Origin of the sequence: Metabacillus sp. cB07, assembly GCF_016839225.1 — a bacterium.
GTDB classification, from domain to species: Bacteria; Bacillota; Bacilli; order Bacillales; family Bacillaceae; genus Bacillus_P; species Bacillus_P indicus.
Map to the genome: position 1 here is coordinate 2741850 of NZ_CP069296.1, position 111847 is coordinate 2853696.

General features: G+C 44.1%; 126 protein-coding genes, 1 tRNA gene, 2 pseudogenes and 2 riboswitches (2 of these 131 only partly in view). Of the genes and pseudogenes, 23 read left to right on the forward strand and 106 right to left on the reverse strand.

Annotated elements, in window-relative coordinates; translation table 11 throughout:
- The 21 genes from recN to JOJ89_RS14170 all read right to left on the reverse strand — a co-directional run.
- Positions 1–1391 carry the 5' portion of a DNA repair protein RecN gene (gene recN, locus JOJ89_RS14070; RefSeq protein WP_029279802.1) on the reverse strand. 334 nt of this gene lie to the left of the window's left edge, so only the first 1391 of its 1725 coding nucleotides appear in the window; it begins with the start codon at positions 1389–1391; its stop codon lies off the left edge, out of view.
- Between the two features lie 29 nt (positions 1392–1420).
- Complete coding sequence (gene ahrC / locus JOJ89_RS14075) at positions 1421–1870, reverse strand: transcriptional regulator AhrC/ArgR (RefSeq protein WP_029279800.1); 450 nt, start codon at positions 1868–1870, stop codon at positions 1421–1423.
- A gap of 181 nt (positions 1871–2051) precedes the next feature.
- Entirely contained in the window at positions 2052–2891 is an 840-nt protein-coding gene (locus tag JOJ89_RS14080; RefSeq protein WP_203288030.1) for a TlyA family RNA methyltransferase, read from the reverse strand.
- Between the two features lie 3 nt (positions 2892–2894).
- A complete protein-coding gene (gene dxs, locus JOJ89_RS14085; RefSeq protein WP_035207074.1) occupies positions 2895–4787 on the reverse strand; it encodes a 1-deoxy-D-xylulose-5-phosphate synthase in 1893 nt (630 codons plus the stop codon).
- A 358-nt stretch (positions 4788–5145) separates the two neighbouring features.
- Entirely contained in the window at positions 5146–6027 is an 882-nt protein-coding gene (locus tag JOJ89_RS14090) for a polyprenyl synthetase family protein (protein ID WP_029279794.1), read from the reverse strand.
- A complete protein-coding gene (locus tag JOJ89_RS14095; protein WP_029279792.1) occupies positions 6024–6257 on the reverse strand; it encodes an exodeoxyribonuclease VII small subunit in 234 nt (77 codons plus the stop codon). The genes JOJ89_RS14090 and JOJ89_RS14095 overlap by 4 nt, the downstream gene beginning before the upstream one ends.
- Entirely contained in the window at positions 6250–7602 is a 1353-nt protein-coding gene (gene xseA, locus JOJ89_RS14100) for an exodeoxyribonuclease VII large subunit (RefSeq protein WP_029279790.1), read from the reverse strand. The genes JOJ89_RS14095 and xseA overlap by 8 nt, the downstream gene beginning before the upstream one ends.
- Positions 7603–7621: 19 nt before the next feature.
- A complete protein-coding gene (folD, locus tag JOJ89_RS14105; RefSeq protein WP_203288032.1) occupies positions 7622–8488 on the reverse strand; it encodes a bifunctional methylenetetrahydrofolate dehydrogenase/methenyltetrahydrofolate cyclohydrolase FolD in 867 nt (288 codons plus the stop codon).
- A gap of 34 nt (positions 8489–8522) precedes the next feature.
- Entirely contained in the window at positions 8523–8915 is a 393-nt protein-coding gene (nusB, locus tag JOJ89_RS14110) for a transcription antitermination factor NusB (protein ID WP_029279787.1), read from the reverse strand.
- Between the two features lie 620 nt (positions 8916–9535).
- On the reverse strand, positions 9536–9943 hold the full coding sequence (locus JOJ89_RS14115) for an Asp23/Gls24 family envelope stress response protein (RefSeq protein ID WP_029279783.1): 408 nt from the start codon (positions 9941–9943) through the stop codon (positions 9536–9538).
- A gap of 22 nt (positions 9944–9965) precedes the next feature.
- A complete protein-coding gene (gene accC / locus JOJ89_RS14120; RefSeq protein WP_029279782.1) occupies positions 9966–11318 on the reverse strand; it encodes an acetyl-CoA carboxylase biotin carboxylase subunit in 1353 nt (450 codons plus the stop codon).
- An 11-nt stretch (positions 11319–11329) separates the two neighbouring features.
- A complete protein-coding gene (gene accB / locus JOJ89_RS14125) occupies positions 11330–11830 on the reverse strand; it encodes an acetyl-CoA carboxylase biotin carboxyl carrier protein (RefSeq protein ID WP_029279780.1) in 501 nt (166 codons plus the stop codon).
- Positions 11831–12320: 490 nt separating this feature from the next.
- A complete protein-coding gene (locus tag JOJ89_RS14130) occupies positions 12321–12896 on the reverse strand; it encodes a SpoIIIAH-like family protein (protein WP_029279778.1) in 576 nt (191 codons plus the stop codon).
- A 17-nt stretch (positions 12897–12913) separates the two neighbouring features.
- The gene (gene spoIIIAG / locus JOJ89_RS14135; protein ID WP_203288033.1) at positions 12914–13567 is read right to left on the reverse strand and encodes a stage III sporulation protein AG; all 654 of its coding nucleotides are present in this window, start codon (positions 13565–13567) and stop codon (positions 12914–12916) included.
- Positions 13560–14189 (reverse strand): stage III sporulation protein AF, encoded by a 630-nt coding sequence (gene spoIIIAF, locus JOJ89_RS14140; RefSeq protein WP_203288035.1) that lies wholly within the window; start codon positions 14187–14189, stop codon positions 13560–13562. The genes spoIIIAG and spoIIIAF overlap by 8 nt, the downstream gene beginning before the upstream one ends.
- Positions 14190–14201: 12 nt before the next feature.
- Positions 14202–15380: a stage III sporulation protein AE gene (spoIIIAE, locus tag JOJ89_RS14145; RefSeq protein ID WP_035207086.1), complete on the reverse strand. Its 1179-nt coding sequence runs from the start codon at positions 15378–15380 to the stop codon at positions 14202–14204.
- A 10-nt stretch (positions 15381–15390) separates the two neighbouring features.
- Positions 15391–15780: a stage III sporulation protein AD gene (gene spoIIIAD / locus JOJ89_RS14150; RefSeq protein ID WP_174434979.1), complete on the reverse strand. Its 390-nt coding sequence runs from the start codon at positions 15778–15780 to the stop codon at positions 15391–15393.
- A 12-nt stretch (positions 15781–15792) separates the two neighbouring features.
- Entirely contained in the window at positions 15793–15999 is a 207-nt protein-coding gene (gene spoIIIAC / locus JOJ89_RS14155) for a stage III sporulation protein AC (RefSeq protein ID WP_029279768.1), read from the reverse strand.
- A 21-nt stretch (positions 16000–16020) separates the two neighbouring features.
- On the reverse strand, positions 16021–16536 hold the full coding sequence (gene spoIIIAB / locus JOJ89_RS14160) for a stage III sporulation protein SpoIIIAB (RefSeq protein ID WP_029279766.1): 516 nt from the start codon (positions 16534–16536) through the stop codon (positions 16021–16023).
- The gene (gene spoIIIAA / locus JOJ89_RS14165; RefSeq protein WP_203288037.1) at positions 16530–17450 is read right to left on the reverse strand and encodes a stage III sporulation protein AA; all 921 of its coding nucleotides are present in this window, start codon (positions 17448–17450) and stop codon (positions 16530–16532) included. Before spoIIIAA ends, spoIIIAB begins: the two co-directional genes overlap by 7 nt.
- A 72-nt stretch (positions 17451–17522) precedes the next feature.
- Complete coding sequence (locus JOJ89_RS14170) at positions 17523–17804, reverse strand: YqhV family protein (RefSeq protein WP_035207096.1); 282 nt, start codon at positions 17802–17804, stop codon at positions 17523–17525.
- A 188-nt stretch (positions 17805–17992) separates the two neighbouring features.
- Between JOJ89_RS14170 and JOJ89_RS14175 the strand changes: the two genes are divergently transcribed.
- Complete coding sequence (locus tag JOJ89_RS14175; protein WP_161781207.1) at positions 17993–18169, forward strand: hypothetical protein; 177 nt, start codon at positions 17993–17995, stop codon at positions 18167–18169.
- Between the two features lie 25 nt (positions 18170–18194).
- On the opposite strand, the gene efp is transcribed toward JOJ89_RS14175, so the two are convergent.
- The 4 genes from efp to JOJ89_RS14195 all read right to left on the reverse strand — a co-directional run bounded on the left by efp (position 18195) and on the right by JOJ89_RS14195 (position 20997).
- A complete protein-coding gene (efp, locus tag JOJ89_RS14180) occupies positions 18195–18752 on the reverse strand; it encodes an elongation factor P (protein ID WP_029279759.1) in 558 nt (185 codons plus the stop codon).
- Positions 18753–18800: 48 nt separating this feature from the next.
- Entirely contained in the window at positions 18801–19865 is a 1065-nt protein-coding gene (locus JOJ89_RS14185) for a M24 family metallopeptidase (protein WP_203288039.1), read from the reverse strand.
- Positions 19852–20307: a type II 3-dehydroquinate dehydratase gene (gene aroQ / locus JOJ89_RS14190; protein WP_029279756.1), complete on the reverse strand. Its 456-nt coding sequence runs from the start codon at positions 20305–20307 to the stop codon at positions 19852–19854. Before aroQ ends, JOJ89_RS14185 begins: the two co-directional genes overlap by 14 nt.
- A gap of 159 nt (positions 20308–20466) precedes the next feature.
- Entirely contained in the window at positions 20467–20997 is a 531-nt protein-coding gene (locus JOJ89_RS14195) for a YqhR family membrane protein (protein WP_242524618.1), read from the reverse strand.
- 250 nt (positions 20998–21247) lie between these two features.
- On the opposite strand from JOJ89_RS14195, the gene JOJ89_RS14200 reads away from it, so the two are divergent.
- Both JOJ89_RS14200 and JOJ89_RS14205 read left to right on the forward strand, forming a co-directional pair.
- The gene (locus JOJ89_RS14200; protein WP_029279753.1) at positions 21248–22195 is read left to right on the forward strand and encodes a DUF1385 domain-containing protein; all 948 of its coding nucleotides are present in this window, start codon (positions 21248–21250) and stop codon (positions 22193–22195) included.
- 43 nt (positions 22196–22238) lie between these two features.
- The gene (locus JOJ89_RS14205) at positions 22239–22613 is read left to right on the forward strand and encodes an SA1362 family protein (protein WP_203288043.1); all 375 of its coding nucleotides are present in this window, start codon (positions 22239–22241) and stop codon (positions 22611–22613) included.
- Between the two features lie 18 nt (positions 22614–22631).
- On the opposite strand, the gene JOJ89_RS14210 is transcribed toward JOJ89_RS14205, so the two are convergent.
- The 5 genes and pseudogenes from JOJ89_RS14210 to JOJ89_RS14230 all read right to left on the reverse strand — a co-directional run bounded on the left by JOJ89_RS14210 (position 22632) and on the right by JOJ89_RS14230 (position 28148).
- Positions 22632–23504: a patatin-like phospholipase family protein gene (locus tag JOJ89_RS14210; RefSeq protein WP_203288045.1), complete on the reverse strand. Its 873-nt coding sequence runs from the start codon at positions 23502–23504 to the stop codon at positions 22632–22634.
- A 113-nt stretch (positions 23505–23617) separates the two neighbouring features.
- The gene (gene mntR, locus JOJ89_RS14215; protein WP_029279748.1) at positions 23618–24049 is read right to left on the reverse strand and encodes a transcriptional regulator MntR; all 432 of its coding nucleotides are present in this window, start codon (positions 24047–24049) and stop codon (positions 23618–23620) included.
- A gap of 130 nt (positions 24050–24179) precedes the next feature.
- Positions 24180–25295 (reverse strand): annotated as a pseudogene (locus tag JOJ89_RS14220) (hypothetical protein); the annotation flags it as partial.
- A gap of 259 nt (positions 25296–25554) precedes the next feature.
- A pseudogene (locus JOJ89_RS14225) lies at positions 25555–26994 on the reverse strand (vitamin B12-dependent ribonucleotide reductase); the annotation flags it as partial.
- Positions 26995–27311: 317 nt separating this feature from the next.
- Positions 27312–28148 carry a lipoate--protein ligase family protein gene (locus tag JOJ89_RS14230; protein WP_203288051.1) on the reverse strand — a complete coding sequence of 279 codons (837 nt, stop codon included), beginning with the start codon at positions 28146–28148 and terminating at the stop codon, positions 27312–27314.
- A gap of 219 nt (positions 28149–28367) precedes the next feature.
- On the opposite strand from JOJ89_RS14230, the gene JOJ89_RS14235 reads away from it, so the two are divergent.
- A complete protein-coding gene (locus JOJ89_RS14235; RefSeq protein ID WP_035319304.1) occupies positions 28368–28739 on the forward strand; it encodes a rhodanese-like domain-containing protein in 372 nt (123 codons plus the stop codon).
- Between the two features lie 38 nt (positions 28740–28777).
- Here JOJ89_RS14235 and gcvPB read toward each other — a convergent pair whose 3' ends face one another.
- From gcvPB to gcvT, 3 genes are read right to left on the reverse strand one after another with little or no spacing between them, the layout of a single operon-like run.
- Positions 28778–30238, reverse strand: coding sequence for an aminomethyl-transferring glycine dehydrogenase subunit GcvPB (gene gcvPB / locus JOJ89_RS14240; protein ID WP_203288053.1), 1461 nt, complete (start codon positions 30236–30238; stop codon positions 28778–28780).
- The gene (gcvPA, locus tag JOJ89_RS14245; RefSeq protein ID WP_035207106.1) at positions 30231–31577 is read right to left on the reverse strand and encodes an aminomethyl-transferring glycine dehydrogenase subunit GcvPA; all 1347 of its coding nucleotides are present in this window, start codon (positions 31575–31577) and stop codon (positions 30231–30233) included. The genes gcvPB and gcvPA overlap by 8 nt, the downstream gene beginning before the upstream one ends.
- Before the next feature lie 25 nt (positions 31578–31602).
- Positions 31603–32706 (reverse strand): glycine cleavage system aminomethyltransferase GcvT, encoded by a 1104-nt coding sequence (gene gcvT / locus JOJ89_RS14250; RefSeq protein ID WP_203288055.1) that lies wholly within the window; start codon positions 32704–32706, stop codon positions 31603–31605.
- Between the two features lie 166 nt (positions 32707–32872).
- Positions 32873–32965, reverse strand: a riboswitch (glycine riboswitch).
- 305 nt (positions 32966–33270) lie between these two features.
- Between gcvT and JOJ89_RS14255 the strand changes: the two genes are divergently transcribed.
- The 4 genes from JOJ89_RS14255 (at position 33271) to JOJ89_RS14270 (ending at position 36724) form a co-directional block, all read left to right on the forward strand.
- Entirely contained in the window at positions 33271–34947 is a 1677-nt protein-coding gene (locus tag JOJ89_RS14255; protein ID WP_035207109.1) for a DEAD/DEAH box helicase, read from the forward strand.
- A gap of 3 nt (positions 34948–34950) precedes the next feature.
- Positions 34951–35745, forward strand: coding sequence for a YqhG family protein (locus JOJ89_RS14260; RefSeq protein WP_029279731.1), 795 nt, complete (start codon positions 34951–34953; stop codon positions 35743–35745).
- Positions 35746–36041: 296 nt separating this feature from the next.
- A riboswitch (cyclic di-GMP riboswitch) is annotated at positions 36042–36128 on the forward strand.
- A gap of 31 nt (positions 36129–36159) precedes the next feature.
- Positions 36160–36285, forward strand: a complete 126-nt coding sequence (locus tag JOJ89_RS14265) for an anti-repressor SinI family protein (protein WP_081414163.1) — start codon at positions 36160–36162, stop codon at positions 36283–36285.
- A gap of 103 nt (positions 36286–36388) precedes the next feature.
- Positions 36389–36724, forward strand: coding sequence for a helix-turn-helix domain-containing protein (locus JOJ89_RS14270; RefSeq protein ID WP_203288057.1), 336 nt, complete (start codon positions 36389–36391; stop codon positions 36722–36724).
- A 56-nt stretch (positions 36725–36780) separates the two neighbouring features.
- Here the strand turns inward: JOJ89_RS14270 and JOJ89_RS14275 are convergent, their stop codons facing one another.
- The 3 genes from JOJ89_RS14275 to JOJ89_RS14285 form a co-directional block, all read right to left on the reverse strand.
- Positions 36781–36978, reverse strand: coding sequence for a hypothetical protein (locus JOJ89_RS14275; protein ID WP_029279727.1), 198 nt, complete (start codon positions 36976–36978; stop codon positions 36781–36783).
- A gap of 14 nt (positions 36979–36992) precedes the next feature.
- Positions 36993–37274 carry a DUF5658 family protein gene (locus tag JOJ89_RS14280; protein ID WP_235728219.1) on the reverse strand — a complete coding sequence of 94 codons (282 nt, stop codon included), beginning with the start codon at positions 37272–37274 and terminating at the stop codon, positions 36993–36995.
- Positions 37275–37545: 271 nt separating this feature from the next.
- A complete protein-coding gene (locus JOJ89_RS14285) occupies positions 37546–37758 on the reverse strand; it encodes a hypothetical protein (protein WP_029279723.1) in 213 nt (70 codons plus the stop codon).
- A gap of 66 nt (positions 37759–37824) precedes the next feature.
- On the opposite strand from JOJ89_RS14285, the gene JOJ89_RS14290 reads away from it, so the two are divergent.
- Positions 37825–38148: a DUF3889 domain-containing protein gene (locus JOJ89_RS14290; protein WP_029279721.1), complete on the forward strand. Its 324-nt coding sequence runs from the start codon at positions 37825–37827 to the stop codon at positions 38146–38148.
- Positions 38149–38205: 57 nt separating this feature from the next.
- On the opposite strand, the gene JOJ89_RS14295 is transcribed toward JOJ89_RS14290, so the two are convergent.
- From JOJ89_RS14295 to comGA, 9 genes are all read right to left on the reverse strand, one after another.
- Complete coding sequence (locus tag JOJ89_RS14295; protein WP_029279719.1) at positions 38206–38385, reverse strand: YqzE family protein; 180 nt, start codon at positions 38383–38385, stop codon at positions 38206–38208.
- A gap of 25 nt (positions 38386–38410) precedes the next feature.
- Positions 38411–38929, reverse strand: a complete 519-nt coding sequence (locus JOJ89_RS14300; protein WP_203288059.1) for a shikimate kinase — start codon at positions 38927–38929, stop codon at positions 38411–38413.
- A 73-nt stretch (positions 38930–39002) separates the two neighbouring features.
- Positions 39003–39377, reverse strand: coding sequence for a competence type IV pilus minor pilin ComGG (gene comGG, locus JOJ89_RS14305; RefSeq protein WP_029279716.1), 375 nt, complete (start codon positions 39375–39377; stop codon positions 39003–39005).
- Positions 39374–39913 (reverse strand): competence type IV pilus minor pilin ComGF, encoded by a 540-nt coding sequence (gene comGF / locus JOJ89_RS14310; RefSeq protein ID WP_267881654.1) that lies wholly within the window; start codon positions 39911–39913, stop codon positions 39374–39376. Before comGF ends, comGG begins: the two co-directional genes overlap by 4 nt.
- Positions 39798–40106: a hypothetical protein gene (locus JOJ89_RS14315; protein ID WP_203288061.1), complete on the reverse strand. Its 309-nt coding sequence runs from the start codon at positions 40104–40106 to the stop codon at positions 39798–39800. The genes comGF and JOJ89_RS14315 overlap by 116 nt, the downstream gene beginning before the upstream one ends.
- On the reverse strand, positions 40093–40542 hold the full coding sequence (gene comGD / locus JOJ89_RS14320) for a competence type IV pilus minor pilin ComGD (RefSeq protein ID WP_029279711.1): 450 nt from the start codon (positions 40540–40542) through the stop codon (positions 40093–40095). The genes JOJ89_RS14315 and comGD overlap by 14 nt, the downstream gene beginning before the upstream one ends.
- Positions 40520–40831 carry a competence type IV pilus major pilin ComGC gene (gene comGC, locus JOJ89_RS14325; protein ID WP_203288063.1) on the reverse strand — a complete coding sequence of 104 codons (312 nt, stop codon included), beginning with the start codon at positions 40829–40831 and terminating at the stop codon, positions 40520–40522. The genes comGD and comGC overlap by 23 nt, the downstream gene beginning before the upstream one ends.
- Before the next feature lie 18 nt (positions 40832–40849).
- Entirely contained in the window at positions 40850–41884 is a 1035-nt protein-coding gene (comGB, locus tag JOJ89_RS14330; protein ID WP_203288065.1) for a competence type IV pilus assembly protein ComGB, read from the reverse strand.
- On the reverse strand, positions 41874–42941 hold the full coding sequence (comGA, locus tag JOJ89_RS14335; protein ID WP_029279705.1) for a competence type IV pilus ATPase ComGA: 1068 nt from the start codon (positions 42939–42941) through the stop codon (positions 41874–41876). The genes comGB and comGA overlap by 11 nt, the downstream gene beginning before the upstream one ends.
- A 196-nt stretch (positions 42942–43137) precedes the next feature.
- Here comGA and JOJ89_RS14340 point away from each other — a divergent pair.
- Positions 43138–43209, forward strand: a tRNA-Gln gene (locus JOJ89_RS14340).
- 368 nt (positions 43210–43577) lie between these two features.
- Here the strand turns inward: JOJ89_RS14340 and JOJ89_RS14345 are convergent.
- On the reverse strand, positions 43578–43832 hold the full coding sequence (locus tag JOJ89_RS14345; RefSeq protein WP_203288067.1) for a hypothetical protein: 255 nt from the start codon (positions 43830–43832) through the stop codon (positions 43578–43580).
- Positions 43833–44008: 176 nt separating this feature from the next.
- Positions 44009–44389 carry a Spx/MgsR family RNA polymerase-binding regulatory protein gene (locus tag JOJ89_RS14350; protein ID WP_035207135.1) on the reverse strand — a complete coding sequence of 127 codons (381 nt, stop codon included), beginning with the start codon at positions 44387–44389 and terminating at the stop codon, positions 44009–44011.
- Positions 44390–44659: 270 nt separating this feature from the next.
- Here JOJ89_RS14350 and JOJ89_RS14355 point away from each other — a divergent pair, with 270 nt between their 5' ends.
- Positions 44660–44905: a DUF2626 domain-containing protein gene (locus JOJ89_RS14355; RefSeq protein WP_203288069.1), complete on the forward strand. Its 246-nt coding sequence runs from the start codon at positions 44660–44662 to the stop codon at positions 44903–44905.
- A 54-nt stretch (positions 44906–44959) separates the two neighbouring features.
- Here JOJ89_RS14355 and JOJ89_RS14360 read toward each other — a convergent pair whose 3' ends face one another.
- The gene (locus JOJ89_RS14360; protein WP_203288082.1) at positions 44960–46048 is read right to left on the reverse strand and encodes a class I SAM-dependent methyltransferase; all 1089 of its coding nucleotides are present in this window, start codon (positions 46046–46048) and stop codon (positions 44960–44962) included.
- Between the two features lie 8 nt (positions 46049–46056).
- Positions 46057–46689 carry an MBL fold metallo-hydrolase gene (locus JOJ89_RS14365; protein WP_203288084.1) on the reverse strand — a complete coding sequence of 211 codons (633 nt, stop codon included), beginning with the start codon at positions 46687–46689 and terminating at the stop codon, positions 46057–46059.
- An 80-nt stretch (positions 46690–46769) separates the two neighbouring features.
- Here JOJ89_RS14365 and JOJ89_RS14370 point away from each other — a divergent pair, with 80 nt between their 5' ends.
- Both JOJ89_RS14370 and JOJ89_RS14375 read left to right on the forward strand, forming a co-directional pair.
- Complete coding sequence (locus tag JOJ89_RS14370; RefSeq protein WP_203288086.1) at positions 46770–47216, forward strand: hypothetical protein; 447 nt, start codon at positions 46770–46772, stop codon at positions 47214–47216.
- An 83-nt stretch (positions 47217–47299) separates the two neighbouring features.
- Entirely contained in the window at positions 47300–47473 is a 174-nt protein-coding gene (locus tag JOJ89_RS14375) for a DUF2759 domain-containing protein (protein WP_029279690.1), read from the forward strand.
- Positions 47474–47536: 63 nt separating this feature from the next.
- Here the strand turns inward: JOJ89_RS14375 and JOJ89_RS14380 are convergent, their stop codons facing one another.
- The 13 genes from JOJ89_RS14380 to JOJ89_RS14440 all read right to left on the reverse strand — a co-directional run bounded on the left by JOJ89_RS14380 (position 47537) and on the right by JOJ89_RS14440 (position 59903).
- The gene (locus tag JOJ89_RS14380; protein ID WP_029279688.1) at positions 47537–47845 is read right to left on the reverse strand and encodes an MTH1187 family thiamine-binding protein; all 309 of its coding nucleotides are present in this window, start codon (positions 47843–47845) and stop codon (positions 47537–47539) included.
- A 22-nt stretch (positions 47846–47867) separates the two neighbouring features.
- The gene (locus JOJ89_RS14385; RefSeq protein WP_203288089.1) at positions 47868–48965 is read right to left on the reverse strand and encodes a YqgU-like beta propeller domain-containing protein; all 1098 of its coding nucleotides are present in this window, start codon (positions 48963–48965) and stop codon (positions 47868–47870) included.
- Between the two features lie 51 nt (positions 48966–49016).
- On the reverse strand, positions 49017–50159 hold the full coding sequence (locus JOJ89_RS14390; protein ID WP_203288091.1) for a M14 family metallopeptidase: 1143 nt from the start codon (positions 50157–50159) through the stop codon (positions 49017–49019).
- A 133-nt stretch (positions 50160–50292) separates the two neighbouring features.
- Complete coding sequence (locus JOJ89_RS14395; RefSeq protein WP_029279683.1) at positions 50293–52176, reverse strand: LTA synthase family protein; 1884 nt, start codon at positions 52174–52176, stop codon at positions 50293–50295.
- A gap of 349 nt (positions 52177–52525) precedes the next feature.
- Positions 52526–53494, reverse strand: a complete 969-nt coding sequence (locus JOJ89_RS14400; RefSeq protein ID WP_035207153.1) for an ROK family glucokinase — start codon at positions 53492–53494, stop codon at positions 52526–52528.
- A 67-nt stretch (positions 53495–53561) separates the two neighbouring features.
- Positions 53562–53762, reverse strand: a complete 201-nt coding sequence (locus JOJ89_RS14405; RefSeq protein WP_029279680.1) for a YqgQ family protein — start codon at positions 53760–53762, stop codon at positions 53562–53564.
- A 147-nt stretch (positions 53763–53909) separates the two neighbouring features.
- Positions 53910–55079, reverse strand: coding sequence for a rhomboid family intramembrane serine protease (locus JOJ89_RS14410; RefSeq protein ID WP_203288093.1), 1170 nt, complete (start codon positions 55077–55079; stop codon positions 53910–53912).
- Positions 55080–55265: 186 nt separating this feature from the next.
- Positions 55266–55442, reverse strand: a complete 177-nt coding sequence (locus JOJ89_RS14415) for a hypothetical protein (RefSeq protein WP_087946341.1) — start codon at positions 55440–55442, stop codon at positions 55266–55268.
- Positions 55443–55509: 67 nt separating this feature from the next.
- On the reverse strand, positions 55510–56280 hold the full coding sequence (locus tag JOJ89_RS14420; RefSeq protein ID WP_203288095.1) for a DUF92 domain-containing protein: 771 nt from the start codon (positions 56278–56280) through the stop codon (positions 55510–55512).
- Positions 56273–56839 (reverse strand): 5-formyltetrahydrofolate cyclo-ligase, encoded by a 567-nt coding sequence (locus JOJ89_RS14425; protein WP_203288097.1) that lies wholly within the window; start codon positions 56837–56839, stop codon positions 56273–56275. The genes JOJ89_RS14420 and JOJ89_RS14425 overlap by 8 nt, the downstream gene beginning before the upstream one ends.
- A gap of 63 nt (positions 56840–56902) precedes the next feature.
- A complete protein-coding gene (gene rpmG / locus JOJ89_RS14430; RefSeq protein ID WP_070875478.1) occupies positions 56903–57052 on the reverse strand; it encodes a 50S ribosomal protein L33 in 150 nt (49 codons plus the stop codon).
- 109 nt (positions 57053–57161) lie between these two features.
- Entirely contained in the window at positions 57162–58211 is a 1050-nt protein-coding gene (locus tag JOJ89_RS14435; RefSeq protein WP_051827297.1) for a nucleotidyltransferase family protein, read from the reverse strand.
- Between the two features lie 6 nt (positions 58212–58217).
- Positions 58218–59903: a glycosyltransferase family 4 protein gene (locus JOJ89_RS14440; RefSeq protein WP_203288099.1), complete on the reverse strand. Its 1686-nt coding sequence runs from the start codon at positions 59901–59903 to the stop codon at positions 58218–58220.
- A 196-nt stretch (positions 59904–60099) separates the two neighbouring features.
- Between JOJ89_RS14440 and JOJ89_RS14445 the strand changes: the two genes are divergently transcribed.
- Both JOJ89_RS14445 and JOJ89_RS14450 read left to right on the forward strand, forming a co-directional pair.
- Positions 60100–60447, forward strand: a complete 348-nt coding sequence (locus JOJ89_RS14445) for a hypothetical protein (protein WP_029279669.1) — start codon at positions 60100–60102, stop codon at positions 60445–60447.
- The gene (locus JOJ89_RS14450) at positions 60444–60920 is read left to right on the forward strand and encodes an MltG/YceG/YrrL family protein (RefSeq protein ID WP_029279667.1); all 477 of its coding nucleotides are present in this window, start codon (positions 60444–60446) and stop codon (positions 60918–60920) included. The genes JOJ89_RS14445 and JOJ89_RS14450 overlap by 4 nt, the downstream gene beginning before the upstream one ends.
- Before the next feature lie 100 nt (positions 60921–61020).
- Here the strand turns inward: JOJ89_RS14450 and phoU are convergent, their stop codons facing one another.
- The 10 genes from phoU to JOJ89_RS14500 all read right to left on the reverse strand — a co-directional run bounded on the left by phoU (position 61021) and on the right by JOJ89_RS14500 (position 73084).
- A complete protein-coding gene (phoU, locus tag JOJ89_RS14455; protein ID WP_029279665.1) occupies positions 61021–61680 on the reverse strand; it encodes a phosphate signaling complex protein PhoU in 660 nt (219 codons plus the stop codon).
- 99 nt (positions 61681–61779) lie between these two features.
- Positions 61780–62604, reverse strand: coding sequence for a phosphate ABC transporter ATP-binding protein PstB (gene pstB / locus JOJ89_RS14460; RefSeq protein WP_035207162.1), 825 nt, complete (start codon positions 62602–62604; stop codon positions 61780–61782).
- A 35-nt stretch (positions 62605–62639) separates the two neighbouring features.
- Positions 62640–63518: a phosphate ABC transporter permease PstA gene (pstA, locus tag JOJ89_RS14465; RefSeq protein ID WP_035207164.1), complete on the reverse strand. Its 879-nt coding sequence runs from the start codon at positions 63516–63518 to the stop codon at positions 62640–62642.
- Between the two features lies 1 nt (position 63519).
- On the reverse strand, positions 63520–64461 hold the full coding sequence (gene pstC, locus JOJ89_RS14470) for a phosphate ABC transporter permease subunit PstC (RefSeq protein WP_029279659.1): 942 nt from the start codon (positions 64459–64461) through the stop codon (positions 63520–63522).
- Between the two features lie 73 nt (positions 64462–64534).
- On the reverse strand, positions 64535–65509 hold the full coding sequence (locus JOJ89_RS14475; RefSeq protein ID WP_029279657.1) for a PstS family phosphate ABC transporter substrate-binding protein: 975 nt from the start codon (positions 65507–65509) through the stop codon (positions 64535–64537).
- A gap of 229 nt (positions 65510–65738) precedes the next feature.
- Positions 65739–67901 (reverse strand): peptidoglycan D,D-transpeptidase FtsI family protein, encoded by a 2163-nt coding sequence (locus JOJ89_RS14480; protein WP_029279655.1) that lies wholly within the window; start codon positions 67899–67901, stop codon positions 65739–65741.
- Positions 67902–68041: 140 nt separating this feature from the next.
- The gene (locus JOJ89_RS14485; protein ID WP_203288101.1) at positions 68042–69337 is read right to left on the reverse strand and encodes an MFS transporter; all 1296 of its coding nucleotides are present in this window, start codon (positions 69335–69337) and stop codon (positions 68042–68044) included.
- Between the two features lie 813 nt (positions 69338–70150).
- On the reverse strand, positions 70151–70759 hold the full coding sequence (gene sodA / locus JOJ89_RS14490; RefSeq protein WP_029279652.1) for a superoxide dismutase SodA: 609 nt from the start codon (positions 70757–70759) through the stop codon (positions 70151–70153).
- Between the two features lie 115 nt (positions 70760–70874).
- The gene (locus tag JOJ89_RS14495; RefSeq protein WP_029279650.1) at positions 70875–71357 is read right to left on the reverse strand and encodes a DUF456 domain-containing protein; all 483 of its coding nucleotides are present in this window, start codon (positions 71355–71357) and stop codon (positions 70875–70877) included.
- A 95-nt stretch (positions 71358–71452) separates the two neighbouring features.
- Complete coding sequence (locus JOJ89_RS14500) at positions 71453–73084, reverse strand: Na/Pi cotransporter family protein (protein ID WP_029279648.1); 1632 nt, start codon at positions 73082–73084, stop codon at positions 71453–71455.
- A 214-nt stretch (positions 73085–73298) separates the two neighbouring features.
- Between JOJ89_RS14500 and JOJ89_RS14505 the strand changes: the two genes are divergently transcribed.
- Entirely contained in the window at positions 73299–74072 is a 774-nt protein-coding gene (locus JOJ89_RS14505; protein ID WP_203288103.1) for a DUF1189 domain-containing protein, read from the forward strand.
- 61 nt (positions 74073–74133) lie between these two features.
- Here JOJ89_RS14505 and JOJ89_RS14510 read toward each other — a convergent pair whose 3' ends face one another.
- Entirely contained in the window at positions 74134–75873 is a 1740-nt protein-coding gene (locus JOJ89_RS14510) for a methyl-accepting chemotaxis protein (protein WP_203288105.1), read from the reverse strand.
- A 223-nt stretch (positions 75874–76096) separates the two neighbouring features.
- Here JOJ89_RS14510 and JOJ89_RS14515 point away from each other — a divergent pair, with 223 nt between their 5' ends.
- Both JOJ89_RS14515 and ispG read left to right on the forward strand, forming a co-directional pair.
- Entirely contained in the window at positions 76097–76429 is a 333-nt protein-coding gene (locus JOJ89_RS14515; RefSeq protein WP_029279641.1) for a hypothetical protein, read from the forward strand.
- A 140-nt stretch (positions 76430–76569) separates the two neighbouring features.
- A complete protein-coding gene (gene ispG / locus JOJ89_RS14520) occupies positions 76570–77673 on the forward strand; it encodes a flavodoxin-dependent (E)-4-hydroxy-3-methylbut-2-enyl-diphosphate synthase (protein ID WP_203290356.1) in 1104 nt (367 codons plus the stop codon).
- 46 nt (positions 77674–77719) lie between these two features.
- On the opposite strand, the gene JOJ89_RS14525 is transcribed toward ispG, so the two are convergent.
- On the reverse strand, positions 77720–78109 hold the full coding sequence (locus JOJ89_RS14525; protein ID WP_203288107.1) for a DUF308 domain-containing protein: 390 nt from the start codon (positions 78107–78109) through the stop codon (positions 77720–77722).
- A 188-nt stretch (positions 78110–78297) separates the two neighbouring features.
- Here JOJ89_RS14525 and JOJ89_RS14530 point away from each other — a divergent pair, with 188 nt between their 5' ends.
- Positions 78298–78879 carry a nucleotidase gene (locus JOJ89_RS14530; protein WP_029279636.1) on the forward strand — a complete coding sequence of 194 codons (582 nt, stop codon included), beginning with the start codon at positions 78298–78300 and terminating at the stop codon, positions 78877–78879.
- Between the two features lie 36 nt (positions 78880–78915).
- Here JOJ89_RS14530 and zur read toward each other — a convergent pair whose 3' ends face one another.
- From zur to JOJ89_RS14550, 4 genes are all read right to left on the reverse strand, one after another.
- A complete protein-coding gene (gene zur, locus JOJ89_RS14535; RefSeq protein ID WP_035207174.1) occupies positions 78916–79338 on the reverse strand; it encodes a zinc uptake transcriptional repressor Zur in 423 nt (140 codons plus the stop codon).
- A gap of 1 nt (position 79339) precedes the next feature.
- On the reverse strand, positions 79340–80176 hold the full coding sequence (locus JOJ89_RS14540; RefSeq protein WP_035207175.1) for a metal ABC transporter permease: 837 nt from the start codon (positions 80174–80176) through the stop codon (positions 79340–79342).
- A gap of 2 nt (positions 80177–80178) precedes the next feature.
- Positions 80179–80952, reverse strand: coding sequence for a metal ABC transporter ATP-binding protein (locus tag JOJ89_RS14545; protein ID WP_029279631.1), 774 nt, complete (start codon positions 80950–80952; stop codon positions 80179–80181).
- A 123-nt stretch (positions 80953–81075) separates the two neighbouring features.
- A complete protein-coding gene (locus JOJ89_RS14550) occupies positions 81076–81957 on the reverse strand; it encodes a YitT family protein (RefSeq protein WP_029279629.1) in 882 nt (293 codons plus the stop codon).
- A 120-nt stretch (positions 81958–82077) separates the two neighbouring features.
- Here JOJ89_RS14550 and JOJ89_RS14555 point away from each other — a divergent pair, with 120 nt between their 5' ends.
- The gene (locus tag JOJ89_RS14555; protein ID WP_406818057.1) at positions 82078–82338 is read left to right on the forward strand and encodes a DUF2624 domain-containing protein; all 261 of its coding nucleotides are present in this window, start codon (positions 82078–82080) and stop codon (positions 82336–82338) included.
- A 34-nt stretch (positions 82339–82372) separates the two neighbouring features.
- Here JOJ89_RS14555 and JOJ89_RS14560 read toward each other — a convergent pair whose 3' ends face one another.
- Together JOJ89_RS14560 and JOJ89_RS14565 are read right to left on the reverse strand one after the other, a co-directional pair.
- A complete protein-coding gene (locus JOJ89_RS14560) occupies positions 82373–83269 on the reverse strand; it encodes a deoxyribonuclease IV (protein WP_035207180.1) in 897 nt (298 codons plus the stop codon).
- Between the two features lie 11 nt (positions 83270–83280).
- Positions 83281–84597 carry a DEAD/DEAH box helicase gene (locus JOJ89_RS14565; protein ID WP_035207181.1) on the reverse strand — a complete coding sequence of 439 codons (1317 nt, stop codon included), beginning with the start codon at positions 84595–84597 and terminating at the stop codon, positions 83281–83283.
- A gap of 243 nt (positions 84598–84840) precedes the next feature.
- On the opposite strand from JOJ89_RS14565, the gene vrrA reads away from it, so the two are divergent.
- Together vrrA and JOJ89_RS14575 are read left to right on the forward strand one after the other, a co-directional pair.
- Positions 84841–85572 carry a VrrA/YqfQ family protein gene (vrrA, locus tag JOJ89_RS14570; protein ID WP_051827298.1) on the forward strand — a complete coding sequence of 244 codons (732 nt, stop codon included), beginning with the start codon at positions 84841–84843 and terminating at the stop codon, positions 85570–85572.
- Positions 85573–85697: 125 nt separating this feature from the next.
- Positions 85698–86639 (forward strand): 4-hydroxy-3-methylbut-2-enyl diphosphate reductase, encoded by a 942-nt coding sequence (locus JOJ89_RS14575; RefSeq protein ID WP_035207187.1) that lies wholly within the window; start codon positions 85698–85700, stop codon positions 86637–86639.
- Positions 86640–86682: 43 nt separating this feature from the next.
- Here JOJ89_RS14575 and JOJ89_RS14580 read toward each other — a convergent pair whose 3' ends face one another.
- The 26 genes from JOJ89_RS14580 to rpsU form a co-directional block, all read right to left on the reverse strand.
- Positions 86683–87804 carry a Nif3-like dinuclear metal center hexameric protein gene (locus JOJ89_RS14580; protein ID WP_203288117.1) on the reverse strand — a complete coding sequence of 374 codons (1122 nt, stop codon included), beginning with the start codon at positions 87802–87804 and terminating at the stop codon, positions 86683–86685.
- Positions 87801–88514 carry a tRNA (adenine(22)-N(1))-methyltransferase gene (locus JOJ89_RS14585; RefSeq protein WP_203288120.1) on the reverse strand — a complete coding sequence of 238 codons (714 nt, stop codon included), beginning with the start codon at positions 88512–88514 and terminating at the stop codon, positions 87801–87803. The genes JOJ89_RS14580 and JOJ89_RS14585 overlap by 4 nt, the downstream gene beginning before the upstream one ends.
- Before the next feature lie 135 nt (positions 88515–88649).
- A complete protein-coding gene (gene cccA / locus JOJ89_RS14590; protein ID WP_029279613.1) occupies positions 88650–89012 on the reverse strand; it encodes a cytochrome c550 in 363 nt (120 codons plus the stop codon).
- Positions 89013–89191: 179 nt separating this feature from the next.
- On the reverse strand, positions 89192–90331 hold the full coding sequence (locus tag JOJ89_RS14595; RefSeq protein ID WP_203288122.1) for an acyl-CoA dehydrogenase family protein: 1140 nt from the start codon (positions 90329–90331) through the stop codon (positions 89192–89194).
- Positions 90332–90698: 367 nt separating this feature from the next.
- Entirely contained in the window at positions 90699–91811 is a 1113-nt protein-coding gene (rpoD, locus tag JOJ89_RS14600; RefSeq protein ID WP_029279609.1) for an RNA polymerase sigma factor RpoD, read from the reverse strand.
- Between the two features lie 94 nt (positions 91812–91905).
- Complete coding sequence (dnaG, locus tag JOJ89_RS14605; RefSeq protein WP_203288124.1) at positions 91906–93717, reverse strand: DNA primase; 1812 nt, start codon at positions 93715–93717, stop codon at positions 91906–91908.
- 32 nt (positions 93718–93749) lie between these two features.
- Positions 93750–94202 (reverse strand): YaiI/YqxD family protein, encoded by a 453-nt coding sequence (locus JOJ89_RS14610; RefSeq protein ID WP_203290357.1) that lies wholly within the window; start codon positions 94200–94202, stop codon positions 93750–93752.
- A gap of 313 nt (positions 94203–94515) precedes the next feature.
- Positions 94516–95328: a pyruvate, water dikinase regulatory protein gene (locus JOJ89_RS14615; RefSeq protein ID WP_029279603.1), complete on the reverse strand. Its 813-nt coding sequence runs from the start codon at positions 95326–95328 to the stop codon at positions 94516–94518.
- 19 nt (positions 95329–95347) lie between these two features.
- Positions 95348–95986, reverse strand: coding sequence for a transcriptional regulator CcpN (gene ccpN, locus JOJ89_RS14620; RefSeq protein WP_029279601.1), 639 nt, complete (start codon positions 95984–95986; stop codon positions 95348–95350).
- 180 nt (positions 95987–96166) lie between these two features.
- Entirely contained in the window at positions 96167–98227 is a 2061-nt protein-coding gene (gene glyS / locus JOJ89_RS14625; RefSeq protein WP_029279599.1) for a glycine--tRNA ligase subunit beta, read from the reverse strand.
- Positions 98220–99110: a glycine--tRNA ligase subunit alpha gene (gene glyQ / locus JOJ89_RS14630; RefSeq protein ID WP_035207207.1), complete on the reverse strand. Its 891-nt coding sequence runs from the start codon at positions 99108–99110 to the stop codon at positions 98220–98222. Before glyQ ends, glyS begins: the two co-directional genes overlap by 8 nt.
- A gap of 312 nt (positions 99111–99422) precedes the next feature.
- A complete protein-coding gene (gene recO, locus JOJ89_RS14635; protein ID WP_029279595.1) occupies positions 99423–100181 on the reverse strand; it encodes a DNA repair protein RecO in 759 nt (252 codons plus the stop codon).
- Between the two features lie 32 nt (positions 100182–100213).
- Positions 100214–100357 (reverse strand): YqzL family protein, encoded by a 144-nt coding sequence (locus JOJ89_RS14640; RefSeq protein ID WP_081414167.1) that lies wholly within the window; start codon positions 100355–100357, stop codon positions 100214–100216.
- Positions 100358–100474: 117 nt separating this feature from the next.
- A complete protein-coding gene (era, locus tag JOJ89_RS14645; protein WP_029279593.1) occupies positions 100475–101383 on the reverse strand; it encodes a GTPase Era in 909 nt (302 codons plus the stop codon).
- Positions 101376–101774 carry a cytidine deaminase gene (locus tag JOJ89_RS14650; protein ID WP_029279591.1) on the reverse strand — a complete coding sequence of 133 codons (399 nt, stop codon included), beginning with the start codon at positions 101772–101774 and terminating at the stop codon, positions 101376–101378. Before JOJ89_RS14650 ends, era begins: the two co-directional genes overlap by 8 nt.
- 112 nt (positions 101775–101886) lie before the next feature.
- Positions 101887–102264: a diacylglycerol kinase family protein gene (locus JOJ89_RS14655; protein ID WP_029279589.1), complete on the reverse strand. Its 378-nt coding sequence runs from the start codon at positions 102262–102264 to the stop codon at positions 101887–101889.
- Positions 102236–102709 (reverse strand): rRNA maturation RNase YbeY, encoded by a 474-nt coding sequence (ybeY, locus tag JOJ89_RS14660; protein WP_035207323.1) that lies wholly within the window; start codon positions 102707–102709, stop codon positions 102236–102238. The genes JOJ89_RS14655 and ybeY overlap by 29 nt, the downstream gene beginning before the upstream one ends.
- Before the next feature lie 5 nt (positions 102710–102714).
- A complete protein-coding gene (locus JOJ89_RS14665; RefSeq protein WP_029279585.1) occupies positions 102715–104892 on the reverse strand; it encodes an HD family phosphohydrolase in 2178 nt (725 codons plus the stop codon).
- Positions 104893–104954: 62 nt separating this feature from the next.
- The gene (locus tag JOJ89_RS14670) at positions 104955–105914 is read right to left on the reverse strand and encodes a PhoH family protein (protein WP_029279584.1); all 960 of its coding nucleotides are present in this window, start codon (positions 105912–105914) and stop codon (positions 104955–104957) included.
- Positions 105915–105917: 3 nt separating this feature from the next.
- Complete coding sequence (yqfD, locus tag JOJ89_RS14675; protein ID WP_203288126.1) at positions 105918–107102, reverse strand: sporulation protein YqfD; 1185 nt, start codon at positions 107100–107102, stop codon at positions 105918–105920.
- 16 nt (positions 107103–107118) lie between these two features.
- Positions 107119–107406 (reverse strand): sporulation protein YqfC, encoded by a 288-nt coding sequence (gene yqfC, locus JOJ89_RS14680; protein ID WP_029279581.1) that lies wholly within the window; start codon positions 107404–107406, stop codon positions 107119–107121.
- A 60-nt stretch (positions 107407–107466) separates the two neighbouring features.
- Positions 107467–107955 carry a hypothetical protein gene (locus tag JOJ89_RS14685; RefSeq protein WP_203288127.1) on the reverse strand — a complete coding sequence of 163 codons (489 nt, stop codon included), beginning with the start codon at positions 107953–107955 and terminating at the stop codon, positions 107467–107469.
- Positions 107956–107985: 30 nt separating this feature from the next.
- Positions 107986–108975 (reverse strand): flotillin-like protein FloA, encoded by a 990-nt coding sequence (gene floA / locus JOJ89_RS14690; RefSeq protein ID WP_029279578.1) that lies wholly within the window; start codon positions 108973–108975, stop codon positions 107986–107988.
- 16 nt (positions 108976–108991) lie between these two features.
- Entirely contained in the window at positions 108992–110290 is a 1299-nt protein-coding gene (locus JOJ89_RS14695; RefSeq protein WP_029279576.1) for an NfeD family protein, read from the reverse strand.
- Between the two features lie 158 nt (positions 110291–110448).
- Positions 110449–110895, reverse strand: a complete 447-nt coding sequence (locus tag JOJ89_RS14700; RefSeq protein WP_029279574.1) for a GatB/YqeY domain-containing protein — start codon at positions 110893–110895, stop codon at positions 110449–110451.
- A gap of 13 nt (positions 110896–110908) precedes the next feature.
- The gene (gene rpsU, locus JOJ89_RS14705; RefSeq protein ID WP_015595024.1) at positions 110909–111082 is read right to left on the reverse strand and encodes a 30S ribosomal protein S21; all 174 of its coding nucleotides are present in this window, start codon (positions 111080–111082) and stop codon (positions 110909–110911) included.
- 206 nt (positions 111083–111288) lie between these two features.
- Between rpsU and JOJ89_RS14710 the strand changes: the two genes are divergently transcribed.
- Positions 111289–111847: the 5' portion of a Na/Pi symporter gene (locus JOJ89_RS14710; protein WP_035207214.1), read on the forward strand. The gene runs 389 nt beyond the window's last position; only the first 559 of its 948 coding nucleotides appear in the window; the start codon lies at positions 111289–111291; its stop codon lies beyond the right edge, outside the window.

Consider the following 111847-nt stretch of genomic DNA (forward strand, 5'->3'; position numbering starts at 1 on the left):
TGCTTGGAGAAGATGCTTTTCATCGCAAGCATGATTCTTGAAAGCTCTCCCCCGGATGCAATTTTGGAAAGCGGTTTAAGGGGTTCACCCGGATTTGTAGATAGGTAAAATTCCGTTTCATCTACTCCGTTTTCGGTGAATTTTGCAGGAACACTGTCTATTTGGACACTGTCTGGATGTCCCTTGCGGACGCCGAACACAACTTCAAACTTTGTTTTTTCCATATAGAGTTCTTTAAGCTCCTGCTGGATGTTTTTTATCAGCTCAGCAGCACTTTTTCTTCGCACAGCCGTCAGGTTTGAAGCTTCAATCACCAGATCCTTCGTAACCGAATCAAGTTCGTTTTTCAGTTTATAAAGGTGGCTGTCGCGGTTTTGAATGGTATCAATCTCTTCTTCAATTCCTGCTGCATATTCAAGGATTTCCTCTACACTCTGACCGTACTTTCTCTTCAGATGCGTGATCTCCGCAAGTCTTGCTTCAATTTCATTTAGCCGCTCCGGGTCAAACTCAAGCCTGTCAAGTTCACTGCGGATCTGAAACGACAGATCTTCAAGCATGTAGTAGCAGTTGGAGACGGTTTCTGACATTTCTTTCAATGAGTCATTAATCGAAGACACTTCTTCAAGGTGACTCATGGAATGGCCGATATAGTCGAGTCCCCTCTGTTCGCCGTGAAGGGAATTATAGCTGTTCTGCAGGGATTCATAGACCTTTTCAAAGTTGGAGATTTCATTTTTTTCTTCCATGAGCTGTTCGTCTTCTTTTAATTTCAAATCAGCTTTTTCAATTTCTTCGAGCTGAAACTGAATAAGATCAAGCCTGTGGGCCATTTCCTGTTCGTTTTCAGAAAGCTGTTTGATTTTCTTTTGCAGCGAAGCATATGTAGTGTAAATCTCTCTGTATGACGAAAGGGCATGGTTTATTTTTGACGAACCGTACTGATCGAGCAGCTTCCAGTGATTTTCTTCATTCATCAGCTCCTGATTATCATGCTGGCCGTGAATATCAATCATGAGCTGGCCGATTTCCCTGAGAATTCCGATGGTCACAAGCTTTCCGTTCACACGGCAAATACTCTTGCCTGCTGCTGAAATGTCGCGTCTCAGGACAATCATCCCGTCACTTGTATCAATTCCGAACTCCTGGCATCTTTCAAGGACCGGATGAGCGTCATCATCCAGCAAAAAAAGACCTTCCAGTTCAGCCCTTTTTTCTCCGTAGCGGACAAATTCAGATGACCCTCTTCCTCCTACCAGCAAATGAACGGCATCTATAATAATGGATTTTCCAGCTCCTGTTTCTCCGGTAAGGACCGTAAGCCCTTTTTCAAAAGAGACAGTCAGTGCTTCGATTATGGCAAAGTTCTTTATGGAAAGTTCTGCTAACACAGGGCCGAATCCCCCTTCCATTTCATTCTTTAAAGCATATCCAGGAATCGCTTGGAGATGGTTTCGGTATCATCTGGTGTTCTGCAGATAATTAAGATCGTATCATCTCCGCAGATTGTCCCTAATATTTCATTCCAATCCAGGTTGTCGATAAGTGCTCCTATGGCATTTGCATTGCCGGGAAGTGTTTTCATAATAATGTTATGGCCTGCTGAATCAATTTTTACAAAGGCATCCATTAGCGCCCGTTTCAGCTTCTGAAGCGGGTTAAAGCGCTGATCTGCAGGGAGGCTGTATTTATACCGCCCATCAAGCATTGGGACCTTTACAAGGTGCAGCTCTTTAATGTCTCTTGAGACTGTAGCCTGAGTAACATTAAAGGCAGCTTCCTTAAGCATGTCCACCAGTTCATCCTGCGTTTCCACTTCATTATGTGTGATCAGCTCGCGGATTTTAATGTGTCGTTGACCTTTATTCATTGGGCACCCCTTGTTAACTGTATGATTATACTGAATATGTTATATGAAATCGCTAAAAATGTACATGTTTTTGTCAGCCTGCATGTTCAGGCGGTTCATTGATTTACTGGTAGTATACTCAGAAATGCAAGAAGCATTTGCATTTCTGCCGGCAGAACAAACAGGAATAACGGCAGCAGCGTTATTCCTGTTCCTGTTTCTTAGTTTTCAGTTCACTGTGTGCTTGTTCGACTACTGCATCAATGCTCTCAGGCAGCAGGTTTTCACCAGGCTGGCCGATGGCATTCTTCAGATGCAGCAGAAATTCAATGTTTCCGTCTCCGCCTGTGATGGGGGAGTAGGAAAGATTGACACAGTCATAGCCCTCTTTCAGAGCAAATTGGGTAATATCTTCAAGCACCAGTCTGTGTGTTTTCGGTTCTCTGACGATACCCTTTTTGCCTACAAGCTCTTTGCCTGCTTCAAACTGAGGTTTGACGAGCGCGATGCAGTCTCCTCCTGCGACTAATATTTTCTTAAGTGCAGGAAGGATCAGCCTCAAAGAAATAAACGACACATCAATGGATGCAACTTCAGGGAGCCCCGCTGTAAAATCAGCAGGCACTGAATAACGGAAATTCGTCCGTTCCATCACCGTCACCCGTTCATCCTGCCGGAGCTTCCAGGCAAGCTGGTTATACCCGACATCAAGCGCATAGGAGCTTTTTGCCCCGTTTTGGAGGGCACAGTCTGTAAAACCGCCTGTTGATGATCCGATATCCAAAAGAATTTTACCTTCTACCGTTAAGTCAAATTCTTTCAGTGCTTTTTCAAGCTTTAAGCCTCCGCGGCTGACATACGGCATGACATTTCCTTTTACAGTAAGCGTTAGAGAGCTGTCGACCTTTTCACCCGGTTTTTCCACTCTCTCTTCATTTGCATACACAAGCCCTGCCATAATAGCCCGCTTCGCTTTTTCTCTTGTTTCAATTAACCCTCTTTCAACAAGGAGGATATCAATTCTTTCTTTTTTTGAACTCATTCATTAAACCCTTTTCTCTTTCTCTTTTGAAATGCTGATAATCCGGTCTTCTGCATGCGCAGCTGTCATCCCGATCTCATCAAGCAGCTTGCCCACACTTCCGTGTTCGATAAATCGATCCGGTATTCCCATTCTGTCAATCACAGCATCTGAATAGCCGTTTTCCTGGGCAAATTCCAGAACGGCACTGCCGAATCCTCCTTGAAGGACAGCTTCTTCTATTGTCAGAACAGGAAGCTTTTCTTCAAAAATCTCTGCCAGCATGCTCTCATCAAGAGGCTTGATGAACCTTGCATTGACCACTCTTACAGACAGGTCTTTTTTAGCCAGGCTTTCAGCAGCTTCAAGCGCCATTTCAATGGTCGTTCCAAATGTAAGGATCACAGCGTCAGTTCCAGGTCTGATCACTTCCCATGTACCTATAGGAATTTCCTTAAGCTCGGCATCCATCTTGACTCCGATGCCGTTTCCGCGCGGATATCTCAGGGCTATCGGACCGTCATTGTATTTGATGGCCGTATTAACCATGTGCTGGCCTTCATTCTCATCTTTCGGCATCATCAGCACAATGTTCGGCAAGTGTCTCAGGAAGGCAATATCAAAAACACCCTGATGCGTCTCACCGTCTGCACCAACTAGGCCTGAGCGGTCGATTCCGATAAAAACGTTCAAATTCTGCCGGCAAATATCATGCACGACCTGATCGTACGCTCTTTGCAGGAACGTTGAGTAAATGGCAAGAAACGGCTTCATATCCTGGGCTGCAAGTCCTGCGGCCATTGTCGTTGCATGCTGTTCAGCGATACCCACATCAAACATGCGGTCCGGAAATTCCGCTGCGAACTTCTCAAGCTTAGAGCCGACAGGCATGGCAGGAGTAACGGCAACAATCCGTTTGTCTTCACGCGCAAGTTTACGCACTGTCTCACTGACTAAAGCGCTCCATGCCGGACCGGCTGCCTCCCCTTTCACAAAATCGCCCGTTTCAATTTTATACGGCCCTGTTCCGTGCCATGTACCGATCTTATCGGTTTCAGCAGGCTGGTAGCCCTTCCCTTTTTTTGTAATGACGTGCAGCAGCACCGGACCTTTCGTCTTCTTCGCATACTGCAGATTTTCAAAAAGGTCATCATAGTTGTGTCCGTCTACAGGACCTAGGTAAGTAATACCGAGCTCCTCGAAAAAGATGCCTGATACAAGCATATATTTTAGACTGTCTTTCACGCGTTCTGCAGTCGAAGCAAGCTTGCCGCCTACAGCAGGGATTTTTTTCAGGATATATTCGAGTTCATCTTTCACCCATTGATATTTTCCTGCTGTCCGGAGCTTTCCAAGAACGTTGTGCAGAGCACCGACGTTTGGTGCGATGGACATTTCGTTGTCATTTAAGATGATGATCATGTCCTTTTGCTCATGACCGATATGATTAAGGGCCTCAAGTGCCATTCCGCCTGTCAGCGCCCCGTCTCCGATAATCGGCACAATGTGATCTTTCGTGCCTTTTAAGTCTCTTGCAATGGCCATTCCCATAGCAGCAGAAAGAGAAGTCGAGCTGTGACCGGTTTCCCAGACGTCATGTTCGCTTTCATTACGTTTCGGGAATCCGCACAATCCCTGGTACTGCCTGATTGTATCGAATTCGCACGCGCGGCCTGTCAGGATTTTATGTACATAAGACTGATGGCCTACGTCCCACAGAAATTTATCATTCGGACTGTCGAAGATTTTATGAAGGGCGATTGTCAATTCAACCACACCTAAATTCGGTCCGATGTGCCCTCCTGTTACAGAAAGCTTTTCAATCAGAAATTTGCGGATTTCCGCACCCAGCTGTTCTAATTCAGGGTTTGAAAGCTTCTTAAGGAAGGACGGGTCTTTAATGGATAATAGATCCAAATGGATCACTCGCTTTCAGTTCATTTTCAAGGTCTTTTGCTAAAAAAGAGCCGCTAACACAGCAAGTGATAACGGCGCCATTGTTTAATTATCGCTTTATTTGCAGTCTTTACCGCGCTGTCTGCTTAAGATATGTATAAAATATGGTGATAGTATACCATACCGTATGAAAAACCTCAATTTGACGGTGTTTTACAGAAAAAGGAGAGGCGCCTTGATCAGATTCGGCAGATTAGAATTCCGCAGAAAAGTCCGCTTTTGACTTTTTTGCCATGGGGCAGCTTAGTAATGTTATCGGTGTTTTTATGTTATTTATGATACCCTGCCCAACAAAAAAACGCGACCTGATGTCGCGTTTTTAATGATCTCTTGAAGCAATCAGATCGCAAAGCTCCTCTAAAAGAGACGAATCTATCTTCATTTCTAAAAGAATCCCTTTTGCTTGTGCAATATGGCCTGCAAGCTTTTCTTTTGCTCCCTCGAGAGTGAGAAGTGCAGGATAGGTTGTTTTTTGATTTCCTTCATCTGAACCGACAGGCTTGCCGATCTTGGCCTGCTGCCCTTCAATATCCAGAATATCATCCTGGATTTGAAAAGCGATTCCTACATGATAGGAAAACGTTCTGAGCATTTCTTTTTCATGTGCTTCTGCTTCAGCGAGGATTGCTCCTGCCATGATGGAAAAGCCAAGAAGCTTTGCTGTTTTATGCTCATGTATGTATTCTAGCTCGGTAAGGGAAAGAGTTTTCCCCTCACCCTGCATATCAGCAACCTGCCCTCCAACCATGCCTTCTGCACCCGATGCGCGCACAAGTTCACTGATTAAAGACAGACGCATTTCTGCAGAGATGTCCTGCTGGTCGGTTAGGATGCCGAAGCTGTGTGTTAGTAGACCGTCACCTGCAAGAATCGCCATTGCTTCGCCAAACACTTTATGGTTTGTCGGTTTGCCTCTCCGCAAGTCATCATTGTCCATCGCCGGAAGATCATCATGAATGAGAGAATAAGTATGGATCATTTCAACTGCGCATGCAGCAGGAATGCCTGTTTCTTCTTCTTTGCCGAACGCTCTGAGAACCGCCAGGACCAGCGCGGGACGCAGGCGCTTGCCTCCTGCTGTCAGGGAATAGGACATTGCCTCTTTAATAACAGCCGGAGCCTGAAGTCTGCTGATATACTCAGGCAGCCTTGCTTCAATCAATTCTTTTCTCGAAGAAAGAAACTGGCTGAGGTTCATCATTCTTCCTCCTGAAGGTCAAACGGCGCAAGCTCACCGTCTTCGCGGAGAATCAGGTCCATTTGCTTTTCAACCGATTGAAGCTTATCGTGGCAAAGTTTTGACAGCTTCATGCCGTCCTGAAAGTAGGCAATCGCTTTTTCAAGTGGAACATCGCCTTCTTCAAGCTTTTCCACAATTCCCTCAAGCTCTTCCATTGCCTGTTCAAACGTAACCTCTTTTTTTTCACTCATGTGACTTTCGCTCCTCCACTCCTGTAACTTGGCAGATGACTTGTCCGTCCTGCAGATGAATGTGCAGACCGTCGCCTTTTTTCACCTGTGTAATGCTTTTTACAAGGTTGTCATCCTGATAAGCAATACTGTAGCCCCGGTCCATGATTTTAAGGGGGCTGAGTGCATTAAGATTTGCTGCCATTGCCCCGAACGCAGCCTGTTTTTGTTTCAGATGCACAGACATATCCCTCGTCAATTTTTTGACAAGCTGCTGGTGCCGTTCTTTTTCGCGGCTGATTTTTTCGTTCGGATGCACTCTAAGCAAGCGGCTGCTTAATGCTGCAAACCGCTCTTTTTTCATCTGGATGTTGCGGATGCTCTCTTTTTGCAGGGATTCAACGAGAACATCAAGCTGCTGCTCTTTTTGCTGATACAGCTGCTTCGGGTATTTAAAAGCATAGGATTTCTGGTAATAGGCAAGCTGTTCTTTTTTCGCCGTAAGCTTCTCCTGCATGGCTCTCAAAAGCCTGGTCTTCTTGTTTGCCGTTCTCTCAAGAAGATCGGCAAAATGGGGAACAGCAAGTTCCGCAGCACCTGTTGGCGTTGGAGCGCGCAAATCTGCGACAAAGTCAGCTATTGTATAATCCGTTTCATGCCCGACAGCCGAGATAATCGGCACTTTCGAGCTGAATATTTCACGTGCCACAATTTCTTCGTTAAATGCCCAAAGTTCTTCAATTGAGCCTCCGCCCCTGCCTGCGATGATCACATCAAGTGTCCCGAGGCTGTTTGCCTGCCGGATGGCTTTCACAACAGACGGGCCTGCGTTTATTCCCTGTACAAGTGCAGGGATAATGATCACCTTTGCAGATGGGTACCTGCGCTTGATTGTTGTTAAAATATCACGCACAGCAGCGCCCGTAGGGGATGTAATCACACCGATTTCAGAAGGATATTTCGGTACCTGCTGCTTGTGCCTTTCGTCAAAAAGCCCTTCCTTTTCAAGCTTCTTTTTCAGCTCTTCATAAGCAAGATACAGACTTCCAATTCCGTCAGGCTGCATTTCTTTTACATAGATCTGATAATTTCCGCTTGGTTCGTACACGGAGATTTCACAGCGCAGCAGCACCTTCATCCCGTTTTCCGGCATGAATTTTAAGGAAGCGTTCTGACCTGCGAACATAACAGCTGCAATACGCGCTCCCTCATCCTTCAATGTGAAATACATATGGCCGCGGCTGTGCATTTTAAAGTTGGAAAGCTCGCCTTTGACCCAAATATCCTTTAAATGCGGATCGGCATCAAACTTCCGCTTGATGTATTTTGTGAGGGCGGTTACCGTTACATGTTTGATTTCACTCATCCGCCTGAACTCCTTTATCTTACTTGGAAGGCTGATTAACAGCAGATTTTTTGGCTGATTTTACAACGTTATGGGCTAGCATGGTGATGGTCATCGGACCGACGCCGCCTGGAACAGGAGTAATATGGCTTGCTTTGTTCATTGCATCCTCAAAGACAACATCTCCGCACAGCTTTCCTGTGTCCAGTCTGTTGACTCCGACATCAATGACTGCTGCACCTTCTTTAAGATGGTCTCCTGTAATGAAGTTCGCTTTGCCGACAGCAGCAATCAGAATATCTGCCTGACGGGTCATTTCTTTTAAGTTTGGCGTTCTTGAATGGCAGTAAGTCACTGTCGCATGCTCATTAAGCAGCAGAATGCCGGCAGGTTTTCCGACAATGTTGCTTCTTCCGACAACAACCACGTGCTTCCCTGAAATTTCAATCCCGGCAGATTTAATCATTGCCACAATTCCTGCAGGGGTGCATGGAAGGAAGGTATCCTGTCCGACCATCATTTGTCCGACATTTAGAGGATGGAATCCGTCAACGTCCTTTTCAGGAGAAATTTTTTCAATGACTGCTTTTTCGCTGATGTGTTCAGGCAGAGGCAGCTGTACAAGAATGCCATGGCAGCTGTCGTCCTCATTATAGGTTTCAATCACATTAAGCAGTTCTTCTTCCGTCATCTTTTCTGAAAAATGTTCAAGTTTAAAAGCAACCCCGATTTCTTCGGACGCTTTCTGTTTCCCTTTAATATAGGAAAGAGATGCGGGGTTGTCACCGACAAGAATAATCGTTAATCCGGGAGTAATTCCCTGTTCTTTTAATCCTTTTACTTCCTCGGCAAGCTGTCTGCGTTTTTCCTGTGCCAATTCTTTTCCGCTGATGATTGAAGCTGTCATTGTTTTGTTCCTCCTCAGGTGGTGTTTGACAGAGTTATCTGTCGAGTGCTGATTTAATGTTTGAGAGGACTCCGTTGATAAATTTCGGCGACTGGTCATCCCCGAACGTTTTAGCGAGTTCGATGGCTTCGTCAAGGGTAACGTTAAGAGGAATTTCCTCCATAAACATCATTTCATAAACGGCTAAACGAAGAACAGAGCGGTCTACGTTTGCAAGCCGTTCAAGCTTCCAGTTTACGAGGTGAGGCTTAATTTGCTCATCAATCTCTTCTGTATGTTCCACAGTTCCCAAAACGAGAGCCGTCATGAATTCATCCATCTGTTCTCCGTCCAGGGCATGATTCATTGCTTCTTTTGGATCAATCTCGCTTACGTCTATCTGAAAGAGTGCCTGAAGTGCTTTTTCTCTTGCTAATCTTCGTTTCATTCTTACTTGCTCCTTTATGTACAAAAATGTCGAAATGTCATAGAACGATCATACCATATTTTACGGACAGAAGCACACTGCAGTTGTTGTTTTTCGGCCAAATAACGAATAAAAAACAGTCCTGCCTCTAAAATATTCGTACTTAGTGGAATCTTCGCTCAATTCAGTCTGGAATAAAGCATGTGTAAAATGGATGATTTTGTGTAGGTTACAGTCAGTAAAATGGTAATCGTTTCTTTCCGCTGCAGGAATCTGCTTTCCGCGGGGAGGGATGGGAGCTTGTACCCGTTCCCTTTCGCTCCAGTCACTTGCTTTCCGCGGGGAGCGCCTGGAGCCTCCTCGCTTCGCTTGCGGGGTCTCCAGTGCCCTCTTCATCCCTAGAAAAGCGGAAGCGCCCGTTTTGCTCCGGCAGTCAGATAAGAAATCACCCGAAAAGTCCGCTTTTGACTTTTTGGGGGATTTTGTTCTGACAGAGGAGTTGGGCGCTGCAGCTGGACAAGGAGTCAAGTGCCTTCCGCTGCAGTTCACTGGTGTTTACATTTTTCACATTTTACGCTTTTAAAAATACCTTTTTCCGGGCTGAACTCAGAAAAAAAACCAAAGGAAGAACTCCTCTGGCTTTACATTTCCTGGTCGATTTCAATTTCCTGTGATTTTGTTTCGAATTGAATTCCGACTACATGGATATTAATCTCGTTGATTTCAAGAGCTGTCATGTTGTACAACGCCTGGCGAGTGTTGTCCTGGATGCGCTGGGCGACGGTCGGGATGGAAACGCCGAACATCATGACGCAGTAGACATCGATTGTGATTCCGTCTTCAGAAAGGTCGACTTTCACGCCTTTGCCGTGATTTTTCTTGCCGAGGCGTTCTACAACGCCTGACGCGAAGTTTCCGCGCATTTGTGCAACGCCTTCTACTTCAGAAGCAGCGATTCCGGCAATCACTTCAATGACTTCCGGGGCAATTTCAACTTTGCCGAGACCATTTTCTTCATGAGTCATTTCAAGCAGCCTGTTTTCTTTCAAGAGTCAGCACCTCCGTGTATTTTTAAGATTCCATAACTTTATGGATTTCTAAGAACTTCGTATTAAAGTCTCCGGAAACAAACGTTTCGTGTTCAAGCAGTTTTTGATGGAAAGGAATCGTTGTGTGGATCCCCTCTATAACAAATTCACTAAGCGCGCGTTTCATTCTGGCAATCGCTTCCTCGCGGGTTGCTCCATATGTGATCAATTTGGCGATCATGGAGTCGTAATATGGAGGAATGGAATAACCAGGGTATGCTGCTGAGTCTACTCTAACACCAAGGCCTCCGGGCGGCAAGTACATTTCTATTTTACCAGGAGAGGGCATAAAATTCTTCTCCGGATTCTCTGCATTGATGCGGCATTCGATTGCCCAGCCGTTAAAGACAACATCTTCCTGCCTCACAGAAAGCTCTTTGCCTGAAGCAACCATGATTTGTTCCTTGATCAGGTCAATGCCTGTGACCATTTCCGTTACAGGATGCTCAACCTGAATTCGCGTGTTCATCTCCATGAAGTAAAATTTATCTTCGATGTGATCAAAAATAAATTCGACTGTTCCTGCTCCAGTATAATTGACGGCTTCAGCAGCTTTAACAGCAGCTCTTCCCATCGTCTCGCGCATTTCAGCTGAAAGAGCAGGAGACGGGGTTTCTTCAACGAGTTTTTGAAGTCTGCGCTGAATGGAGCAGTCTCTTTCTCCTAAATGGATGACATTGCCGAGAGAGTCTGCCATGACCTGAATCTCCACGTGTCTGAAATCCTCAATATACTTCTCGATGTAGACACCCGGGTTTCCAAATGCAGTAGCAGCTTCCTGCTGGGTGATTTGGATGCCTTTGATCAGGTCCTGTTCTGTTTTTGCAACACGGATTCCTTTTCCGCCTCCGCCTGCAGTTGCTTTGATAATGACAGGGTATCCGATGTCATTTGCAAGTGAAACAGCATCGCCCGTATCCTTGATAATGCCTTGAGATCCCGGAACAATCGGAACACCGGCTTTTCTCATCGTTTCTCTTGCAACGTCCTTTGTTCCCATTTTAGAGATCGCATCTGCGCTTGGTCCGACAAAGATGATGTTGCACTCTTCGCACAGCTCCGCAAAATCTGCATTTTCAGCCAGGAATCCGTAACCCGGATGAATGGCTTCACTGCCTGTAAGTTTTGCCACGCTGATGATATTTGTGAAATTCAGATAGCTGTCTTTTGAAGCTGTCGGTCCGACACAATACGCTTCATCAGCGAGCTGAACGTGCAGAGAATCTCTGTCTGCTTCTGAAAAGACCGCAACTGTCTCAATTCCCAGTTCTTTGCAGGCCCGAATGATCCGTACCGCAATTTCTCCTCTGTTTGCTATAAGCAATTTCTTAATCATAGTTTCTCTCCTTACTCTGGTCTGACAAGGAATAAAGGCTGTCCGTATTCTACTAGCTGGCCATTTTCAGCCAGGATTTCAACGATTTCGCCTTTTACTTCTGCTTCAATTTCATTAAACAGCTTCATCGCTTCTACGATGCAGACAACCGAATCATTAGTTACCTTTGAACCAACGCTCACATAGTTGTCTGTGTCAGGTGAAGACGCTGCATAGAACGTGCCGACCATCGGCGAAGTGATTTTATGTAGATTTTCATCCTGTGCAGGAGCCTTCGCTTCTTCCTTTGGCACTTCTTTTACTTCCTGAAGGGCTGCAGGAGCCGCAGCCGGCTGTGCTGCTGGCATTTGAGGAGCTGCTTGTACAGGAGCTGTCTGCACAGCTGCTTTCTCAAGCTCTTCCATGCGTTTCTTTAACTTAATTTTAGATCCTTCATGTTCATACGTAAATTCGTCGATTGAAGACTGGTCAACAAGCTTGATCAGTTCTCTGATTTCTTGTATTTTCAACATCTGCTGGCACCCCTATTCAAATTCTTGATGATTGTGATTCCGTGTCTAAGCAAGGCAAAGCTTCATTTAAGGATTATGGACTATGAAAGAAAAAACGCCAAAAAAGCATGACCCGTACTCTTCGGTTGATTTCTTTTCTGCCTGTCGGAGCTAAACGGGTGCTTCCGCTTTTCTTATTGTCCAGCTACATCAGCCAACTCCTCTGTCAGAACAAAATCCCCGAAAAAGTCAAAACCGGACTTTTCCGGTGATTTCTTATCTGACTGCCGGAGCTGAACGGCTGATTCCGCTTTTCTTATAGCCTAGTACTAAAACGAAGTCCTATGTCTATCTTACGACATTTGAGTCCTTAAATTCAATATGTATTCTTGCCCGCCCGTGGTGATCTTAAAATAATCTGTTCTTTTTAATTATAAGGGATAATTGAAAATTTTGAAATGACAGGCAGGTAAAAGAGAAAACCCCGCGCCATGGACGCGGGGTTTTACGATTATTGATTTGAAGGTTCAAGTGTAACAGCTACATCTTCCATGCCTTTCATCTCGCTGCTGACAAGCTGGATGATTTTGTTCGCTTCTGAAGCTGAGCTTTCTTTCGCTTTTACTGTTACTTTGACTTTTTCGCCTTCGATTCTTACAAGGGCATCATCGTAGCCGTTTGATTTAATGAACGTTTCGAGGATTTCCTCGTTGGCAACTGCTTCATCAATCGCATTCATCTCATCACGGGCAGCGCTTTTTTCTGCAGCACTCGCCTCTTTGCTTGCTACAATATCTTCAAGACTTTCTTTCTTGGCGTTTCGGGAATCTTCAAGCTGCATGCGGATCGTTGCAAAGAGTTCATCGTTTGAAACAGAAACAACCGTTCCGTCCTCTGCTTCTTCAACTGTCACTTCTGCCTCTCCATCTTTCTTTGCTTCTTTCGCAGCTTCCGCTTTTTCTGCTTTTTCAGCACCTGTCATAGCGACATCATTTTTGATTTCTTCAGGTGTCGTGATGTAGTACACTGAAAGCACAACCACCAAGCTTAACATTGTTAATAACCAAACCGTTTGTTTTTTCAGCATCATTCAAGAATCCTCCTCTATTTCCCTTTTTTCGCTGCAACTGCTACGCGGTGGCTTGGGACTCCAAGCACTCTCGTTACAGCCTCAACGATTGATTTTTTTATTTGAATGTTGTCAGCACCCTCAGCTACCACAAGCACACCCCTGATTTCCGGTTTTTTCGTCTGCAGGATGATGGGTGTCTCCTGATCTCCCTTTCGGATAATAACAACGGATTCTTCTGTTGAACCATCTTCCACTGTCCGCTTGCCGCCCTGAGGATCTGTTTCTTCTGTTGTCTGGTTCTGGCTGACGCTGTTTCTCTCAAGAATTTGCTCGGAAGTTGCTTCTACGTTGACAACGACCATGGCATTGTTTATTCCGGACATGGAATCAAGCGCTTCTTTTAATTGATTTTCGTATTCCTGCTCATATTTCTCGATTGAACCTGAGCCCCCGCCTTCATCAGCCGGTTTAAACACTTCTTCGTCTTTATCAGATGAAGAAGACATTCCGGAGACTTGAGATACGTCAGGCATGGCTGTCTGACCGGACAACAGATTGCTTACGAGCATAAATCCGATGCCAAGCGCAAGCGCGATCAGGAGGTAGTGGTACTTGTTCGGTTTTTTGCCGTTTTCAGAGTTTAGCAGTGTTTTCAATTTTTCCAGCATTTGTTTAGGACTATTCATCTGTGCTGCCCTCCCCCCCTTCCATTTTCAAGGAAATCTTCTCAGGGTCGACTCCCCAGATACTTGCTAGATAAGCTTTAATTTCAGGTTCAGAAGAAAGGGAATCTTCCTCTCCACCATTAGTACCGCTGATGTCTACCGGCTGTACAGCTTCAACGGCGCCTGTTTCTTTTGCGCCTGGCTGAAGCGTTACTTCAATGCTCTGCAGACTGGTTTCTATTTTTTCAAATGGTGCTTCTGCAGATAGATCGATATCTTTTATCGCTAGATCATAGCTTTTCACCAGCTCCTCTTTTGCCTGCGTTTTTAATTGGACAGCCATGTTTTCTAAAATATATGCATCATTTGAGGCTTGTATTTCTTTTTTTTGTGAATCTATGGATTTTTTTATTTCTGCTTCTTTAGCAGAAGAATAGCTGCCGATCCCGGCTTCCTGGACCATTGCCGGTATATCGGCTGACAAAAGCTTAAAGATCGGCGACAGGATAATCACGATTAGCAGAAGGCTGATCACCATTTTGGCGTACTTTTGCATGGCCGAGTTCGGCAAAAGCAGGTCCAGTATGACAGCCAGCATGATGAAAAGAATAATGTTTGCAATCCACTCTGTCAGAAATGACATGCCGACTCCCTCCTATCGAACCATCATGGTTATATTGCCAGCCGCAATAATGACTGTAAGACTCAGGAAAAACATCAGTGACACGATGGCAAGCGCAGCAAAAATATAGATGACACTTTTGCTGATGATATCCAGGCATTTGATGATCGGACCGCCGCCAAGGGGCTGAAGCAGTGCAGCTGTAAATTTATAAATAAAGGCCAGAGTCAGCACTTTTATCGCCGGGAAAGCAGCGATAAACAGGAGAATCGCCACACCGAGAATGCCCACTGTGTTCTTTAGAAGAACAGAAGCGCTGATGACCGTATCGGTTGCATCGGTAAACATCCGCCCGAGGACAGGTATAAAGTTTCCTGTCACAAACTTGGCCGTGCGGATGGCCATCCCGTCAGAAACGGCAGCTGATGCCCCCTGAACAGAAATGACTCCGAGAAATACCGTTAAAAACGTACCAAGCAGCCCGATCCCTATGTTTCTTAGAAGCTGGGCCAGCTGCGTTACTTTATACTGATCCGTGAGCGTGCTGACAATGCTCAGCAAAGCGGAGAGAAACAGAAGCGGCAGAACAATTTTTTCAATCAGCACTCCGCTTGTATTCATGAGGAAAAGGATGACCGGGTGAAAAAATGCTGCTGATATCAGCCCGCCGGATGCCGCCATCAGAGCAAGAAGAAGCGGAATGAGTGCGAGTATGAAGCTTGACATCGTCCGGATCGCTTCAACCGTATATTCAATGGCAATATGAAAGCTGTTCAGAGCGATGATCATTAAAACCATGTAAACGAGAGCATAAGCGACTTTGCTGACTGTGCTCTGGCTGAACGCGTCCTGAAGGAGCTGCAGCAGCATGCTGAAAATTGTCAGCATTATCAATGTCCCGAGAAGTTTTCCGTTTGCGATGATTTCATGGAAAATGTAGCTCAGGAAAGCTTTTGACCATTCTTTAAAGGATAATTCTTTCTCGCCATTTAAAAATTGAAGCAGACTTCCTTTCTGACTTTCAGGAAGATACCCTCCGTATTCTGTCATAATGTCGTCCCAGAACGTTTTAATTTCCTGGATCCCAAGCTTGTCTATCTGCTGATCAACCAATTCCTGCTGCGGTGGAGGGGGAGAAGCTTGTACAAGTGCCGGAAATGAAAAAAAGAAAAGAAAAAAGACAGCGGCGATTCCCTTTTTAATAACTCTCACCCCTTATCCATCACGCCGGTATCAGGCCGATGATGGTTTCAATTATGACAGTCAGGATCGGAACCGCCATTGCAAGAATAATGATTTTGCCGCCAAGCTCAATCTTTGAAGCAATGGCTCCCTGACCTGCATCCTTTGTAATCTGTGCGCCGAATTCGGCAATATAGGCAATTCCGATAATTTTCAGGATCGTCTCCACATACATCATGTTAATGTTTGCATTCAGCGCAATTTTTTCAATCATGGTGATAATCTGGGAAACGCCGTCGACTAAAAACAGAAAAATGACGCAGCCGACAAAAACCACGAGCATGAATGCATATGTCGGCTTTTGTTCCTTTACAATCAATGCGAGAAAAGTAGCAACTAAACCAAGTCCGACAATCTGTATAATTTCAATGGCTGAGCCCCCCTATCCCTGAAAAAGGAAGACTGATTTAATTTTCTGAAACAAATCTTCTACAATGGAAGCCACCATAAACAGAATATAAATAAAACCCAGGAGCGTGACCCATTGCGCATACTCTTTTTTGCCCATCTGATCAAGGATTGTGTGAAGAAACGCGACGACAATTCCGATGCCCGCTATTTGAAAAATGATATTAACATCTACTCCCATTGCATGTAATCCTCCTGACTGCTACATCAATAAAATAACCAGCAATAAACCCGATAAGAATCCAAGGCTTTTCAGCATTTTTTCATAGCGGCTCTGTCTGTCGAGTGCATCCGCTTCCTCTCTTTCAAGATGGGCAAGTGCGAGGCGGATATGTTTCTGCTGAGAGATCAGGTCGTGCTGGCCGAGTGTTTCGCCAAACTGCTTCATGATCTCGTACTCTCCCTGCTTAAAGGCAGTCATCCTCCATACTTCCTGCAAACTGTTTTCCCAGGCTGCCCTGACGCTTGTATGCCCTGCAGACAGACGCTTTGAAAATACCTCAAAAAACCAGGAAAGCGGCTTTGGCATTTGCTTTGAAAGGGTGGCGGCTGCTTCTTTTAACGGGGTATGAGCATACATGATTTCTGCTTCGAGCGCCTGCAGGGCAACCTTCAGCTGTCTCAGCTGGCGCGGGCGTTCACTGATGTGTTTTGCCGTTTCAAAACCGGCCCATGTTGTAGCAAGCAGGATGAATACAGCTCCAAGCAGCTTCAGCATAGCGGGACACCTTCTTCCGTTCTGACAATCCGTCCTTCTTCATCAATGACTCTCTGGACCGTTCCGGGACCGCTTACTCTTGATAGCTCTATGAATCTCTTAAAAACATGATGATTTAATAGAGGAGCAATAGTCGGCCTCATTTTAATATCCTCAAGAGAGCATCCGTGAACGGATATAAACAGTCCGACACCCGCATGAACGGCCTCAAGTATCGCTTCTGTATCTTCCATTCTTCCCGCCTCATCCACAACGAGAACATCGGGGCTCATAGAGCGGATCATCATCATGCCTTCTGCTTTCGGGCATGCATCAAGCACGTCCACTCTTTCGCCGAACTCATGCTGGGGTATGCCGTTTATGCATCCTGCAATCTCTGAGCGCTCATCTACAATCCCTACTTTTCTTGATGGGATCTGTCCATGGCCTGTACTCATAATTCGTGCAAAGTCGCGGAGCATCGTCGTTTTACCAGTCTGAGGCGGGCCGATAATCATGGTATTCAGCCACTCTCCGCTGTAGCAGCAAGGGATGAACCGGTCAGCAATTCCGCGTTTTTGGCGCGCTACCCGAATGTTGAAAGACGTGACATTGCGGATGGCTTTTACACGGCCGTTTTCTGTTATGACCCTCCCCGATAGCCCTACACGATGGCCGCCCTGAATGGTGATAAAGCCGCGTTTGAGCTCTTCTTCAAGTGCGTAGATGCTGTATTGGCTCAGTTCGCTCAGCAGAGAAATTCCGTCCTGATGTGTAGCGATGCATGACAGGAAAACAGGTTTTCCCGCCGCTGTCACTTCAACCCGCTTTGATATTCTGATGCGAATCTCTTCCATTTGCTGCAGCACATGCGGCGGAAGGTCCAGTATATGCTGTCTGATCGGCTCAGGAAGCATAGCTGTAATCTCATTCACATGGCTTCCTCCTTGCATAGTCTCTTAATACTCCTATGTTTATGCAGGCTTGGACACATTATGACTGTGACCTCATTTATAAACCCCAATTAAGATAAAGGCTACGCCGATTGAGATGAAAATCAGTTTTGCATAAGACAGCTGTTCAGCAATTTGGAAAATGCCGATCGTCATTGTCAAAATAAAAATGACCGGCCCGACAATGGCTAACATTGAGTTGATCAGTACTGCCTTCCGCACATCATTAAAGACAAGCATCAAAACAGCAGCTGTCATTTCAATGCTTGCAGACAGCAGCCTCAAAAGGGCCATGGATCTGACAGCAGGATCCAGACCGGCTAGAAAATGCTTCATCTTCTTCCTCCCCTACTCTTCTAATCACAAAGCTGCGGAGTTTCGCTTGTCCATTCCCTAAAGAACGAAAACGGAGCCCGCAACCGGAGTGATAGTCCAGTCTATGAGAGAAAAAGGCCGTTTAGACAAAAAGAATTCTTGACAGAATTTTCAGATTTTATAATAATAGGTACAAAGGGGGATGTGTCATGGGATTTGGAATAGAAGCTTATGAGGTCTATCACTATTTGCAGTGGGCCATTGGGATTGCCGTATACATAGTATTGCCGGCCGCACTTCTTTTCAAAGCGGGGAAAAAGAGAGAGCAGGAGCCGCGTACTTTCCGGGCGCAGACAATTATTGAAGAAACAAAAAACTCCATCTGATCAGATGGAGTTTTTTTATGCGGTTTTACGCGCGTGACACGTATGAGCTGTCTGTTGTGTTGATGATCAGCACGTCTCCTTCGTTCACGAAGAACGGGACGTTGACGATCAGCCCAGTCTGCACTTTAGCAGGCTTTGTTCCACCGGAAGCTGTATCACCTTTAATGCCTGGCTCTGTTTCAATAACTTCAAGTTCTACTGTGTTTGGAAGCTCAACACCAAGTGTTTCGCTGCCGAACATCATGATCGATACTTCCATGTTTTCCTTAAGGAATTTAAGTTCATACTCGATTGAAGCTTCAGGCAGTTCCACTTGATCATAAGACTCATTGTCCATGAACACATGCTGGTCGCCATTTGCATACAGATACTGCATTTTGCGGTTTTCAATTTGAGCTTTCGCTACTTTTTCTCCAGCACGGAACGTTTTTTCCTGGACAGCTCCAGTACGAAGGTTACGCAGTTTTGAGCGTACGAATGCAGCGCCCTTTCCCGGTTTTACATGCTGGAAATCCATAACGCGCCAAATGCCGTTATCTACCTCGATTGTTAAGCCCGTACGAAAATCATTAACTGAAATCATATTTGTTCCTCCTATGTAAATAACACTTTTTAACCTTCCGGAAGCTTTTTATAAGATAATAAGCTCTTTAGGGGATTGTGTCAGAGATTCATTGCCGTCTTCCCTAACCACTGTATCGTCCTCGATCCGGACTCCTCCAAGCTTAGGAACATAAATTCCCGGCTCTACTGTAACAATCATGCCCGGCTCAAGAACCGTTTCTGATTTTGCGGATAATGACGGACTTTCGTGAACTTCCATTCCAAGGCCGTGTCCGGTTGAATGGCCAAAATACTCGCCATAGCCGTTCTCTGAAATATAGTCCCTTGTCAAAGCATCAGCTTCTTTTCCGGTCATGCCTGCTTTAATTCCACTCATGCCGCGAAGCTGGGCTTCAAGAACAATGGAATAAATCTTCTTCAGCTCATCACTTGGATTGCCGACTGCAATCGTGCGTGTAATATCTGAACAATATCCCTTGTAGTATGCTCCAAAATCAAAGGTTACAAAATCGCCCTTTTCAATTTCTTTTTCACTTGCCACGCCGTGCGGAAGAGCTGACCTGTGGCCGGATGCGACAATGATATCGAATGATGAAGAAACAGCTCCCTGCTTTCGCATAAAAAATTCAAGTTCGTTTGAAACTTCAATTTCCTTCATGCCGGGCTGTACGACTGTAAGAATGTGCTTAAATGCAGCATCGGCGATCTCCGCAGCTTCCTTTAATATCTTAATCTCTGCTGCAGACTTAATCAAGCGTAACTTTTCCACCGCCTCAGACACCGGAACAAACTCAATTCCCTTCAGTTTGGAAGCATATGAGGAATAAGCTGCAAAGGATAAATGATCCTGTTCAAAGCCAAGACGCTTGATTGAAAGCTTTTCTGCCTGTGCAGCGACTTCGTCAAGAATCGGCCCCTTGTGCTGAACAATTTCATAGCCTTCAACTTGCTTTGCTGCCTGCTCTGTATATCTGAAGTCTGTAATAAAAACGGCTCCTGACAGAGAAACGAGCGCGACGCCCGATGAGCCTGTAAAACCGGTCATGTACCGTCTGTTATAATCGCTTGCAATAAGAAGTCCGTCAACATCAAGCTCCTTGAGCCTGTTTCTTAATTTCTCAATCTTCAGCATGCTGTTTCTCCCCTATCTTTGTATGTATTGCCTGCAGGGCAAACTGGTATCCCTGAAATCCGAGTCCGACTATCTGTCCGGCAGTGACCGGCGCAGTGACAGACTGGTGCCTGAACGGCTCGCGGCTGTGAACATTGGAGATATGCACCTCGATCACAGGTAGAGGCACACTTGCGATTGCATCTCTTAACGCATAGCTGTAGTGGGTAAACGCACCCGGATTCAGCACAATGCCGTCGTAGTGGCCATCTGATCCATGAATGGCATCTATCAGGTCTCCTTCATGATTGGACTGAAAGCACGTGACCTGAAACCCCTGCTTTTCAGCAAAAACCATCAGCTCCCGCTCAAGATCTGTCAGCGTTTTGCTTCCATAAATATCAGGTTCACGCAATCCAAGGCGATTCAGGTTTGGGCCGTTAATTACTATGTAGTGTCTCATCTTTCGACCTCCAAGCACTATGAGGACTCTCCTTCATGTGACAGATGTTTTCGTCAAAACGCTGCCTTAAACAATAGCCGCATGAATAAAAAGCCGACAAAAAATAGAATGTTCATTTTAGAACATTCTACCATACTTCATTGTGCGTTACCTCTATTGTTACGTGGAAGCGCTGCCCTTTTTTTTCGACTCCAGCTCATTTTGTTCAAAGGAAATGGAATACCCGATAAAGACCCCATATAAAATGTATAAACATATCATCGTAACCGTTGTCAGGCGCTCGAGTTCAAAGACTGTCTTAACGTTTGGAAAGATCGGATTCAAGAGGAAAAAGACAAGCGCCCATAAAGCGGCTCCATAGATCATGCCGACGAAAATAGACGAAAACCTTTTTAAAACTAAATAATAGACGAGTGCCGTTCCTATAGAAAGGAATCCGATAACCAGTACTCCCGCAAAATTTCCGATCGTGCCGTTTTTCCAGTCACTAAGAAGAAACGGCTGCAGCAGCATGTTCGGACTGATCTCTGTCATGTTCAGCACATAAGCCAAATAGCCGATTAAACTCCAGAAAATACCTCCTGCAAATCCGGTAATCATAGCTCTTGCGATAAACGGGAGACCCTCGCCCTGCTTATCATCCTGTCCATCTTCTATTCCTGCAGAATTAGACTGATAATCATCTGTCATATGTACACCTCCTACTTCTAGTATGTACATCCAATCCGAAAATCGATGCAGAAAATGTCTAACTGGCAAGTATTAGGATATACTACAGACGTACTTACCTGCAGAACCTTACCTGCGCCCATAAATTGAAGAATAAAATATAACTGCCTAGAGGTTTATGCTGTTTTTATGTAGAATATAAACATAACATTCTCTTCCGTTTTGTTTAAAATCCGCTCAAAAAGAGAATAGATAGGTAGGTTGGTGAAAAATGTCAAAGCAGAACAAGCCCGCATATGGAGGGCAAGCAGTAGTAGAGGGCGTCATGTTTGGCGGCAAGCATCATTATGTTACAGCCATCAGACGGAAGAACAAGGAAATTGATTACTTCCGGCTGCCCAGAAAATCAAGCAGCTCACTGACAGCCCTTAAAAAAATACCATTTATCCGCGGAATCGCAGCAATCATAGAAGCAAGCGCAAATGGTACGAAACATCTCAACTTTTCAACTGACAGGTACGACCTTGATCCTGAAGATGACGAGAAGCTGAACGAGCCGAAAAAAGAATCAAAGCTGACGATGATACTCGGCGTTGCAGCAATCGGGGTTTTGTCCTTTTTATTCGGAAAATTCATCTTTACGCTTGTCCCGCTTTTTCTTGCAGAGCTTACAAGACCTGTTTTTTCATCGGATTTGTCACAGATCCTGATTGAAGGTCTTTTCAAACTGATTCTCCTGCTTGCCTATATTTACGCGATTTCCTTTACACCGCTGATCAAGCGCGTATTCCAGTATCACGGTGCAGAGCATAAAGTCATTAACTGTTATGAAAACGGTATGCCGCTCACAGTTGAGAACGTTCAGAGCAACAGCCGCCTTCATTACAGATGCGGAAGCAGCTTCCTTCTTTTCACCGTGATTGTCGGAGTTTTCGTCTACATGCTCGTTCCGACTGAACCGCTTTATGTGCGCGTTTTGAACAGACTGGCGCTTATTCCCGTTGTGATCGGCATTTCTTTTGAGGTGCTGCAGTTTACAAATAAGCTCAGAGACGTGCCTGTCCTGAAATGGCTTGGATACCCTGGCTTATGCCTTCAGCTTCTGACCACAAAAGAGCCAGACAACGAACAGACAGAAGTCGCAATTGCAAGCTTCAATGAAATGCTCCGCCTGGAAAAAGAAACAGAAGAAGGTATAAAAACAGAACAAATTGTATAAGCTAAAACTTCATTAACTCATTTTCATCTTGGGAGGTGGACTCATGAAAAATAGAATGAATCCATTTGTGATGATTGTGTTAGCTCTGGGAGGAATCGGGTTTTTAGTGACTCTCATCAGCAGGCCCGGCTTCCTCTTCAGAGAAATGCTCGTGTTTGCTGCTGTTCTAGCCATCATCTATTTTGTTGTCCGTTACTTTACAAAACAAAGAATGGGAAAAGACTCTTCCTCTTATTCCAAAGCTGCTAAACAGTCCAAAAGGCGTTTCAGCGACCGCAATCAGAGCAGCTCCCATTTGAAAAGTGTGTCAGCCCCTAAAAAGAGCAGCAAAACAAGCGCTCTTAAAAAGAAGCAGGCTTCACACCTGACCGTGATTGAAGGCAGAAAAGGCAAAAAGAAAAGCAGGGCTTTTTTCTGACCTGCTTTTCTTTTTGAATTAATATGTCCAGCGTTTAAGAAATTGTTCCGTCCGACTTCTTCCTAGCTCAATCAGAGCTAGTTTTTTTTGTTCTGAGAGATCAAATTCTGTCGTGAGAATGCTTTCTACCGGCAAAAAAATGATATTTCTCTCATGTCTGCTTGATACATGCCTGGCATCATGCGCATCTTTCATCGTTTCAAACAGCGCACCGTACATTTCAATCGCATTTTTAATCTGATTCCTCGGCCTTTCTTCATCTCTCGGGCTTAGCTTGATTCCAATAACAGGTCTCGCCTTTTCCTTAAAGAGCCAGATCGGAAAGTTGCTTAAAACTCCCCCGTCTACCACTATATTCGTCCCTTCAGCACTCGTCAGCTTAACAGGTTCAAAGAAATACGGAAGACTGCAGCTCATCAGAACAGCTCGTGCAACTGAAAACCTCTCGGGAACAAGTCCGTAACTGGGGAGATCATCGGGCAGCACAATGATCCTGCCGTTAGTAAGATCTGATGCGACAATCTTTAATGAACCTGGCCTCAAATCACCAAAGGTGGAAACTCCCCTTTCCTTCAGCCTGGCTGCGATCCATTCCTCAAGCTTCCCGCCTTTGTACAGACCGAGGCGCCAATAGAGGTTAAGCCATTTCATCAATTTAAATGGAAGAATGGAAGGGTTTTTCTCAAGAAACTTTCCAAGCTCCATATCGTCCATCATTCGGATAATTTCATCACTTCTGTATCCTGCTGCGATAAAGGATGCCACAATTGAACCCGCGCTTGTGCCTGCCACTCTTACAAACTGCAGCCCTCGCTGTTCAATTGCCTGATAGGCTCCAATCAGCGCAAACCCTTTTATGCCGCCGCCAGAGAAGACACCATCAATGTACACAGAAGTTCCTCCCCTCTTCTCCTATCCTTATAGTGTAAGATGAAGGCCGGAGAAATAGACCTTTTCCAGTTTTGGCGCAAGAAAAAAGACGAAAGCAGCTGCTTTTGTCTTTTTCAGGACTCGTTATCCTGTTCATTTTGTTTTTGTATCGCACGCAGGGTATCTACACGCGCTTCATCGCTTTCGAAAAACTGCACGAGATCTCCGATGCGGTCTATGGCGTTCCAGCTGAGGTGATGCTCAATGCCCTCAACATCGTTGTAAATCTTTTCTTCATCCACGCCGATCAAACGCATAAACTGCTCGAGCAGCTCATGACGGTAGACAAGGCGCTTTCCGATCTTCTTGCCCTTAGGCGTCAAAATAAGTCCACGGTATTTTTCGTATATGAGATATTCATCTTTGTCTAGTTTTTGGACCATCTTTGTCACTGAGGAGGGATGAACGGATAATGCTTCCGCGATGTCTGAGACACGGGCATATCCTTTTTCTTCTATTAAAATGTAGATTTGTTCAATATAATCTTCCATACTTGGTGTTGGCATGAGGTCCCCTCCAAAAAAACGTTCAAAACATAGGAAATCATTACAAGTGTACACTAGTTTGCAGGTCATGACAAGAAAGCTTGCAGGAGAAGCACAAGAAAAGAGCCGGATGTCCCGGCTCTTCCATTTCTTATAATCCGCACTTCAGCTGTGCACCGCAGCTTGTGCAAGTGTTGCATCCGCCAATGTCCTCAACTGTTCCTTCACGGCATACAGGGCAAGTATTGCCCACTTCGTTTCCGATTGTTACATTTGTGGAGCGCAAAGCCTGGATTGTATCCACAAGAACAACTTTGCCTTTTTCTTTCGGTGCTTCTTCTGTTTCAGAGAAGGTATTCTCCTCCGCTTTTAATGTAAGGACCTGAGTGTCCCGGCTTCCGTCAACATAGACTGTTCCGCCTTTTGCTCCGCCTTTATACAGACGCTCATATACTTTTTGGACCTGGTCCACCGTATATCCTCTAGGAGCGTTGACCGTTTTGCTGATTGAACTGTCGATCCAGCGCTGGATGACGCATTGTGCATCTGCATGCGCTTCTGCACTCAGTTCCATAGCTGAGATAAACCATTCAGGAAGATTCTCCGGATCTGCATCAGGATTTTTATCCAGATACTCCTGTACGATATCTGCTTTTACTTCAATGAACTTGCCAAGTCTTCCGCTTCTGTAGTAAGAGAAGGAGAAGTATGGTTCTAGTCCAGTGGAAACCCCGACCATCGTCCCAGTGGATCCCGTGGGAGCAACAGTCAGCAAGTGTGAATTGCGGATACCGTATTCTTTAATATCTTCCAGGATATCAGACGGCATTTTGCTCATAAAACCGGTCTCAGTAAAGGCCTGGCGCAGTCTGTTCGTTTCTTCAGCCGTTTCGCCGGTCAAGAATGGGAAGCTGCCTTTTTCTTTTGCAAGCTCTACAGATGCTTTATACGCAGTGACAGCGATCGTTTCAAAGACCTTGTCAATGAGCTCGTTGCCTTCTTCAGAACCGTACTGGGTTTCACAGTAGATCAGAAGATCGTGAAGTCCCATAACACCAAGACCTACACGGCGTTCGCCTAGTGCCTGTTTTTTATTTTCATCAAGGAAGTACGGTGTTGCATCGATTACGTTATCCTGCATGCGGACACCGACTTCAACCGTTCTTTTCAGTTTTTCGAAATTGACGGTTTTTGTTTCTTTGTCTGCCATTTCAGCAAGGTTCACTGCAGCAAGGTTGCAGACAGAATATGGTGCGAGAGGCTGTTCCAATATTGTTATCGCACGGCTTTTTATCCGTACTTCTTACACTTCTCCTTCGTGTAAGTTCAGCATATCTTTTCATTACAAAAATACTGATTGATGTAATGTTGCGGCCTCGTGGGAGAATTATATTCTGATCTCTCAGGTTCATCTCCTATGCGTTGCCCCTGACTAAACGTTTAGGCTTAGCCTTCGGTTCGGATTCCCATCTCAGGGTTCCCGCTTCATTCCGCAATTTTTAACGTGAGGCAAATCAAGCTGCTCTACCACACGGATTCGTTGCAACTACCTTCTGTCCATACGCTTTAGCGTTTGTCATGTCATTGGCGTTATCAATGAAGAAAATGCCCGGCTCTGCAGAGTATGTTGCGCAGATGTTGATGAGGTTCCAAAGTTCTTTCGCCTTGATCGTACGGTACGTGCGCACTTTGTAGCCGAGTTTTTCCCACTCGCGAACGTCACCATGGTTATGCCAGTCTTCATTGTAAGCTTTCATTTCCTCTGCATTGTAGCTTTCAACATCAGGGAAGCGCAGCTCGTAATCGGCATCCTTTTCAACGGCATCCATGAAATCCTTTGTCAGCGTGACTGAGATGTTTGCTCCTGTAAGGAATTCTGAATTATGAACGGTATAGGTTCCGCCGACTGCAAGCTTCACTTCTGCGTCTTTAATGATTTTCTCGTTAAATCCGCCGTAGCCCGGAATCTGCTTGTAATTGACGATGCTTTGATACATAGCTTCCTCGTCCTGTGTAAGCGGCTTGAACTTCAGCTTTTCCTGGGCGTATTTCTTTATGGTTTCATCGTTTGTATTTTCAATCAGATAACGCAGGATACGGGGATTCTGCATTTTGGAAATAATGAATTCAATAATGTCAGGATGCCAGTCGGCAAGCATGATCATTTGCGCGCCCCTGCGCGACCCGCCCTGCTCAACCAGATGAGTCAGTTTCGCAATGTCATCAAGCCAGGATACCGACCCGGATGATTTGCCGTTGACTCCTCTTGCAAGGGTGTTTCTCGGACGCAGCGTTGAACCGTTTGTTCCAACGCCTCCGCCGCGGCTCATGATCTCCATGACCTGCTTGCGGTGTTCGGAAATGCCTTCGCGTGAATCCTGCACAAACGGCATCACGTAGCAGTTGAAATACGTCACATCTGTTCCTGCTCCCGCTCCGTATAACACGCGTCCGGCTGGAACAAAGTTCAGGCCGACGAGTTCCTGATAGAACTTCTCAAACCATTCCTTGCGTTTTTCTTCTGTTTTCTCAACAGATGCAAGACCTGTCGCATTCCGCTTGGCTATTTGCTCGTAATATACTTCAAGCGGTTTTTCTATAACGTCAAGAGAGCGGTGAATGACTCCTGATTCTACTTCTTCAGGCTTTTCAAGTGAAAGGCGGTACTCTTCTTCCACCTGAACGTGCGCCATTTTTGCCTGCCAGTCTATATCTAAGATGTACCCGAGGCCTCTTGCCGGGAATTTCGGATCTTCCTTAATTGTCAGAACGACAAAATCGCCTTTGGACAGCGTCAGCTTTTCAGTGTCTTTAAATGTGTACCTGTCAAGCATGACTAAACGCGATACACCTTTGTGTGTAAGCTTCATATCTTCTGTAATCGGATGAACTTGGGGAAAAAGTGAAATATCGTGGTTAAGCTTGTCCACATCAAGTTTCAGATTTTCATTCAGTGCAACGGTCATTCAAACAACTCCCCTATTATCTTTGTACTTGATTTAATTTATCACACAGCCATCCGTTTATCAATATATAGTGTTTCTTTTTCGTTCGACAATACTATATATGGATAAAAAGTCAGTCTGCTGCTATTTTGTCAAATTACAAACTTCGTAATTGAGTGTGAAAAAAAGAGAATAAAGAAGATAGGAGATTGAAAATCACTTTTTTTGAAGTAATTTGTCGCTTGCAAATTTCGAATCGAACAGAAAGCTAGAAAAATAAGGAACACATAGAAATAACTAGAAAATAAAAATAAACGAAAGCGACTTATTTCAGCCGCTTATCGTTTATAATTCCACTCATCCGATTCATATTTTTCAGCTGCCAGTTTCATAACTGCAGCGTGTTCTTCGTCAGTCAGTTTATACGATTCGAGCTTAATATTCAGCCCTTTTTCAAACCCTCTTCTAAACGCCTCTTTCGCCTCTTCAATCGTTACTTTCGTCTCTCTGAGAGCATTCACTGCTACTGCCTTATTTTTAAAGTTCTTCTGCATTCGTTCTTTTACCCTGTCACTCGGGTACTTAAACAGGCTGAACAAAAGATCTTCATCAAGATCAAGCAGAATCGATCCGTGCTGGAGAATCACGCCTTTTTGACGTGTCTGTGCACTGCCTGCAACTTTCCTGCCTTCAACGACAAGCTCATACCAGGAGGGTGCATCAAAGCAAACCGCTGAACGCGGATTTTTAAGCCCCTGCTTCTCTTCCTCCGTTCTCGGCACCGCGAAATAAGCATCAAGGCCAAGCTCTCTGAATCCCTGAAGAATTCCTTCTGAGATCACCCGGTATGCTTCTGTAACGGTCTTCGGCATCTCCGGATGGTCTTCTGAAACAATGACACTGTATGTAAGTTCTTTATCATGCAGAACTCCTCTGCCCCCAGTTGGCCTGCGCACAAAGCCTAGCCCATTTCGTTTAACAGCTTCAAGGTCAATTTCTTTTTCCGCTTTCTGAAAATAACCGACAGAAAGTGTCGCAGGGTTCCATCCGTAAAAACGGATAACAGGCGGAAAGTTCCCTTCGCTGTTCCACTCAAGCAGCACCTCATCAAGCGCCATATTGTAAGCAGGAGAGCAGTTGCCCGAATCAATAAATCTCCAAATTTCTTTCTCCATGTTCATACCCCATTTTTCATGCTTAGGCTGTTTGTTAAATACATTCCGCTATCATAGTCTATCAAAAAGAATTCCAGGATGAAAATAAATAACTCTGATTCATGGATGACAATTTGACCCTGCTCTTATATAATTATACTTGTCCAATAAACAGAAGTTTACATGAACCAGCCCGCATAAAGGGTATAAAAAAGGAGTCGGGTCAGCTTGACAACATGGATTTTCTTATTAATTTTAGTCGGCGCAATTGCAGCCTACACAATCTTCTCTTATTTTTACCAGCGTAAAATTATGAAAACATTAACGGAAGAGGAATTCCGTGCAGGATACAGAAAGGCTCAGCTCATTGATGTCCGCGAGCCGAACGAATTTGAAGGCGGCCATATTCTTGGCGCAAGAAACATCCCAATGTCACAAATGAGACAGCGCCATAAAGAAATCCGCAAAGACCAGCCTGTTTATCTTTATTGCCAAAACACAGTAAGAAGCGGACGCACAGCGCAGATGCTTAAGAAAAAGGGCTATTCAGATCTTTACACATTAAAAGGCGGCTTTAAGGGCTGGAGCGGAAGAATTAAGACGAAGAAGTAAATAACAAAAAAGGATTCGCCAGCGGCGAATCCTTTTTCTTATTGCTTCTGATAGCGGAGAATCGGCTTGCGTGCTGCCGTTGTCTCATCAAGACGTCCAACAACGGTTGTATGAGGAGCTTCCTGAACCATTTCAGGGTTTTCCTCTGCTTCTTTCGCAATTTGAAGCATAGCATCAATGAATGAATCAAGTGTTTCTTTTGACTCTGTTTCCGTCGGCTCAATCATGATGCACTCCTCGACATTAAGCGGGAAGTAGATCGTCGGCGGATGGTAGCCGAAGTCAAGAAGGCGCTTTGCGATATCAAGTGTGCGCACTCCGAGTTTTTTCTGGCGTTTGCCTGATAAAACAAACTCATGCTTACAGTGTCTGTCAAACGGCAGATCATAGGCTTCTGAAAGTCTTCTCATCATGTAGTTTGCATTCAGAACCGCATACTCTGTCACTGCTTTTAAGCCGTCTGGCCCCATTGTGCGGATATACGTATATGCACGCACATTGATTCCGAAGTTGCCGTAAAACGGCTTGACTCTTCCGATGGACTGAGGTCTGTCATAGTCAAATGCATATTTGTCATCACGTTTCACAAGAACAGGCTTAGGAAGATACGGAATCAGATCTGCTTTTACACCGACAGGACCTGAACCCGGTCCTCCGCCGCCATGCGGCCCGGTAAACGTTTTGTGGAGATTTAAGTGAACCACGTCAAATCCCATATCTCCGGGACGAGCCTTGCTTAGTACGGCGTTGAGGTTGGCTCCGTCATAGTACAGCTTGCCGCCTGCATCATGCACGATCTTTGCCATGTCCAGAATATTTTCCTCAAACAGACCCAGCGTATTCGGATTTGTGAGCATCATCGCAGCGGTATCATCTCCTACTACACGCTTCAGATCTTCAAGATCGACGAGTCCATGTTCATTTGATTTAACAGTGACCGTTTCAAAACCTGCCACTGTAGCAGATGCAGGATTGGTTCCGTGTGCAGAATCAGGTACGATGACCTTTGTGCGTCCAGTGTCGCCGTTTGCTTCGTGATACGCACGGATCATCATAAGTCCGGTCCACTCTCCGTGGGCACCCGCTGCCGGCTGAAGCGTGACTTCATCCATTCCTGTAATTTCTACAAGGTGCTCCTGAAGGTCATACATCAGCTCAAGAGCTCCCTGTACGGTACTTTCATCCTGAAGCGGATGGATATGGGCAAGCCCTGCCATGCGGGCAACATTTTCGTTTATTTTCGGGTTGTACTTCATCGTGCATGAGCCAAGCGGATAAAAGCCTGAGTCCACTCCATGATTGCGCTTTGAAAGAGCTGTATAGTGCCTCATAATATCAAGCTCTGATACCTCCGGCAGTTCAGCTTCCTCTGTGCGGAGATAGTCAGCGGGAATGAGTTCATCTGCTGATTGTTCGGGAATATCCATATCAGGCAGGCTGTAGCCTGTTCTTCCAGGCTTTGTCAGTTCAAAAATCAATGGCTGATTCTCGTTATTCATGTCCATCCCCCAATTCCAAAACAAGTTGATCGATTTCTTCTTTCGTGCGAAGTTCTGTCACAGCTACGAGCATGTGATTTTCAAGCTCAGGATATACGCTGCCAAGATCGAAGCCTCCGATGATGCCCTTTTCAATCAGGCGGGCATTCACTTCTTTCACCGGTTTATTTAATTTAACGGCAAACTCATTGAAGATCGGTCCGTCAAATGGCACGTCAAAGCCTTTTTCTTTAAATGCCTTTTTAGCGTAGTTTGCTTTCTGGATATTCTGCAGAGCCATTTCTTTGACTCCTTTTCTTCCGAGCGCTGTCATGGCAACAGACGCTGCAAGTGCATTCAAAGCCTGATTTGAACAGATGTTTGATGTCGCTTTATCACGTCTGATATGCTGTTCGCGTGCCTGAAGCGTGAGAACAAATCCTCTGCGTCCCTGGTCATCCTTTGTCTGTCCGACAAGACGGCCGGGCACTTTGCGGATCAGTTTCTGAGTGACAGCAAAATAGCCGCAGTGCGGGCCGCCGAATGCTGTTGGGATACCAAACGGCTGAGCGTCTCCGGCAACAATGTCCGCGCCAAATGCTCCAGGAGGCGTTAAAGCTCCAAGGGCGAGCGGGTTGGAAGAGACGATAAACATGCTTTTGCCTGTATGGGCAATCGGCTCAATGTCCTTAAGAGGTTCAATCTGGCCGAAGAAGTTAGGATATTGAACGACAACCGCTGCTACATCATCAGACATTTCCTGCTTTAATGCCTCGAGATCTGTGACGCCGTTTTTGACAGGCACTTCCACCACTTCAATGTACTGTCCTTTTGCATACGTTTTCAGCACATCTCTGCTTTCAGGATGAACTGCTCCTGACACAATGACCTTTTTCTTTTTCGTCTGTCCGCAGGCAAGCATAGCCGCTTCAGCAAGTGACGTTCCGCCGTCATACATAGAAGAGTTGGCTGCATCCATGCCGGTAAGCTCTGCGATCATCGTCTGAAATTCGAAGATAGCCTGCAGTTCGCCCTGTGAAATCTCAGGCTGATACGGCGTGTAGGCCGTATAGAATTCCGATCTTGAAATCACATGATCCACAATGATCGGCATGTAGTGGTCATAGACTCCCGCTCCAAGGAAAGAGGCATTGCTTCTTAGGTCTTTATTTTTAGCAGCAAGCGCGCTCATCTCTTTCATTAGCTCTGTTTCCGATTTAGCCTTCTTGATGCTGTATTCGCCCTTAAATCGAACACTTTCAGGAATGTCTTGAAAAAGCTCATCAATTGATGCTACTCCGACAGCTTGAAGCATCTCCTGCTGATCTTGCTCTGTCATCGGCAAGTAACGATGTTTCATGGATGTATTCCCCTTTCAACCCGGTTTATTTTTTTGGTCGCTTATAAAAAGGCGTCTGCACGACAACTGCTTTCAAGCGTTTTTTACGTACTTGAACAACCACTTCAGTGCCGGGCTCGGCAAATTCTTTCTTAAGCAGTGCCCAACCGATATTCTTTTTAAGTGTAGGAGATTGTGTGCCGGTTGTAATTTCCCCGATCTGCTCTTCTCCTGCAAACACCTCATAGCCGTATCGCGGTATGCCTTTATCGATCATTTCAATTCCGGCAAGCTTTCGGTCCGGTCCGTTTTCTTTTTGATCCTTTAACACAGCTTTGCCGTTGAAATCACTTTCCTTGTTCGGTTTCACGGCAAATCCGATGCCTGCTTCTATCGGGGTAATAACTTTGGAAAGTTCCTGTCCGTAGAGCGGCAGGTTCGCTTCAAAGCGAAGCGTATCACGGGCGCCAAGTCCGCATGGCAGCAGACCATCTTCTTTTCCGGCTTCCAAAATCGCTTTCCAAAGCTCAGGAGCTTTTGACGCGGCGCAGTAAATCTCAAAACCATCTTCACCTGTATAGCCTGTTCTTGATACAAGAGCAGAGGCTCCTGCAATGTTTACGTCATCTTTGAATTTAAAAAACTTGATTTCACTTAAATTTGTATCCGTGAGTTTTTGAAGGATTGACTCAGCAAGCGGTCCCTGGATAGCGAGCTGGGCGACATCTGAAGATACATTGTGCAGCTCTGTGTCCCCGAACAGCTGGGAGTTCAGCCAATCAAAATCCTTTTCAATGTTGGATGCATTCACTACAAGGAGATAATGCGCATCTGATTTTTTATAGATTAATAAGTCATCCACCGTTCCGCCGTCTTCATAGCACATAGCGGTATACTGCGCTCCTCCGTCTTTTAAAAGAGCAACATCGTTTGTCATTGTTTTTTGAAGAAATGCAAGGCTGCCAGTGCCCCTCACTTCAATTTCCCCCATGTGGGATACATCGAACAAGCCTGCTCTTTCGCGAACAGCTTCATGTTCTTCTTTAATAGAAGAAAACTGCACCGGCAAGTCCCAGCCGCCGAAATCAATCGTTTTTGCACCCTGCTCTTTGTATAAGTCAAAAAGCGGTGTCCGCTTTAAATCCGCCATTTCATCGCCTCCCGGTATGATCCTCTTTTTTTCATCAAAAAAAGGACAGAGAACTCCCTTTAATGGAAGTCTCTGTCCCTGCACCTGAAAGTTTACCCGGCCTGAAAAAATGGCCGAGCTTTCCCCTTTGGTGGTTTGCCGCTTTCACAAACTCTCTCCAGAGTTGCGTCAAGCAAGAGTTCTTTTGCCTGAGAGATTCACATCAGTTTGCTCCTTCGGCGCTGCATGCGTATGCTGCAGTCTCTCCCCTTGCTCTCATCCGCTCATATTTTTTCATTAATTGGTGATACTGATAAGTAGACATTTTAGACATTATGACATTTTTGACATAAGAAGCCTGCTGACTGAAAACTGAGTAAGTTAGCAACTTTCTTACTTATTAACATCCTACCATTAAGGTCTTTATTCATCAATCACTTTTTTCACAAATGTTTTGTTTAAAACACATTGGAATGTTCGTGTTTTACTGTCTTTTCATCTAATCCATTGTGATAACCTGCTATTTTACCACTTAACGTGAACAATAGAGAAAGATCTACTCTTTTTTTGAAAGGGCTGTCAATCATGAACGTTAAACTGAAATTTGACTCCGCGTGGCAAGATATATTTCTTAAAAAGCTTGATGACGACGGTCCGTGGGCCAGCTGGGAGAATTACAAACTGGCATGCGCCGTGCAAAAGCACCTGATTGTTCCTTCCTTTGAAGGGCTTCAAGCTCCAAATCACCTGACAGACTTCACTCCTCTTCCCCATCAGTTGGAGGTTGCAAGGCAGGTGGTGGAAAACATGAACGGAAAGGCCATCCTTGCAGATGAGGTGGGACTTGGAAAAACAATTGAAGCAGGCCTCATCGTCAAGGAATATATGATTCGGGGACTCGCCAAGAAAATCCTGATCCTCGTTCCGGCCTCTCTTGTTTCCCAGTGGGCAAGAGAGCTTCATGAAAAATTCTATATTCCAGCCGTTGAGCAAAAGAAAAGCTACGTATGGGAAGCCTGCGATGTAGTGGTCTCTTCCATTGATACGGCAAAAAGAAGCCCCCACCGGGAAATTGTTCTTAACCAGCAGTACGACCTGGTGATCATCGATGAAGCTCATAAACTGAAAAACAGCAAAACGAAAAACTATGAATTTGTTCAGAGCCTGAAAAAGAAATACTGCCTGCTTCTTACTGCAACGCCCATTCAAAACCGCGTAGAAGAGATTTTTAATCTTGTATCTCTGCTGAAGCCCGGTCATTTAGGCAACGAGGCTTACTTTTCAGAAGTATTTTCTGCCAAAAACCGCTCTTTGGAACACCATGAGCACCTTCAGGAACTCGTGAACAAAGTCATGATCCGAAACCGCAGAGGAGATACGGGCATTGAATGGCCTAAACGGCATGTTGAGACCGTTCCGATCGAGCTGAGTGAGAGTGAGCGCCAGTTGTATACGGCTATATCACGTCTCAAAACATTCGGCGCCTCTTCCGCCAGCACGTTTTCAATCATGACGCTGCAAAGAGAGGCATGCTCAAGCAGGGAAGCTGTCTACATGACGCTGAAAAAAATGGCCGAGCGTCCCGAAGGCGAAGCATCTCCCCTTCCAGACTCAGTCATTGAAGAGCTGATGAACTGCATTAATGACGTTGACGGAAATTCCAAAGCACAGCGGACCGTTGAACTGATTCAGCAAATCAATGACAAAGTCATCATTTTTACAGAATACAGGGCCACCCAGTTTTATCTTCAGTGGTTTCTTCAGCAGCACGGCATTTCATCTGTTCCTTTCAGGGGAGGATTCAAGAGGGGCAAAAAAGACTGGATGAAAGACCTTTTCAAAAACCGCGTTCAAGTACTGATTGCTACAGAAGCTGGCGGGGAAGGAATCAACCTGCAGTTCTGCAATCACATTATCAACTATGATCTTCCCTGGAATCCGATGCGGCTTGAACAGCGGATTGGACGGATTCACCGTCTCGGGCAGGAAAAAGATGTCCACATTTATAATATGGCAACAAAAAACACCGTTGAAGAGCACATTCTGAAACTTCTCTATGAAAAAATCAACCTGTTTGAAAAAGTCATCGGCGAGCTTGATGAAATACTGACAAAACTTGAGATATCCAATTTCGAAGATCACCTGCAGGACATCCTGTTTAAATCAAAAAGCGATGGAGAAATGAAAATTAAGATGGAAAACCTGACATCCATCCTGCATTCTGCAGAACAGGAACACACAAAACAGAGAATGGAGGGATAACCGATGCAGCAGCAGCAGATCAGCGAGTTCCTTGAAACCTTTTTCACGGCCAATTCATGTGACATTACAGAAAAACAGCCTGGCTATATGACGATCCAGCTGACAGTGGACATGGATAAAGAATTGATGAACAGGCCGTTTTACTGGACATATCTTGAGAAAACAGGCGGTGTGCCGAGTCCGATGCAGCTGACTTTAATAACAGATGCCAAACGGGCACCAGCTGATTTGAAAGGGGAAATCATGCACTTCGGAGCACCAAGACTGCACCAGATTTTCCGGACTGCCAAAAAATTCGGAGGCCATATCCGCCTCTATGAAAACCCGCCGAACACGGGAAGCTCTCAGTCCCTGCATCCATGGCTGGGTGTAAATGTCATGGTATCCTATCAGAGCGACAAGAAAAAAGATCATCTCTATTCCATTGGACTTCACCTGATCAGCGGAGCCATCATAGAAGATTTTCAGGATCATTTGGAAAACATGGCCCTCACTCCCAGAATTCCTGATTTGTGTTTTACAACTTCGCCAATGATTAAAGTTCAAAGCGGCCTCTTGCGAATTCAAAATTATATACAAGCTAAATTTGAACAGGATGACCACACCTGGGCTGATGATGCAAGACAGCGCTGGAATTCAGATATGATGCTGCTAAGCCATTTTTATGAAGATCTTGAAGAAAAACCAGAATCGTACCATCTTGAAAAAGAAGCCTTGAAAGAGCTGTATGATCCTCACATTCATGTCTCGATTACAAACGGCGGGTTATTCTATTTATCGAGGACTGCCCTCGCTTAATGTCAAAATTTGCGCAAAAAATGATTTTGGTGTCATAAAATCATTTTTTGCCTTTTTATTTTTGCTGAAGAATGGCTGTCGAAGAAAACAGTAAAATCAAGCCAAAATGCCCATATAAAAGGAATATAATTCTAATTACTAGTAATTTTTTGAAAAAAATGAAAATATTTTTTTCTCTCGACATATTTCAGCACAATAAATGAAAATGAAATTTTATACTAGTAGTAAATTAGATAGACAACACGAAGTGACAAAAGAAATACTTTGTTTTTGATGCAGTGTCAGAGTTACACATAATCAGACAAAGGCAAACCTGCTGAAAAGCCGGGACGCAAAGTCACAGATCTAACGTTCTACGGAGCTATGATGGCTGGACTGCCTGAAATACTATTGCGTATTTTAGGAGGAGTTACAATGGAAGTGTTAATGGAGGAGTTTCAAAAGCTTGATCAGGAATGGAAAGAGTTGATTCTGTCGGCTTTGGAGATGGGTATCAGCAAAGAGGAAATCAGAGAGTTTTTGAAAACGCAAACAGTTTAAAGTTGACAAACAGCTGCAGTCTGTATTTTTTTTTCGTAAATTCGTTCTGTATATATAACAATCCCTTCGCTATATGCTATAATACGACTGGGAAGGTGATTATATGATTGGTGAACGCATACGAAAATACCGCAAAGAACGTGGACTGTCACTATCAGAGCTTGCCGATCGGGCCGGAGTTGCCAAATCATATTTAAGCTCAATCGAACGGAACCTGCAGTCAAATCCTTCTGTTCAATTTCTTGAAAAAGTCTCTTCCGTCCTTGGGGTCTCAATGAATACACTTATTCTTGAAGACCAGTCAACTAACACGAAACAGGCAAACCTTGATCATGATTGGGCAAATCTGGTCAAAGAGGCAATGGATTCAGGTGTTACAAAGGATCAGTTCAGAGAGTTTCTTGAATTTAACCGCTGGAAAATGAACCAGGAAAAATAACAGCACCATGCAAAAGGTCTTCTTACCCCTTTTGTATGGTGCTGTTTTTACGTACGCTATCCTTTTCTGTCAAATTCGTATCCTGTTCCCATATTTTGCTGATAGGCTGACAGCGGTATTTTCTTTACAGCGTGAACAGCCTGTATCGCTTTATGGGAGGTAAGATCCTTTGAACAGACAGGACAAATCCACTGATATGATTTGCTGCTGCTGAAAGATGGCTGATAGCACTGACTGCAAAGTTTTTTATACATCGCTTTTCCCCTTTTCATCCAATCAGCAGCCGGATCCAGTGCAAATGAGCCAAAAGAACAGCAGAATACAGAAATGCAGCGGCAATTGAAAGGACTTTAATTATCGGTGATGACGGCACACGCCCCGTGAAAACAAACAAAAGCAGAAATAATGAAAATGACAGCTTACTACATGTAAATACCGCAGGATGTATCTCATACAGAATCCTCATAACAGGATTGGCTTCTGTAATCAGCTCATAATGCAGACCGGCAAGGGTCAATGCTGCGTCCATACCATTTAAAGCTGCTAACATCAAAAAGAGTGCCTTCAACACATTTCCGCCTTTATTCTTAATAAAGAACAAAAAGAGCAAACTTAATCCGTCTACTAAAAGTATATACCTCTTCAGCGAATAAAAACAGGTTCAAATTCCGCTATTTTTCTTTTTAAAGAACGTTTACCGCCGATTTCCTCCAATTTTCTTTAATAATCTTACTAAATTTAAACATTATAAAGAACAATCACTAGCATGCCGCATTCTTCATTAAAAACAAAAAAGCCTGTCTTTGCAGGCCCCCTCTTTCTCAATCTCCTCCGCCGCCACCGCCGCCGCAGTCTCCCCCGCCTGAATCCCCGCCGCCGAAGAATCCAGAATCAGAATGGCAGTCTCTGCCATTGTCTGAACTCGTATACGTATAACCAGAGGAGTCCCTGTGCCTGCTCCTTTTTTTGTTATCACCAGCGATCCCCATTACTGCCAAAATTCCGACAAATACAACCATTAAGAAAAATCCCATTTTAAATCCCCCTTTGAATAGCAGCATGTTTTTTGGAAAAAATAACTAACAAGGACGGTGAATATCATGAGGAAAACCATTTTGCTTTTGCTGCTTCTCCTTATATACGGTCTGCAGCCGGCTTTGGTTTCACAATCAGCAAATGTTTATGCGGAAAAGCATACAGACTGGAAAAACGTAGCGGTGAAAGAAACGAAAAAAAGATATCCGCTCTCACAAGTATTGTTTACCCAAAAAATTTGGGACAACACCAAGAAAAATCAGACGGTCAAACAATACAAGGTGACATTGCGCGAGGGAATGAAAGACATCGGGGTGTTTGTCACCATCTCTTACGATGCAAAAACAGAAAAAATCAAAAAGATACAGGTTCTGGAAGAAGCGGATTAAACCGGTGCAGAACACGAAAGAAGGTACCTCTCTCCAGGGTACCTTCTTTCATTGAAGCTATTTTCTTCTTTTTAAGAAAAACATAAATGCAAAGGGAAGGATACCGAACCACCTGCTTGCAAACGGCGACTTCTCGGTTTTTCGCATTGTTTTTATTGCCTTCCGCTCTTCTTTTGGAGTATCCATATATCTGACCAGCTGCTGAGTCATATATTTCACATAATCATTCGTAGACACTGCAAACACACCTCATACGCACTTTTTAGCTAGTATGCCGCGTTTCCAGCTCTTTTATACGTTCAATCAGTTCATCTGCCAGCTGTTCTATGGTTTTTCCCTCTGTTTTGATTTTTATCGTACAGTCCTCATATGCATTTACGCGTGACTCATAGAGCGATGAAAGCTCTTCTTTTGAAGCTTTTGAAGCTAGCGGCCGGTTTTCATCCTGCTGCACACGTTCAAAAATGACATCAAGATCGGTTTGAAGGAAAATCACAATGCCGCTCTCTTTCATTTTTTCCCTGTTCACTTTGCGCACAGGCAGTCCGCCGCCTGTCGTTATCACAGCATTTTCGGAAGGCGCACCCTCAATCATCTGTGTTTCTAGTGAACGGAACACCTCTTCCCCGTCTTCTTTAAAGATGTCTTTGATCTGCTTTCCTGCTGCGTGTTCAATCATTTGATCAGTATCTAATACAGGGCATCCGAGTTTTTCGGCAAGAACCTTGCCTACAGTCGTTTTTCCGGTCCCCATAAATCCCGTGATAAAAATTGGCTTCACTGCTGTTCACTCCGCTTGTTTTTCAACTACCTTACCACAGAATCAGGATGCAGGGAACTGCTCTGCAGGTAAATCAGTAGACCGTCCAATCAGTCATTTCTCCGGAATTCAGATTGTACGTATATTTTGCTGATGAAAAATGGCCTGTATTAAGTTTTGCAGCAAGTGATACCAGCAGTTCGCCTTCACCTTTTTCAGCAGCCGTATAAGTGATGGAACCATCGTCCGTCTTTATTTCATAGTGGTTTACCCCTTCTTGATCAGCAATGGACTGCATCGAATGCTGAACACCGCAAAGGAGCAGATTCTCAAGAATCATTGAACGTTCTCTCTCGCTGTAAAACTTTTTTTCTGCTGTGAATACTGCTGTCTGGTGAAGGAGGATCAGCAAGATAAAGAATGCGATCATTGAAACAGACGGCAGGATAAATCCTTTTTCATTTCTCATCCAGACCGCTTCAATCCTAAAAAGCTTCTGAATGTGCACCTGTAGGTTTTGCCTGAAGTACTGACAACTGTGAGCAGGGCTCCCCCTTCGATTTGGGTGAATTGCATATCCTTCACATGTCTCAAGCAAATAATGTGGCCGGTGTTATTCACCTGTCTACGAATCATCGTTCCATACTTTTCAAATTCAATGCTTCTTCCCGTTTTCGAGGTAAATGAAAGCATTTGGTCCTGGACTTTGAAGCCGGTGCCTTCTCTGAATTCAATGGCTGCCTGCTGCTGAAAGATCTCCCATTCCAGCGGATTTATGTCCCGTTTATCTTCCGACACTCTGTATAGATGGGGAATAAGCAGAGCTGACGATGCTGTAATCACAGCGAATATACTGAAAGAAAACAGCATATTCAAGAACGTAAAACCGCTATGGTCTGAAAGAATAGAGGCATTCCGTTTCGAGCTTGCCTTTGTAGCTCCACTCAATGCATGCTTTTTCGAGCTCTCCCGAAGCACTCCAGCTGAAATCCTTTCCTTCTTCATTGTGTTCTCCTTCCTTATACGCGCGCTTTTCAATGATTGACTGCAATTCAGTGACTGCTTCATGTTTAAGGCGCGTTTTTTCCCGTTCCTGACTGATATACATAGAGGCAGGGATCAAAATCAGCGAAATCATAGACCAGATGCTAAAAGCCATAACCGTCTCAGCCAATGTAGTGCCGCTATCGTTCCTCAACGCCCATCCTCCCCATCCCCATGTAAAAAATCATGTTATATCGTTTTTTGCGGTATTGCATGACAATCGTGCCGCTGTCAGAGAGCCTCCCGTCAGGAGTAAACTGAACTCTCGCTTCCATCGTGGAAGGCGTTAGCAGGATATCCGAATCATACGAAACGGTATAGAGTCTCTTCGGGGATATCCCCCCTTCTGTACCTATATACCTGTGGTTAGCAGGGTCAAATAACAGGACGATCGTTTTTTTATTTGAAATGGCGTACTGCTGGGCATATAAAAGATCCTGTTCAAGAGTCTTGAAGAAAAGCTGAGCTGGCTTTTGACTTTGAAATGGCTGAAGGATGAAAACAGCCGTCCCCGTCATCACAGTAACGATGCTGATTACGATCACTGTTTCCATAAGCGTGAACCCTTTATTCGGCTGCAGGCGCCTCACCGACTTTTCCCTCCGAATCAATAGTAAGCGCCGTGCCATTAGGACATGAAGGTGCTTCTTCAAGGTACCCTGCCGTCACAAGGGCTTCGATCGTCGCAGTCTTTTTCGTTTCAATCTGATAGGCGGAGGCTTGGGCCTGAACCGTATTTTTCAGCCCTTCACACCCTTTGCTCTGGATGTTTGCGTGATGCTTTGTAATATTGGGAATGGTGATCAAAAGCAGGACGGATATGACAAGAAGGACAATAAGCATTTCAATCAGTGTAAATCCCTTTTCATTTTTAACCATAATCAGACTCCTTTCCCGTTATAAAGCTTCCATCATGTGATACATGGGCATAATCATTGACAGGTACATGATCAGCACTGTAATTCCCACGGTTATATAGGCTGCAGGCTGAATCATCAGCAGCCATTTCATTGTTTTGTCTTCAAGCCTTTCAATAACAAACTGGCTGTATGTATACAGCTCTCTTGCAAGCCTTCCATTTGCTTGTCCATGGCCGACGACCTGACTCATTTCCTTTTCGTAAAAACAGTTATGGCTTATGAGGGTTTCAAATCTCTCCCCCTTTTTTAAATGTTCAATAAACCATTTGGCCTCATCTCTGTAAAACGGAAGAAAATGCTGATGTTCAAAAACCTTGAGAGATTCATAAATCGATAAACCGCTTTTCAGGAGGTTGCTCAGCTGCAGGGCAAAATAGTAGCTGTTAATGAGGACAATGATTTTTTTCCATACCGGAATTTTCAGCATAAATCTCATTTTTCTCTGAGGTTTAAAGGCTCTCAGCCGGACCATGTAATAAACACCGCCAAGCATCAGCAGGACGAGGCTTCCAATCACCGCTGATTTTACTGCTTCAAACAGGAAAAACAGAAAATGTGTCAAAAAACTGGGTTCAAGGTTCATGGAATGGTAGATCTGCTGAAACTGAGGGGCAATGACAGATTGTGAGAGGTAAAAGAGAATGCCAATTGTGAAGAAGAGAAAAAGAGGATATTGCATAACCTTCTGCCATTTTTCGCGCTGCACGACTTTTCTGCTGAGCATATCTCCAGCTTCTTTGAAGGCGGCATCCAGATCCCCGTGCTTCTCGGCAAAATACAAATAGCTTAGAACTTCACGGTGAAAGGATAATTCTTCAAAAGCCGAACGGATCGACTGACCTGCAGAGAGCCTTCTCAGACAATGAGCCACATCCCCGCTTTTATCTGCGCGAAGATCAATAGAAGTAAATTTTAACGCTTCATTTAGTGTATAGCCCTTTTCTAAAAGATTGCTCATCCTCTTCAGAAATTGCGATTGATCCTTAAGGCTCCATCTTTTTTTAGTCTTCATAGGCATACATCCACTTATGAAGAGCATAAGACGGCAAGTACCCCAGGGCAATCCCCTTCTTTATCGCATCCTTTAAGGTGGCATAATCACATTCGACCTTTTCCCCGCGTGCTTCTTTTATGGCAAGTGTAAGGTTTTTCCCGTACAGCATTTCAAAGATTCCAAGTCTCCTGACGTTTCTCATTTTTTTACACTGCGGTGAGCATTCGCCCTCGCAAAATGGACATTTGACACCGACAAGCCTCTGAGCAACGACAGCTAGAAAGGTCTGCTCAATTTCAGACAGGCTTACATCAAATTCAAGCATTCTGTAAATCGCGCCTTTGGCATCTCTTGTATGCATCGTCGACAGAACCAAATGTCCTGTGAGCGCTGCCCTGATTGCAATTTGTGCAGTTTCCCGGTCTCTGATCTCACCGACCATTATGATATCCGGGTCGTGCCTGAGTATGGCCTTCAGCCCGACCGCATACGTGATCCCCGCTTTTTCATTAACCTGTACCTGCAGAACCTCGGAGCTTTTCGTTTCAACCGGATCCTCAAGCGTTATAATGCTGCGGTTAAAATGTTTTTTGGCATAATGAATGAGAGAATAGAGAGTCGTTGTTTTTCCGGAACCGGTTGGACCCGTAAAAACCATTAAACCGTGGGAATGGTTTAGAAAAGAGAGAAGTTTTTGTGCGGACTGCGGAAAAAGCGACAGCTTGGTGACGGAAGGGATGCAATCATTCGGGAGAATTCTGATCACTAGACTTTCTTCAAATACGGTAGGAAGAGTGGACATGCGAAGCTGAACATTGATTGCCTCATTTGACAGAGCAAGTGAACCGTTCTGCGGCCTCCTCCTCTCGCCAATATCCATAGAAGCAAGAAATTTAAAATGGGCGATAATCCTGCCACAGACTTCTTTGCGGATAATCCTTTTTTCAATGAGATCATCATCAATTCTGTATTGAATAACCGCGTCTGTTTCCCTGGGAACAAAATGAATATCAGAAGCGTTAAGCTCACAAGCTTCTTCAACAATTCTTTCACTGAGCAATTCGATGGAATTCATGATTTCCTCCTTTCTGTGCGGCTACTGAAAGACTACCTCATTTAGAGAGAAAGCGCACATACCGAAAAGTAAATTTTTGGGACAAATCAAGAGTTCTATAAGGGCGAAAACCTCATTTTCCCCTTGAAGAAAAACAAAAAATAGAGCGGCAATGAATAATTTTACCAGTTCTGCCCATACTGTATAAAGTCTTTAATGGGCTATAGCCAAGCGGTAAGGCAACGGACTTTGACTCCGTCATGCGCTGGTTCGAATCCAGCTAGCCCAGTACGAAAAGCGGAGCCTTCCGTTTAGCTCCGGGAGTCAGATAAGAAATCACCCAAAAAGGCCGGTTTTGCCTTTTTGGGTGATTTTGTTCTGGCAGAGAAGTTGGAAGGCGCAGCTGGACACCACGAAAAGCGGAATCGCTCGTTTAGCTCCGGAAGCCAGATAAGAATCCGGCGGAAAAGTCCGGTTTGACTTTTTCGGTGATTTTGTTCTGACGGAAGGGCTAGGAGGCGGAGCTGGACACCACGAAAAGCGGAATCGCCCGGTTAGCTCCGGGAGTCAGATAAGGAAACGCCGAAACGGCTGTTCAACCTTTGCACAGGCCCCTTAACACAAAAAAACCTGCGGATAAACTTATCCGCAGGTTTTTTAAGCGTTTCTTTTCGCATAATAAATATATGGCTTCCTCTTAGATTTGAGCAATGACGGTTTTAGATAGTAAACCCTGTACCCGCTGTTCAGGATTTCATATTCTATATATTTCAGCTTGTTCTTTTTAGCAAACTCTTTGGAAGCTTTTTCAATGCTTGACTCATCTGTAATAAAATTCGGGCTGGAGTAGTCTGTTGCTACATTCCGGTTGCCAATGCCTTCTAAGAAAAATTGAATTTCTGTCATCATCATTCCACCCTTTTCGTTCTTTATAATGAACCATCTGTATTCACTATACAAAGAAAAGGCTGAAATGAAAATCTTCAAATTCGGGCAAATTTTTAAGTTATCCCATCATTACTAGGTATTTCTGCATAATTCTCATGAATTCTTATTATTTTGTTCCCTATAAAGAACGGGAGAGCTTTTTATGAAACGGATTTTTGTACTTCTTTCTTTTTAGAAAGCTTTGTCAGGGCTTGAGGATTATAGCCGACGACCAGTTTTTTTCCGTCTGTGATAATAGGCCTTCTAAGTAGTTTGGGCTCGTCGATGATCAGTTTTATCACATCTGAAAGCGGCAGTTCATCTATATCCAGGTTCAGTTCCTTGTATGTCTGGCTGCGGGTCGCCAGAATCTCATCCATACCGTCTGTTGTAAGCTGAAGGATTTTTTGAAGTTCTGAATAAGTAGGAGTTTCGCGAAACAAATGTTTTTCATTGAAATCAACGTTATGTGCCTTAAGCCAATGCTTTGTCTTTCTGCATGATGTACAGCTCGGATAACTATAAAAAACCAATTCGTTCATTGTCTTCATCTCCCATTTTATATTGTTTTTTTATGATCAATTTTGTTTAGACGGCAGCTGTTCAACTTGTATAAACCAATTGTACAGCAATTGTTTAACTTTTGTACAGCAATAAGCCTCGAGTTCAACAAACTTTTTTTTAGGTTTGTTTACACTTTGTGACATAATTGGTACTTCTAGAATGTAAACGCTATTTACAAGGACGTTGGACGTACTTTATAATAAAAAAAGTGATGGACTTAGGGACTTAAACAAAGGAGGGATTGACATATGGATCGCATGTTCCGAGTATTAGGCTTCTGGACTGGCATCTTCGCTGTCATGTTTTACCTGGGAGATATGAAAACGACTTCATTATTATTCTTCGGTCAGACGGGATTTTTCGTGTTTTTATTTTATCTTAAACTTTCTGAGCGCATGTACATTTACGTGTTCGGCGCATATTTAACGATTTTCTTCGTGGGCTTTACATATTGGACTACATTTATGATGGTTCCTGGGCAAGGCGGTCACTAAGATCAAACCCCAACAAACTTATCAAAACAAAAATGGTGACCTGCAAAATGCAGGTCACCATTTTTTATAAATGTCATCAGTCAGGCGCTCAATACCTTTGCCATGCAGAAACACATGAAACGCAGAACTGATGCCGCCTGGCATGATCAGGTCTCTTACAGCTCTGTTTTGTTTGGCAGACGGGCTGAAAAGATCCCTGTGAGAATGCTCATGGAGAAATGAAAGAATTCCCGCATTCATCAGAAACTGATCCTGCCTTTCTTTCACGAGCAGGTTCCACCCAAGCTCTTCCGCTTTTTTCTCATACGCATCAAAATGGATATGTGTTGTTATATCCATTTCAAACGGGTGCAGAAGCGGCGGCATCATTTGATGTCTGAAATATCCCCTCATGCTCCCCTGCTTTCTTGCAGGAGTGTGCCACTCTGCGTTTGTGTAGCCATAGTCCACCATTGCGATGACAGCAGCCTCACAAGCATGATCCAGCATCCGCATATAGCTGAGCATAGCCAGCGGCACTTCAAAGCGCTGGCCTTCTGAGAGCTCAATATTCTGCCACAGCAGGAAGGAAGCAATCTCTTCATTCTTGAGAGGCTCGAATTCTTCAACTAGCGCGCCATTTTTATATGCTACTTTCACTTCAAACAGCTGTGAATCTATTTTGGCAACTACATGTACAGGGAAGGCATCAAACAGTTCATTTGAGAAGATGATCCCTCTGAAATTTTCCGGAAGCTGCTCCTGAACAGAAACGGCAAGATCTGCGCATCTTTCCATTTGAAGGTTTCTGTGAAATCCGCTTCCTTCAACAGAAATAACCGTTAAAGCCTCATAAGTACGAGGTGAACAATTTTTCCATTCCAAAAGAAGTGCTTCCAGAAATCTGCCTGTGCCCCCGCCGATTTCACAAAACGCCGGTTCAGCGAGGTCTTTTTCAACCATCCTGGAAAAAAAGGCTGCAAACACTTTCGCATAAACATCCGAAACATTGCTCGAGGTGTAAAAGTCTCCGCCTTTTCCTATCTTTTGCCGGGTACTTGAATAATAGCCGTGCTCAGGATGATAGAGGACAAGGTTCATATACTCCGCATAGGAAATAGAGCCCCCCTGCCGGTCAATCAGATCGAAGACAAGCTGTTTCATGGCAGTTCCTAAAAACCGTTTAAAAATGGATTGCTGTCCATTTCGGCTCCTATCGTTGTATCCTGTCCATGCCCAGGCAGCACGACCGTGTCTTCAGGAAGGTTCAGCAGTTTGTCATGGATGCTTTTGATCAGCTGGCGATGATTGCCTTCAGGAAGATCCGTCCGGCCAATGCTGCCCGCAAACAGAGCATCTCCGGAGACGACAAATCCGCTTTCCTCAAAGAAAAAGGAAATGCTTCCCGGTGAGTGGCCCGGCGTTTCCAGCACTTTGCAGGAAAAAGACCCTGCATTCAGAATGGTTTCCTCATCAATTAGATAGTCGGCATCTTCAGCTGCAATGGACTGTCCAAGAAAAGCGTTTGACCCGTTCTTAGCGGGATTTCCAAGCCACTTTTTTTCAAGTCTGTGTATGTAGACAGGAATTTTGTATTCATTGCGCACGTCGTCAACAGCGCCGATATGATCAAAATGGGCGTGTGTCAGAAGCACTGCCATTGGCTTCAGGCCGCGTTTTTGCAGGTGCTGAATCAATTTATTTCCTTCGCTCCCCGGATCAATGACCAGGCATTCTTTTTCGCGGTTAGAGATGATGTAGCAATTTGTTTGGAGAGGACCTAGAGGAAGCTGCTCCCAGTTCATATAAACACCCCGTTGCATGCATTTTCTTTCTATTCTACACTAAAAAGGGAAACAACTAAAAGAAAGAGGGCTGAAAAAGGGTGAAAAGATTATGGGGAATCGAATGGACCAGTGGTGCCTCTGCTGAAGCTATTCAGGAATATGACTGGATAGACAGAGCGGATATGATCACGGTAACAAACTGCAGCCGTCTTGTCTCAAAGCTGAAAGAAGAAAAGCATACTCTGATAGAAGATGTGCATGAGCTGCTGCAGACAGATCTGAGTGTGCTGTACGGTACATTTACTGACTATGGCTTTACAAGTGAAGCCGGCCGCCATTATTTCCTTTCAGAGATGATCCTTTCGTTCAGACTCACAAGCGGCGATCCTCTCCAGAAACAAATGTGCAGACTTCAGACAGAGGAGCATTTGATTGCAGAGAATGACAGCGTTTTATTCACTGATGCAGACAATTTCGAGCTCATGAAAAAAATGGCTGATTCATATGGGGTCTGTATAGAATTCGGGCCTCGACAAACAGAATGAAAACGTTTAAACTATTAAAAGGAATATTTTGCTTTTCTTCATGATTTTATGAAACGACTTACATACGTCAGGGGGCTACAAATATGGGGTTAGTTATTATTTTTGCTCTAGTTACATTGCTGTCTGTGCTAGGATTGCTGCGCTCGTTTAAAGACAAAAATGTAATGGGCATTGTTTTCGCCGGCGGAACACTTGCTGTTTTCGGATGGTTTACGGTAATGACCATTCTTCACCATGGATTTCCGACTGCTCACTAACAGGCAGCAAAAAACGGCCATACGGAGTGCACATGCACTCTGTGTGGCCGTTTTTGTTTTTTACTACTGATGGGCATTTACACTTTTAAGCTTGCTTTCCATTGTAGACTTTTTGTCTCTCCGGTCATCGATTCGGATATTGGTGGCCACTCTTTGAATCCCTTTCTCAAAAGGAGACTCGTGAATCGCCTGAATGACTTCAAATAAATCCGGCAGCTCTCCTTCGATAAGCGTATTCATCGGGGTAAGCTGAAATTTAATCTTGCCTTCCGCTTCATATCCTTTGAGGATTTTTTGAACTGCTGCTACATACTGGCTTACACTTGCCGTTTCGGTGCCTATTGGTATGACGGTTACATCTGCTATGGCCATATTCGTTCCTGCCTTCTTTTTTTCATTTAACGATACTCTTAATTTCACCATCTTTCAAGTGAATGAGCTTTTCCCGGTATGACCCGTACAGGGCATATTCCCCATCAGGTGAAAGACTGATCGGGCTGTTGTCGACATTCTCAATGATTGTACTCATTGTTTCTTTTTCCGGGTCAACAGCAGTCAAATCGAACTTCCCTTCCGTATCTCCCGGAATAAAAGTATAGAAAACACCTTCTGCCGTGTCATATTCAGGAATAAGCCACTCGGAGTATAAAGGAGTTAATGGAACGTCAAATGAATAGAGAAGTTCCCCGTTTTTGAAAAACAAATACGTGCCGGTTGATTCCTCTTCATTCTCTACTTTTATTGAGAATGTGTATTCTCCAAAATGCGCATGTGAGATAATGTGTTCTTCAAGAATCCGTTCTTCCTTTGTCTGCAGAGAATAAGCTGCAAGCGGAGCTGTGAGCTGCGGTTCTGCTTCATTCCATTTTAGATAAGTGATTTCATCATCAGTGAGCCACTGAATAAATGGAAGCTCGACCGGGTTTTTCTCAAGCGAATAATCACTCATTGAAAGGAGAAAGGTTTCAAAAGACCAGTTTTCATCAAAAGCTGTGATGAAAAGCTTTTCTCCTGAAGGACTCCATGAAAAATTCAGTTCAGTTGACGGGAATGACCGCTCTGTCCTGATATTTCCTGATTGATCAAGGACCGTGATGCTTGCCTCATAGCTAGTGGGGCTGGAGTGGACGGCGAGCAAGCCCGATTCCCGGTTGATTGACAATTGAACGATGGATGCCTCTGTTTCAAAGAACGGCTTTCTTTCTCCTGTGAACAAATTATATTGGTAGACGACGGACCCGCCGGCATTTTCGCTTAAATAATAAATGCTGCTCTCATCTGTCCAGTCTTCAGCCGAAAAGAATTCTGAGTCCGAAAGCGGGACAAGATCTTTTTCTGCTGCCTTGTCTGCAGACATGTCTTTCTCATTCGTTTGCTCTGATTTAACTGCCTTTTCGTCCGGGACATCCCGAGATTGATGAGGCTCCTGCGAGCAGCCGGCAGCAATTATGACAATAAATAGTAAAGCGGTAAATCGTCTGGCTCTCATCATCTCGTCTCCCCTCTTCTTATCTTGTAATACGTTCAGACTTGCTGAAAAGTTTCAGGATTTCAGCATATATAATGAAGCCCAGAAAATGCCTCTGCTTTTTTTGTAAATGTCATCGAACTGACTGAGAGGAAGAGGATTCACTCCCGTCCCAAGCTCTATAGTATACCCGCATTTCTTCTTCACCAAAACAAACCAGTCCCTGAATCCCGCATGACTGTCAATGGTTCTGATCGCTTTATAGCCGCTCTGCCTGCTGAATTCTTTCACGATGATGCCCGCTTGTTCCGGCTCACAGTTCATGTATCCCCAGTAGATTTCTTCGCCCTGGGTATGAACAGCGACAACCATATCAAAGTTTTCTGTCTCCACAAGCTTTGCCATCATAATGGATTCCGGTTCAGTCAGCGGCGCGTCACCCGGGTAATCCCTTGAAGACGGAGCTTTAGGAATTTTTCTCTCCTTTTCAATCTCCCAGTTCGCAGGATATTGATTGTTCAGATCCACTCCATTAATATTCGCCTTCCACTGTTCAAAATCAAGGCTGTTATTGTTCATGTGAAGCGTCGAATGATAGTGCGGATGATCAGACGGCAGTCCGTTCAGTACAAGCTGTACACCGTCAGGATTGACCATCGGGACAAAAGAAAGGGATACTTGCTGATATAAATCCATTGCGGAATGACCTTCAAATGACCCTCCGTCAACAACCGCTTCTAAATATTCATGGAGCCAGTTCATCAGGACAGATGTTGTAATCCATTCATTTGCATGAAAGGAGCCGTTCATATGAACTTTTTTGGGTCCGTTTCCAATTTTAAGCTCATATACTGGCAGCCCCAAAACACTGTGTCCAATTGTCCGTTTTTCTACAAAAGGATAGGCATGAAGGATTTTTTCCAGATCTTCAAGCAGAACAATGTAATCATATGCTCTCTTCTTCTGGATAAACTCAGGTGATGGCGGCAGTGGAAGCTGCCCCTCATAAAAGTCTATTATATTCCTAATATGCGGTGCATTGAAAGTGGACGATATGTGACATTTTACATTCTCGGTAAAAGGTATGCGGAGCGTTTCTCCTGAAAGGATGCAGGCTGCGGAACATGCCGGATTTGCCTCAAATAGGAGCTGTTCATGTATATTCAGCAGATGGGACAGTTCTTTTAAATGTGTATCCCTTTTCACTCTGACAATCATTACAATCCCCCCAAAAAATGTGCTTATATTCAGCATATGATTACATGCGGGCTTTCTTGTTAAAGCATTTATTAAAGAAGGGAATCAAAGAGAATAAAAAAAGCTTTGGCACAGGGCCAAAGCTTTTGCAGGTTTACTCTTTTTTTTCATTTTCCTTTTTCATTTCATCATAGAAACGAAGGAGGTCACCATAGATGATTTTATCGGAGTAGTTAAGCTCCTGTTTCGCTTTATCCATATATGGTTCACACGCATCCTTGTCTTCAGCAGGCTGCTCTGTTGATTTGTCGTAGCATGTGCCGCTTGTGTAGACAAATTTGTCTGTGATGAAGCTTCCATCACGTAGAACCGTAAAAGGAAGTTTATCTTTTGAGAAGAGATCCTTGCCGAATTCAATCTCATCTTTCGTCTCTACGCCAAGCAAATGCATTAGTGTAGGACGAATATCGATCTGTCCTGAAACGTCAGAAATGGTTTTAGGATTTTTATCCGTCACTCCAGGGATGTGAATGACAAAAGGCACTCTCTGAAGCTGAATTTCATCGTACGGCGTCACTTCTTTGCCGAGGAACTCGCCCATCGCAGCATTGTGGTTTTCAGAAATACCGTAGTGGTCACCGTAAAGGACGATAATGGAATTCTCGTAAAGCCCTTCATCTTTTAGCTTCTGAATGAAGTGCTTTAAGGCTTCATCCTGGTAACGCACAGTCGGGAAATAGTTATTCAGCGTTTTGCTGTTTGAGTTAAACTCATCCACCATTTTGTCTTCTTCGTTCAGTTCAAACGGGAAATGGTTGGTAAGCGTGATATGCTTGCTGTAAAACGGCTGGGGAAGTTCTTTCATATGGTCAACAGACTGTTCAAAAAACTCTTTGTCTTTTAATCCCCATCCGACAGAATTTTCTTCGTTTACTTCATAGTCATTTACATCAAAGAACCTGTCATATCCAAGTGCCTGATACATGATGTCACGGTTCCAGAAGCTTTTATTATTGGCATGGAAAACAGCCGAATAGTACCCTTGCTCTTTAAGAAGCTCAGGAGCAGCTACATATTCGTTGTTGCTGTTTGTAAAGAAAACGGCTCCCCGGCCTAGCGGATACAGGGAATTCTCTACGATAAATTCAGAATCGGACGTTTTCCCCTGTCCTGTCTGATGATAAAAGTTGTCAAAGTTGTAGCTTTCACCGATAAAATCATTTAAAAATGGCGTGATTTCTTTGCCGTTAATGGTTTCGTTAATGACAAAGCTCTGAGTCGATTCCAATGAAACCAGGATTACGTTTCTGTCTTTTGCAATGCCGAACATGTCTTTGTCCGGTTCCTTCTTATTCGCTTTTACATAGTTCTCAATTTCAGTCAGGCTGTTGCTGTCTGCAAGAGCGCGCTGTGCAGATGTTTTAGACTGCAGCACGCCGTCATAAATGTGGAAATTATAGACGCTGATGTTTTTCACAAGCATTTCACGGTCAAATGAACGTGTAAGCAACTGCGGACGTTCAGTCTCAGCCAGTCCCAGGTTGAAGAAAAAGATACCGGCAACAAGCAGATAGAAAGCTGATTTTTCTTTTCTTGTGACGGCGGCACCTGCCTGAAAGCGCGGACGCTTCATAAGCCAGGCAAGAATGACAATGTCAACAAGCAATAGCAGATCAAGCGGTTCAAACAGGGAAGAAATACTGCTTCCGAGGTCACCCATATTGCTTGTCTGAAAAAGAACCGGAATTGTCAGGAAGTCATTGAAAAACCGGTAAAAAACAATGTTTGCAAGCAAGACAAACGTTACGATCATGCTCGCAGCAAGGATATATCGGTTGCGGTTTTTCTCTTTCATGAACAGGCCAAAGCCGAAGATAAACAAAAGAAAGCTCAGGGGGTTAATAAACAGGATAAACTCTTGGGTGAAATTTTCAATTTTGATATCAAAGCTAGTTTTGTAGACAATGTATGTTTTGATCCACATGAACAGTGTCGCGATAAGCAAAAATGAAATTTTTGAAAATGATTGGATACGCATTTCATAACCTCCTCATTCGTTAGAACCTGCGCAGTCAAGATCTCGTTTTTTTATTTTTTTAAATTCTCTTTAATTTCCATAAATTAGGCAGATTGAACAACTAAACCATATCTTAATACTTCTTTAACAAAAAATCAATCGTTTTTAACACTTAGCTTACAATAGGATGATAGAATTGTAATGTTGTTCAGCTTATTCGTTTTACCCTATAGTTAGACGTATAAAACCCAAAAAGGTTTCAAAAATGCCAAAGTAAATATCTTCTGAATATTCTTTAAAATAAGAAAGGAGCCTTATCTGCTTTGATAAGGCTCCTTTTAGTATTGCTTGCCCGGGCTTTTATATGCGATTAAACCGCGGAAAGTTTTGTTTTTACAAGCCACGCTCCGCCAATAACGCCCGCATCATTGCCAAGAGTTGCAATGGATATGGACGCGCCTTCAGCCACACGCGGGAATGCATAACGCTTGAAATACTTTTCTGTGTTTTTTCTTAAGTGCTCTCCGGCTCTTGAAACTCCTCCGCCGATTACAATCTTCTCCGGATTCAGACCGTTTGAAAGGTTTGCAAGTGCAAGTCCAAGCTGTTTCGTAATATACTCAACAACTTCCGATGCAAGAGCATCTCCCTGTTCAGAAGCTTCAAAGACATCTCTCGACGAAATGCTGCCATTTTCGGCATAAAGGGTTCTGAGGCTGCTCTGCGCATCACTTTCGCTCAATTTTTCAACGGCAAGTCTTACAATGCCCGTTGCAGATGCAATTGTCTCTAAGCAGCCTTCTTTGCCGCAGTTGCAAGGTGCTCCGCCTTCAGTCACAGAGGTAATGTGTCCTATTTCTCCCCCTGCACCGTTTACACCATGCACAACCGTTCCGTTTGAAATGATGCCGCCGCCGACTCCTGTGCCAAGCGTTACACAAATAACATCCGTCGCTCCGTCTCCGGCTCCCTTCCACATTTCGCCGATCGCTGCGATGTTTGCATCATTGTCAATAACGGCTCTGAGGCCTGTCTCAATTTCAAGGTGATGCTTTAACGGGTAATTTTTCCAGCCGAGGTTCACTGTTTCATACACAAGTCCTGTTTCTAAATTCACAGGGCCCGGTGCACCCATGCCAATGCCGGCAAGCTTCGCTTTTGTCTGGCCAAGCTCTGCAAGTTTGGCGTCAATTGCCTTTGCAATATCTGTCGTAATGGTTTTTCCGCTTTTATCTGTAGGGATCTCCCATTTTTCAATCATTTCGCCGTAATGGCTGATAAATGCCATTTTAATTGTTGTACCGCCAAGATCTATTCCAACCAGCCATTTATCTGTCATAATATGTCATCCTTTTTTGTTGTAGTCTTAGAGAAACCGTTTGCACAATCATTTAAAACAGCAGGAGCTATTTCTTTTCAAGAACCCGCTGCCTTTCCTGCCTAAGAAGCAGGATCGCCATTTGGTAGTCCTTTACGTCCATTAGGTTTGATTCATATATTTGCCTGATTTCCATTTCCATCAGTTCAAGATCAGCTGCTCTGTCTCCAATATATATGATCGTTCCCATTTTTTTCAGAAACTGCTGAATATCGTAAATCGTTTTCATCGCTACACCTGCTCATTTCATAGATATTCTGCATGAACCTACATAAAAGTATAAAGGAATGTCACTTTCCGTCAAGAGGATATTTTAAAATTCAAAACTAGAGTGTATTTTTTCAGGGAACAAAAAAAGAGCGGGCCCCGCTCTTCGCTACAATCCATTTATCAGAAGCGAACCGTAAAGATACAGTCCCCCTGTAAAAAACAGAGCAAGAACTGCTCCTGTCAGCCGCAAGCCCCATTTCTTCTGTTTGGGCAGCTGCACCATCAAAGCTGCAAGAAATCCTCCTGCAAGACCTCCGAGATGACCAGCGTTATCCACTCCTGGAAATGCAAAACCAAACAGCAGATTCAAAACGATGATAAAGATGACATTTGTTCCAATTGTCCTGAAAAACAGCTTTGGCTTAGCAATGCCCATATAGAGCAGGGCTCCGAAACATCCAAAAATGGCGCCTGATGCCCCCGCGGATATGGAAGGGCTGAATGCAAAGCTCGCTAGCGTTCCTGATGCTCCCGCAAACAAATATATAAGCAGAAACCTTACAGATCCGTACATCCTCTCAACCGCCCCCCCTATATAAAGAAGCGCCAGTGTATTCATCAGCAGATGTAGGATTCCGATGTGAAGAATAATGGGAGTGAACAAACGCCACCATTCCCCGTCAGCAAGCAGCGGGTTATATTTCGCCCCATAGTCAACAAGCGTCTGGGGGTTCTGGCTGCCTCCTGAAGCTTCAAGAAGCATAAACATGCCGACCTGCAAACCGATAAACAAATAGGTGAAAAGAGGTTTTCCATAACGGAAAAGCTGTCTTTCTTCATTCGCTTTCTTATTTGAATGAAAGATGGCCTCCTTCTTCAACAAGACTATGTCTGCTTCTTCTGCATCTACCAAAAACGGAAGCCTTTTCCCAAGCAGCGCTTCAAGATAGTCAATCATCTTCTGCTCATTGTCTTTATGGATGACAACCGATTTAATGGTTGTTTTTCCTTCCTGATGAGGTCTTTCGGTCCGGTGTTCCCAATCATCAACCGGCGGATAGGGGGAAAGATAAATATTCAGAAGCTGGACAGGGTGCTTGAATGTTTGCGCGCGGAGCCTATCTATTCTGAATGCGGTTCTCTCGATATCCTGCTGAAGCTGGCTGCCCCAGTCCAGGTCAATCTGCAGAATACGTATAAGCTGAAACTCTTTATTTTTATTTGGAGCAAGCAGAATTTCGCGGTCATCGTCCGAAAGACGGATGATCTGATCATTATGCCGCGTGACAGCATCGTGAACATATTTCCAGAATATTTGTTCCTGCCTTATTCCCATATGCTTCACTCCGACCTTTTTAAGTATAGTATATCAACTCCATGCATCCCTGTTAAGAAAAGCGCCTGTTCCTGAATTTTATGAAAAGCCGGCAAATATGCATTGATTGCGTTTCAATATCCTTTTTATGCTGCTGATTATGTATATGTCTGCAAAAAGATAAAAAAGCACCTGCAGGAGGCGCTTTCAGCGGAAAACACGAAACATAAACTTATTGCGGATAAACGGTATCCTCATCGACAGCTGTATAAATTGGTGCCGGATGGCCGGGCTGCTCAGAACAGCATTCATCAGCCTGTAGCGGTACTGATAAAAGACAAGAGCTCCGAGTATAGTCAAAAGTACAGAATTCACTTTTCGCATGATCATCCCTCCTGCTATTACTCTCTGCGGGAGATCACGGTTTTATCCATGCATCATTCACTTTCGGTTAATAAAAAAGAAAGACTAGCAATGCTGCACCAAGGATCGCGGTGAAATTAACGGCATCATTATCAAGAAAGCCGCCAATTTTCTCTCCTTCAGTATCGCAGTGCATCTTTTTTTCTGTTGTTTTTCCGCATGCAGGGCATTGAAACTGCACCTGAACGGCCGCACCGAGAAACGTATCAATCAGATTTCCGGCGAAGCCTATAAGAAAGATCAGATAGAACTCCATCGGCTCAAGATCAAAGACAGCATATGCACAAAGGGCTATCAGCCCGGACCCTGCCGCTGCGGCTGCTGTGCCGAGAACGCTGACTGCTCCTGATGTTCCTTTCTCCACTTGTTTCAAGGAAAAAATCATTCTCGGCTTCTTCCTGCTCAATGTTCCAATTTCTGAAGCCCAGGTGTCAGCATTTGCTGCAGCAATGGCAGCACTGTAGACAGCAAATCCCCCCTCAAATGGAAAAAATGCATAAAGAATGCTTAAAAGTGAGGCAGCCCCTCCATTTGCAAACACCTGAACGGCATCCCTCTGATCTCCTTTAACAAGCATCTCTTCAACACTCGCTTTTTGATTCCGCTTGTACTTGCTCCATAAGCTTGAGCTTCCAAAAAACACGCCAAGCAAGATCAGTCCCGGATAACCAAAGCCTGCATAAATGGAGATGCCGGTAAAAACCGCTGCCGCTGCACCGCCAAGCGTTAAAGATTTCAGCTTAAATCCTGCAGCAGAAATGCCCAGAATAAACAGAATGGCAATTAAAAGATCAGCCACTTGTCAAGATCACCTCATCTTCAGTTATGATCTTCCTGACAGGAATATCATGATGTTCTGCAGGAAGGTCCGGCAGAATTTGTTCAGAAAAGGCAAGTGAGACCGTCATCCCTCCAAATGAAGGAAGATACCGATCATAATAGCCTCCCCCGTAGCCGATCCGGTACCCCAATTTGCTAAAACAAACCCCGGGAACAAATAGAAGATCCATTTCATCAGGCGTCACTAAGGATGTTTTTGACACAGCAGGTTCCTTTAAGCCGTAATAAACAACCTCCAGCTGATCTTCTGATGTATACGTGCGAAATTCCATTTCCCTGGTTTTCGGCAGGCATCTCGGAATAGCTACACGCTTGTTCATCTGCAGCGCTTTTTCAATGATACGATTTGTGTCAACTTCCATGCCTCGTGAGATTGTAATGCCAATCGTCTTGCTGTCTTTCCAGCAGGAAGACTCAAAGAGTTGTTTATGTATACGCCCGCAAAGGCTTCTGTATGTATCAGGGTTCATCTCAGATAATTCGTCCAGCATTTGTTTTCTCAATGTTTTTTTCAGCATCAGCCATTCTCCCTTTGCTAAAATTCGCGTAAAAAAAAACAGCAAGGAAAAAATTCCTGCTGCTTACTTCGTTTCGCGGTGCAATGTAACCTTTTTCTCTCTAGAGCAGTATTTTTTAAGCTCCATACGATCTGGGTTATTACGTTTATTCTTTTTAGAAATGTAATTACGTTCGCCGCATTCTGTGCAAGCTAATGTAAGATTAACGCGCATATTGATTTCCCTCCAAACTGAAAAAACTTATACTAAATCAGACTTAACTATAATAGCATTTTTAAAAAATAAATGCCACATTATTTTCAACTTTTATTTCATACAGATGTTAGGAATTTTTTTTCGTGTACTCTTGCCAGGCGTTTGCCGTCTCTTCATTCATATCAGCGAGAGCTGAGTGATCCTGAATCTGGCACTGCCCGATCATCCCGCCAAGACTGCACGATTTTCCTACATAACTGTTTTCCCACAGAATGGAATGTGTAACAGAAGATTTTTCGTGGATGATGGCTGATTCAGACAATACAGTGTGAGGACCCACAGTCGCCCCTTCATGTATGATCGTATTGCTGCTGATATAGATTGGCCCCTTCAAAGTCACATCATCATGGATCGTGACACCGTCCTCCATCCAGATGCCCTTGGCAATCTCTTTTCCCTTAGGGGCGAGATTCACTCGATGTTCAAGCATATCAAATTGTGCTTCGCGGTAATTTGAGAGAGTTCCAATATCCGACCAGTACCCCTCCGCTCTGAAAAGGGAGATAGTCTCTTTATTTCGGATCATTTCAGGGAACAGATCATTGCTGAAATCACTGGATGCAAACTCTTCCAGGTAAGAGAAGATGCTTGGATTGAAAATATAGATCCCCGTATTGATGGAGTGATCTGAAAGGTCATTCCACTTCGGTTTTTCAAACATCCTGCTGATATGGGTTTCTTTTGAAAGCAGCACTCCGTATTCAATTGGGAGATCAAGCGGCTTTGTGAAGATTGTCGCAGCCGCACCGTGTGACAAATGATGATCAATGCCTGCGGTTAAATCAAAATCGGTCAGAATGTCCCCGCTGATGACAAGAAAAGGTTCTGTCAGAAGCTCTTCTGCAAGCTTGACGCTCCCTGCTGTGCCAAGAGGCATTTCCTCTTCACTGTATGTGATTCTGATGCCCCACTTCGAACCGTCTCCAAAATAGGACCTGATGGCTGACGACAAGTAATGTACGGTCATAATAACATCATCTATACCATGCCTTTTGAGAAGCTCAAGGCTATATTCCAGTACGGGCTTATTCAGTATGGGCACAAGCGGCTTTGGACAATGATTTGTAAGCGGTCTGAGCCGGCAGCCTTCTCCGCCTGCGAGGATAACAGCTTTCACTTTACTTCAGCTCCTTGTCTTTATGGAATTCAGCACTTCATATTCTTCTATCACTTGCTCTGCAAACAGATCATAGGAAAAACGCCGCGAAACGTCAGACAATCCTTCCTTCGCAAGGCGATCTGCCCATATTTTATTTGTTAGTGCCTCTAAGATAGCTGATGTTAAAGCTTCCGAATTCCCCCGCTCAAATAAAAGACCGTTTTCCCTATGCCGGATGATTTCTTTAAGCCCGCCGGTATCAGATGCAATTGTAAGCTTACATGCTGCCATGCTCTCAAGGGAGATCATTCCAAAGGGTTCATACAAACTTGGCACAACGGTCATCTCACAGTTCTTAAAACATATATGAAGAGGTGCATCGTCTAAAAAACCAAGAAATATGACATGATTTTGAACGTTCAATTCTTTCGCTAGTTTTTCATATTCGCTGCGGTATGGCCCATCTCCTGCAATTATAAGCCTAATTTCAGGAAAACGCTTTAAAATTTCCGGCATGGCTGCAAGCAGCACGCCGAATCCTTTTTCGGGGACCAGCCGTCCCGCTGCAAAAATATATGGCTCTCCAGATAAAAAAAGAGGTTTTTTGTTTTTAGAATTTTTATCATTCATATTACTTTTTAGCGGATTTATTCCATTATAGATGACCGCAGACTTGCCGGGGGCCATTTCTAATTGATCTTCAGCTTGTTTCTGCATATATTGGCTGCATACGATGACCCTGTCAGACTCTTTAACAAGCCTTTTTTCTTCCATAGTAATGTGTTTCTGCAGCGGGGTACATGCGGACCCGTTTCGCCCAATTTCTGTCGCATGTATGGTCGCTGCAAGCGGAACTCCCCAACCTTCCCTTACAGCCCGTCCGGCCCCGGCAGTCAGCCAGTCATGTACGTGAACAAGATCAAAGGAGAGGCCTCTATTTCTTTTCAAAAACTGAACGAAGGCAAAGTTCATGTTCAGCACCCACTCTTCAAGGCTAGTGCTCGTCTTATACAGGGGTTGTAGCCTGAAAATGTGCAGAAAAGGCGCCGGGTTCTCATAGCCTTGCAGAGCGGGGTCCGCTGCAGCGGTTAAGAGAATGACTGTTTTCTTTTTTTCAGCGAGGGCTTGAACAAGGACATGCACATGACGGCCTAGTCCGCCAATAAGATTTGGCGGATATTCTGTTGAAATCATAAGGACAGAAGCGTGAAGTTTGTGAAGCGAGCTTTTGACCTCCTCCACATTCTGCATATTCGTGTTTAAGTCCTGTAATATTACCGGTTCTTTTTCATCTGGAACATCCCCATATGAGGTGTATCCGGAAAAGCAGCGCTTCCAGTTCGTTCTGGAATAGGCCGATCGCCAATCTGAACTGCTGCCGCTGCCTGTTTCTCCATGAACGGAGTCAGATTTTGCAAGTGTAAGTTCTCTGCTTTGATCATATAAGACGAGGTCGGCAAAGTAGATGGCTTCCGTCCCGCTGTATGGAATAAATACATGCCTTTCCTTTTGCACCTCTATATCCTTATAAGCAAGAAACCCTTTTGCCTGCCTGAAAACGCGGATCTTTTTTCCAAGCAGGGAAAACGCTTTGCCGAATAGAGTGGACGCAATTCCTTTATCCGGCTCATCAATATGCCAGCTAGCATACAAACCTGACTGCTTTTTGGCGAGACTGATCCCTGTCCCCTTTTCATGAATGATATCCACTGTTATTCCCCTCGCTTCACTTGCTTCATTGTCATTTCCCGTACATCTATTTCTCTCCTTATTATGTCATAAATCCTGTATTTGAAAAAAGCTGATCCAATAAGGACAATTTTCGACAATATCTACGAATTTCCTTTAGTCCATAAGCTTTTTATGGTATAAAGAAAAAGGGAAAAAATATTAGAAGGTGAATAAAATGGAGATTATGATTATTGCCCTGTTTGCCGTAAGCATCCTTTTAATTGGCGTCTCATATTTTCAGAGAGATTCCGTTAAAGACATTGAACAGGAAGTAGAGCACCTGTCGGTATCATCTATGCAGGAGATCTACAAGCTGAAGAAAAAAGTCAGAGTTTTAGAAGAAGAAATTCTGCAAAACGGCCTTCAGCTTTCAGATTATGATTCAATCGATCCTCAAACGCTTCAGCGCATTGTTTTAAAGCATAATCAAGGATTATCCACTGAAGCCATTGCACGTTCTGAATACTTAAGCGAGGACGAAATCAGAGACATTCTTAAAAAGAATGAGAGGGTCCTCACATGAGCAGAAAAGGATTTCAATCGTTCGCAGCAGGAATGATTCTTTCCACATCTGTACTCGCTGCCACTCACTTTTTCGGAGAAAACAACGACAAAGCGACTGTGACTGTCAATAGAGAAGTAACTGAAAATGACATCAAAGAATACTTAATCAAAAACGGCCAGACGGCTGTTGATACGAAAGAATATGACGAATTAATCGCCTTTAAAGAAAAGGCTTTAATTGAAAAGCAAAAACAGGCTGAAAAACCTGCAGAAGAAAAGCCACAGCAGGAAAACTATACCCTTAAAATTGTAGACGGCATGGCGACTTCTGATGTTTCGCGTATTCTCGAACAGGAAGGCGTCATCGAATCCGCAAGCGAATTTAATGATTTTGTCATTAACGGAAATTACCATACAAAAGTACGCATGGGAACATTCCAGCTTAAAAAAGGAATGAGCTTCAGCGAGATTGTAAATGTTCTCGTAAAATAAAAAGGAGTGAACGCCAGAGAAATCGAGGCGTTCATTTTTCTATTCGGGAATTCCTGACAAAAAAAAGCTTGCCGCGTTTACGGCAAGCTTTTTTGATGGTTTAAGCATTAAGGTCGTATCTTCTGCCTTTTACGAGGTAGAGGACGCTTTCTGAGATATTTGTCGCATGGTCAGCTGTGCGTTCAATGTATCTGCACACGAACATAAGCTGAGTAAGCTGCTGCATCAGCTCTTTGCGCTCAGGCATAATTTCAAGCAGTTCACGAATTGTCTGGCCGTATAAATCATCCACCTGATCATCCATCTCCGCTACTTGCTTGGCAAGGACCACATCTTCTTCGTTATATGCTTTAACAGAAAGGGATAACATTTCAACAGCAATCGCATGCATTTTTTTAATGGTTTCAATCGGTTTGAATAACGGCTCGTCCCCGATTCTGATTGTTGATTTTGCAATATTAACAGCAAAGTCCGCCATTCTTTCAATGTCATTAGAGATTTTAATGGCAACGATAATTCTTCTCAGGTCAATGGCAACGGGCTGCTGCTTGGCAATAAGAAGGATGGCAAGATCATTGATTTCCTCATCCAGATCATCAATTCTTTCATCATTTTCGATAATTTCAAGCGCTGCTTCTACATTTCTTGTTTCAAGTGCACCGATTGCCTCAGACAGCGATTTTACGGAAAGGCTTGCAATTTCATTTAATTTATCCTGAAGAATTTTAAGGTCATATTCAAACTTCTCTCTTACTACCATGTCGCTTCCCTCCAATAGTATCAAGCTGATGTGTTTTTCCCAGTAAATCATACAGGAATAAGCCGTGCAAACTGATTGTTTTGCACGACTTACCTTTATTTAACCGAAACGTCCTGTGATGTAATCTTCTGTACGTTTATCAGACGGGTTAGAGAACAGCTTATCAGTATGTGCGTATTCCACAACTTCGCCGTTTAGGAAAAATGCTGTGCGGTCGGAAATACGTGCAGCCTGCTGCATGTTGTGAGTAACAATCACGATGCTGTACTGCTTTTTCAATTCCTGAACAAGCTCTTCCACTTTTAACGTCGAGATCGGGTCAAGTGCAGACGTCGGCTCATCCATCAGGATCACATCGGGTTCAATCGCAAGACAGCGCGCGATGCACAGACGCTGCTGCTGTCCGCCGGAAAGGCCGTATGCATTTTCTTTTAAGCGGTCCTTTACTTCATCCCAGATGGCTGCGCCTTTTAAGCTTTTTTCAACGATGGCGTCAAGCGTCTTTTTGTCGCGGATTCCATGAATTCTTGGTCCGTATGCAACATTTTCATAAATAGATTTAGGGAACGGATTTGGCTTTTGGAACACCATCCCAACTCTTGTGCGCAGGTCTTCCACTCCGTAGCCTTTATCAAAGATGTTTTTTCCGCGGTAGATAATTTTGCCTGAAGTGCGGACTGTAGGAATAAGTTCAACCATGCGGTTCAGTGTTTTGATGTAGGTTGATTTACCGCATCCAGATGGTCCGATAATCGCCGTTACTTCATTTTCATAGATATCAAGGTCAATATTTTTCAATGCCTGATCATTTCCGTACCAAAGATTCAGGTTATCTGTTTTATAGACGATGCTTTTTTCTTTTTGAGCATTCGCCGCCATATCCTCATTTTCCTTCCGCTCTTTCACAACTTTTGTCATTTCCATCGTGTGAAACCTCCTTCATCCATTTCAAAGCGTGTTTAATAATTTTTCTGGAATTTATTTCGAATCAATACTGCCACTGAGTTCATGACAATCAGGAAGATAAACAGAACGATAATGCCGGCGGCAGCCACATCCTGGAAATCAGCCTGCGGTCTTGAAGCCCAGTTAAAGATCTGAATTGGCATAACGGTAAATGTGCTCATTACATTTTCAGGCAAATAATTAACAAATGCAAAGGCTCCTACAACAAGCAGAGGTGCTGTTTCACCTATCGCTCTTGAGAAAGCAAGGATGCTTCCTGTTAAAATACCTGGAATTGCGGCTGGCAAAACAACTCTGCGGATCGTCTGCCACTTAGTAGCCCCCATACCGAAAGATGCTTCACGTAGCTCTTTAGGAACAGCTCTGATGGCTTCCTGAGACGCAACGACAATAACCGGAAGAACAAGAAGCGCCATTGTAAATCCCCCGGCTAAAATGCTTCTTCCAAGGTCAAAGTAACGGACAAATACAGTAAGACCCAAGAGTCCAAAAACGATCGATGGAACTCCGGCAAGGTTTGCAATATTCACTTGCAGGAAGTTCGTGAATTTATTTTTCTTAGCGTATTCTTCCATATATAAAGCCGTGCCGACACCAAGAATCAATCCAGTCGGTATGACTACAGCCATAACCCAGAGGGAACCGACCAGTGCTGCTTTAATACCTGATGCTGACGGTCTTCTTGATGCGAAATTCTGAAAAAATTCCGGTGTTAAAAAGCTAAATCCTTGAGTGAATATCCGATATAAAAGAATTCCGAGAACAACGAGAGCAAAACTTGTGGCAATCATAAAAATACCTTTGTAAATGCCGTTTACCGCAAGCCTGCTGCCCATCTTCTTTGCGACTTTATCTTTATTAATGTAGTTCATCTTAGTATTCCTCCCTGAAGCGGCGGGAAATAAACTGTGCAAGCAGGTTCATGAGCAATGTGAACAGGAATAGCGTCATACCGACAGCATAAATGCTGTAGTAGATTGTTGTTCCATAACCTGCATCACCTGAACTTACCTGAACAATGTAAGCTGTCATCGTCTGAATGGATTCCGTCGGATCAAACGTAAGCTTAGGTGTAGCACCGCCTGCTAGTGTAACAATCATCGTTTCGCCGATTGCACGTGAAATAGCCAGTACAAATGAAGCAATGACACCGGATATAGCTGCCGGAAGCACTACCTTAATGGCAACTTCAAATTTCGTTGATCCAAGTGCCAGTGCGCCTTCTCTCATAGCTCTTGGAACAGATGTCATGGCATCCTCAGATAGTGAAGCAATCATTGGAATGATCATAATCCCCACCACAATACCCGGGCTCAGAGCATTGAAGAATCCAAGGTCAGGCATAATCGAACGAAGCAGCGGTGTAACAAATGTCAGGGCGAAGAATCCGTACACAATAGTCGGTATCCCGGCAAGTACTTCAAGGATCGGCTTTATGATCCTTCTTACCCGGTCTGATGCATACTCACTCAAATAAATAGCAGATGCCAAACCAATCGGCAAAGCTACAACCATTGCAATTACTGCTACAAGAAGTGTTCCAGAAATAAGTGTTATAATTCCGTAGGCTGGATCACTTTCAAAAAACGGATACCATTCCCGCTGGGTTATAAAGTCAAGCAGAGGCACTTTGCTGAAAAACGTTACCGTTTCAACAATAAGAGTTAACACAATTCCTACTGTCGTAAGAACGGAAATGACAGCTGTCAGCAATAAAAATGCCGGGACCAGTTTTTCTGTAGATCTCATCCAGGATCTTTTCTCTTTTTTTTCTCTGATCAGTTCACTGACAGAGCGGCTTGATTCTGTTGCCATAATGCGAAAACCCCTTTCCAAAACATGGGAAGATGAGAAGCAGTTTTATGCTTCTCATCTATTAGATTTTAAATTATTTTAAACCTTCGATTGTTTCAAGCTGCTCTTTGTACTTTTCTTCAGGAAGGCTTACGTATCCGACTTCTTCAGCAAGTGCGCCGGCGTTTTCCATGTAGAACTTCACGTATTCAGCAACTTGTGGCTTTTCTTTCATTGAAGCGTTGTTCACATAGATGTAAAGCGGACGTGAAAGCGGATTGTATTCGCCAGACTCAACTGATTCATTTGTCGGCTCAACTGCTTTGCCTTCTTCATTTACGATTGGAACAACTTTAAGTGTATCTTTGTTTTCAAGGTAGTAAGCATATCCGAAGAATGCCATTGCGTTTTTGTCTCCTTGCACACCTTTAACAAGAACGTTGTCATCTTCAGAAAGAGTAGCAGCTTTAGCAACAGGCTCTTCGTCAAGAATTACTTCATCGAAGTAGTCATACGTTCCTGAATCAGTTCCTGGAGAGAAAAGCTTGATTGGCTCGTTTGGCCAGTCAGGGTTGATATCAGACCATTTCTTTTCTTTACCGTCTTCAACCCAAATCTTTTTAAGGTCTTCAACCGTTAATTCTTTGATGAAATCATTTTCTTTATTTACTACTACAGAAAGTCCGTCAAAAGCGACTTGAAGTTCAGTATATTCAATTCCAGCGTCTTTAGCTGCTTGTGCTTCTTCATCTTTAATTGGACGTGACGCTTGAGAAATATCCGTTTCGCCTGCTACGAACTTCTCAAATCCGCCGCCAGTTCCTGATACGCCGATAGGAGCTTTAACATCTTGATTTTCCATTGCGAATTCTTCAGAAACTGCTTCACCGATAGGAGCAACAGTTGATGATCCGTCGATTCCAACTTCACCTTCTAATTGAGCTGCTTCTTCAGAAGTTTTGTCTTCAGAACCGTTTCCTTCTGTGCTTTCACCATTTCCGCATGCTGCTGCGAATGCAAGCAAAGACGAAATCATAATAGTCATGGCTAAAAATTTGAAGCTTTTCATATTTCTTAATTCCCCCTACAAAGTGGTGTTTTTGTCCTACAAGTAATACAATAACGCCTAAGTGTTAACATGGTTTTAATCAAATGTTAAGGTTTTGTAAATGCATATCCCTTTTTGTCGAATAGTGAAAGGGTGCCGGCTTAATGCTTGTTCCAGCAGACTCTTTTCAAACCCAACAAAAAAAGCACTCTCATTTGAGTGCTTTTATTGTCCTCTTTATCGCTTGCTTTTATTCAGCTTCTTCCAGCTCTCTTGCATTTTCAGGCTGGCCGACACCTTCTTCAATGCCTTCTTTGCTCTGTTCGCTTTTCAGTTCAAAATACTTATCCATAATTCTCCGTCCTATCAGGTTATTGATTGGATGAGAATTGCTGGCTTTATCATACGCCCATGGTACAACTACTGAAAAGGCGATTTCAGGGTTGTTGTGAGGCGCATACCCCACAAGAGTCAGATTATAAGTAGGCGAAAGGAACTGGTCTTTGTTCGGCCCGTCGTAAAATGCCTGGGCTGTCCCTGTTTTGCCTGCAGGGAGGTAATCCGCTCCCATGAAATAACCATAGGCAGTCCCTCTTTTTTCCTGCATGACCCTTCTGAATCCTTCCTGAACACGTTCAACATACTGGGGCTTCATTTCAACCTTATTTAACACTTCAGGATTAATGGATTCAATCACAGATCCAAGATTGTCTTTCGGAGACGGTTCTCTTATTTCCTTTACAAGCTGCGGCTTCATGCGGTAGCCGCCGTTTGCAATGACAGAAACATATTGCGCAAGCTGAAGCGGCGTATACGTGTCATATTGTCCGATTGATAAATCAAGCAGCAGGCCGGGCGTTACATCCCTTCCTTTAAAGCCTGTTGCTTCGTTAGGGAGGTCTATGCCCGTTTTGACGCCAAGACCAAACTGGCTGTAGTAGTTTCTCAGCACAGAAAAGGCTGATGTATCTAGGGGCAGTGATTTGTTTCGTCTATACTCGCCATCCGCCATAGCGATGGCAGTTTTAAACATATATACATTGGAAGACCGCTGAAGCGCTTCAAGATCATTGATGTTTCCCATTGTCTGATAGGACTTTTTAGGCGGGGAGCCTTTGATGTAAAGAGGTTCGTCCAGCTGTATGCTTCCGGGCTTAATCACACCTGATTGGAAACCTGAAAGAACAGTGGCCCCTTTTACAGCTGACCCCATTGTGTATGAACTTGTCATCGTCCCGAGAGCATAATCATCAATGACGGTTTTTCCATTTTCATCTTTTTTGATCTGTTTACCCGCCATAGAAAGCACTTCACCGTTTCTCGGGTCCATCATGACGACAAAGGCCCGGTCAAGGAGGGCCGTTCCGGATTTCTTTTTGGCCGCTTTCAATTCTTCTTCGATGATCTTTTCAACTTCCTGCTGAAGCTCTACATCGACTGTCATGATCAGGTCTTTGCCGCTCTTTCCTTCGGTGATGATTTCTGTATCAATGATGTTTCCCGACTTATCGGTAATATTGCGGGCTTTTGCTTTTTGCCCCTGCAGAATGTCTTCATATTGATACTCGAGATAACTTTTCCCCACTCTGTCATTCCGGCTGTACTCACGGGAAGTGAAATAGTCCAGTCTGTCCTGGGGCACTCCCTCTTCAGAAGAAGAGATGCTGCCTATAAGCGTTCGGAGTGTTTTATCAAACACATAGTTGCGCTCCCAGTCGGTTGTAATATCGATACCGGGCAGCTCATCAAGGTTTTCGCTTATAAAAGCAAATTCCTTTTCAGAAATGTTGTCTTTTTTAATAATCTGGGGCGTCAGGGCATAGCCGCTGTCCATTTCCCGTTTGATCGCAAGAACTTTAAGCTCTTCCTGAGTAATTTCCTTCAGCTCATTTTCCGTTATTCTTTCAAGCTGCAGATCGTACAGGTCATCTTCGCTCATTACTCCGTCAAGCACCTTCTGACGGTCCGCTTTCGTGATTTTCTTTTCTGCTTTTTCAGGACGCGTCAAAATCCAGTAATCTTTTTTATCTCTTACCGTGATTTTCTTTAAGTCTTCTTCCAGAGCCTCCTGGTCCTCTTTTGAGTCCGTTGTGTCCTGGTCAAAAATCTTGGCAAGTTTGGCTGCTGTTTCAAGTCGTTCCTCTTGATCAGAAGAAGCCGATCTTGTATATGTAATCGCCTTGATCGGCTTGTTGTCTACAATTGTATTGTAGTTTCTGTCAAAGATTTTCCCCCGGGGGACAGACGTGCTTATTGTTACTTCTTCCGTCCTTTCAACTTCCTTGCGGTAATCTTCTCCATATACAATCTGGACAATGCCAAGCCTTAGTATCATTCCTGAAAATAACAAAAAGATAAGGAAAAACAGGATATTCAAGCGAAGCGGGACTGTCCGTTTCTTTTTCTTTGTCATGCTGCACCGCCTTATTGTCGAAATCAGGTTTTAAAAATGAAAATAGACACCATAACATGGTGTCTACCCTCTATTTTATGAAAAAAATCGACTTATTTCTATTATTTTCGACAGTTGTAACACGATTGTCATATGCCGTGTCAGCTGCTTTCTCCATCTACAAGGTTCGGCTCAGGCATTTTTTTCTGTCCGTTAACCTCTTTTTTATCGATGGGTTCATTTGTTTCAGGCAGTGAAACCTTCCTTATGAAAAAATAAATACAGCTGTGTCCTGCCCCTATGATAGCAAGCAGAAAAGGAATGCTCTGTTTTTCATCAAACAGCGTGACAGAAAGAATAAACAGCAGGATTGACGTAATTCTCCCCATGTTTAAAAACAGTTCTCTGACGACAATGTATTCGATCCTTGCTTCTCCTGCATTCCATGACCGCCCAATCACATCGTAAGTCAATGAAATGTAGGGAACGAGCAGAAGCGGATAGGCGACCGCAATAGAAATCGCATAGATGATGAGCTTTGTGTAGGTCAGATCAAAAAGAAGCAGGAAAATGGAAGCATAAAGCAGTATTCCCCCTGCCAGTATAAACTTTTTTCTCATTTTCTTCGTAATCAACCTTGTGGCCAGATAATAAAACACGAAAGCAACGGCAGAGTTAATCAGCCCATATTTCCCAAGAGCAAGTTCGCTGCCGGTCGTAATAAAAACAAGGACTCCAATGACAAAAATAAACGTCCCTTCCCTGAGCCCCTGAAAGAAATGAGCGTTCGTAATCATACGCCAGTTCACATTCCGCTTTCTTTCTTTTAAAACATCCATAAGCAGAAAACGCCCGTTCGCATGCCTTCTTTTCAAGAAGAGACTTAGAATCACTGCACAAAAAAACAGGGCAAGCGACAGGGAAAAGATTGTTTTGTATCCCGTGTCTCCTGCAAGCCTTGAGATGACAAAACCGGCGACAATCGGGCCGATCATTCCAGCAGAGGAAGTCATGACCCCTAAAAATCCGTTAAAAAAGTCCCTTGTCTCAGGTTCTGTAATTTCAAATGTCAGTACATTAAAGGAAAGCCAGTAAAAACCTGAGCCTATCCCAAGAAGACCTCCAAGCAAAATCAAATTATCTGCTGCCCTGTCCCCAATTAAGAGAACGGACAGATAAAATACAGCCAGAAAGGCAACACCAAGACGAAACACAATCACCCGGTCAATTTTTTTCGCCCATCTCCCGGCAATAATAAATGTAATGGGCTGCATGATCACAATCGTCAGATTATAGATCCCTAAATCCAAAAAACTGCCGGACTGCTTCCACAAATACACATTAACAAAAGCATTCGAGAGGGCAATCCCTAAAGAATACATGCCCCCAATCGTCAGAAGCAGAAGCAAATCGCGGTTCACTTCCACATTACCAAAGACTTTCTGCAGCTTAGACATACCTAAAACTCCCCTTCATCAGCTACTAATTAGTCTGTGTAAAGGGGGGGGAGATATACAAAGAAAAGCGGAATCAGCCGTTTAGCTCCGATAGGCAGATAAGAAATCACCCGAAAAGTCCGCTTTTGACTTTTTGGGGGATTTTGTTCTGACAGAGGAGTTGGCTGATGGAGCTGGACACCACGAAAAGCGGAATCGCCCGGTTAGCTCCGAAGGACAGAAAAGGATCCGACGGAAAAAGCCGGGTTTGCTTTTTGCGGCGGAGCCGTTCTGGCCGAGGAGTTGGGCGATGGAGCTGGACAATACGAAAAGCGGAGCCTTCCGTTTAGCCCTGACAGGCAGAAAAGAAATCACCCGAAAAGTCCGGGTTTGACTTTTTGGGGGATTTTGTTCTGACGGAAGGGCTGGGAGGCGGAGCTGGACAATGCGAAAAGCGGAATCAGCCGTTTAGCTCCGGGAGCCAGAAAAGAAATCACACGAAGCGGAATCAGCTGGTAGCTCCGTTTCCTACGCTATCTTTCGCTCACACTCATTTTATACCGTACGATTCCAACTCTTTCTTACGCACTCTTGTTATACCGTACGATTCCATCCCTTTCTTATGCTATCTTGCACTCTTGTTATACCGTACGATTCCAACTCTTTCTTACGCTATCTTTTGCCCGCATTCTTTTTTCCGTAAGATGCCTGCTGTTTTTTATTTTCAGCTCAAAACCGATTTTGAATGGTGTATGCCTGCCTGACATACGCCTTCAGCTGAAGAAGGCAAATAAAAAAACAGGAAATCCAAGATTTCCTGTTTTTTTACGTCTATTATTTAGCTTCTTCGTAGCGTCTGTTTACTTCTTCCCAGTTTACAACGTTCCAGAAAGCTCCGATGTAGTCAGGACGGCGGTTTTGGTAGTTCAGGTAGTAAGCATGCTCCCAGACATCAAGACCAAGGATCGGCGTTTTGCCTTCCATTAAAGGAGAGTCCTGGTTTGGAGTGCTTGTTACTTCAAGCTCGCCATTGTTAACAACAAGCCATGCCCAGCCAGATCCAAAGCGTGTAGCGCCGGCTTTAGCGAATTCTTCTTTGAATGTTTCAAAGCTTCCGAATTTGCTGTTGATTTTGTCAGCAAGTTCTCCAGATGGAGCTCCTCCGCCGTTTGGTGAAAGGATTGTCCAGAACAGGCTGTGGTTCGCATGGCCGCCGCCGTTGTTGCGAACAGCTGTGCGTGCAGATTCAGGAACTGCGTCAAGATTTGAAACAAGTTCTTCAACACTTTTGCTGAGAAGATCGTCATGACCTTCTAGAGCAGCATTCACGTTCGTGATGTATGTGTTATGGTGTTTCGTGTGGTGAATGTTCATTGTTTCCTTATCGATATGCGGTTCAAGTGCATCATATGCGTAAGGCAGTTGCGGTAGTTCGTAAGCCATTTAAATCTCCTCCTTGAATGGTATGTAGTTGCTAAGCCTAAGCTTGTCACATTAAGATTACCAAAATTGACCGATTGTTTCAATTTATATGCATGTTTTTCGAATGTTCTTCACGTCAGAGAACGGTATACAGGAAATAACCGATCATAACGAGCTGAATGATTGTTTTGGCAAAAACCCCTGATATAAATCCAATAAGAGATCCAAGGCCGACTTTTACAGATTCATTAAAATCTTTTTTGTGAACGAGAAGTTCTGCAAGCACTGCACCGATAAACGGTCCAATGATGATTCCCGCTATAGGAATGATAAATGGACCGATCAAAAGTCCAATCGTGCTTCCCCAAATGGCAGCCTTGCTTCCTCCGACTCTTTTGACCCCCATTAAATTTGCCACATAGTCAGCGGCAAATAAGACAGCGACAAACACTCCCTCAATCAGCCAGAACTGATAGCCGAATTCCTCAAAGCCAAAGAAAGCGCCAAATAGAAGAAATCCGCCGACAATGAAGAGAACGCTTGGGATAATCGGATAAATCAGTCCTGCAAATCCAATCACAAACATAATGATAATCAGTGTCCAATATAAAGCTTCCAAATCGGAAAACACCACTCTTTCTTCGTTATTGCTGAAAAAAAGCAAGAGCTTTAGCCCTTGCTTTCATTATAGCTTATCCAGTCTTTTTTAAACCATTATTTGCGGTAGCCAAGCACAGCTTCAGCGATGTTGACAGAATGGTCGCCGATTCGCTCAAGGTTGCTGATGATGTCGACAAACACAATGCCTGCCTGACCCGTGCAGCTTCCCTCATTTATGCGGAGAATATGCTTTTTGCGCAGTGTGCGCTCCATTTTGTCAATCTGTTCTTCTGATTTCATGACTTTTGCTGCAAGATCTGTATTTTTATCATCTAATGCAGTAATGGCATCTTTCAGCGTGCTGATTGTCAAAGTGAACATTTCATCTAAATCTTTCAGTGCGGATTCAGTGAGCTTTACTTTGTTTGTAAGCTGATAATCGACAAGCTCCACAATGTTTTCAAAGTGATCGCCGACGCGTTCGATGTCTCTTACCGTATCCATCAGAGTTGAATGTTCTTCAGACTCTGCTGCAGACATTTCTGCCCGTGAAATTAATACGAGATAGTCTGTGATTTTCCGGTCAAGATTATTGATGGCATCTTCGATCTGGTAAGCTGTATCGGCATGTTTACTCTGGTTTGTTTTCAGATATTGATTTGCCTCTTCAAGGCCAAGTGATGCAAACTGACCCATGCGAAGGATTTCCTCTTTCGCCTGGCCAAGCGCAATGGAAGAGGATTGCTCAATAAACAGCGGATCCAAATGTTTTGCTTTGTATTCTACCAGAGAATCTTCTCCAGGAATTAACTTTGTTACAATGTAAGCAAGCACCCCGATAAACGGAAGCTGAATTAACGTATTTGATAAGTTAAATGTTCCATGAGCAAAGGCAATCGTCATCTCGGGATTCAATCCAAGGTTCGCCTTCAGCATGGCGACAAAGGCTGTGAACAGCGGCAGAATCAGCAGGAAAATGGCTGTCCCTATCAAGTTGAAGATAACATGCGTCAATGCCGCTCTTCTTGCAGCAACAGAAGCACCAATTGAAGCCAAAACGGCCGTAATCGTAGTACCAATGTTATCTCCGAAAAGAACCGGCAGGGAAGCTTTAATATCAATCAGGCCAAGTCCATGAAGCTCCTGCAGGATACCGATTGTCGCACTCGAGCTTTGGACGATGACAGTAAAGACAGTGCCAATCACAACGCCAAGCAGCGGATTGTCACTCATGCTGACAGTGAGTTCCTGAAAAGCCTGAAGCGAACGAAGCGGCTTCATGCCGTCGCCCATTAATTCAAGTCCAAAGAACAAAGCACCAAATCCGAAGACAATCTGGCCGAAGTTATGAATTTTTTTGTTTTTAAAGAAGAAAAGCAGTACAGCACCGGCAAACAGAATCGGCAGTGCATAGTCTGAAATTTTAATACCTATGATAAAGGCTGTGACAGTGGTTCCAATATTTGCACCCATAATAACACCAATTGCCTGGCGCAAATTCATAAACCCTGCGCTGACAAGTCCTACGACGAGTACAGTCGTACCGCTGCTTGACTGGATGAGTATTGTAACAAATATACCTGCCAGAACACCCATAACAGGATTTGTCGTAAACTTATCCAGTATGTCACGCAGTCTGTCACCTGCTGATTTTTGCAGTCCGTCGCCCATGAATTTAATTCCGAAGAGGAAAATCCCAAGGCCTCCGAGAAATTCAAAGATCATCTTCTGTAAATCGAGATCCAACTTCATTCAACCCCTAACATCTTTTTATCGACATCTTTCTACAACCTCCCCAATTATTAACGAATTGTGGATTGATTGTAAAGGTGTTTATCCCTTTTTCATAAAAAATTTACAATATCTTAACATTAGCAGTTTCTATTCGATTATTCCTTGTTTCTTGCGGTCTGCATGGTTAAAATGAAAACTGGATGATTATAGAAGGATGTGCGTATAATTGAACATTTTTAAACAGCTCGCAAAAAGTACTTATTCCCCCAAATCGATCTCCATGTTCAGATTTCAGGGAATCGGCAAAACCATTCTTTATGTCTTTATGCTGACAATACTTATCACCCTGCCAATGGGGATTTACATGTCCTCCGGCATATCAGCACTGCTGAAAGGCCTTGACTCAACATTTAGAGAGGACTTGCCGGAGTTTACAATAGAAGATGGAGCATTGGTTTCAGATGCGAAAGAGCCGATAGAGCTCACAAAAGATGATCTCTTTATCGTCTTCGATCCCACTGGTTCTTTTACAGTTCAGGAAATTGAAAGCAAAGAAAATGCGATCGGCCTCCTGAAAAATGAATTTGTCTATGCTTTTGCCGGACAGTCGCAAAGCTATGATTACTCTATGCTGAACACATTGTCAAAAGAGGATCTGCTAACGTACTCGTCCCAGTTCGAAAGTGTTCTGCCAATTGTCATCGGAACTGTCCTGCTCGTCTTTTACCTTTTTACCGCTGCATCAAAGTTTATCGAAATTACGTTTCTTGCGTTTGTGAGTATTCTCTTTAAGAATAGTCTGCAGAAAAAAGTGAATTTTAAACAGCTGTGGGTAATGGCTGCATATTCAATTACACTCGCATCTATTTTCTTCATGATTATGGAGTTCCTGCAAATTTCGGTCCCTAGCGGAATTTTCATCAACTGGTTTGTGAATCTGGTTGTCATGTATCTGGCACTTAAAGAAATTCCCGGTGCACGCAAGAAAACGCTCGACTGACTGACAAAATGAGCCCCAAAGCATCTTCAGCTTTGGGGCTCATTTTATATGTACAAGTGTTTTACACTTTGTATTCTTTGGCGGATTGCGCGAGGCTCTTTGAAAGTTCTGAAACCCTTAACCCGATTTCATGCGTTCTGCTTACCTGAGACATTTGTTCTTCTGAAGAAAACAGCATCTGCTCTGCGCTCGCAAGCGTTTCCTGAGAAACAGATTCAAAGCTGGCCGAAGATTTTTCCATCACAGGCAGATAGTCATGCAGCTTATTCATTTGCCTCTTCATTCCAGACAGCCTGTCAGTCACTGTTTTAATTTCAATTGAAAGTTCATCAAACAGAACACGTGATTCGGAAGCCGCATGAAGATGGGAGTGAATCGCTGAGAGCATTTCATCAAATTCTTTTGATGCCTGAACGGCGATATTCTCCATGTTCGAGATGGAATTCCTGATTTTATGAGTGGCATTTGATGATTGTTCAGCGAGTTTTTTCACCTCATCTGCAACAACGGCAAACCCTTTTCCCGCCTCACCCGCTCTGGCTGCTTCAATTGCGGCATTGAGTGCAAGGAGTTTCGTCTGTTCAGCAATCGTATGAATAATGGCGGCAACATCCGCAATCGACATGGAATGCTCTTTCACGCTTCTGATCACAGCCGTCATTTTCTCTGTTTCGCGCTCAAATACATTCATCGTACGGATCATCTTTGATCCCTGCTCTTCTCCGCGTGCTGCTGAAGAGTTCATATCTGATGCACGGCTGAACAAAAATTCCATGTTGCGGAAAACTTCTTTTAATTCATCCTTCACCCTGCTGAACGCCTCTGCGCTTTCCGCTGAACCCGCGGCTGTCTGCTCTGCACCCAATTTCACAATTTTAATGGCCTCTACAAGCTGGCCATTTTGCATAACCCCTTCATCTGTCGCTTCCCTGAGCTGATCTCCTTTAGCCGACAGCTCATCTGCAGCATGATTGATATCACCAATAATGCTGCGCATATGATCCATCATGGAATTAAAGCTTTTCATGACTGAATTTATTTCAGGAACCTTCGTTTTCACATGGACATTCCTTGTTAAATCGCCGTCCCTCACATCTTTCATCGCTTTTCTGAGGACGGCAAGAGGATTCGTTAAGCTTCTGATCACAATAATCAGCACCGCTGCTGTAAGCAGGACACTGATTCCAATCATCCAAATGGTAAATGAAGCGAGGGTCTTAGAGGTTTCCATATAACTTTCTGTCTCTACCGCAATAAGGAATTGACCCTTGAGCTCCTGAACTTTCTTAAAAGACAATGTGTAGTCGGTCCCGCCTATCGTCTGGTGGATCACGCCATTTTTCTTTTCGGTGATTTCTTTCAGCTGATCCTCTTTAAATTGCAGCCTGCTGTTTGAACTCACAGAAAAAGGATTGGCCTTCCCTTCGGCTACAAGGAAAAAATCAGCCTTCAGCCCGTCCTGTATTAATGCGGAGGCCTGGTTGGAGAGGACCACTTTATTAAACCTTTCAAGGAATGAATCCTCTTCGCCTACGTAGGCAATCATAAGATTCCCTGCAATTTCGTTTGTCGTGTTAACCTCCCTTGCAAGCCTGTCCTCAATCAATGACATCGTTGCTTCTTTGGATTTTGAATAAGAAATAAAACCTACAGCACTTATAGATGCTGCCATAATGGTTAATACAAGGAACAGGAGCCTTGCCTGGAGGCTCACTTCTGATATTTTTACAGATCGTATCTTCATGTATATGTAAGATAAAGACCCATTCTTTTTGCTTACTTTCCCGATAAGTCCCTTCAATGCGCCTACACCCTTCCTCTTAACTCATGAAAATTATCCCAGATTAATGTTAAGAGAGTGTAAACCCCTCATTAATTTATGGAGAATTTTGTCGTATTTATAGGTATTAAGAAGGTTTCTCCACCACTTCATCTTTCTTAGAAAGGAATAAAGAAAGGCATGTCATATTTTTAGTGGACAAGCCATATAAATAATCATCGTGACGGATTGGGAGATGATACATATGAAGCGGCTGATGGTCTTTCTTTTAACACTCTTTCTTCTCTATATTATGTACTATGACATCAGTACAGGAACGATTGCCTTTTCGCCCCCTGCCAAGGATAATGAACCTGCAGCGGCAGTTCAGACGTCGCCCTCTCCTTATACAGTAAAAGAAATTAAGCAGGGTGAAACCGTCTTAACCATCGTTGAACAGCTCCACAGCGGACTGCCCGTTTCCATAGAACAAGTCAGGAAAGACTTTGAAAAGCTGAATCCAAATGAAAAAGCAGATGCGATCCAAGTAGGAAAAGCATATAAATTTCCACTTTATGAAAAAGAAGTTGCTTCTTAATTCTTGTCAATATCGCGCACTCACTGTTACAATATTGTGAGGGAAAGCACAATTTCCCCGCATTGAATGATGATCAAATAGGTACTATGAAACCATAGGACCATGATTATGAATTAAGGAGCGATTTACACGTGAGTGAAATCATACATCGTACCAAAACCCGTCCTGTTAAAGTCGGCAATCTGACCATTGGCGGAAATAATGAACTAGTCATTCAGAGTATGACAACAACGAAAACACACGATGTGGAAGCTACGGTCGCTGAAATCCTGCGTTTAGAAGAAGCAGGATGCCAAGTAGTGCGTGTTGCCTGCCCGGATGAGCGTGCAGCCGATGCTATTGCTGAAATAAAAAAACGCATCAACATTCCGCTTGTTGTAGATATTCATTTCGATTATAAACTGGCTCTAAAAGCTATTGAGGGCGGTGCAGATAAGATCCGCATCAATCCGGGAAACATCGGCCGCAGAGAAAAAGTCGAGGCTGTTGTAAAAGCAGCGAAAGAAAAAGGAATCCCGATACGCATCGGGGTTAATGCAGGTTCTCTTGAGAAACGCATCATTGAGAAATACGGCTATCCGACAGCAGACGGAATGGTCGAGAGTGCCCTGCACCATATTAAAATTCTTGAAGATCTGGATTTCCACGATATTATTGTGTCCATGAAAGCATCTGATGTCAATCTTGCCATCGAGGCTTACGAGAAAGCCGCAAAGGCTTTTGACTATCCCCTTCATCTTGGAATTACGGAATCAGGAACGCTGTTTGCCGGTACAGTTAAAAGCGCTGCCGGACTTGGTGCTATTTTAAACAAAGGAATTGGAAACACGCTTCGCATTTCCCTTAGCGCAGATCCGGTTGAGGAAGTGAAGGTTGCACGCGAGCTTCTTAAATCTTTCGGCCTTGCATCAAACGCCGCGACATTAATTTCATGCCCGACATGCGGACGCATTGAAATTGACCTGATCAGTATCGCAAATGAAGTGGAAGAATATATTTCAACCATCAAAGCCCCAATCAAAGTTGCCGTTCTGGGCTGTGCCGTAAACGGACCTGGAGAAGCACGTGAAGCTGATATCGGCATTGCTGGAGCACGCGGTGAAGGACTTCTTTTCCGCAAAGGACAAATTGTCCGCAAAGTGCCTGAGGAGACAATGGTTGAGGAATTGAAAAAAGAAATCGACAAAATTGCCGAAGAGCATTATGCAAAGCAGGAAGCTGAAAAAGCTGCCGCTGAAATGTAAAACAAGCCTGGCCAAATGGCCGGGCTTGTTTTTATTTATCCTAATCCTAAAAGAACGGCAGGATAAAAATTCCGAGGATGAGTAATACGATACCGATGCCGATTGCCCATCCGCCAAGAGCTTCTGCCCCTCTGCGGCGTGCAACAAAGCCTACAATGATGCCCGCTGCCCCGAGGATGACAGGGAAAACGAACAATGAGATGACTGACAGAACAATGGCCAAATACCCCATTCTTCGTCCGTCCGTTCTGACTCCTTCTTCTTCGTCGCGGCGGTCGTAGTCTGCCTCTCTTCTCAGAGTGGCCGGAGCTGCAATTTCGGCAGCCGTTTCTTCTCTATAGTCATCGCGGAAATCTCTGCTGTAGCCAACTTCATCATCACGGAGGTCATATTCCTTGATGTTACCGTGATAATCATAATGTTTCTCATCTGCCATGCGTGATCCCTCCATTCATATTGTAAGGAACATTTATAGTATGAGTTGATCGGCACGTCAGTATAACTGTTAAAGTTTACTGTGATTGTAATGGCTGATTATGATACACTAAAGAGTATAGTTCATCATTAATCAGTTATGAGATAAACCTTTATGGGAATGTTTGACAGCAAGGGAGAGAAGACATGATGCTGCGTTTAGGAATTGATATAGATGGCACAGTTACATCACCTGAAACCTTTGTGCCGTATTTGCAAAAATCATTTAATGAATCCATTACTTTTGAAGATATGAAGGAGTACGATCTGACGAAGCTTTTAAAGATCTCAGAAGCTGAATTCTGGAAATGGATGGATGAAAAGGAACCGCTCATTTACAAAGAAGCACCAATGGCACTGGATGCGAAACTCGTTCTTGATGAATGGAAGAATAAACATAAGCTTCTTTTCATCAGTGCAAGAAGAAGCCACTTGGAAGAAGTGACGTATGAGTGGTTTAATCGAAACGGTCTTACGTACCATCAAATCGACTTAATCGGCACACACGATAAGCTCCAAGCAGTGAAGAAAAATAAAATTGATGTCTTTTTTGAGGACAAGCATGACAACGCATGCACCATCAGTGAGGTATTTAATATTCCTGTCATTTTATTTAATACCCCATATAATCAGGAACCTGTTCCAAAAAACGTCATCAGGGCAGATAATTGGCTTGAGGCAAGAGACTGGGTCAATTCTTATGCAGAAAACCGTTACTCCTTAACAAAATAAAAAAACGCCTGCGAATAACAAGCCGCAGGCGTTTTTTTATGTGGTTACTTCATGGCATTCAGGGCACGTTCCGTAAATTTCGAACTTGTGGCCGCTGATTTCATATCCGGATAAGTTTTCCTTCAAATTCCCCATAGGACAAGAAGAAATTTCTTTAGTCTTTCCGCACGTCAGACAAATAAAGTGGTGATGATGGTGTTTCGTTGAGCATGAAAAGCGGAAATGCTTTTCGCCTGAGAGTTCTGTCGTTTCTAGAATGCCCATTTCTGCAAAAAGTGAAAGGTTGCGGTAAATCGTATCAAAACTCAGACCCGGATATTCCGGCTTCATTTCTTCAAGCACATCCCTCGCAGTCAAGTATTTGTTGGACTGCGAAAAAAGTTCAAGCATCTCTTCCCTCTTGCTCGTATATTTATATCCTTTTTCCTTCATTAAAAGAAGAGCTTCCTGTACATTCATTTTACTGGCCCCTTTTTAATTTAGTCCATCCAATTGTAAGAACGAGAATGAGAACGGAAAGCATAACAATCGTCCCGCCCGGAGCTAAATCGAGCTGATAGGCTAACACTAAACCAATGATAACAGATATTTCTCCGAAGAGTACAGAAAAGAAAATGGCCTGCTTAAACCCTTTTGCAATCCGGATGCTTGCTGCCACAGGAAGCGTCATAAGCGATGAAACAAGCAGAATGCCGACAATCCGCATAGACGCTGCAATGACAAGCGCAACGGTTAAAATAAAGATAAAATGGATCCATTTTGAATGGATGCCCGATGCTGCTGCATGCTCCTCGTCAAATGACAAAAGGAACAGTTCTTTATAAAGAGCAAAAACAACGATCAGAACAAAGGCAGCAATGGAGATGATCACCCATAAATCCGTGCGCGTTACAGCACTTACACTTCCAAATAAATAGTTGAACAAATCTGTGTTAAATCCGTCCGCAAGTGAAATGAAGATAACACTGAGGCCTACTCCTGCCGACAGGATGATCGGAATAGCGAGCTCCTGAAAATGTTTATAAACGCCTCTGAGCTTTTCAATAAACAATGAACCCGCAACCGAAAAGCCCATTCCGAGATAAATTGGATTGAGTCCTGACATGCCGAGGACTTTCTTTTCAAGAAGAAGACTCGCGGCGATGCCGGCGAGTGTCACATGACTTAAAGCATCTGCAATCAGCGACAGTCTCCTGACGACAACAAATACTCCCAGAAGCGGAGCTATGAAACCAATTAATATGCCTGCAAGAAACGCATTCTGCAGGAATTCGTACGTAAATATACTGTTAATCATTTTTACCTTCCCCCATGATCGTGATGATCGTGAGTCAACACATGAACTGAATGACCGTAATAGTCAGACATATCAGAGCTCTTCAGGCTTTCAAATTCCTGTGTATTTCCGTGGAAATGCATATGTTTATTTAAGCATGCGACATGTGTTACCTTATCTGTGATCGTTCCGACATCATGTGTAACGAGAATGAGGGTAATACCCATGCCTTTGTTTAAACGCTGCAGCATTTCATAGAAGCTCTGAACGGTTTGAGCATCAACTCCGACTGTCGGCTCATCCAAAATGAGCAAATCCGGATCACTCACAAGCGCTCTGGCAATAAAAGTCCGCTGCTGCTGCCCGCCTGAAAGCTCTCCTATGTTCCGGTTTGTCAGTTCTTCAAGCCCGACTGCGCCAATCGCTTCTTTTACTTTTTGATGATGGGCATGGTTCAGTTTCTTAAATAACCCAAGCTTTGATGTCAGCCCGCTCGCAACCACTTCATAGACAGAAGCCGGAAACCCGGTATTAAAGCTGCTGGCTTTCTGGGAAACAAAACCGATCCGATGCCAATCTTTAAATTTGCGGATGTCCTGGCCGAAAAGCTTTATATTCCCGTGATCCGGCTTTAATAGCCCAAGCATGCATTTTAGCAGCGTTGTTTTTCCGGATCCGTTTGGGCCGACAAGACCGAGAAAGTCTCCCTCTCTCACGGTAAAATGAATATCCTCGAGCACCGCGGTGCGTTCATATGTGAAAGTCAGACTTTGAACATCAATAATAGGCTGATTCATTACATTCACTTCCAAGTTTCAGAATGGTTCCGATTTATTTTCGTAAAAAAAGATCAGAAGCCATGTCTGATCTTTAACATAGAGATTATACAAGATTACCCGTAAAAGAGCAAGAATTTCTGCTTAGTGAATCGCAGATTTAAAATTGGTACCCTTTGTTTCCTGGGTGTTCATGATGGTGATAAAGGCGTTTGTGTCAATCTCATGCACGATGGATTTAAGCTTAGTCACCTCTAGCCTTGTCACAACCACATAAATGACTTCTTTTTCATCATCAGTATAGCCGCCTTTTCCTTTCAGCTTTGTTGTACCCCTTCCAAGGCGCTGAAGGATGGCATCAGAAACATCTTCATAATAATCGGATATGATGATGACCGCTTTAGTTTCATCTAGTCCCTGAATGACTGTGTCGATTGTTTTAAACGCAATATAGTAGGCCATGACTGAATACATCGCCTGTTCCGGCCCGAAGACGAACGCCGCCCATGTAAAAATGAAAATGTTGATAAACATAACGAATTCGCCTACAGAAAACGGAAGCTTCTTAGTCAGAAGAATCCCGAGGATCTCCGTTCCGTCCATCGAACCGCCATTTCGGATGACGAGCCCGACACCCGCTCCAAGCATCAATCCGCCAAACACTGTTGCAAGCACCGGCTGGTTTGTAAAAGGTTCTACATGATGCAGCATACTTTCAATGACCGCGAGAAACACAATGCCGAATATAGACGAGATCATAAATGTTTTGCCTATTTGTTTGTAGCCGTAGTACATAAACGGCAGATTCAGAACGACCACAAGTGTCCCGAAATTAATAAACGGGAGGCTGTCAGGGGTTATGTAGTCCAAGATCAGCGAAATTCCGATAATTCCTCCGTCAATGATCTGATTGGGAATTAAAAACAGTTCAATCGAGGCTGCTGCAAGGGCAGCTCCGATCACAATCAGGATCATCCTTCTGGCAAACCGTCCCGCACTTTCTTTTTTATGCTGTTTTTTTGCCACAATAAAACTCCTTTCTTAAAGAATTCCTGTTCCGAATATGTGTAAAAAATTTGCCTTTCTTCTTTCCTGAATAGGCACTTTTTAAAAAACTCCGCCATACATTGAACTGTAGAGGAGGTTATGTACGTGATTTTATTTCAAAAGATTGTCAACCAGAAACTGAATACCCTTGATACAGACGGCCTGCTTCAGCTTGCCAAGCAGAATAACCTTTCCATCAGCAGACCCCAGGCACAGGAAATTGTGAAAATCATCAGAGGGAAAAACATCAATATTTTTAACGATGCAGAACGAATCGATCTTTTAAAACGGGTGGCTGCCATTACTTCGCCTGCGACAGCCCAGAAGGTCAATCAGCTCCTGCAGCAGTTTATTGGGTAAAAGCTGCCGGTTTCCCGGCAGCTTTTTTTTTGTTTTATTCCTGATTGCGTATTAAATCAAGCAAATCCGGGTTATATTCCTGATTGCGGAGCATCTCAATTTCAAAGCGGTACGGAGGCTTCTTGTCTTTTTTATCTTCTCCTACATATGGCGTTTCAAGGATTTTCGGAACATCCGAGAGTTCAGGATGATGAACAATCCGGTTCAGTGCTTCAAAGCCGATGTGACCGAAGCCGATGTTTTCATGGCGGTCTTTTCTGGCTCCTGCCGGGTTTTTGCTGTCATTGATGTGAAGAACTTTCAGTCTGTCGAGTCCGATAATGGAATCAAATTCCTTCAAGACGCCGTCAAAGTCATTGATCAAATCGTAGCCCGCATCATGAGTATGGCACGTATCAAAACAGACGGATAAATGTTCATTATGAGTCACTCCGTCAATGATCTGTGCAAGCTCATCAAACGACCTGCCGCACTCAGACCCTTTTCCGGCCATAGTCTCAAGGGCGATCTGAACATTTTCTTCTTTCACAAGCACTTCGTTCAGGCCTTCAATAATCTTTTTAATGCCTATATCGGCTCCCGCACCTACGTGCGCACCCGGATGCAGCACAATCTGTTTTGCGCCGAGTGCGTGGGAACGGTCTATTTCCGAGCGCAGAAACTGCACACCGAGCTCAAACGTTGCCGGATTTGTCGTGTTGCCGATATTGATGATGTACGGTGCATGCACGACAATATCCGAAATGCCGTGCTCCTTCATGTGTGCAAGACCGGCCGCAATGTTCAGGTCTTCTATCTTTTTTCTTCTTGTATTCTGGGGTGCTCCTGTATAGATCATAAACGTATTTGCACCGTAAGAAGCCGCTTCCTCACTTGCCGCAAGGAGCATTTTTTTTCCGCTCATTGATACATGTGATCCAATTTTAAGCATGCCTTATCCCCCTACTTGCGCTTTTTGTTCAATCTTCTTTGGCGTTTTTTAATTTCATCCATTTCACGGGACATTTTCTTTTTGTAGCCCGGTTTGACGCCCTTAGGCTTTCTCACCATGCTTTTCGCCATCTGTTCGGTTCCGTCTGACGGCTTAGCCCGTTTTTGTCTGCGTTTGCGGTCGTCAATCGTTTTCCACTCGCCGTTTGCAAGGTCCATGTTTTCAAACTGGATGCCAAGCTTTTCAAGCAAGTTCAGAGCATGCTCATTTTCAGGCTCATAAATGGTTGCCGCAATGCCTGAATAATCAGCTCGTCCTGTACGGCCGACGCGGTGGATGTAAAAATCAAGATCGCTTGGCAGTTCAAAATTGATGACGTGGCTGACTCCGTCGATATCAATTCCGCGTGAGGCAAGGTCTGTTGCAACAACGTACTGATACTCCAGGTCATTAATCTGTTTCATCATTTTTTTGCGGTCTCTCGGCGTCAGATCCCCGTGGATTCTGCCGACTCTCAGTCCTTTTGCAATCAGTCCGTCTGCAACCTCATCCGCTTTCTTTTTCGTGTTTGTAAACACGATGGCAAGAAACGGATTATAGCTTTTCAGCATTTCATAGAGCAGATTTGTTTTATTGCGGTGACGCAGGGGCACAAGGACATGTTTGATTTTCTTCGCCGCTGCCTGTTTAGGTGCAACATGGGTGAATTTCGGGTTTTCCATGTATTTTTTTAAGAATGGCTTTAGTTTCTCAGGAATCGTTGCCGAGAATACAAGCATTTGAAGCTTTGCAGGCATAGCTGCACCGATTTTGTCCACATCTTCAATAAAGCCCATATCAAGCATAAGATCAGCTTCATCGACAACAAGCGCTTTTGCATGATGAACATGCAAGGCGTTTGCTGCAACAAGGTCTTTAATACGCCCAGGCGTGCCAATGACGATTTGAGGCTGAGTTTTCAGTTTATCAATCATTCTTTGCTTATCGGTTCCGCCGATAAAGCATTTCGCTGTAATTGTTTCGTTTTCAGGAGCAAATTTAATAATGTGAAGAGCATCCTGGTAGATTTGATTTGCAAGTTCTCTTGTAGGTGCGGTAATGACGACCTGCACACTTTCGTCTGCGGCATCGATTCTTTGAATAAGCGGCAGCAGATACGCATGGGTTTTTCCCGTTCCTGTCTGTGACTGCCCGATTGCCGTTTCCCCTTTCAGAAGGGAAGGAAATAAGCGTTCCTGTATTTCAGTTGGTTCATAAAAACCCAGCGCTTTAACAGCATCTATAATAAAAGGCTTAAATGGAAACTGAGTGAACTTTGTCTGTTCCATGTTCATCATCTCCTTGATGAAAAATTAAAGTAAGACGGTTTTAGCCATACGAAGGTGAGATCTTCTTTCAAACAAAAACACTGCACGCATCCGGAGACACGCCTGTCCATCAAAACATTATATACGATATCCGGCAAAAAAACCAATTTGCTTTTTGGCCTATTCTCATAAATCTGCTGACCATCCGCAGGTACCCTGCATATTGTGTAGGTAGGATAGACGTTAGTTTAAAGGAGGGTCATCATGTTTCAGCAAAGACCAATGCCCCAAATGCCTTCAAGAGGTATGCAGCCCCAGAGAATGCAAATGGGCGCACAGCGGTTTTCGGGGCAGCCTATTGGATATCAGCAAGCAAGAGGATTAGGCTCATCCCGGTTTCAGCCTTTCGGACCGCAGATGGGATCATTTGGACCGCAGTTTGGCGGACCGGGTTTTGGAGGTCCTGGTTTTGGAGGTGCCGGGTTTGGCGGACCGGGATTCGGGGGACAGGGATTCGGAGGAGCAGGATTTGGCGCACAGCAATTCGGACAGCAGGCGATTGGAAAAAGCGGAGGGCTAAAAGGCCTTTTATCGAGATTTTTGCCGGGCGGCGGAGGCCAGGGACTTACAGGTGCGGCGAATGCAGCGCAGGGCCTCCAGGGACTTACAAATCCAGCCAATCTTTCAGGCATGCTTGGAAACGTTCAAAAAGTGCTGGGCATGGCACAGCAGGTCACTCCAATGGTTCAGCAGTACGGGCCTTTGGTACGAAACCTTCCGGCTATGATTAAAATATACAGTGAACTTAAAGGCGGAGGCTCAAGCGACGACGGCGAAAGCACAGAAACAGCTGAAACTCAGCCTGCCGCAATCCAGACTGAGGCCGTTTCAACCGAAACATCAGAGCAGGAAACTTCAGCTGAAGTAAAACAGGCTGCAGTGAAAGAAAAAACACCTGCAGTCAAAGGCGCTTCTGCTCCAAAGCTGTATATCTGATATTCTTCTTTGAATTATTCCCCAGTCTCAGCTATAATAATGAAGAGATTACAAGAGCCAAGAGCCTGATTCTTTGGCTTTTTTCTCTTTTCTGTAAAGTACTTCTCTTTAGGGGGCTCTTTTTAATGGAAGTAATTAAGATTGCACCGCGGGGCTATTGCTATGGCGTAGTAGATGCCATGGTTATTGCCAAGAATGCCGCTCTCGATAAAACTCTGCCGAGACCGATTTATATCCTCGGCATGATTGTTCACAATAAACATGTAACTGACGCATTTGAAGATGAAGGCATCATCACGCTCGACGGAAGCAACCGCCTTGAGATTCTTGAGAAAGTCCAAAGCGGAACCGTCATTTTTACCGCTCACGGCGTTTCTCCGGAAGTAAGAAAGATAGCATCCGAAAAAGGGCTGGTTACCCTTGATGCGACTTGCCCTGATGTAACAAAAACACATGATCTGATCCGTGCAAAAAAAGCGGAAGGCTATCATGTCATATACATCGGAAAGAAGTCCCATCCTGAACCTGAAGGAGCTGTCGGTGTAGCGCCTGATATCGTCCATCTTGTTGAAACAGAAGAAGATGTCGATGCTCTGACATTCCAGAATGATAAAATCATCGTCACAAACCAGACAACGATGAGCCAGTGGGACGTTTATGACATTATGGAACGCGTGAAAGAAAAATACCCGCATGTTGAATATCACCAGGAGATCTGCCTTGCGACACAGGTGCGCCAGGAAGCCGTTGCCGAACAGGCCAAAGATGCTGACCTGACGATTGTTGTCGGAGATCCGAAAAGCAACAACTCAAACCGTCTAGCCCAGGTTTCTGAAGAGATTGCAGGCACGAAGGCCTACCGCATTTCAGACATCAGCGAACTGAAGCTCGAATGGTTTGAAGGAGTGAAGAAAGTGGCCATCACAGCAGGCGCTTCAACTCCGACCCCCATTACCAAAGAGGTCATTCAGTTTCTTGAAAAGTATGACCCTGAGAACACTCTGACGTGGAATATTGAGCACAATGTTCCCCTGCAGAAGATTCTTCCGAAAGTAAAAGCAAAATAAAAAAGTACAGCCGCCGGAAATCCTTTTTTCCGGCGGCTGTTTTTTATACAAGGCTAAATGGATCGGTGTTAATTGCTGAAGGGTAGATGCCCACTTCAAATTTCTTTTCTTCACACATTGAAAGCAGAAGGTCTGAGACCCCTTTTTTCATCACTTTCTCAGCGTTGTGGCCCGGGTCAACGATGTTCAGGCCAAGCATCATAGCGTCGTGAGCCGTATGGTAGTACATATCCCCTGTCACATAAACATCAGCACCCTTTCGTTTGGCGTGATGGATGTATTTGTTTCCGTCGCCGCCAAGAACCGCTACTTTTTTGACTTTGTCTTCTTTATTTCCAACAAGTCTCACAAACGGCACATCGAGCGCCGCCTTTACATGAACGGCAAACTCTTCAAGTGTCATTTCTTTTTCCAGTTTTCCGATTCTGCCAAGACCAAGTGACTTTCCTCCGTTTTCAACCGGATAGATGTCGAACGCAGGCTCTTCATATGGATGTGCTTTCAGCATAGCTGATACAATTTTCTTCTGACTGCTCGCTGGAATGACCGTTTCGATCCTCTCTTCTTCTGCACATTCCAGCTTTCCTTTTTCTCCAATGTAAGGATTCGTTCCTTCAAGGGGTAGAAAACGCCCGGTTCCTTCTGAGGAAAAAGAACAATCGCTGTACATGCCGATGTGGCCTGCACCTGTATCCCCCAGAACGGTCCGTATCCGGCCGGCGTGATCTTTCGGGACATAGACCACCAGTTTCTTCAATGTCTCCTGATAGGTGTCTGCCAGGACTTCTGTGTCTGTGAGCCCGAGAGCGTCTGCGAGCAGATCATTCACTCCGCCTTCTGCGACATCAAGGTTTGTATGGGCAGCATACACGGCGATATCATGCTTGATGCATTTTTCAATGAGTGCTCCGCCTGGCTGGTCGGTTGCAAGCTGTTTTAGCGGCCTGAAAATAGGAGGATGATGGGCAATGATCAGGTTTGCCTTTTTTTCAATGGCTTCATCCACCACTTCATCAAGTACATCCAGTGCTACTAATACGCCTGTTATCGGTTTATTCAGCGTTCCGATCTGCAGACCGATTTTGTCTCCTTCCACCGCATATTCTTTCTTTGAAAAAGATTCGAAGAGCTGAATGATTTCAAAGCCGTTTGGTTGTTTGCTCATTCTCCCGCCGCCTCCTCAAGCATGGCAATCATGCGAGTTAATTCCTGCTTTTTCCTGCTGTTTTCTTCGCTTTCTGATGCTTTGCTTATATTTTCTAAAATACGTTTATAGTGTTCTTTTTCCTGTGACCACTTCTTTTTAAACGTGCTTGATTGTTTTCGCATTAAATGGGGTCCTACAAGAAGGCCGGTTTCAAGAGAAACATCTTGATACGGAGCTTTTGCGTCTCCTCTTTCCCCGACAAGAATTTCATAGATCTTTCCGTCCTCTTCCAAAATCTCTTCATTCACCAGTTCCCAGCCGTTTTGAAGCAGCCATTCTCTAATGTGATGAGCATGAATATTCGGCTGAAGAATCAGCCTCTGCACACCCTGGAGCTTTTCTTTTCCCGCATCCAGAATCTTTTCGATCAAAGCACCGCCCATGCCGGCGATCGTAATGCAGGTTACTTCATTCGGCTCTATCACTTCCAGCCCGCTGCCGAGACGCACAGAGATGACATCCTCGAGTCCGCTTTTTTTCACCTGTTTTTTGGCAGACTGGTAAGGCCCTTCCACAACCTCTCCTGCCACTGCAGAAGCGGCCAGCCCGTTCAGGAGGGCATAGCAAGGCAGATAGGCATGGTCTGAGCCGATATCAGCAAGCACCGCACCTTCAGGTATATAATCAGCCACTGTTTTCAGCCGTTTTGATAAGTTTACATCGTTCATTTTCTATCACCACATTCTTATGTACTTTAAAATCAGTCTCTCTATATAATAAGAAAAGTCCTCCGCAGATGCAAAGGACTTTTCTCTATCACATTATGTAATGCTTTAAGCGTCATAATATGACCCGGTTCAAGGCTATTTGATTTCTGATACCCATTTGGCCATTTCGTCAAGCTTTTCATCAGGAACAAGTCCTGCAGGCATTGCTCCGCGGCCGTTTTTAATCGTGTCTTTGATTCCGTCAACACCGAGCTTGTCCCCTACTCCTTTAAGAGCCGGACCTGCTCCGCCTTCGTAATTCTCACCATGGCACGAAATACAGTTCTGCTTGTAGATTTCCTCCGGTGAAGCGTTTGCAACTTCGCCTGATTTATCTTCTTCTTTTCCTTCACCAGCCATTTCCTTCATATCGCCGAGCCCCTTGATGGATAAGAAAAACATAAGGCCGATTCCGATTACGGCAACTAGAGCAAATGGAATGAGCGGATTGCGATTCATTATGTAACCTCCCCTATGTCAAAATCTTGAAATGCAGGTAAACGATAGGTTTAAACAATCTCTATTTTACTTGAAAACGCTGTTAAGGAAAAGAGTTATTGCAGAAAGATGGCGTATTTTTCAAAAATTAGACAAAAAAACCTCATCTGTTAAGATGAAGTTCTTCAAATCACGTTCGTTCAGCACCCAATCTGTCTGGCAATAACCATTCTTTGAACTTCACTCGTGCCTTCACCAATCTCAAGAAGCTTTGCATCCCGAAGATAGCGCTCCACCTGATATTCTTTCATATAGCCGTATCCGCCATGAATTTGGATCGCCTGGTTGGATACCTCTGTGCACATTTCAGATGCGAACAGCTTGCAGTAGGACGCTTCTTTAGTGAATGGCTTTCCTTGATCCTTGAGCCAGGCCGCTTTGTATACCGCTGTACGCGCAAGGTCAATTTTCATGGCCATGTCAGCAAGCTTGAACTGTATCGCCTGAAACTCGCTTAGCGTTTTGCCGAATTGCTTTCGCTCCTTTGAGTAAGCAAGCGCCTTTTCAAATGCCGCCTGTGCAATCCCGACAGCCATTGCAGCAATTCCGATTCTTCCACCGTCAAGAGTCATCAGGAATTGCCTGAAGCCGTTCCCCTTCTTGCCAAGGAGATTTTCAGACGGAACCTCGACATCTTCTAAAATCAGTTCTGTCGTATTGGATGCGTTCAGCCCCATTTTTTCATAATTATCAATGACCTTGAAGCCAGGTGCATCTGTAGGAACAATAATCGCACTGATTTCTTTTTTTCCTTCATTCCGTCCGGTAATGGCTGTTAATGAAAGAAATTTGGCGTAAGAAGCATTTGTAATGTAGCATTTGTTGCCGTTGATTGTAAACTTGCCGTCCTTTTCAACTGCTTCAGTCAGAGTTCCTCCTGCATCAGAGCCTGCGTTAGGCTCAGTAAGACCAAAAGCCCCTAAAGACTCTCCAGAGCAGATTTTTGAAAGATATGTTCTCTTCTGCTCTTCTGTTCCAAACATGCTGATTGGCGCCCCGCCTAAAGAAATATGGGCGGAATATGTAATGCCTGTCGAACCGCAAGCTTTGCTTAATTCTTCCGTTACGATTGCAAAACTGGTTGTATCTGCTCCGCTTCCGCCGTATTCCTCAGAGAATGGCAGGCCAAGAATGCCCATATCCCCCAGCTGTTTGAAAATTTCGGCCGGAAACTGTTTCGTTTTGTCCCGTTCATATGCTCCCGGTTCCACAACTTCTTCTGCGAATTCCCTGATGGTTTTTTGAATCATGCGCTGCTCTTGTGATAGTTCAAAATTCATTTTATCCCTCCGTTTTGAATACGCTTACATTACAAATTATAAGATGAACAGCTCTATTTTCACAACTTTTTAAATTTTTTATTTTATGAAAAAATATTTTTTTGTGTTTGTTTTGTGCCCAGTTGCCCGGAGATGATCCTGCAGCCGGAATGAAACCCGCATGTTATCAGGGTAAAATCATGTTTTCCCCGTCTATTCAGCAATTGCTGCCGAAGAATTTTTTTATGAAGGCAGTTTGCAAATTAAATAACAATTAAGTAAAATAATGAAAAGAAGATGTAAGAAAAAGGGTGTTAGCGCTGTCACATCTGATTCTTAAGAATTTGGACAACAAAAAAAAGCGAACGTAATGTCCGCTTTCTGCTTTCTATTCGAGAAAATCTTTAAGGCGTTTGCTTCTGCTTGGATGGCGAAGCTTGCGAAGGGCTTTTGCTTCAATCTGACGGATACGCTCTCTTGTTACGCCGAAAACTTTTCCGACTTCTTCAAGAGTGCGGGTACGGCCGTCGTCAAGTCCGAAGCGTAGACGAAGCACGTTTTCTTCCCGGTCAGTAAGAGTATCAAGTACATCTTCAAGCTGTTCTTTCAGAAGTTCGTATGCAGCATGCTCAGATGGAGATGTGGCATCCTGATCTTCTATAAAGTCACCAAGATGCGAGTCATCCTCTTCCCCGATTGGAGTCTCAAGAGAAACAGGCTCCTGGGCAATCTTAAGGATTTCTCTGACTTTATCAGGCGTCAGATCCATGTCTTCCGCAATTTCCTCAGGTGAAGGCTCACGGCCTAAATCCTGAAGCAGCTGGCGCTGAACCCGGATCAGCTTGTTAATCGTTTCAACCATATGAACCGGAATACGGATCGTTCTTGCCTGGTCGGCAATGGCGCGTGTTATGGCCTGGCGAATCCACCAAGTAGCATAGGTACTGAATTTAAAGCCTTTGCGGTAATCAAATTTCTCTACCGCCTTCATCAGTCCCATGTTGCCTTCCTGGATCAGATCGAGAAACAGCATTCCGCGGCCTACATACCGTTTTGCAATACTGACGACAAGACGGAGGTTTGCTTCAGCGAGTCTTCTTTTCGCTTCTTCGTCTCCTTCTTCTATCCGGTTTGCAAGCTTAATTTCTTCGTCTGCAGTCAAAAGGTCTACTCGTCCGATTTCTTTAAGGTACATGCGGACAGGGTCATTTATTTTAACGCCCGGCGGCACACTCAAATCATTCAGGTCAAACTCTTCTTCCTTGGCAAGCTGCTGAATGTTCGGGTCTTCTGTTGATTCATTATCTCCCACCAGTTCAACACCCTGTTCACCCAGGAACTCATAATACTCATCCATTTGGTCTGATTCAATTTCGAAGCCTGACATGCGTTCAGCAATCTCTTCGTATGTTAAAACTCCACGTTTTTTTCCGATTTCAGTTAATTGGTCCTTAGCCTGTTCCAATGTCAATTCAGAATCATGGGTTTGTTTATCAGCCATTGGATCCCCTCCTTCCAAACTCTTGCAATTAGTGCTTTATAGTAATGTTCTGATTGGAAATAAACAATCAGCAACAGTGAATCTCATTTCAGTGCTACTTAAGGCTTTGTTTCAGCTTAATGATTTCCATGGCAATGCCGGCAGCTTTAACAAAATCCTTTTTGCGTTCTGCATCGTGCTTTTCAGATTCTTTTTCTTTTATCATTAACCAATTTTGGTGATTCAACACCTGTTTGATATAATCTGACAGCTCCCGCTCCGAAATTTCTTCATTCACGGAAAGCATCGCGATATCTGAAACCACTTGATGAAGCTTATGATCAGGCAGTCTCCTCAGAAAGGAGCTTACATTTGCTTCAAAGCCCTCTTCGTAATAAGCATATAAATAAGTAATAATGGCTCTGTGTTCCTCAATATTAAATTGAAGCCCCACCCTGTCCAGCACTTTTTGGGCGATTTCTTTGTTTCTCAGCATGTGGGCGATGAGCAGCCTTTCTGCATTATGAAAAGCTTTCAGAAGGCGCTTTTGCTGCGGTATTCTCGTCTCCGTTTTTGGAGGAGCCGGCGCTGCCTGCTCTTTTTTCGGCTCACGCTGCCTGCTTCCTTTCTGATCAAGCACACGGCTTTTCAAAACATCCATGGAGAGTGAAAACTCTTCAGACAGCTGTTTCAGATAAAGCTCAATTTCAACAGGATTGTCAAGAAGACTCAGCTCTCTGACTATATCTTCGATGTACTGCAGTCTTTGTCCTTCATCGTGCAGATTTTTGCCTTTTCTGAACATCTGCATCTTAAATGCCATCAGCGTAATGCTTGCCCCTATTACATCCTGCCTGAACTTCTCGGCTCCGTGTGTCCGGATGTAGTCATCAGGGTCTGTCCCATGAGGCAGGGCGGCTACCCGCATTTTGCATCCTGCAGCAGCAAGTGTTCTTGAAGCCCTGAGCGTTGCCTCCAGGCCTGCAGAATCTGAGTCATAGCATATGATAACATCTCCTGCATTTCTTTTGATGATTTTTGCCTGGGCATCTGTAAGCGATGTACCCATTGTGGCAATCGCATTCGGCACATTTGAACGGACAGCAGATATCACATCGGCAAAACCTTCGAATAAAACGGCTTGCTGATTTTTGCGTATATGTACTCTTGCCTGATGAAAATTGTAAAGGACCTTGCTCTTATTGAAAATCGGGGTTTCAGGACTGTTCAGAAACTTCGGCTGTTCCTTGCCGAGCACTCTGCCTGAGAACGCGATTGTTCTCCCGGTATGGTCAAGGATCGGGAACATAACTCTGTTTCTGAAGCGGTCAAGATAGGAATCAGAATTGTTCTTCTTAACAAGAAGCCCTGCTCGTTCCATCATTTCGGGACTGTATCCGCGTTTGGTCAGAAATTTCGCAGCGAAATCCCACGAATCAAGCGAATAGCCGATTTCAAACTGATCGATAGTTTCCTTATCAAAGCCTCTGCCTGTCAGATAATCAAGAGCTTCCTGGCCTTCTTTCGTGTTTACGAGCAGGTGATGATAAAACTTTTTCAGCAGTTCATGAGCTTCAATCATTTTTTCATCATCGCTGTTTGCGTCTTTTGGCTGGGCGGAATGAAGATAATCCGGCAATTCTATGTTAAGCCTGTCTGCTAAAGATCCGGCTGCCTCCACAAAGGAGAGCCCTTCTATCTGCATCAGAAAGGAAAAAACATTTCCTCCGGCGCCGCATCCAAAACAGTGGTAGATCTGCTTATCATGCGAGACAGAAAATGACGGAGATTTTTCTCCATGAAAAGGACAGAGACCAAAATGATTTCGCCCCTGCTTTTTCAATTGAACATATTCGCCTACAACATCCACGATATCTGCAGACTTCTGAATCTGATCAATAAGTTCGTCAGGAATACGATTTGCCATAGTAACATCTCCGTGAAACTAATATTCGCGATTTAATCACCAATTCCTGCATCTTTCGACAAAATCTTTTGAAGGGTGCGGACAAAATGTTCCCGGTCTGCTCCGGTAAACTTCTTCGGTCCTTTCGTATGATTCCCGCTTCGCCGTTCCTTTGCGGAAAGATACCTGAACTGAAGAGCTGTTTCAATCGAATCTTCTGTAAGTTCTATACCCCGGGGTGTGATAACTGTAACCCCTTTTTTAAGGAGAAGCCCTGCAAGACCGATGTCCTGAGTCACAACGGTATCGTGCCTCGAGGTGTGATTAACAATGTATAAATCAGCAGCTTCATTTCCTGTGTCCACGTATACCCAGTCGCATCCATATGTAGTTGATGACTGATGATTGTAGGAAGCAACAAACAGGACCCGTACCCCGTGCACTGCAGCCAGATCAGCAATCTCCTGTTTAACCGGACACGCATCTGCGTCGACAATAATCTGCATCTTTTTTTCGCCGTCTTTCACTATTCTACATCACTCCGAAGGATTCCTTCTAAACTATCCAGAAAAGATGCCAAAGGAAATCAAGACTGAATTTGTCGAATTATTTTTTAATGATTAGCTTGACAGATCACAATAAATAGTTTATTCGTAATAGGTCAAGTCTAAACCTAAAATAAGTAATTTTATCACAATTTTTTATTATAATACAAAGTCTTTCATTTTTCCATTCTTTTTAGCCAATTAAAGCTGTAAACAGGATACATGCAGAAAACTCAGAGTATCAGGCCACTCTGAGTCTTTACATCCGTTAGATTCAGTTGTATCTGTTCATGATGTTCTGGATCATGTTGGCTGTCTCTTCTACCGCTTTATTTGAAACATCAATCACCTGGCAGCCGATTCTGTCGATTATTTTTTCGAAGTATTCAAGCTCCACTTTGATTCTGTCAATGTTGGCGTAGATCGCCTTGTCGTTAAGCCCCAGTGAAATGAGCCGTTCTTTTCTGATATCGTTTAACTTGTCCGGGCTTATTTTAAGGCCGATGCATTTTTGCGGCGACACTTTAAACAGCTCTTCAGGCGGTTCAACTTCCGGAACGAGCGGAACATTGGCCACTTTAAACCGTTTGTGCGCCAGATACTGGGACAAAGGCGTTTTCGATGTTCTAGACACACCGACAAGGATGATATCCGCTTTCATGATGCCCCTTGGATCTCTTCCATCATCGTATTTTACGGCAAATTCAATGGCTTCTACCTTTTTGAAGTAATCTTCATCAAGTTTTCTTACTCTTCCCGGCTCATATTTGGCTGAGATGCCGTACGCAGATTCCATTTTATCAATGAGCGGTCCGATAATATCGTAATAAACGACCCCCTGGGCTTCCGCCTCCTCAATCAGTCCCTGCCTCAGGTCAGGCACAACAAGGGTAAAGCAGACAATAGCCTGTTCAAGCTTTGCATGGGCGATAATCTCTTTAATCGTTCCAAGATCCTCTACATATGGAATCCGCTTTACTTTGGTGTCTGCAGCGTACCCGTTGAACTGGCTGATCGCAGCTTTGATAACCAGTTCAGCCGTTTCACCGACAGAATCCGAAACAACATAGACATGACGATTGTACATACCATTCCCCACTCCCCAGTTAGATGATTTCATTCTCCGCTAGTCCGACCAATATCTTTGTCATATTTGTTTTTGTAATTCTGCCTGTTACTTCGAACCCTTTATCTGTTTCTTTAATAACTGGAATGGCATCAATTTGTTTATGAATTAAATATTTCGCTACATCCACGATGTTGTCCTCTCTGCTGCACATCGTGATGTTCGGCATTCTTGTCATAATGATATTGACCGGAATCGATGCAAGCTCCTGCTTTCCGATGCTTGCCCTGAGCAGATCTTTCCTCGACAGCACACCGACAAGGATGGACCCCTGGTCGACGACAAAGAGCGTCCCCACATCTTCAAGAAACATGGTCACAATGGCATCGTAAACAGACACATTTTCATTTACAACGACAGGTATGGACTGAAAATCCTTTACCTGAAGTTTTTTCAATTTATCAGACAGCATGCCGGCTCCGGTCTTGCCTGTGTAAAAATAGCCGACTCTAGGCCTCGCTTCCAGGTATCCGGCCATCGTCAGGATGGCAAGGTCAGGCCGCAGAGTGGCCCTCGTTAAATTCAGCTGGTCTGCAATGTGTTCGCCGGTAATCGGCCCGCTTGCTTTTACAATCTGCAGAATATGTTCCTGTCTTTTATTTAATTCGATTGTACTCACCACCTTAAGGTTCCAATACATATGTATCTATAGTTCTGCTTTCACTCAATCCAAATAGGTTATACTCATATAAAAATATTATATACTATTTGAGCAGATTGAAAAGAACCTTTTCACAGGCTGCTTTTGAAATACGTAAACAAACGGGACGATTGCCTCAAGGCAACCGTCCTCGTTTCTCTATTTTACAATGACAGCATTCATGTCCGCAAAGGATTCAATGAGTGCTGCAAGCTTTTTCATCTGGGCAAGGCGATTTGTTTTCAGTGCTTCGTCTTCTGCCATAACCATAGTTTCGCTGAAATAGCTCTCAATGGCAGGCTGAAGGGAGCGAAGAGCTTTAAACGCTTCTTTATACTCGCCGCGGGCTCCGTGCGCAGCATATGCTTCCGCTGCTTCTGTGTACTTGCTGTAGAGATCTTTTTCTTCCTGATTTTTAAACAGGGAAGGATCTACAGCGTCACCCGTTCCTTTTTTGGAGATATTCTGAACGCGGGCAAAAGCTTCCATTTCTTCTTTAAATCCTGCTTCACCTGCAGCAGCGGCCAGAACTTCCGCTTTGGAGAGGACAGCCGTAAGTTCAAGCTGTTCAGACCCAAGAACCGCATCGACGATATCGTATCTGATTTTCTTTTCATCAAGAACATGCTTGATGCGCATTTTAAAGAATGAACGCAAATCTGCCATTACTTTTTCTTTATCCGAACCTTCAAATGGAGCAAGGGCAGCTTCAAACAATTCATCAAGCGTCACCTTCCACTGCTTGGCAAGAAGAATGTGAACAATACCGCTTGCCTGACGTCTGAGTGCATATGGATCCTGCGATCCTGTCGGAATGACGCCGATTGAGAAGAATCCCGCAATCGTATCCAGTTTATCCGCAAGAGCAACAATCGCACCCGCGGTGGTTGAAGGTGCTGCATCATCCGCGTGACGAGGCATGTAGTGCTCGTTAATGGCCGCTGCCACTTCTTCTGCTTCGCCGAACGCTCTTGCATATTTTTCACCGATGATTCCCTGCAGTTCAGGGAACTCATAGACCATATGAGTGACCAGATCGAATTTGCAGATTTCAGCTGCGCGCACCGCATGTTTTTTCTCTTGCTCTGACGCAAAGCGGTCTGCCAGTTTTTCAGACAATGCCGTTACTCTTCTGACTTTATCGCCTGTAGAACCAAGTTCTTCGTGGAAAATGATTTTATCAAGTTTCTTTACGTTATTTGCGATCACAAGCTTTTGATCCTCATTGTAGAAGAACGCAGCATCAGAAAGGCGTGCACGCAGCACTTTTTCGTTTCCTCTTGCTACATTTTCAATATGGTTGTGATCACCGTTTCTGACAGTCACAAAGAATGGAAGCAGCTTTCCTTCTTTGTTTTTCACAGGGAAATATCTCTGATGTTCTTTCATCGTTGTAATCAGAACTTCTTCAGGAAGAGACAGATATTCTTCTTCAAACTTGCCGAAGAGCGCCGTCGGATACTCTACAAGATTCGTTACTTCTTCAAGCAGATCCTTATCGATCGGAATCTCCCATCCGTTTTCTTCTTCGATATGATGAAGCTGTGTCAGAATCGCTTCTTTCCGTTTTACCGGGGAAGCGATAACGTATTGTGAAAGAAGGGTTTCTTCATAGTGAGATCCTGATTGCACCGTCTGATCCTGTCCCAGGAAGCGGTGTCCTCTTGTTTCATTGCCTGTTTTCACACCGGTGATTTCAAACGGAATGATTTCGCTGCCAAAGAGCGCAATCATCCATTTGATCGGACGTGCAAACCTTAGGTCCTGGGATCCCCAGCGCATATTCTTCGGGAATGTCAGGCTTGTGATGATGTCTTTAAGCTCTGACAGCAGCTGTTTTGTTTCTTTTCCCTTAATAAATTTATGAACATGGGCATATTCAATGCCGCCGATTTCTTTAAAATAAATATCCTCAGGAGACGCTCCCTGGCCTCTTGAAAAGCCGGCAGCCGCTTTTGACCAGTTTCCTTCTGAATCAAGCGCTATTTTCTTCGCCGGTCCTTTCGCTTCTTCTTCAATATCCTTCTGCTTTTCCGCAACATCCTCAATCCGTACGGCAAGCCTTCTCGGAGTTGAGTAAACATGCACTTCTCCAAATGAAATGTTTTTCTCTTTCAGCCAGTTTTCAACTTTCATAGAAAGCTGATTCATCGCATCTGTTACAAATCTTGCCGGAAGCTCCTCAAGTCCAAGTTCAAGCAGCAGATCCTGTTTACTCATTTGTTTCAGCCTCCTCTTGTTTCAGCATTGGAAATCCAAGCTTCTCCCGTTCATTATAAAATGTTTTGGCTACTTTTCTGGCAAGGTTCCGGACGCGGCCGATATATCCCGTTCTTTCTGTCACGGAAATCGCCCCTCTTGCGTCAAGCAGATTGAACGTATGGGAACATTTTAAAACATAATCATATGCAGGGTGCACAAGTCCCTCGTCCATCTGGCGGTGGGCCTCTTTTTCATAAATGGAAAACAGGTTAAAGAGCATATCTGCATCTGATGTTTCAAACGTATATTTAGAATGTTCGTATTCAGGCATCAGGAAGATGTCACGCACAGTGTATCCTTCTGTCCATTCCAGATCGAACACATTTTCTTTATCCTGAATGTAGGATGCGAGACGTTCGATACCGTAAGTAATTTCAACAGAAACAGGTTTGCATTCGAGTCCCCCTACTTGCTGGAAGTAAGTGAACTGTGTAATTTCCATGCCGTCAAGCCATACTTCCCACCCGAGTCCTGCGCATCCAAGAGACGGGTTTTCCCAGTTATCCTCAACAAAACGGATATCATGCTTCAGCGGGTCAATGCCAAGAGCTTTAAGAGAATCGAGATACCACTCCTGAATATTGTCAGGAGAAGGTTTAATAATGACTTGAAACTGATGATGTTGATACAGTCTGTTCGGATTTTCGCCGTATCGTCCATCTGCCGGGCGGCGGGAAGGTTCAACATAGGCTACCTTCCAAGGCTCCGGACCTACAGCTTTCAGGAACGTGTACGGGCTCATTGTACCTGCCCCTTTTTCTGTGTCATATGCCTGCATTAATACACAGCCGTGATCAGACCAGTGTTTTTGCAATGTCAATATCATGTCTTGAATATTCATAACATGCACCTCCAAAATGTATTGTCATTCACAAGATAAGCAACAAAAAAACTCCCGTCTCTATGCTGCTTAATCTCAGCATAGGGACGAGAGTTAACCCGCGGTTCCACCCTAATTGCAAGTGCACTTAGTGCACTGCCACTTTCCGTAAGCGCCGCTCGGGAAACGCCTTTCTTTGCCTGTTGTCACCCGGCTTCCACCGTCCCGGGTTCGCTTTAGAACAACTGCAGCAAATACTCTTTTTCCTTCATAGCAGCTCCATATAATTATTAGCATAATAACCTGAATGCAAGCTCAAAGTCAATAGGCCCGTTAATCCGAAAGCTTGCCACGCAGCGCGTCCATCTGATCAAGGAAACGCTTGGATTTAAGAAAAAGGCCTGAGTACTCGCTGTAGTATGTATGGATGACCATTTTCAGCTCCGCCTTCGTTTCGGGTTTTAAAGACACTTGCCCAAGCCTTTCCAGATCAAAATAATAAAACAGCCTCAGCAGCTTGGCGGTTCCCTGCGAGATCTTGAGTCTGTAAGGGTCCATTTCAAAGCAGCGGTGGCACAAAAAGCCGTTTTCCCGAATGGAAAAATGAAACGTTCCATCTCTGCTTCCGCAGTTGACGCAAGAGTCAAGCTGAGGATAAAGACCAAGAACATTCAGCATTTTCATCTCGAAAATGTGAAGCAGAACATCCGGGTCCACTCCTTCATTCAAAAGCTTGAGAGACTGGCTGAAAAGCTCAAAAAGAAAGGGATTAGGATCATTTTGTTCCGTGCTTTTATCAAGCAGCTCCGCCATATAGGATGCATATGCCGTCAGGAAAATATCTTCCCTGATGCCTCTCATTGATGCTATTGTTTCTCCCTGCTGAAGACCGCCGAGACCTGTTGATTTTTGAAATAAAAAATACCCGTAAGTGAATAACTGTGTAGAAGCAGTCAGGCGGCTGTTCGGCTTTTTAGCGCCTCTCGCCATAACGCCCACTTTTCCAAGCTCACGGGTATAGAGTGTCACAATCTTGTTTGTTTCACCATAATCATTTGTGCGTATCACAATGCCTTCGCATTTTTGAAGCAATCATTCTCACCATCCAGAAGGATTCGGTCAGATCACGAAATTGGAAAGTCCGCTTCTGTCAGCTCATGATCATGTAAATCGGGTCCGTCACCAGTATCTTTTTCCATTTCCTTAAAAAGAAGATAGGTATCAATATTACCTGTCTGAATAAACACTTTCCAGGTAAAATCAAGCATGTTAACCCCGCCTTTCTGTTGTTAAGAGAAGCAAGCTGTTATCCAATTCTATACCGTTATCTTGACCGAACATCCTTCGTTTCATGTTAGATAAAATTTGTTAATTTCAAGGAGCTTTTAATATTCATCTTCTCTGAAACCGAAGTCTCTGAGCTGATTCATTTTATTGCGCCAGTCTTTCTGCACTTTCACCCAAAGCTCTAAAAATACTTTCGTCCCAAGCAGCGCTTCAATATCTGCCCTAGCCCGCTGGCCTACTTCCTTGAGCATTTTTCCCTGTTTGCCGATGACAATTCCTTTTTGAGAATCACGTTCGACAATAACGGTTGCACTTACGTAAATGGACTGATTGTTGTCGCGTCTTTCAATCGCATCAATCACCACTGCAACCGAGTGGGGAATTTCTTCGCGTGTTAAATGCAGCACTTTTTCCCTGATAAGCTCAGAAATAATGAACCGTTCAGGATGATCTGTCACCTGATCGGCAGGATAGTACTGCGGTCCCGCTGGAAGATAAGATTCAATCTGTTCAAGAAGAGTGTCCACATTATTGCCCTGAAGAGCTGAAATCGGAATAATTTCCTTGAAGGGATAGAATGCGCGGTACTGGTCAATCAGCGGAAGAAGCTGATCCGGATGGATCTGGTCTATCTTATTAATGATCAGGAAAACAGGTGTCTTTGTATGCTGAAGTTTTTCAATGATAAATTCATCTCCGCGGCCATAGCCTTCTTCTGCATTGATCATAAATAAGACGACATCGACTTCCTTAAGCGTATTCTGGGCTACCTTCATCATAAAATCGCCCAGTTTGTGCTTTGGTTTATGGATTCCAGGTGTGTCTATGAACACAATCTGAGATTCGTTTGTTGTATATACGCCCTGTATTTTATTACGTGTTGTCTGTGGTTTGTCGCTCATAATCGCGATTTTCTGTCCGATCACGCGGTTTAAAAATGTTGATTTCCCAACGTTCGGTCTGCCAATAATGGAAACAAAACCTGACTTATATTCATTTTTACTCATTCAAATCCTCCGATGAAAATGCCCCGGGCAATAATTCAGCAACTGTCCATTCTTTTACGTCGCCTTTTAAATTTGTCAGTATTACTTTCATGTCTCTCGGACACAATTCTGAGATGACCTGCCTGCACGCACCGCACGGGGACACAGGGCCCTCCGTATCTGCTACGATGGCAATGGCCGCAAACTCCTTGTCGCCTTCTGATACAGCCTTAAAAAGCGCTGTCCGTTCTGCACAGTTCGTCATGCCGTATGAGGCATTTTCAATATTGCAGCCTCTGTACACTTTTCCGTCTTTTGTTAATAGAGCAGCACCAACCTGGAATTTGGAATAAGGAACATATGCCATTTCCCGAGCTGCTATTGCTTCTTTGATGAGTTGTTCTGAGTTCAATGCTATTCTCCCTTTCTTAAGCGGCTCTGTGTTCTTCTATTTTACCTCTGCCGGAATGAAATTTCACCTGATTGCCGCAAATGTAATTTAATTGTAAGAATTTTCTCATAACTTAAAGGATCTTTGGAAAGAAAATGAGTAACCCTATCATAACCGCAAGAATGGCATAAATCAAAACAGCGCCGGCTGCTGCGTCTTTGGCTGCCTTTGCAAGCGGGTGATAGTCGGCGGTTACAAGGTCAACAACACGCTCTACCGCCGTATTCATGAGCTCAAGCGAGAGCATTCCGCCCATAAGGAAAAGAATGATGATCCACTCGCCGGCAGACAGGTGAAAGTACAGCCCGGCCCCCGTCACGATCAGACATACAAAAGCATGAATCTGAAAGTTCCGCTCATGAATCAGGGTCATCTTTATCCCCTGCCAAGCATAATAAAAACTTTTTAAAAACCGTTCACGCTCAGACTTCTCTTTTAAGTCCATACGCATCGAGAATATCCTTTTGTTTGCCGAACATCTTTTTTTCATCTTCTTCTGTCATGTGGTCATATCCCAGCAAATGAAGAAGGCCGTGAACAGCCAGAAATCCTAGCTCTCTTGTAAAAGAATGACCGTATTCTTCCGCCTGTTCCTTTGCACGGGGCACTGAAATGATGATATCCCCGAGGATGCGGGGCATATCTTCCCCGCCGACGATCGAAACCTCGCCTTCGCCCAGCTCTTCCATCGCAAAAGAAATGACGTCCGTTACCTGATCTTTGTTCCGGTACTCTCTATTTACTTCCTGAATTCTCTGATTGTCTGTGAACGTAACAGAAAGCTCTGCATCCTGAGGCACGTTCTCAGTTTGAGCCGCGTGCTGCAGCAGGCTTTCGACCATAGAAAGCTGGTCTTGTGCGAGCTGTTCTGTTTCATCCTCCATATCGATTATCATTCTGTTCATGCCTGTTTCACCTTCTGTTTTGTAATTTCCGGATATTCAATTCTTGAATGAAATATCCCCTTTAATGTTTCGCTGAATGATTTCGCGATGATATCCAGTTCCCTCAGAGTCAGATCACACTCGTTCAGCTGATGGTCCTGAAGCCTGTCCGCAATGATTCCGCGTATCAGCTTTTCAATTTTATCCGGTGTCGGACTCGACATGGATCTTACCGCAGCCTCTACACTGTCTGCAATCGAAATAATCGCGATTTCTTTTGTCTGCGGCTTCGGTCCAGGATATCTGAACTCTTCTTCGTATATATCAGGGTGGTTCTGCTTCGCTTTATGATAGAAAAACTTCAGCAGGGTTGTCCCGTGATGCTGTTCTGCAATATCCACAAACTCTTTGGGCATTTTGTGTTTCCTGAGCATTTCCGCACCGTCTGAAGCATGTGCGATAATCACATTTTTACTTAGCTGGGGAGACAGTTTATCATGCGGATTTTCAATATTCATCTGATTCTCAATAAAGTACTGAGGCCGTTTTGTTTTTCCGATATCATGGTAATAGGCTCCCACGCGGGCAAGCAGTCCATTCGCACCGATTGCCTCGCACGCTGCTTCTGAAAGATTTGCGACCATGACACTGTGATGATACGTCCCTGGTGTTTCAGTCAGAATTTTTCTGAGCAGAGGATGATTCGGGTTCGACAGCTCAATCAGTTTCATTGTCGAGAGAATTCCGAAACCCGTTTCAAAAAACGGCATGAATCCAATTGTCAGAACAGACGATATGAGTCCGGAAGCAAGAGCCATTATGAAATAAGAGCCCAACTCAATATTTGAGTAGCTTCCGTTTTGTATCAAGGTGATCGCTGTGATGATCATGATGTTGATCAGCGCCACAAACAATCCCGTCTGCAAAATTCTTGACCTGACATTCTGCTCGTTCAAAAAGAGGACGCCTGCTATACTGCCGAACAGGAAGTAGATGCCGATCGTGAAATTGAACGTCCCCGTTACGCCTTCATTAAAGATAATGCTGCCGCATACAGCAAAGATAATGCTTGTCAAAATGGCCAGTCTCTCATGGAGAAGCAGCTTGATCAGCATGGCACCCATAGCGACAGGAACGAGATACCCTACGTTATTATAATTGATTTCCTGAAAGAAGCTGATAATTTTAATCAGCAGGATGGTAATGCTGAATATCAGGACATACAGAATGAGAGAGTGATTTTTTCTGTGCGGCTGTCTGTCAGGAGCCTCAAAATAATAAATGAGCGCCGCAAGGATCAGAAGGATCATCAGCAGCAGACCGGCAAACGGCTTCAAAGCAAGCTTATTGTCGAGAAGACCTACAAGATCAAGTTTGCGGTAGATATCCCTGCTGATGTAACCGCCTTCTTCAACAAGAATCTGTCCCTGTTTAATCTGTACTTCATTGACATCATCGTATGCCTGCTGCTTTTTCTCTTCCGTCGCATCAAGATCAAAGACATAGTTCGCAATAACGGCATATCTTCCGAGTTCAATCGCTGCTTTCAGTAAGTCCGCCCTTAAATTCGAGGATGTAAGGTCCTCTTCAACCAAATCCTTTGCCTCATCCTGCTTCTGCAGCGGAATTTCCTCGCTCATCACCCGGTTGACTGCCGTGACCGCTGCATCCTTGGCTATATTCAGCTCATTCTCCGAGGATTCAAGGAGAGCGGTGAATGTATCATCTGAAATTTTTTCTCGGATATCTTCTGTAAGCTTGTCCTTCAGCCGAATGAGTTTTTCTTCAATTGATACTGTGTAGGCTTCTTCGCCTTCTGTCACATTTTCATTCTGCAGCTTCATTTCATCTGCAGCCTCTTTGTTTGTTTCTTTTACAAAGTCAAAGATCGATGTTATGACTTCTACGCGGTTTACAACATAATCTTTTCTCAGGACATATTCATCTTGAACGGCATCGTATGCTTCCTGCCGTTTGCTCTCAGTTTCAAACGTATCTTCCGCCTGAGTCGGAGCTATGATTGTCTGATCAGAGTAAGTAAAAAGTTCAACATCAACCGTTTCCGGCTTTACATTGCTGTAAAGGGAGACAAAAATGACAGCAGCAAGCAAAAAATACATGGAAATATGTATAAACTTATAATGCTTTAACGTTTCAATGAGCTGACTGAGCTTAGCACTTCGCTTTGTTTTCATAACATCACCCCCCGCTCCCCTTTGCATTCCTGAAAAAAGTGACCCGAAAACGGGCGCCCGGGTCACTTTGTCTTGTCATATGCTTCAATGATTTTCGCTACAAGCGGATGGCGCACGACGTCTGACTGCTGCAGTTCATTAAACGCTATACCGCTTACAGAATTCAGTGTATCCCTTGCTGCAGCAAGACCCGACTGGACGCCTCTCGGCAGGTCAACCTGTGTAATATCGCCGGTAATGACCATTTTCGAACCAAATCCGAGTCTTGTTAAAAACATTTTCATCTGTGCAGGTGTTGTATTTTGGGCTTCATCCAAAATAACAAAAGCATCATCAAGCGTTCTTCCTCTCATATAGGCAAGAGGCGCAATTTCGATGGTGCCTCTCTCAATCAGCCGCTGCGTATGTTCCGCTCCGAGAACATCGTTAAGCGCATCATAAAGAGGGCGTAAGTAAGGGTCTACTTTTTCTTTGAGGTCTCCAGGCAGGAAGCCAAGACTTTCTCCTGCTTCAACAGCCGGCCGCGTGAGAATGATCCGCTTTACTTGATTATTCTTAAGTGCGCTGACCGCCATCACAACGGCGAGATACGTTTTGCCTGTTCCTGCAGGGCCGATGCCGAATATCAGGTCCTTGTTTCGGATAGAAGACACATAATGTCTTTGCCCGAGAGTTTTGACTCTGATGGATTTCCCCTGAGCATTTTTGCTTACTTCCTCAACATAAAGAGCTTCAAATTCATCAAGCTTGTGTTTTTTAGCCATTTCAATGCCATAGATGACGTCGCGTTCGCTGATGGCTATTCCTCTTTTCAGAAGAACCTGAAGCGACGCAAGCACATCACCAGCTATATTTGCATTCTCTTCTTCTCCATTTACATAGACAGCTTCGCCTCTTGATACAATTGTAACGGACAGCTCATCTTCCATCCGCTTCAGGTGTACATCATTGTTTCCAAAAAGAGATGCTGCTTCGTTTGGATTTTCGACTTGCAGATTTATCGTAATGAGTTCTTCTGGCATGATTTAGTCTCCCTGAACAATTGGTGTTGTTTTTACGATATTTTCTATAACTTGGTAGAGCACTGTTAGTTTTACTTTACCATTCTCGTTCGTCTGGTGCAAAACTTTTTGACCCTTTACCTCTGCATCTTCTCCTAATTGTCCGAGCAGTTCTTTTTTGCCCTGATCTATCGCGGCAGTGCGCGCCTCTTCCTCTGTATATTGTTTTTCATAAACTTCTTTTTCACGGTAGATCTTCTGGCCGAATCCAAGCGGGAGAGTCCATTTTAAAAACCGGAGCGGCCTGATATCATTTTCCTCTTCATATTTTGCATACAGGTCCTGATTAAATCCCCAAATCTGGAGATCGGCTGACCCAACTGAAAGGTACGTTTTTCTGACTTCGCTGCCTGAAAAAAGCTGAAAGGTTTGTTTTTTGGGTACAGTTATTTCCGATCTATACCATGTTTCACCCAGAATTTCCGCTTTAGCCGCAACAAGCTGCTTCTTTTTTTCGCCTCCGATTAAGCCTGATACGAGCAGCTGCCCTTTTTCAACATGATCATGAATGGTCACGGAAGGCTGTCCTTTTTCAACATACATCTTTGTAATGACCGCTTTCTTTTTCGCTACAATATGCTGCGGCCCTGCTTCTGCTGTTTTTTCGGGTTCATTCTTTTCGACCACTTCAAAATGAAAATGCGTTCCCCTGAGTTCAACACCCACCCATGTCAATTCGCTGATATTGTCTGTCAGCTTTTTCTGGATGGAATCAGGATCAAGCGTCATGAACTGCAGCCTTCCTGTTTTCACCCCCATTGCATCCAGCTCTTTCATGATTTTATGCTCCGTGCTCGGCTTTGCGCCTTTTACATCGATTCCCCAAATCATATTGGAAAGGAGCAGGATGACAGCAAAGAACAGAGTGAATCCGATAACAAAGCCGCTGTTTTTTAATGATTTCTGGATTAGAAACGGCAGTCCCGACACCTTTTGCAGCGAACATTTGCATTCGCTTTTTCTTGCCGCCCGCCTCAAGGCATGTACATCTTTCAGGCGAATAAAAAAAGAGAGTCCATTCTCTTCTTTTCTCACATTCCAGACAGGGATTCCCTGTCTGATGCAGTCATTTACAAACCGTTCCGTTCCTCTTCCCGCTGCTGTTACTTTTATCACGCCGTAAAAGAAATGCATCCATTGATTTTTCATCGTCATCCCCCGATTTTTAAGATTGTTCCAAGTAATTGACCTGATCAATTTTCCCCTGCAGAAGAATCTCTTCAGGCAGAATGGTTTTTATGACAAAAGCTTCTCCCTTTATTTGAAGCTGACCCTGTTTTAACAGAAGCCTCAGCTCATTGTCTGTAAATGTAAGCAGCCCTCTGTGATTTTCTATATAAATATGTATCTGGCCGATCATGGTGATGCGGGGAAGATCCATCATGACATCCTGGGGTATTTCAATTGTTCGCGTGATCCATTTCGCAACGTTCTGCCGCCATTTTTTCGCCATAAAAAAGAACCCCCTCTCATCTCATATGTATGAGTTTAAAGGGGGTTCTAACACATTTTTTTAAAGTTGCCGCCTTGCTGCCCTGTGCGGCTTTTTAGAACGCGGCGGTCCGATGATTTCGCTCCAGATAATGCCCCGGACAATATCATCTCTTGCAGCTGCAGGTGTTTTCTTAGGTGCAGCAGGAGCCTTCTGAGCCGTCTGCTGCACAAACAGATCCGCCTGCTCCTTTAATTCCGTCACATTCCTTGAAGCGGCATCTTCGTCCGCATTCGGCAAGGTGCTTTTAGCAGACTTATATCTTGCTTCAATTGTTTTAACAGCTTCTTTCATTCGGTCCTTTGCTTCTTCAAACGATTCCCTGCCCGGCTTTTCAGCCTCCGCTATATTCGGCGCGGCAGTATTTTGTACAGTAGCAGGTTTTCTTTTTCGATCACGCTGCGCTTCTGCTTTTTTATCTCTCGCTTTTTTTCCGAACAGGGAGGAAATGGCGAAGATAAGACCTGCTATCACAAGAGGGTTGTTTAAAAGAAAATCAATCCATTGCATCCATCAGCACCTCCTGATTTGGGCTGATTCCTACTCTTCATGATCAGGCTGATCTTTCGAAAGCTTTCCGATCGAATCTCTCATGCCTGTATCAGCATGTATATTTTCAAAATTCATATAGTCCATCACGCCGATTTTCCCATTGCGCAGTGCTTCTGCCATCGCGAGAGGAACTGTAGCCTCTGCCTCCACAACCTTCGCTCTCATTTCCTGCGTTCTGGCATTCATTTCCTGTTCAAGAGCGACCGCCATCGCACGGCGTTCTTCAGCTTTTGCCTGGGCAATTTTCTTATCTGCTTCAGCCTGATCAGTCTGCAGAATCGCCCCGATGTTTTTGCCGATATCCACATCTGCGATATCGATCGACAGAATTTCAAAAGCAGTCCCTGAATCAAGTCCTTTGTTTAATACCGTCTGAGAAATCCTATCCGGGTTTTCAAGAACTTTTTTATGGTTGTCAGAAGAACCGATCGTACTGACGATTCCTTCTCCTACCCGTGCAATAATTGTGTCTTCGCCGGCACCCCCGACAAGTCTTTCAATGTTTGCACGGACTGTGATGCGCGCTTTTGCTTTTACTTCGATTCCGTCCATAGCAACCCCTGCAATAAACGGCGTTTCAATCACTTTTGGATTAACACTCATCTGTACGGCTTCAAGAACATCGCGTCCAGCCAGGTCAATGGCTGCACAGCGCTCAAATGTCAGTTCGATGTTGGCGCGCTCAGCTGCGATCAAAGCATTTACAACCCGGTCTACATTCCCTCCGGCAAGATAATGGCTTTCAAGCTGATTGATGGTTACTCCAAGTCCAGCCTTATGTGCTTTAATGAGCGGATTAATGATTCTGTTCGGACTTACTCGGCGAAGCCTCATCCCGATCAGGGTGAAAATACTGATTCTTACCCCTGCAGCAAGTGCTGAAATCCACAGTGTAATCGGCACAAAGGTAAATAAAACACCAAGTACAATGACACCTATAACAATTAAGCCTAACGTGAGCAGCAATGATGGATCCATTTTGTTCCTCCTTCAATTAAATGATTTCTCTTACGACGACCCGGGAGCCCTCTACCTTAATAACCTTTACTTTCTGATCTTTTGCAATAAACGTTCCTTCTGTCACCACATCAATGCGCTCATCTTCGATCAGAGCTGTGCCCGAAGGCCTCATTGAAGTTAGTGCCACACCCGTCTTGCCGATCAGCTCGAGCCTGCTGCGGTTCGAAACATATCCGCTTTCCGTATTGGTTGAATCACGCAATATGAGTTTTTTAAAGATATTCATACGTTTTCCAAACACCTTTACAAATATGATGGCTGCCGATACGGCAACTAAAAGCGCAATCCCAAGCGAAAAGGCCATATAGCCTATGTCATCTGTTGCGATGAAGAAACTGAGCAGGATTGCTCCAAAACCAATAAATCCTATTATGCCTCCCGGGACGAAAAACTCAGCTGCCACAAGAATGATTCCGGCGGCAAAAAGAATGATGGTCTCAAGCCCGGCAAGCCCTGCAATATAGTGTCCGTAGAAGAATAGGAAGAGCGAAGACAGTCCCATAATTCCCGGCAGTCCGAAACCTGGACTGTAAAGCTCAACAATCAGCCCGAGGCTTCCAATAGAGAGCAGAATAGGGATGACAATCGGGTTTGTGACAAACCGCGCGACCTTCTCGGCAAAGCTTACTTCAATATCAATGACTTCTGCTGAGGCAAGATTCAGCTTTTGGAGCAAACTGTCCAGATTTTCAGCCGTTCCCTCAGAATAACCGACCTCAAGCGCCTGCTCCGAATTCAGTGTCAGAAGATCACCTTTTCCGGCTCCGTACTCAGGCACATCCACATCAGGATCTGCCATGGCAAGGGCATATTTGGCATTCCGGTTATTTTGCTCAGCTGATTCCTTCATTTCCGCAAGCCAGAGCGATTCTGCCTTTTTATCTGCTGTATTGCCTTCAAGATCAATGATAGCGGCAGATCCCATTTTCGCACCGGGAACCATATAAATCTGATCTGCATTCAGGGCAATATACGCTCCGGCAGACAGTGCCCTGCGGTCAATAAAAGCGGTTACAGGGATGTTCGACCCTCTGATTGTATCAGCAATTTCAAGAGCGGCATCAACCGCTCCCCCTGGAGTATTGATGTCTAAAATGATATGGTCTGCATTTGCAGCAGCAGCTTCCTTAAACGATCTCTTGATAAACTGCGACAATCCTTTTTCAACCGTCTCTTCAATGGGGATAACCGCAACTTTATCTGCTGAATTGTCAGCTGCAGGCATATATGCACTTCCAAAAAGCGAAAGGAAAAGAACAATGCCGAAAAAGATATGAAATAGACGGTTATGATGACTCTTCAATGTTCAGCTGGCCCCCTTTCATCTGCAGTCTATCAGTAATACGTTTCTACTTAAGTATAGGTTTCATTTTTATTAAAAATTCTGCTGAAAAACACCCTGTTCAAATGAACAGGGTGTTTTTCCGGTTTTTATGATAGCTGTCCAGCTACAGTTTTATTGACAAGCGCACCGTCAGCCTTACCTTTAACCTTAGGCATGATGGCAGCCATAACTTTACCCATGTCTGCTTTTGACACAGCATTCACTTCAGCAATCGTTTCCTGAACGATAGCTGTAAGTTCTTCCTCTGTCAGCTGCTTAGGCATGTATACAGTTAAGATATCAAGTTCAGCCTGTGTCTTTTCAACTAAATCTAAGCGATCAGCTTTACTGAATTCCTGGAGGGAGTCTTTACGTTGCTTTAATTCGCGAGAAAACACAGTCAGTTCCTCTTCAGCAGACAACTCCTGTTTACCCAGTTTGATGGCTTCATTCTGTAATGAGGCTTTCACCATACGGATAACAGCCAGTTTGTCCTTCTCTTTGTTCTTCATCGCTTGTTTCATATCTTGATTCAAACGCTCAAGAAGACTCATAAATCCACCCTCTTTAGAATTTGCGTTTTCTAGCAGCTTCAGACTTTTTCTTACGTTTTACGCTAGGTTTTTCATAGAATTCGCGCTTTCTAGCTTCTTGTATAGTACCGCTTTTTGATACTGTACGTTTGAAGCGACGAAGAGCGTCCTCAAGCGACTCGTTTTTACGAACGACCGTTTTTGACATTCTTATTCCCTCCCTCCGAATACAACCAATCGACATCATCTGTTTAATAAACATGTTTAAAGAAAACATGTACTTTGCCATTATAATATAACGTGCCTCAGAGGTCAACTTATATAAAAAAACTTCTAAAGAACAATCGTTTGTCCATAGTATTTCTGTCATGATTCTGCGCGCTTGTCCATATAGTGTGAAGAAGAGGTGAGCACATGGCGGCTGCAATGTTCTTTTTGCTGTATTTACTTTTCTTTCTGACAGGTATGCAAATACTTAAAAACGGTCTTTCCATTTTATCAGGAAGCACTATGAGAAGCTGGGTGTTTGCCTGTATAGATCACCCGTTCAAAGCGTTTCTTGCAGGCATTGTTTTTACCGGTATTCTGCAGAGCAGTTCAGCTGTTATGGTCATTGTGATCGGGCTGGTCTCTGCGGGTGTCATTACATTCAGACAAACCATCGGCATCATATTGGGAACGAATATCGGGTCGACTTTTACGACTCAGCTGATCACACTGGACCTTGGGTCACTGATTATACCCATGATAGGCGGGGGATTTGTTTTCTTTTTAGCGGGTGCGATGATGAAAAGGCAGTCCCTTCTCAGGATCAGCGGAATTCTTTCTGGGCTTGGCCTGCTGTTTTTATCCATGTCCGGGTTTGGCAAGCTTGCAGAACCTCTATCGCACCTTGAGACCGTAAGTGAACTGCTGCTGTATTCAAACACCCATGCGTTTGCAGGAGTGCTTGGCGGCACAGTTTTGACTGCCA

What these genes read in the sequence shown, in the direction of transcription:
- JOJ89_RS14670 (WP_029279584.1), bottom strand. Translation starts at nt 105,914, where the DNA reads ATGCCAGAAGAACTCATTACGATAAATCTGCAAGTCGAAAATCCAAAC.
- JOJ89_RS14200 (WP_029279753.1), top strand. Translation starts at nt 21,248, where the DNA reads ATGTCAAAGCAGAACAAGCCCGCATATGGAGGGCAAGCAGTAGTAGAG.
- JOJ89_RS14285 (WP_029279723.1), bottom strand. Translation starts at nt 37,758, where the DNA reads ATGGGATTTTTCTTAATGGTTGTATTTGTCGGAATTTTGGCAGTAATG.
- JOJ89_RS14230 (WP_203288051.1), bottom strand. Translation starts at nt 28,148, where the DNA reads ATGGAGAAAGAAATTTGGAGATTTATTGATTCGGGCAACTGCTCTCCT.
- ybeY (WP_035207323.1), bottom strand. Translation starts at nt 102,709, where the DNA reads ATGATAATCGATATGGAGGATGAAACAGAACAGCTCGCACAAGACCAG.
- JOJ89_RS14530 (WP_029279636.1), top strand. Translation starts at nt 78,298, where the DNA reads ATGCTGCGTTTAGGAATTGATATAGATGGCACAGTTACATCACCTGAA.
- JOJ89_RS14655 (WP_029279589.1), bottom strand. Translation starts at nt 102,264, where the DNA reads ATGCGTATGGACTTAAAAGAGAAGTCTGAGCGTGAACGGTTTTTAAAA.
- JOJ89_RS14365 (WP_203288084.1), bottom strand. Translation starts at nt 46,689, where the DNA reads ATGAACTGGGAGCAGCTTCCTCTAGGTCCTCTCCAAACAAATTGCTAC.
- JOJ89_RS14580 (WP_203288117.1), bottom strand. Translation starts at nt 87,804, where the DNA reads ATGAGCAAACAACCAAACGGCTTTGAAATCATTCAGCTCTTCGAATCT.
- JOJ89_RS14080 (WP_203288030.1), bottom strand. Translation starts at nt 2,891, where the DNA reads ATGAGTTCAAAAAAAGAAAGAATTGATATCCTCCTTGTTGAAAGAGGG.
- efp (WP_029279759.1), bottom strand. Translation starts at nt 18,752, where the DNA reads ATGATTTCAGTTAATGATTTTCGTACGGGCTTAACAATCGAGGTAGAT.
- zur (WP_035207174.1), bottom strand. Translation starts at nt 79,338, where the DNA reads ATGAATGTACAGGAAGCTCTTCTTTTAATGAAGGAAAAAGGATATAAA.
- JOJ89_RS14560 (WP_035207180.1), bottom strand. Translation starts at nt 83,269, where the DNA reads ATGCTTAAAATTGGATCACATGTATCAATGAGCGGAAAAAAAATGCTC.
- JOJ89_RS14280 (WP_235728219.1), bottom strand. Translation starts at nt 37,274, where the DNA reads ATGTTAGCAGCTTTAAATGGTATGGACGCAGCATTGACCCTTGCCGGT.
- JOJ89_RS14700 (WP_029279574.1), bottom strand. Translation starts at nt 110,895, where the DNA reads ATGAGTCTTCTTGAGCGTTTGAATCAAGATATGAAACAAGCGATGAAG.
- JOJ89_RS14545 (WP_029279631.1), bottom strand. Translation starts at nt 80,952, where the DNA reads ATGAATCAGCCTATTATTGATGTTCAAAGTCTGACTTTCACATATGAA.
- JOJ89_RS14385 (WP_203288089.1), bottom strand. Translation starts at nt 48,965, where the DNA reads ATGATGAGAGCCAGACGATTTACCGCTTTACTATTTATTGTCATAATT.
- JOJ89_RS14525 (WP_203288107.1), bottom strand. Translation starts at nt 78,109, where the DNA reads ATGGCAGATGAGAAACATTATGATTATCACGGTAACATCAAGGAATAT.
- JOJ89_RS14445 (WP_029279669.1), top strand. Translation starts at nt 60,100, where the DNA reads ATGGAGATTATGATTATTGCCCTGTTTGCCGTAAGCATCCTTTTAATT.
- JOJ89_RS14515 (WP_029279641.1), top strand. Translation starts at nt 76,097, where the DNA reads ATGAAGCGGCTGATGGTCTTTCTTTTAACACTCTTTCTTCTCTATATT.
- JOJ89_RS14095 (WP_029279792.1), bottom strand. Translation starts at nt 6,257, where the DNA reads ATGAGTGAAAAAAAAGAGGTTACGTTTGAACAGGCAATGGAAGAGCTT.
- comGG (WP_029279716.1), bottom strand. Translation starts at nt 39,377, where the DNA reads ATGAGAAATGAAAAAGGATTTATCCTGCCGTCTGTTTCAATGATCGCA.
- JOJ89_RS14480 (WP_029279655.1), bottom strand. Translation starts at nt 67,901, where the DNA reads ATGACAAAGAAAAAGAAACGGACAGTCCCGCTTCGCTTGAATATCCTG.
- JOJ89_RS14345 (WP_203288067.1), bottom strand. Translation starts at nt 43,832, where the DNA reads ATGATGATGACAGAAATTCAATTTTTCTTAGAAGGCATTGGCAACCGG.
- JOJ89_RS14575 (WP_035207187.1), top strand. Translation starts at nt 85,698, where the DNA reads ATGGAAGTAATTAAGATTGCACCGCGGGGCTATTGCTATGGCGTAGTA.
- JOJ89_RS14205 (WP_203288043.1), top strand. Translation starts at nt 22,239, where the DNA reads ATGAAAAATAGAATGAATCCATTTGTGATGATTGTGTTAGCTCTGGGA.
- JOJ89_RS14585 (WP_203288120.1), bottom strand. Translation starts at nt 88,514, where the DNA reads ATGAACGATGTAAACTTATCAAAACGGCTGAAAACAGTGGCTGATTAT.
- JOJ89_RS14130 (WP_029279778.1), bottom strand. Translation starts at nt 12,896, where the DNA reads ATGCTGAAAAAACAAACGGTTTGGTTATTAACAATGTTAAGCTTGGTG.
- JOJ89_RS14275 (WP_029279727.1), bottom strand. Translation starts at nt 36,978, where the DNA reads ATGTATAAAAAACTTTGCAGTCAGTGCTATCAGCCATCTTTCAGCAGC.
- JOJ89_RS14685 (WP_203288127.1), bottom strand. Translation starts at nt 107,955, where the DNA reads ATGCAATGGATTGATTTTCTTTTAAACAACCCTCTTGTGATAGCAGGT.
- JOJ89_RS14390 (WP_203288091.1), bottom strand. Translation starts at nt 50,159, where the DNA reads ATGATTGTCAGAGTGAAAAGGGATACACATTTAAAAGAACTGTCCCAT.
- accB (WP_029279780.1), bottom strand. Translation starts at nt 11,830, where the DNA reads ATGTTGAAAATACAAGAAATCAGAGAACTGATCAAGCTTGTTGACCAG.
- JOJ89_RS14090 (WP_029279794.1), bottom strand. Translation starts at nt 6,027, where the DNA reads ATGATGAACCTCAGCCAGTTTCTTTCTTCGAGAAAAGAATTGATTGAA.
- JOJ89_RS14565 (WP_035207181.1), bottom strand. Translation starts at nt 84,597, where the DNA reads ATGGAACAGACAAAGTTCACTCAGTTTCCATTTAAGCCTTTTATTATA.
- JOJ89_RS14450 (WP_029279667.1), top strand. Translation starts at nt 60,444, where the DNA reads ATGAGCAGAAAAGGATTTCAATCGTTCGCAGCAGGAATGATTCTTTCC.
- JOJ89_RS14555 (WP_406818057.1), top strand. Translation starts at nt 82,078, where the DNA reads ATGTACGTGATTTTATTTCAAAAGATTGTCAACCAGAAACTGAATACC.
- gcvPA (WP_035207106.1), bottom strand. Translation starts at nt 31,577, where the DNA reads ATGAAACATCGTTACTTGCCGATGACAGAGCAAGATCAGCAGGAGATG.
- glyS (WP_029279599.1), bottom strand. Translation starts at nt 98,227, where the DNA reads ATGAGTAAACAGGATCTGCTGCTTGAACTTGGACTTGAGGAGCTTCCG.
- sodA (WP_029279652.1), bottom strand. Translation starts at nt 70,759, where the DNA reads ATGGCTTACGAACTACCGCAACTGCCTTACGCATATGATGCACTTGAA.
- JOJ89_RS14175 (WP_161781207.1), top strand. Translation starts at nt 17,993, where the DNA reads ATGGGATTTGGAATAGAAGCTTATGAGGTCTATCACTATTTGCAGTGG.
- JOJ89_RS14185 (WP_203288039.1), bottom strand. Translation starts at nt 19,865, where the DNA reads ATGCTGAAGATTGAGAAATTAAGAAACAGGCTCAAGGAGCTTGATGTT.
- JOJ89_RS14380 (WP_029279688.1), bottom strand. Translation starts at nt 47,845, where the DNA reads ATGGCCATAGCAGATGTAACCGTCATACCAATAGGCACCGAAACGGCA.
- JOJ89_RS14350 (WP_035207135.1), bottom strand. Translation starts at nt 44,389, where the DNA reads ATGAACGAATTGGTTTTTTATAGTTATCCGAGCTGTACATCATGCAGA.
- gcvPB (WP_203288053.1), bottom strand. Translation starts at nt 30,238, where the DNA reads ATGAATAACGAGAATCAGCCATTGATTTTTGAACTGACAAAGCCTGGA.
- JOJ89_RS14290 (WP_029279721.1), top strand. Translation starts at nt 37,825, where the DNA reads ATGAGGAAAACCATTTTGCTTTTGCTGCTTCTCCTTATATACGGTCTG.
- JOJ89_RS14360 (WP_203288082.1), bottom strand. Translation starts at nt 46,048, where the DNA reads ATGAAACAGCTTGTCTTCGATCTGATTGACCGGCAGGGGGGCTCTATT.
- JOJ89_RS14395 (WP_029279683.1), bottom strand. Translation starts at nt 52,176, where the DNA reads ATGCGTATCCAATCATTTTCAAAAATTTCATTTTTGCTTATCGCGACA.
- gcvT (WP_203288055.1), bottom strand. Translation starts at nt 32,706, where the DNA reads ATGGCGGATTTAAAGCGGACACCGCTTTTTGACTTATACAAAGAGCAG.
- JOJ89_RS14405 (WP_029279680.1), bottom strand. Translation starts at nt 53,762, where the DNA reads ATGAAAACGATTTACGATATTCAGCAGTTTCTGAAAAAAATGGGAACG.
- nusB (WP_029279787.1), bottom strand. Translation starts at nt 8,915, where the DNA reads ATGAAACGAAGATTAGCAAGAGAAAAAGCACTTCAGGCACTCTTTCAG.
- yqfC (WP_029279581.1), bottom strand. Translation starts at nt 107,406, where the DNA reads ATGGCGAAAAAATGGCGGCAGAACGTTGCGAAATGGATCACGCGAACA.
- JOJ89_RS14400 (WP_035207153.1), bottom strand. Translation starts at nt 53,494, where the DNA reads ATGACAGATAAATGGCTGGTTGGAATAGATCTTGGCGGTACAACAATT.
- cccA (WP_029279613.1), bottom strand. Translation starts at nt 89,012, where the DNA reads ATGAATCGCAATCCGCTCATTCCATTTGCTCTAGTTGCCGTAATCGGA.
- JOJ89_RS14425 (WP_203288097.1), bottom strand. Translation starts at nt 56,839, where the DNA reads ATGCTGAAAAAAACATTGAGAAAACAAATGCTGGACGAATTATCTGAG.
- JOJ89_RS14195 (WP_242524618.1), bottom strand. Translation starts at nt 20,997, where the DNA reads ATGACAGATGATTATCAGTCTAATTCTGCAGGAATAGAAGATGGACAG.
- rpoD (WP_029279609.1), bottom strand. Translation starts at nt 91,811, where the DNA reads ATGGCTGATAAACAAACCCATGATTCTGAATTGACATTGGAACAGGCT.
- JOJ89_RS14415 (WP_087946341.1), bottom strand. Translation starts at nt 55,442, where the DNA reads ATGCGAAAAGTGAATTCTGTACTTTTGACTATACTCGGAGCTCTTGTC.
- aroQ (WP_029279756.1), bottom strand. Translation starts at nt 20,307, where the DNA reads ATGAGACACTACATAGTAATTAACGGCCCAAACCTGAATCGCCTTGGA.
- era (WP_029279593.1), bottom strand. Translation starts at nt 101,383, where the DNA reads ATGAGTAAAAATGAATATAAGTCAGGTTTTGTTTCCATTATTGGCAGA.
- JOJ89_RS14260 (WP_029279731.1), top strand. Translation starts at nt 34,951, where the DNA reads ATGCAGCAGCAGCAGATCAGCGAGTTCCTTGAAACCTTTTTCACGGCC.
- comGA (WP_029279705.1), bottom strand. Translation starts at nt 42,941, where the DNA reads ATGAATTCCATCGAATTGCTCAGTGAAAGAATTGTTGAAGAAGCTTGT.
- spoIIIAB (WP_029279766.1), bottom strand. Translation starts at nt 16,536, where the DNA reads ATGCTGAAGCTGCTTGGAGCTGTATTCATCCTGCTTGCTACAACATGG.
- pstB (WP_035207162.1), bottom strand. Translation starts at nt 62,604, where the DNA reads ATGGAAATGACAAAAGTTGTGAAAGAGCGGAAGGAAAATGAGGATATG.
- comGB (WP_203288065.1), bottom strand. Translation starts at nt 41,884, where the DNA reads ATGAAGACTAAAAAAAGATGGAGCCTTAAGGATCAATCGCAATTTCTG.
- JOJ89_RS14265 (WP_081414163.1), top strand. Translation starts at nt 36,160, where the DNA reads ATGGAAGTGTTAATGGAGGAGTTTCAAAAGCTTGATCAGGAATGGAAA.
- comGF (WP_267881654.1), bottom strand. Translation starts at nt 39,913, where the DNA reads ATGAAGAAGGAAAGGATTTCAGCTGGAGTGCTTCGGGAGAGCTCGAAA.
- JOJ89_RS14170 (WP_035207096.1), bottom strand. Translation starts at nt 17,804, where the DNA reads ATGAAGCATTTTCTAGCCGGTCTGGATCCTGCTGTCAGATCCATGGCC.
- JOJ89_RS14375 (WP_029279690.1), top strand. Translation starts at nt 47,300, where the DNA reads ATGGGGTTAGTTATTATTTTTGCTCTAGTTACATTGCTGTCTGTGCTA.
- comGC (WP_203288063.1), bottom strand. Translation starts at nt 40,831, where the DNA reads ATGGTTAAAAATGAAAAGGGATTTACACTGATTGAAATGCTTATTGTC.
- JOJ89_RS14255 (WP_035207109.1), top strand. Translation starts at nt 33,271, where the DNA reads ATGAACGTTAAACTGAAATTTGACTCCGCGTGGCAAGATATATTTCTT.
- folD (WP_203288032.1), bottom strand. Translation starts at nt 8,488, where the DNA reads ATGACAGCTTCAATCATCAGCGGAAAAGAATTGGCACAGGAAAAACGC.
- JOJ89_RS14610 (WP_203290357.1), bottom strand. Translation starts at nt 94,202, where the DNA reads ATGCAGATTATTGTCGACGCAGATGCGTGTCCGGTTAAACAGGAGATT.
- ahrC (WP_029279800.1), bottom strand. Translation starts at nt 1,870, where the DNA reads ATGAATAAAGGTCAACGACACATTAAAATCCGCGAGCTGATCACACAT.
- JOJ89_RS14615 (WP_029279603.1), bottom strand. Translation starts at nt 95,328, where the DNA reads ATGTACAATCGTCATGTCTATGTTGTTTCGGATTCTGTCGGTGAAACG.
- rpsU (WP_015595024.1), bottom strand. Translation starts at nt 111,082, where the DNA reads ATGTCAAAAACGGTCGTTCGTAAAAACGAGTCGCTTGAGGACGCTCTT.
- vrrA (WP_051827298.1), top strand. Translation starts at nt 84,841, where the DNA reads ATGTTTCAGCAAAGACCAATGCCCCAAATGCCTTCAAGAGGTATGCAG.
- dnaG (WP_203288124.1), bottom strand. Translation starts at nt 93,717, where the DNA reads ATGGCAAATCGTATTCCTGACGAACTTATTGATCAGATTCAGAAGTCT.
- JOJ89_RS14485 (WP_203288101.1), bottom strand. Translation starts at nt 69,337, where the DNA reads ATGTCTAAGCTGCAGAAAGTCTTTGGTAATGTGGAAGTGAACCGCGAT.
- yqfD (WP_203288126.1), bottom strand. Translation starts at nt 107,102, where the DNA reads ATGAAAAATCAATGGATGCATTTCTTTTACGGCGTGATAAAAGTAACA.
- pstA (WP_035207164.1), bottom strand. Translation starts at nt 63,518, where the DNA reads ATGAACTACATTAATAAAGATAAAGTCGCAAAGAAGATGGGCAGCAGG.
- phoU (WP_029279665.1), bottom strand. Translation starts at nt 61,680, where the DNA reads ATGGTAGTAAGAGAGAAGTTTGAATATGACCTTAAAATTCTTCAGGAT.
- JOJ89_RS14540 (WP_035207175.1), bottom strand. Translation starts at nt 80,176, where the DNA reads ATGATTAACAGTATATTTACGTACGAATTCCTGCAGAATGCGTTTCTT.
- xseA (WP_029279790.1), bottom strand. Translation starts at nt 7,602, where the DNA reads ATGAGTGAAATCAAACATGTAACGGTAACCGCCCTCACAAAATACATC.
- floA (WP_029279578.1), bottom strand. Translation starts at nt 108,975, where the DNA reads ATGGATCCATCATTGCTGCTCACGTTAGGCTTAATTGTTATAGGTGTC.
- accC (WP_029279782.1), bottom strand. Translation starts at nt 11,318, where the DNA reads ATGATTAAGAAATTGCTTATAGCAAACAGAGGAGAAATTGCGGTACGG.
- JOJ89_RS14595 (WP_203288122.1), bottom strand. Translation starts at nt 90,331, where the DNA reads ATGAATTTTGAACTATCACAAGAGCAGCGCATGATTCAAAAAACCATC.
- glyQ (WP_035207207.1), bottom strand. Translation starts at nt 99,110, where the DNA reads ATGAATATTCAAGACATGATATTGACATTGCAAAAACACTGGTCTGAT.
- mntR (WP_029279748.1), bottom strand. Translation starts at nt 24,049, where the DNA reads ATGCCAACACCAAGTATGGAAGATTATATTGAACAAATCTACATTTTA.
- rpmG (WP_070875478.1), bottom strand. Translation starts at nt 57,052, where the DNA reads ATGCGCGTTAATCTTACATTAGCTTGCACAGAATGCGGCGAACGTAAT.
- JOJ89_RS14665 (WP_029279585.1), bottom strand. Translation starts at nt 104,892, where the DNA reads ATGAAAACAAAGCGAAGTGCTAAGCTCAGTCAGCTCATTGAAACGTTA.
- spoIIIAG (WP_203288033.1), bottom strand. Translation starts at nt 13,567, where the DNA reads ATGAATAGTCCTAAACAAATGCTGGAAAAATTGAAAACACTGCTAAAC.
- JOJ89_RS14355 (WP_203288069.1), top strand. Translation starts at nt 44,660, where the DNA reads ATGGATCGCATGTTCCGAGTATTAGGCTTCTGGACTGGCATCTTCGCT.
- JOJ89_RS14410 (WP_203288093.1), bottom strand. Translation starts at nt 55,079, where the DNA reads ATGGGAATAAGGCAGGAACAAATATTCTGGAAATATGTTCACGATGCT.
- spoIIIAC (WP_029279768.1), bottom strand. Translation starts at nt 15,999, where the DNA reads ATGGGAGTAGATGTTAATATCATTTTTCAAATAGCGGGCATCGGAATT.
- JOJ89_RS14475 (WP_029279657.1), bottom strand. Translation starts at nt 65,509, where the DNA reads ATGAAAAGCTTCAAATTTTTAGCCATGACTATTATGATTTCGTCTTTG.
- JOJ89_RS14640 (WP_081414167.1), bottom strand. Translation starts at nt 100,357, where the DNA reads ATGCTTGATTTTACCTGGAAAGTGTTTATTCAGACAGGTAATATTGAT.
- spoIIIAF (WP_203288035.1), bottom strand. Translation starts at nt 14,189, where the DNA reads ATGTCATTTCTGACAGAGTGGATTGCAAACATTATTCTTTTCATCATG.
- pstC (WP_029279659.1), bottom strand. Translation starts at nt 64,461, where the DNA reads ATGGCAACAGAATCAAGCCGCTCTGTCAGTGAACTGATCAGAGAAAAA.
- JOJ89_RS14270 (WP_203288057.1), top strand. Translation starts at nt 36,389, where the DNA reads ATGATTGGTGAACGCATACGAAAATACCGCAAAGAACGTGGACTGTCA.